At 72.0% G+C, this 101,497-nt stretch carries 85 protein-coding genes and 1 riboswitch (1 of these 86 running past the window's edge); of the genes, 31 read left to right on the plus strand and 54 right to left on the minus strand.

Annotated features, from left to right (window positions below; all coding sequences use genetic code 11):
* Positions 1 to 779, plus strand: the 3' portion of a protein-coding gene (locus AQI70_RS22625; protein WP_062152912.1) for a hypothetical protein. The gene continues 16 nt to the left of window position 1, outside the view; only the last 779 of its 795 coding nucleotides appear in the window; its start codon lies beyond the left edge, outside the window; the stop codon is at positions 777 to 779.
* Here AQI70_RS22625 and AQI70_RS22630 read toward each other — a convergent pair.
* Positions 725 to 2,821, minus strand: a complete 2,097-nt coding sequence (locus tag AQI70_RS22630) for a serine/threonine-protein kinase (RefSeq protein ID WP_062152914.1) — start codon at positions 2,819 to 2,821, stop codon at positions 725 to 727. The genes AQI70_RS22625 and AQI70_RS22630 overlap by 55 nt on opposite strands.
* 95 nt (positions 2,822 to 2,916) lie before the next feature.
* Positions 2,917 to 4,221, minus strand: a complete 1,305-nt coding sequence (locus tag AQI70_RS22635) for a DUF6986 family protein (protein ID WP_062152916.1) — start codon at positions 4,219 to 4,221, stop codon at positions 2,917 to 2,919.
* Between the two features lie 204 nt (positions 4,222 to 4,425).
* Here AQI70_RS22635 and AQI70_RS22640 point away from each other — a divergent pair, with 204 nt between their 5' ends.
* Positions 4,426 to 5,334 (plus strand): endonuclease/exonuclease/phosphatase family protein, encoded by a 909-nt coding sequence (locus tag AQI70_RS22640; RefSeq protein WP_062152918.1) that lies wholly within the window; start codon positions 4,426 to 4,428, stop codon positions 5,332 to 5,334.
* A 61-nt stretch (positions 5,335 to 5,395) separates the two neighbouring features.
* Here the strand turns inward: AQI70_RS22640 and AQI70_RS22645 are convergent, their stop codons facing one another.
* The 4 genes from AQI70_RS22645 to AQI70_RS22660 form a co-directional block, all read right to left on the minus strand.
* The gene (locus tag AQI70_RS22645; RefSeq protein ID WP_062152920.1) at positions 5,396 to 6,358 is read right to left on the minus strand and encodes an electron transfer flavoprotein subunit alpha/FixB family protein; all 963 of its coding nucleotides are present in this window, start codon (positions 6,356 to 6,358) and stop codon (positions 5,396 to 5,398) included.
* Positions 6,359 to 6,427: 69 nt separating this feature from the next.
* Positions 6,428 to 7,216 carry an electron transfer flavoprotein subunit beta/FixA family protein gene (locus tag AQI70_RS22650; RefSeq protein ID WP_037890920.1) on the minus strand — a complete coding sequence of 263 codons (789 nt, stop codon included), beginning with the start codon at positions 7,214 to 7,216 and terminating at the stop codon, positions 6,428 to 6,430.
* Between the two features lie 242 nt (positions 7,217 to 7,458).
* Positions 7,459 to 7,968 (minus strand): flavin reductase family protein, encoded by a 510-nt coding sequence (locus tag AQI70_RS22655; RefSeq protein ID WP_037890918.1) that lies wholly within the window; start codon positions 7,966 to 7,968, stop codon positions 7,459 to 7,461.
* Between the two features lie 208 nt (positions 7,969 to 8,176).
* On the minus strand, positions 8,177 to 8,590 hold the full coding sequence (locus AQI70_RS22660) for a TlpA family protein disulfide reductase (RefSeq protein WP_062152922.1): 414 nt from the start codon (positions 8,588 to 8,590) through the stop codon (positions 8,177 to 8,179).
* A 77-nt stretch (positions 8,591 to 8,667) separates the two neighbouring features.
* Here AQI70_RS22660 and AQI70_RS22665 point away from each other — a divergent pair, with 77 nt between their 5' ends.
* Together AQI70_RS22665 and AQI70_RS22670 are read left to right on the plus strand one after the other, a co-directional pair.
* Positions 8,668 to 9,084, plus strand: a complete 417-nt coding sequence (locus AQI70_RS22665; RefSeq protein WP_062152924.1) for a DUF4395 domain-containing protein — start codon at positions 8,668 to 8,670, stop codon at positions 9,082 to 9,084.
* Positions 9,085 to 9,270: 186 nt separating this feature from the next.
* Positions 9,271 to 9,999: a lysophospholipid acyltransferase family protein gene (locus AQI70_RS22670; protein ID WP_062152926.1), complete on the plus strand. Its 729-nt coding sequence runs from the start codon at positions 9,271 to 9,273 to the stop codon at positions 9,997 to 9,999.
* A gap of 239 nt (positions 10,000 to 10,238) precedes the next feature.
* On the opposite strand, the gene AQI70_RS22675 is transcribed toward AQI70_RS22670, so the two are convergent.
* From AQI70_RS22675 to AQI70_RS22685, 3 genes are all read right to left on the minus strand, one after another.
* Complete coding sequence (locus tag AQI70_RS22675; protein WP_159042700.1) at positions 10,239 to 10,544, minus strand: Rossmann-fold NAD(P)-binding domain-containing protein; 306 nt, start codon at positions 10,542 to 10,544, stop codon at positions 10,239 to 10,241.
* 128 nt (positions 10,545 to 10,672) lie between these two features.
* Complete coding sequence (locus AQI70_RS22680; protein ID WP_062152930.1) at positions 10,673 to 11,368, minus strand: B3/B4 domain-containing protein; 696 nt, start codon at positions 11,366 to 11,368, stop codon at positions 10,673 to 10,675.
* An 8-nt stretch (positions 11,369 to 11,376) separates the two neighbouring features.
* The gene (locus AQI70_RS22685; protein ID WP_062152932.1) at positions 11,377 to 11,949 is read right to left on the minus strand and encodes a transglutaminase domain-containing protein; all 573 of its coding nucleotides are present in this window, start codon (positions 11,947 to 11,949) and stop codon (positions 11,377 to 11,379) included.
* 186 nt (positions 11,950 to 12,135) lie between these two features.
* Between AQI70_RS22685 and AQI70_RS22690 the strand changes: the two genes are divergently transcribed.
* Positions 12,136 to 13,506 (plus strand): hypothetical protein, encoded by a 1,371-nt coding sequence (locus AQI70_RS22690; RefSeq protein WP_062152934.1) that lies wholly within the window; start codon positions 12,136 to 12,138, stop codon positions 13,504 to 13,506.
* 31 nt (positions 13,507 to 13,537) lie between these two features.
* Here the strand turns inward: AQI70_RS22690 and AQI70_RS22695 are convergent, their stop codons facing one another.
* From AQI70_RS22695 to AQI70_RS22705, 3 genes are read right to left on the minus strand one after another with little or no spacing between them, the layout of a single operon-like run.
* Entirely contained in the window at positions 13,538 to 14,608 is a 1,071-nt protein-coding gene (locus AQI70_RS22695; RefSeq protein ID WP_062152936.1) for a threonine aldolase family protein, read from the minus strand.
* Entirely contained in the window at positions 14,605 to 15,354 is a 750-nt protein-coding gene (locus tag AQI70_RS22700) for an SDR family oxidoreductase (protein ID WP_062153124.1), read from the minus strand. Before AQI70_RS22700 ends, AQI70_RS22695 begins: the two co-directional genes overlap by 4 nt.
* A gap of 41 nt (positions 15,355 to 15,395) precedes the next feature.
* Positions 15,396 to 16,793, minus strand: a complete 1,398-nt coding sequence (locus AQI70_RS22705) for a DUF6421 family protein (RefSeq protein ID WP_062152938.1) — start codon at positions 16,791 to 16,793, stop codon at positions 15,396 to 15,398.
* 397 nt (positions 16,794 to 17,190) lie between these two features.
* On the opposite strand from AQI70_RS22705, the gene AQI70_RS22710 reads away from it, so the two are divergent.
* Entirely contained in the window at positions 17,191 to 17,874 is a 684-nt protein-coding gene (locus AQI70_RS22710) for a glycerophosphodiester phosphodiesterase (RefSeq protein ID WP_078504353.1), read from the plus strand.
* A 15-nt stretch (positions 17,875 to 17,889) separates the two neighbouring features.
* On the opposite strand, the gene AQI70_RS22715 is transcribed toward AQI70_RS22710, so the two are convergent.
* On the minus strand, positions 17,890 to 18,441 hold the full coding sequence (locus AQI70_RS22715) for a GNAT family N-acetyltransferase (RefSeq protein ID WP_062152940.1): 552 nt from the start codon (positions 18,439 to 18,441) through the stop codon (positions 17,890 to 17,892).
* Between the two features lie 71 nt (positions 18,442 to 18,512).
* Here AQI70_RS22715 and AQI70_RS22720 point away from each other — a divergent pair, with 71 nt between their 5' ends.
* Positions 18,513 to 18,905, plus strand: coding sequence for a VOC family protein (locus AQI70_RS22720; protein WP_062152942.1), 393 nt, complete (start codon positions 18,513 to 18,515; stop codon positions 18,903 to 18,905).
* A gap of 1 nt (position 18,906) precedes the next feature.
* Here the strand turns inward: AQI70_RS22720 and AQI70_RS22725 are convergent, their stop codons facing one another.
* The gene (locus AQI70_RS22725) at positions 18,907 to 19,821 is read right to left on the minus strand and encodes a GNAT family N-acetyltransferase (protein WP_062152944.1); all 915 of its coding nucleotides are present in this window, start codon (positions 19,819 to 19,821) and stop codon (positions 18,907 to 18,909) included.
* A 166-nt stretch (positions 19,822 to 19,987) separates the two neighbouring features.
* Between AQI70_RS22725 and AQI70_RS22730 the strand changes: the two genes are divergently transcribed.
* Positions 19,988 to 20,752, plus strand: a complete 765-nt coding sequence (locus AQI70_RS22730) for a VOC family protein (protein ID WP_062152946.1) — start codon at positions 19,988 to 19,990, stop codon at positions 20,750 to 20,752.
* A 6-nt stretch (positions 20,753 to 20,758) separates the two neighbouring features.
* Here the strand turns inward: AQI70_RS22730 and AQI70_RS22735 are convergent, their stop codons facing one another.
* The 3 genes from AQI70_RS22735 to AQI70_RS22745 all read right to left on the minus strand — a co-directional run bounded on the left by AQI70_RS22735 (position 20,759) and on the right by AQI70_RS22745 (position 25,441).
* Positions 20,759 to 23,335, minus strand: a complete 2,577-nt coding sequence (locus AQI70_RS22735) for a carbohydrate-binding protein (RefSeq protein ID WP_062152948.1) — start codon at positions 23,333 to 23,335, stop codon at positions 20,759 to 20,761.
* A 136-nt stretch (positions 23,336 to 23,471) separates the two neighbouring features.
* A complete protein-coding gene (locus AQI70_RS22740; RefSeq protein ID WP_062152950.1) occupies positions 23,472 to 24,008 on the minus strand; it encodes a MarR family winged helix-turn-helix transcriptional regulator in 537 nt (178 codons plus the stop codon).
* A complete protein-coding gene (locus tag AQI70_RS22745; RefSeq protein WP_062152952.1) occupies positions 24,005 to 25,441 on the minus strand; it encodes an FUSC family protein in 1,437 nt (478 codons plus the stop codon). Before AQI70_RS22745 ends, AQI70_RS22740 begins: the two co-directional genes overlap by 4 nt.
* Positions 25,442 to 25,577: 136 nt before the next feature.
* On the opposite strand from AQI70_RS22745, the gene AQI70_RS22750 reads away from it, so the two are divergent.
* The 4 genes from AQI70_RS22750 (at position 25,578) to AQI70_RS22765 (ending at position 28,500) form a co-directional block, all read left to right on the plus strand.
* Positions 25,578 to 26,117 (plus strand): DUF5134 domain-containing protein, encoded by a 540-nt coding sequence (locus AQI70_RS22750; RefSeq protein ID WP_062152953.1) that lies wholly within the window; start codon positions 25,578 to 25,580, stop codon positions 26,115 to 26,117.
* Between the two features lie 83 nt (positions 26,118 to 26,200).
* Positions 26,201 to 26,872, plus strand: a complete 672-nt coding sequence (locus tag AQI70_RS22755; protein WP_062152956.1) for a phosphatase PAP2 family protein — start codon at positions 26,201 to 26,203, stop codon at positions 26,870 to 26,872.
* A 57-nt stretch (positions 26,873 to 26,929) separates the two neighbouring features.
* A complete protein-coding gene (locus tag AQI70_RS22760; protein WP_062152957.1) occupies positions 26,930 to 27,661 on the plus strand; it encodes an HAD family hydrolase in 732 nt (243 codons plus the stop codon).
* A gap of 152 nt (positions 27,662 to 27,813) precedes the next feature.
* On the plus strand, positions 27,814 to 28,500 hold the full coding sequence (locus AQI70_RS22765; RefSeq protein ID WP_004003208.1) for a TetR/AcrR family transcriptional regulator: 687 nt from the start codon (positions 27,814 to 27,816) through the stop codon (positions 28,498 to 28,500).
* On the opposite strand, the gene AQI70_RS22770 is transcribed toward AQI70_RS22765, so the two are convergent.
* On the minus strand, positions 28,488 to 29,945 hold the full coding sequence (locus tag AQI70_RS22770) for an LVIVD repeat-containing protein (RefSeq protein ID WP_425264628.1): 1,458 nt from the start codon (positions 29,943 to 29,945) through the stop codon (positions 28,488 to 28,490). The two genes, AQI70_RS22765 and AQI70_RS22770, sit on opposite strands and share 13 nt — an antisense overlap.
* 192 nt (positions 29,946 to 30,137) lie before the next feature.
* Here AQI70_RS22770 and AQI70_RS22775 point away from each other — a divergent pair, with 192 nt between their 5' ends.
* Positions 30,138 to 30,734 (plus strand): DUF305 domain-containing protein, encoded by a 597-nt coding sequence (locus tag AQI70_RS22775; protein ID WP_244181795.1) that lies wholly within the window; start codon positions 30,138 to 30,140, stop codon positions 30,732 to 30,734.
* A 37-nt stretch (positions 30,735 to 30,771) separates the two neighbouring features.
* Here the strand turns inward: AQI70_RS22775 and AQI70_RS22780 are convergent, their stop codons facing one another.
* The gene (locus AQI70_RS22780; protein WP_062152963.1) at positions 30,772 to 31,260 is read right to left on the minus strand and encodes a DUF6214 family protein; all 489 of its coding nucleotides are present in this window, start codon (positions 31,258 to 31,260) and stop codon (positions 30,772 to 30,774) included.
* 199 nt (positions 31,261 to 31,459) lie between these two features.
* Between AQI70_RS22780 and AQI70_RS22785 the strand changes: the two genes are divergently transcribed.
* Complete coding sequence (locus AQI70_RS22785; RefSeq protein WP_062152965.1) at positions 31,460 to 32,842, plus strand: FAD-dependent oxidoreductase; 1,383 nt, start codon at positions 31,460 to 31,462, stop codon at positions 32,840 to 32,842.
* Positions 32,843 to 32,947: 105 nt separating this feature from the next.
* Positions 32,948 to 34,336, plus strand: coding sequence for a nucleobase:cation symporter-2 family protein (locus AQI70_RS22790; RefSeq protein WP_062152967.1), 1,389 nt, complete (start codon positions 32,948 to 32,950; stop codon positions 34,334 to 34,336).
* On the opposite strand, the gene AQI70_RS22795 is transcribed toward AQI70_RS22790, so the two are convergent.
* On the minus strand, positions 34,256 to 34,609 hold the full coding sequence (locus tag AQI70_RS22795; protein WP_062152969.1) for an ArsR/SmtB family transcription factor: 354 nt from the start codon (positions 34,607 to 34,609) through the stop codon (positions 34,256 to 34,258). The genes AQI70_RS22790 and AQI70_RS22795 overlap by 81 nt on opposite strands.
* Before the next feature lie 121 nt (positions 34,610 to 34,730).
* On the opposite strand from AQI70_RS22795, the gene AQI70_RS22800 reads away from it, so the two are divergent.
* Positions 34,731 to 35,810, plus strand: a complete 1,080-nt coding sequence (locus AQI70_RS22800; protein WP_062153126.1) for an NADH:flavin oxidoreductase/NADH oxidase — start codon at positions 34,731 to 34,733, stop codon at positions 35,808 to 35,810.
* A 134-nt stretch (positions 35,811 to 35,944) separates the two neighbouring features.
* Here AQI70_RS22800 and AQI70_RS22805 read toward each other — a convergent pair whose 3' ends face one another.
* The 3 genes from AQI70_RS22805 to AQI70_RS22815 form a co-directional block, all read right to left on the minus strand.
* Positions 35,945 to 40,309, minus strand: a complete 4,365-nt coding sequence (locus tag AQI70_RS22805) for a cation-translocating P-type ATPase (protein ID WP_062152971.1) — start codon at positions 40,307 to 40,309, stop codon at positions 35,945 to 35,947.
* A gap of 193 nt (positions 40,310 to 40,502) precedes the next feature.
* On the minus strand, positions 40,503 to 41,828 hold the full coding sequence (locus AQI70_RS22810) for an extracellular catalytic domain type 1 short-chain-length polyhydroxyalkanoate depolymerase (RefSeq protein WP_079051432.1): 1,326 nt from the start codon (positions 41,826 to 41,828) through the stop codon (positions 40,503 to 40,505).
* A 46-nt stretch (positions 41,829 to 41,874) separates the two neighbouring features.
* Entirely contained in the window at positions 41,875 to 42,957 is a 1,083-nt protein-coding gene (locus tag AQI70_RS22815) for a glycoside hydrolase family 62 protein (RefSeq protein ID WP_062152973.1), read from the minus strand.
* A 312-nt stretch (positions 42,958 to 43,269) separates the two neighbouring features.
* Here AQI70_RS22815 and AQI70_RS22820 point away from each other — a divergent pair, with 312 nt between their 5' ends.
* Positions 43,270 to 44,250, plus strand: a complete 981-nt coding sequence (locus tag AQI70_RS22820) for a pectate lyase family protein (protein ID WP_062152975.1) — start codon at positions 43,270 to 43,272, stop codon at positions 44,248 to 44,250.
* A gap of 31 nt (positions 44,251 to 44,281) precedes the next feature.
* Positions 44,282 to 45,064, plus strand: a complete 783-nt coding sequence (locus tag AQI70_RS22825; protein WP_062152977.1) for a pectate lyase — start codon at positions 44,282 to 44,284, stop codon at positions 45,062 to 45,064.
* Between the two features lie 202 nt (positions 45,065 to 45,266).
* Here AQI70_RS22825 and AQI70_RS22830 read toward each other — a convergent pair whose 3' ends face one another.
* A complete protein-coding gene (locus AQI70_RS22830) occupies positions 45,267 to 46,064 on the minus strand; it encodes a PaaX family transcriptional regulator C-terminal domain-containing protein (protein ID WP_062152979.1) in 798 nt (265 codons plus the stop codon).
* Between the two features lie 75 nt (positions 46,065 to 46,139).
* On the opposite strand from AQI70_RS22830, the gene AQI70_RS22835 reads away from it, so the two are divergent.
* Complete coding sequence (locus tag AQI70_RS22835; protein ID WP_062152981.1) at positions 46,140 to 47,825, plus strand: acyl-CoA dehydrogenase family protein; 1,686 nt, start codon at positions 46,140 to 46,142, stop codon at positions 47,823 to 47,825.
* Between the two features lie 141 nt (positions 47,826 to 47,966).
* On the opposite strand, the gene AQI70_RS22840 is transcribed toward AQI70_RS22835, so the two are convergent.
* Positions 47,967 to 48,554, minus strand: a complete 588-nt coding sequence (locus AQI70_RS22840; protein WP_062152983.1) for an Rv1733c family protein — start codon at positions 48,552 to 48,554, stop codon at positions 47,967 to 47,969.
* A gap of 275 nt (positions 48,555 to 48,829) precedes the next feature.
* Between AQI70_RS22840 and AQI70_RS22845 the strand changes: the two genes are divergently transcribed.
* The 4 genes from AQI70_RS22845 to AQI70_RS22860 all read left to right on the plus strand — a co-directional run bounded on the left by AQI70_RS22845 (position 48,830) and on the right by AQI70_RS22860 (position 52,696).
* Complete coding sequence (locus tag AQI70_RS22845) at positions 48,830 to 49,915, plus strand: WD40/YVTN/BNR-like repeat-containing protein (RefSeq protein WP_062152985.1); 1,086 nt, start codon at positions 48,830 to 48,832, stop codon at positions 49,913 to 49,915.
* Positions 49,916 to 49,988: 73 nt separating this feature from the next.
* Positions 49,989 to 50,666 carry a uracil-DNA glycosylase gene (locus AQI70_RS22850; protein ID WP_062152987.1) on the plus strand — a complete coding sequence of 226 codons (678 nt, stop codon included), beginning with the start codon at positions 49,989 to 49,991 and terminating at the stop codon, positions 50,664 to 50,666.
* Positions 50,663 to 51,643 carry an N-acetylglucosamine kinase gene (locus AQI70_RS22855; protein ID WP_062152989.1) on the plus strand — a complete coding sequence of 327 codons (981 nt, stop codon included), beginning with the start codon at positions 50,663 to 50,665 and terminating at the stop codon, positions 51,641 to 51,643. The genes AQI70_RS22850 and AQI70_RS22855 overlap by 4 nt, the downstream gene beginning before the upstream one ends.
* A 129-nt stretch (positions 51,644 to 51,772) precedes the next feature.
* Positions 51,773 to 52,696 carry a sirohydrochlorin chelatase gene (locus AQI70_RS22860; protein ID WP_107117058.1) on the plus strand — a complete coding sequence of 308 codons (924 nt, stop codon included), beginning with the start codon at positions 51,773 to 51,775 and terminating at the stop codon, positions 52,694 to 52,696.
* A gap of 157 nt (positions 52,697 to 52,853) precedes the next feature.
* Here the strand turns inward: AQI70_RS22860 and AQI70_RS22865 are convergent, their stop codons facing one another.
* Together AQI70_RS22865 and AQI70_RS22870 are read right to left on the minus strand one after the other, a co-directional pair.
* Positions 52,854 to 53,894, minus strand: coding sequence for a lactonase family protein (locus tag AQI70_RS22865; protein ID WP_062152993.1), 1,041 nt, complete (start codon positions 53,892 to 53,894; stop codon positions 52,854 to 52,856).
* A 158-nt stretch (positions 53,895 to 54,052) separates the two neighbouring features.
* Positions 54,053 to 55,543, minus strand: coding sequence for an FUSC family protein (locus AQI70_RS22870; protein ID WP_062152995.1), 1,491 nt, complete (start codon positions 55,541 to 55,543; stop codon positions 54,053 to 54,055).
* Positions 55,544 to 55,741: 198 nt separating this feature from the next.
* Here AQI70_RS22870 and AQI70_RS22875 point away from each other — a divergent pair, with 198 nt between their 5' ends.
* From AQI70_RS22875 to AQI70_RS22895, 5 genes are all read left to right on the plus strand, one after another.
* A complete protein-coding gene (locus AQI70_RS22875; RefSeq protein WP_062152997.1) occupies positions 55,742 to 56,227 on the plus strand; it encodes an Lrp/AsnC family transcriptional regulator in 486 nt (161 codons plus the stop codon).
* A gap of 20 nt (positions 56,228 to 56,247) precedes the next feature.
* Positions 56,248 to 56,934, plus strand: a complete 687-nt coding sequence (locus tag AQI70_RS22880) for an HAD family hydrolase (protein ID WP_062153130.1) — start codon at positions 56,248 to 56,250, stop codon at positions 56,932 to 56,934.
* Positions 56,935 to 57,088: 154 nt separating this feature from the next.
* Complete coding sequence (locus AQI70_RS22885; protein WP_062152999.1) at positions 57,089 to 59,914, plus strand: beta-L-arabinofuranosidase domain-containing protein; 2,826 nt, start codon at positions 57,089 to 57,091, stop codon at positions 59,912 to 59,914.
* Positions 59,915 to 60,004: 90 nt separating this feature from the next.
* Complete coding sequence (locus tag AQI70_RS22890; protein WP_062153002.1) at positions 60,005 to 60,289, plus strand: hypothetical protein; 285 nt, start codon at positions 60,005 to 60,007, stop codon at positions 60,287 to 60,289.
* A 9-nt stretch (positions 60,290 to 60,298) separates the two neighbouring features.
* Positions 60,299 to 60,628, plus strand: a complete 330-nt coding sequence (locus AQI70_RS22895; RefSeq protein WP_062153003.1) for a TfoX/Sxy family protein — start codon at positions 60,299 to 60,301, stop codon at positions 60,626 to 60,628.
* A 5-nt stretch (positions 60,629 to 60,633) separates the two neighbouring features.
* Here the strand turns inward: AQI70_RS22895 and AQI70_RS22900 are convergent, their stop codons facing one another.
* On the minus strand, positions 60,634 to 61,455 hold the full coding sequence (locus AQI70_RS22900) for a LysR family substrate-binding domain-containing protein (RefSeq protein ID WP_425264629.1): 822 nt from the start codon (positions 61,453 to 61,455) through the stop codon (positions 60,634 to 60,636).
* Between the two features lie 58 nt (positions 61,456 to 61,513).
* Here AQI70_RS22900 and AQI70_RS22905 point away from each other — a divergent pair, with 58 nt between their 5' ends.
* Complete coding sequence (locus AQI70_RS22905; protein ID WP_062153008.1) at positions 61,514 to 61,906, plus strand: DUF5997 family protein; 393 nt, start codon at positions 61,514 to 61,516, stop codon at positions 61,904 to 61,906.
* Positions 61,907 to 61,969: 63 nt separating this feature from the next.
* Here the strand turns inward: AQI70_RS22905 and AQI70_RS22910 are convergent, their stop codons facing one another.
* From AQI70_RS22910 to AQI70_RS23035, 26 genes are all read right to left on the minus strand, one after another.
* Entirely contained in the window at positions 61,970 to 62,920 is a 951-nt protein-coding gene (locus tag AQI70_RS22910) for a Dyp-type peroxidase (RefSeq protein ID WP_062153011.1), read from the minus strand.
* A 247-nt stretch (positions 62,921 to 63,167) separates the two neighbouring features.
* Positions 63,168 to 64,283 (minus strand): 1,2-phenylacetyl-CoA epoxidase subunit PaaE, encoded by a 1,116-nt coding sequence (paaE, locus tag AQI70_RS22915; RefSeq protein ID WP_062153013.1) that lies wholly within the window; start codon positions 64,281 to 64,283, stop codon positions 63,168 to 63,170.
* The gene (gene paaD / locus AQI70_RS22920; protein WP_062153015.1) at positions 64,284 to 64,793 is read right to left on the minus strand and encodes a 1,2-phenylacetyl-CoA epoxidase subunit PaaD; all 510 of its coding nucleotides are present in this window, start codon (positions 64,791 to 64,793) and stop codon (positions 64,284 to 64,286) included.
* On the minus strand, positions 64,787 to 65,614 hold the full coding sequence (paaC, locus tag AQI70_RS22925; RefSeq protein WP_062153017.1) for a 1,2-phenylacetyl-CoA epoxidase subunit PaaC: 828 nt from the start codon (positions 65,612 to 65,614) through the stop codon (positions 64,787 to 64,789). Before paaC ends, paaD begins: the two co-directional genes overlap by 7 nt.
* Before the next feature lie 10 nt (positions 65,615 to 65,624).
* A complete protein-coding gene (gene paaB, locus AQI70_RS22930; RefSeq protein WP_004003133.1) occupies positions 65,625 to 65,918 on the minus strand; it encodes a 1,2-phenylacetyl-CoA epoxidase subunit PaaB in 294 nt (97 codons plus the stop codon).
* A complete protein-coding gene (gene paaA, locus AQI70_RS22935; RefSeq protein ID WP_062153019.1) occupies positions 65,915 to 66,892 on the minus strand; it encodes a 1,2-phenylacetyl-CoA epoxidase subunit PaaA in 978 nt (325 codons plus the stop codon). The genes paaB and paaA overlap by 4 nt, the downstream gene beginning before the upstream one ends.
* Positions 66,893 to 67,035: 143 nt before the next feature.
* On the minus strand, positions 67,036 to 67,923 hold the full coding sequence (locus AQI70_RS22940; protein WP_062153021.1) for a peptidoglycan-binding protein: 888 nt from the start codon (positions 67,921 to 67,923) through the stop codon (positions 67,036 to 67,038).
* Positions 67,923 to 69,479 carry a DUF6519 domain-containing protein gene (locus tag AQI70_RS22945; protein ID WP_062153023.1) on the minus strand — a complete coding sequence of 519 codons (1,557 nt, stop codon included), beginning with the start codon at positions 69,477 to 69,479 and terminating at the stop codon, positions 67,923 to 67,925. The genes AQI70_RS22940 and AQI70_RS22945 overlap by 1 nt, the downstream gene beginning before the upstream one ends.
* Before the next feature lie 54 nt (positions 69,480 to 69,533).
* On the minus strand, positions 69,534 to 71,720 hold the full coding sequence (locus AQI70_RS22950) for a hypothetical protein (protein WP_062153025.1): 2,187 nt from the start codon (positions 71,718 to 71,720) through the stop codon (positions 69,534 to 69,536).
* Positions 71,720 to 75,562: a putative baseplate assembly protein gene (locus AQI70_RS22955; protein WP_425264630.1), complete on the minus strand. Its 3,843-nt coding sequence runs from the start codon at positions 75,560 to 75,562 to the stop codon at positions 71,720 to 71,722. The genes AQI70_RS22950 and AQI70_RS22955 overlap by 1 nt, the downstream gene beginning before the upstream one ends.
* The gene (locus tag AQI70_RS22960; RefSeq protein WP_062153029.1) at positions 75,559 to 78,678 is read right to left on the minus strand and encodes a putative baseplate assembly protein; all 3,120 of its coding nucleotides are present in this window, start codon (positions 78,676 to 78,678) and stop codon (positions 75,559 to 75,561) included. Before AQI70_RS22960 ends, AQI70_RS22955 begins: the two co-directional genes overlap by 4 nt.
* Positions 78,675 to 79,067: a GPW/gp25 family protein gene (locus AQI70_RS22965; protein ID WP_062153031.1), complete on the minus strand. Its 393-nt coding sequence runs from the start codon at positions 79,065 to 79,067 to the stop codon at positions 78,675 to 78,677. The genes AQI70_RS22960 and AQI70_RS22965 overlap by 4 nt, the downstream gene beginning before the upstream one ends.
* Positions 79,064 to 79,399 (minus strand): hypothetical protein, encoded by a 336-nt coding sequence (locus AQI70_RS22970; RefSeq protein ID WP_062153033.1) that lies wholly within the window; start codon positions 79,397 to 79,399, stop codon positions 79,064 to 79,066. Before AQI70_RS22970 ends, AQI70_RS22965 begins: the two co-directional genes overlap by 4 nt.
* Before the next feature lie 23 nt (positions 79,400 to 79,422).
* Complete coding sequence (locus AQI70_RS22975; RefSeq protein ID WP_062153035.1) at positions 79,423 to 79,959, minus strand: phage baseplate assembly protein V; 537 nt, start codon at positions 79,957 to 79,959, stop codon at positions 79,423 to 79,425.
* 48 nt (positions 79,960 to 80,007) lie between these two features.
* The gene (locus AQI70_RS22980; RefSeq protein WP_037890781.1) at positions 80,008 to 81,147 is read right to left on the minus strand and encodes a hypothetical protein; all 1,140 of its coding nucleotides are present in this window, start codon (positions 81,145 to 81,147) and stop codon (positions 80,008 to 80,010) included.
* The gene (locus tag AQI70_RS22985) at positions 81,140 to 81,523 is read right to left on the minus strand and encodes a LysM peptidoglycan-binding domain-containing protein (RefSeq protein WP_062153038.1); all 384 of its coding nucleotides are present in this window, start codon (positions 81,521 to 81,523) and stop codon (positions 81,140 to 81,142) included. The genes AQI70_RS22980 and AQI70_RS22985 overlap by 8 nt, the downstream gene beginning before the upstream one ends.
* Positions 81,524 to 81,533: 10 nt before the next feature.
* A complete protein-coding gene (locus AQI70_RS22990) occupies positions 81,534 to 82,220 on the minus strand; it encodes a hypothetical protein (protein WP_062153040.1) in 687 nt (228 codons plus the stop codon).
* A gap of 19 nt (positions 82,221 to 82,239) precedes the next feature.
* Positions 82,240 to 83,472, minus strand: a complete 1,233-nt coding sequence (locus AQI70_RS22995; RefSeq protein WP_062153042.1) for a hypothetical protein — start codon at positions 83,470 to 83,472, stop codon at positions 82,240 to 82,242.
* Positions 83,469 to 90,230, minus strand: coding sequence for an eCIS core domain-containing protein (locus tag AQI70_RS23000; protein WP_062153044.1), 6,762 nt, complete (start codon positions 90,228 to 90,230; stop codon positions 83,469 to 83,471). Before AQI70_RS23000 ends, AQI70_RS22995 begins: the two co-directional genes overlap by 4 nt.
* The gene (locus AQI70_RS23005; protein WP_062153046.1) at positions 90,227 to 90,523 is read right to left on the minus strand and encodes a hypothetical protein; all 297 of its coding nucleotides are present in this window, start codon (positions 90,521 to 90,523) and stop codon (positions 90,227 to 90,229) included. The genes AQI70_RS23000 and AQI70_RS23005 overlap by 4 nt, the downstream gene beginning before the upstream one ends.
* Positions 90,514 to 92,661: an ATP-binding protein gene (locus tag AQI70_RS23010; protein ID WP_062153048.1), complete on the minus strand. Its 2,148-nt coding sequence runs from the start codon at positions 92,659 to 92,661 to the stop codon at positions 90,514 to 90,516. Before AQI70_RS23010 ends, AQI70_RS23005 begins: the two co-directional genes overlap by 10 nt.
* Positions 92,662 to 92,694: 33 nt before the next feature.
* Positions 92,695 to 93,654: a Pvc16 family protein gene (locus AQI70_RS23015; protein WP_062153050.1), complete on the minus strand. Its 960-nt coding sequence runs from the start codon at positions 93,652 to 93,654 to the stop codon at positions 92,695 to 92,697.
* Between the two features lie 88 nt (positions 93,655 to 93,742).
* A complete protein-coding gene (locus AQI70_RS23020) occupies positions 93,743 to 94,489 on the minus strand; it encodes a hypothetical protein (protein ID WP_062153052.1) in 747 nt (248 codons plus the stop codon).
* Entirely contained in the window at positions 94,482 to 95,219 is a 738-nt protein-coding gene (locus AQI70_RS23025) for a T4 family baseplate hub assembly chaperone (protein ID WP_062153054.1), read from the minus strand. The genes AQI70_RS23020 and AQI70_RS23025 overlap by 8 nt, the downstream gene beginning before the upstream one ends.
* Before the next feature lie 26 nt (positions 95,220 to 95,245).
* Positions 95,246 to 95,770 carry a phage tail protein gene (locus AQI70_RS23030; RefSeq protein WP_004003113.1) on the minus strand — a complete coding sequence of 175 codons (525 nt, stop codon included), beginning with the start codon at positions 95,768 to 95,770 and terminating at the stop codon, positions 95,246 to 95,248.
* 33 nt (positions 95,771 to 95,803) lie between these two features.
* Positions 95,804 to 97,669 (minus strand): phage tail sheath subtilisin-like domain-containing protein, encoded by a 1,866-nt coding sequence (locus tag AQI70_RS23035; RefSeq protein ID WP_062153057.1) that lies wholly within the window; start codon positions 97,667 to 97,669, stop codon positions 95,804 to 95,806.
* Positions 97,670 to 98,409: 740 nt separating this feature from the next.
* Here AQI70_RS23035 and AQI70_RS23040 point away from each other — a divergent pair.
* Both AQI70_RS23040 and AQI70_RS40325 read left to right on the plus strand, forming a co-directional pair.
* Positions 98,410 to 99,480 (plus strand): NAD-dependent epimerase/dehydratase family protein, encoded by a 1,071-nt coding sequence (locus AQI70_RS23040; protein ID WP_208607416.1) that lies wholly within the window; start codon positions 98,410 to 98,412, stop codon positions 99,478 to 99,480.
* A 142-nt stretch (positions 99,481 to 99,622) separates the two neighbouring features.
* A riboswitch (cyclic di-AMP (ydaO/yuaA leader) is annotated at positions 99,623 to 99,797 on the plus strand.
* A 56-nt stretch (positions 99,798 to 99,853) separates the two neighbouring features.
* Positions 99,854 to 101,266 (plus strand): C40 family peptidase, encoded by a 1,413-nt coding sequence (locus AQI70_RS40325; RefSeq protein WP_244181797.1) that lies wholly within the window; start codon positions 99,854 to 99,856, stop codon positions 101,264 to 101,266.
* The last annotated feature ends 231 nt before the right edge of the window (positions 101,267 to 101,497 follow it).

The raw sequence follows: 101,497 nt of genomic DNA on the forward strand, positions 1-101,497 counted from the left end.
TGGAGGCGCAGGGCCTGGCCGAGGCGCCGCGCGAGCATCCCCTGCTCTACCCGGGCGCGTGGCCCGAGGACTCCTGCCTCCTCGACGGGAACCGACTGCTGCCCCTCGACCGGCTGGTGTACGACGACCGGGTGCCCGTGCTCGCGGTCGGCTCCAACGGCTGTCCGGGCCAGCTCCGGCACAAGATGGCCGAGTTCGGGATCACGGCCCCCATCCCGATGGTAAAAGCGCGGGTCACGGGTATCGATGTCGGCGTCTCGGCCCATGTGAGCCGGATGGGATACGTGTCGGCCTCCCCCTTCGACGCACCCGCTGTCGTACGGGAGTTGTTCCTCATCTGGCTCGACGCCGAGCAGTTGGCGGTCATCGACGCGACCGAGGGGGTGCCGCTGCCGAACGGCAACTACCAACGCGCCTGGCTGGCCGCGCCCGAGGTCCGGATCGACCTGGCGGACGGCACGGCGCTTCCGGGGGCTTTCGCGTACGTCAACCGCCACGGGGTGTTGCACAACGGGGACGGCGGGCCCCGCACCCACCCGGGTCAGCGGGCCCTGCTCACCGAACTCCTCGGGACGTCGGCCCGCTTACGGGAGCTGTTCGGTGTGACGCCCGAGCAGTTCGTCGCGCGGGCGCGTGCCGACGCGCTGCTGTGCGAGCGGGGCACCCGGCTGTTGGCGGAGGAGAAGCTGGTGACGGTCTCCGGCCTGGAGAAGTACGTACGGGATCAGCAGACCGGGAGGCCGGGCACCGGCTCGTCGTTGTTGCCGCCCTCGATGTAGACATCGCTGACGAAGACGTTCGAGTTGCCGCTGTCGTCGTCCGTCTTGGCCCACCAGACATTGGTCCACTCGCCGTATGTCTCGCGGCGGCCCAGATTCTGCTGGCAGTAGAAGTAGTTGGTGCCCGCGTTGAGGACGCCGACCTCGGTGCCGGAGGCGGTGTAGGACTTGGCCTGCTTCCAGACCTGGCAGTTGTACTTGCCGCCGCCGATGGCGGAGCAGGACGTGCCGGGTGTGGTGCTTCCGCCTCCGCCCGTGGTTCCGCCACCGCCTGTGGTTCCGCCACCGCCCGTCGTACCGCCGTCGCCGGAACCACCGCCCGTGCTGCCCCCGTCGGTGCCGCCCCCGCCCGAGGTCTTGGTCGGGGAGGAGGCGGTGGGCCGGTCCGCGGGCTCGGCTCCCGCCGTGCGGCTCGGGGACCTGGTCGCGCCGGGGGACTTCTCCTCGTCGCTCTTCCCGGTCGGGCCGGCGTCGCCCGAGCGGTCGGCGTCGGGGCTGCCGGTCGCCGGGGCGGACGTGCCCGTGGAGGTGACGGAGGACGTGTCCTGCGCCTCGGCCTTGGCGTCGTCCGTGTTGTGGAGCAGGGCGACGGTGACCCCGCTCGCCGCGAGGACGACGGTCACGGCAGCGGCGGCGAGCAGGGCGCGGCCCTTGCGCCGGGAGGAGGTGCCGGAGGACGTGGCCATCGGGCCGGTGGGGTGCGGGTCGTGCGGCTGCGGGGCCGGGCTGCCGAAACCCTGCGGGGGCCCGCCGTACGGCCCCGGCGCACTGCCGTACGACGACACGGCCGGCTGCCCCGGGGCGCCGTGGCCGTGCCCGGCCGGACCGGGATGACCGGCGGCGCCGAAAGCCTGGGCCGGCGGCGTGCCCGGGCCAGGACTCGCGGGGCCGTTCGCGCCCTGGCCCGCGGTCCCGAAGCGCGGTGCCCCGGGCAGGTCCGACGCGGGCACGCCCTGCCCCGGCGTGTCCCCGCCCTGAGTCCCCGGCGTGCCCGGTCCCTGGCCGCCGTACGCCGGTCCGACGGGCGCTGTGGGCGCGGCTGCCCCGAATGACTGCCCGTCTGCGTTCGGCGCCGTCGTGGGCCCGGGCGGAGGCGGCACCGAGGGGACGCTGCGCTCCGTCTCGTCCCGCACGGGTCCGGAGCCCTCCGGCCCCCGCAGCGCCGCCGTCGGCACGTCCGTACCGCCCGGCTCCGCCACCGCCTGGAGGAGTGCCCGCGCCTCGTCGGCCTCGGGACGGGACTCGGGCCTCTTGTCCATGAGCCGCTGGAGGACCGGGCCGAGCGGCCCGGCGTTACGAGGCTCGGGCAGGGGCTCGCTGACGATCGCGGTGAGGGTGGAGAACGTCGACGTACGACGGAAGGGCGAGGAGCCCTCGACGGCCGCGTACAGCGTGGCGCCCAGGGCCCAGACGTCGGAGGAAGGGCCCGGGTCGGCGCCCTGGGCGCGCTCGGGGGCCAGGTAGTCGAGGGAACCGACGAGTGCGCCGGTGCGGGTCAGGTGGGTGGCCTCACCGTCGCCCGGGTCCTCCATGGCGGCGATGCCGAAGTCGGTCAGGACCACACGGCCGGAACTCTCCAGCAGGATGTTGCCCGGCTTCACGTCGCGGTGCAGGACGCCGACCGCGTGGGCGGCGGCCAGCGCCTCCATGACCTTGGCGCCGATACCGGCCGCCTCCCGCGGGTCGAGGGTGCCGCGCTCGCGCAGCACGGCCTCCAGGGAGGGGCCGTCGACCAGCTCCATGACGATCAGCGGGCGTCCGTCGATCTCGGCGATGTCGTGCACGGCGACGACGCCGGGATGCCGCACCCGGGCCGCCGCGCGGGCCTCGCGCTGCATCCGCAGCCGCAGATCCGCGAGTTCGGGACCGTCGGCGTCGGTGTAGGTGCGCAGTTCCTTGACGGCGACCTCACGGCCGAGGACCTCGTCGACGGCCCTCCAGACGACGCCCATGCCACCGCGCCCGAGCTGGGCCACGACCCGGTAGCGCCCGGCCAGCAGCCGGCCGGCCTCGTCCGCCTGTCCGTACTCCCCCGAAGACACCCCTGCCCCGTTCCTGTGACCCGTCAATGCGTGGCGTACAGACTACGGGGCAGGGGTGACGGCGCCGGCCGGTGGTGGCGGCTGTGACCGGCCCGCTACTTGCCGGAGATGGTCAGGTCTCCGCGCCGGGGCGCCGCGAAGCCCTCCAGGTCGGCGCGGGTCAGGCCGGTCAGCCGGGCGACCTCGGCGATGTCGAGGGCGCCGCAGTCCAGGCCGCGCAGCAGATAGCCGCTGAGGGCCTTGGCGGTGGCGGGCTCGTCCATGACGTCGCCGCCGGCGCGGTTGGCGTACCGCGCGAGGCGGCCGGCCGCCTGCTCGAAGCCCTCGCGGTAGAAGGCGAAGACGGCCGCGTACCGGGTCGGGATGTGGCCGGGGTGCATGTCCCAGCCCTGGTAGTAGGCGCGGGCCAGGGCGCGGCGGGTGAGGCCGTAGTGCAGGCGCCAGGCGTCGTGGACCTTCTCGGTCGGGCCGACCGGCAGGACGTTCGTCGAGCCGTCCGAGACGCGTACGCCGGTGCCCGCCGCCGCGACCTGCATGATCGCCTTGGCGTGGTCGGCGGCCGGGTGGTCGCTGGCCTGGTAGGCGGCGGAGACGCCGAGGCAGGCGCTGTAGTCGAAGGTGCCGTAGTGCAGGCCCGTGGCGCGGCCCTCGGCGGCCTGGATCATGCGGGCCACCGTCGCCGTGCCGTCGGTGGCGAGGATGGACTGGCTGGTCTCGATCTGGATCTCGAAGCCGATGCGGCCGGGCTCCAGTCCCTGCGCCTTCTCGAAGGCCTCCAGCAGCCGCACCATGGCGGTGACCTGCTCGGCGTACGTCACCTTGGGCAGGGTGAGCACCAGCCCCTCGGGCAGTCCGCCCGCCTCCATCAGGCCGGTGAGGAAGATGTCGAGGGTGCGGATGCCCCGCTCCCGTACCGGTGCCTCCATGCACTTCATGCGGATGCCCATGTACGGCGCCGCCGTGCCGTTCCGGTACGCCTCGGCGATGAGCCGTGCCGCGCGGGCCGCCGCCTCGTCCTCCTCGGCGTCCGGCCGGGGGCCGTAGCCGTCCTCGAAGTCGACGCGCAGGTCCTCGATCGGCTCGCGCTCCAGCTTGGCGCGCACGCGCGCGTGGACGGGCTCGGCGAGCTCGTCGGACAGGCCGAGGACAGCGGCGAAGGAGGTGGCGTCCGGAGCGTGTTCGTCGAGCAGCGCCAGGGCCTGGTCGCCCCAGGTGCGGAGGGTGTCGGCCGCGAAGACGTCACCGGGGACGTACACGGTGTGGACGGGCTGGCGGGTGCCGGGGTCTCCGGGGTACCGCCGCTCCAGCTCGGCGTCGACCGGCGCGAGGGAGGCGCTGATCTCCTCGCTGACGGCGCCCGCGAGGCTCGTCGACACCTTCTCCTGCTGGCCCTGACCCATCCCACACCCTCCTGTTTTCCGCTCTGCGGAATCAACAATCCGTAGAACGAAGTTATCCGGGGACCTTCCGGATGGTCAACACCATGTCCACGGGGAGCCACTCCCCCATCTCGCCATGTTCACGCCCACCTCGTGGGGCGGTATCACACTTCCGTACGCACGCCCCGCACGACTCGTCCGGCAGTTCCCACCGAAGGAGCGTCAGTGCCGAACCACAGCCGAGTCACGCGCCGTCTGGGCCTGAAGGCCGCGTTGGCCACGGCCGTCACCGTGCCCCTCTCCAGTACAGCACTGCCCAGCTCGTCCGCCTCGGCGGGCGAACGCCCGGCCCGCCGGCACCTGAGGGTCATGTCCTTCAACCTGCGCTTCGCGAGCACCACCGAGCCCAACAGCTGGGCCGCGCGCCGACCGGTGATGCGCGCGCTGCTGCACCGCGAGGCCCCGCACATCATCGGGACCCAGGAGGGCGTCTTCCCGCAGCTGCTCGACATCGACTCCGACCTCGGCCCGCGCTACGACTGGGTGGGCACCGGCCGACTGCACGGCAGCCACGACGAGTCCATGGCGGTGTTCTACGACTCCCGGCGCCTGCGCCCGACCGCGTACGACCACTTCTGGCTCTCCGACGCCCCGGACGTGATCGGCTCCAACACCTGGGGCGCGGCCTTCCCCCGTATGGTCACGTGGGTCCGCTTTCGCGATCTGGCCGACGGCGGACGGGAGTTCCACGTCCTCAACACCCACCTCGACCACGCGAGTCAGTACGCGCGCGAGCGCAGCGCCTCGCTCATCGCCGAGCGGCTCGCCGGGTTCGAACGGTCGCTTCCGATGGTGGTGACCGGGGACTTCAATGTCGCCGCGCACAGGAACACGGTGTACGACACGCTGCTCGGCGCCGGTCTCGTGGACACCTGGGACACCGCACGCGAGCGCAGCGCGCTGTACGGGACCTTCCATGGCTACAAACCGCTGACGCCGAACGGCGACCGCATCGACTGGATCCTGACCACGCCCGGCGTCACGGCGCATCGGGCGTCGATCAACACGTTCTCCGACGACGGCCAGTTCCCGAGCGACCATCTGCCCGTGCAGGCGTCCCTGAGCCTGGGATGAACGCCCGAGGCCCCCGTGACCGTCGGTGCGGTCACGGGGGCCTCGGTGTGTCCGTCGAGGATCAGCCCTTGCGGGTCTTGATCTCGTCGGTGAGCTGCGGGACGACGTCGAAGAGGTCGCCGACCACGCCGTAGTCGACCAGGTCGAAGATCGGGGCCTCGGCGTCCTTGTTGATCGCCACGATCGTCTTCGAGGTCTGCATACCGGCCCGGTGCTGGATCGCGCCCGAGATGCCGGAGGCGATGTACAGCTGCGGGGAGACCGACTTACCGGTCTGGCCGACCTGGTTGGTGTGCGGGTACCAGCCCGCGTCGACGGCGGCACGCGAGGCACCGACGGCCGCGCCGAGGGAGTCGGCGAGCGCCTCGATGATCGCGAAGTTCTCCGCGCCGTTGACACCACGGCCACCGGAGACCACGATCGCGGCCTCGGTCAGCTCCGGACGGCCCGTCGACTCACGGGCGGTGCGGCCGGTGATCTTGGTGCCGGTGGCCTTGTCGGAGAAGGTCACGCTCAGGGCCTCGACCGCACCGGCGGCCGGGGCAGCCTCCACGGCGGCCGAGTTCGGCTTGACCGTGATGACCGGGGTGCCCTTGGAGACACGGGACTTGGTGGTGAAGGACGCGGCGAACACCGACTGGGTGGCCACCGGGCCCTCGTCGCCGGCCTCCAGGTCGACGGCGTCGGTGATGATGCCGGAGCCCAGACGCAGCGCCAGACGCGCGGCGATCTCCTTGCCCTCGGCGGAGGACGGCACCAGCACCGCGGCCGGGGAGACGGCCTCGACGGCGGCCTGCAGGGCGTCGACCTTCGGGACGACCAGGTACTCGGCGTACTCGGCGGCCTCGTGGGTGAGGACCTTGACCGCGCCGTGCTCGGCGAGCGTGGCGGCGGTGTCGACGGCGCCGTCGCCCAGCGCGACGGCGACGGGCTCGCCGATGCGGCGGGCCAGGGTCAGCAGCTCCAGGGTGGGCTTGCGGACGGCACCGTCCACGTGGTCGACGTAGACGAGAACTTCAGCCATGGGATTGCTCTCCTGCGGATTGCGAAGTCTGAGGGGCGGTAAGGGGGTTGAGCCTCGACAGAGGTCCCTTTAGATGAACTTCTGGCTCGCGAGGAACTCAGCGAGCTGCTTGCCGCCCTCGCCCTCGTCCTTGACGATCGTGCCGGCGGTGCGGGCCGGACGCTCGGCCGCGGCGTCCACGACGGTGTAGGCACCCTCCAGACCGACCTCCTCGGCCTCGATGTCGAGGTCCGACAGGTCCCAGGACTCCACCGGCTTCTTCTTGGCGGCCATGATGCCCTTGAAGGACGGGTAGCGCGCCTCGCCCGACTGGTCGGTGACCGACACGACGGCCGGCAGGGAGGCCTCCAGCTGCTCGGAGGCGGCGTCGCCGTCCCGGCGGCCCTTGACCGTGCCGTCCTCGACGGAGACCTCGGACAGCAGGGTGACCTGCGGGACACCCAGCCGCTCGGCCAGCAGGGCCGGTACGACGCCCATGGTGCCGTCGGTGGAGGCCATGCCGGAGATGACCAGGTCGTAGCCGGCCTTCTCGATCGCCTTGGCCAGGACCAGGGAGGTGCCGATGGCGTCGGTGCCGTGCAGGTCGTCGTCCTCGACGTGGATGGCCTTGTCGGCGCCCATGGACAGCGCCTTGCGCAGCGCGTCCTTGGCGTCCTCGGGGCCCACCGTCAGGACGGTGATCTCCACGTCGTCGTCGGAGTTCTCGGAGATCTGCAGCGCCTGCTCGACCGCGTACTCGTCGAGCTCGGAGAGCAGACCGTCCACGTCGTCCCGGTCGACGGTCAGGTCATCGGCGAAGTGCCGGTCGCCAGTGGCGTCGGGCACGTACTTCACGGTGACAACGATCCTCAAGCTCACGCCGGCTCTCCTACTGCGTCGACATTTCTCTGCTGCCTACTTGCAGGCAGCATAGGCGCCCCAAGTGGCCGATCCCGTTCGGGGCGACCCGCGCTCCGAGCGAAATATTACTCGTCAGTACACCCAGTTCGTTCCCGCTAAGCAAGCGCTTTGAACTGTGACCTTTGCAACGCAGCGTAATCGGAATTCGACTGCTTCGCAGAACGGCGGACAGGCTGATCGGTCACATCGGCCCGGTGAGGTCAGTCACGCAAGCCGTTGAAGCGGCCCTGGTGATAGAGGAGAGGACGCCCGGGGCCGGTGGGGTCACCGAGGACGACCTCGGCCAGCACGATGCGGTGATCGCCCGCGGGCACCCGCCCCACGATCCGGCACACCATCCAGGCCAGGACGTCGTCGAGCAGGGGCACGCCTTCGGGGCCCTCGCGCCAGGCGGTGGCCGGGCCGAAGCGATCGGCGCCGCTGCGGGCGAAGGTGGCGGCCAGCTCCTGTTGGTGCTCGCCCAGTATGTGGACGCCCACGTGGTCCGTTGCGGCGATCGCCGGCCAGCTGGAGGCACCGGTGCCGATCCCGAAGGAGAGCATCGGGGGCTCGGCGGAGACGGAGGTGAGGGAGGTGGCGGTGAAGCCGACCGGGCCCGCCGCACCGCGCGCGGTGATCACTGCCACTCCGGCGGCATGGCGCCGGAAGACGGAGCGGAGCAGGTCGGGAGAGGCGAGCTGGGTGGTGGCGAGGCCGGACGTGGCCGTCATGGAGTTGTCCTTCTGCGAGGGGAGGCGTGCGGACCGAGGGCTGTTCAACAGACCGGACAGCGCGCGCTCGCGGTGCGGACCAGGTCGACGTGGGCCCGTCCGAAGAGAAGGAGTTCCTCACACATACGGTCAGGCTGACGATAGGTGGTGCGCACAGTCAAGTAGGTCCCAGGATGTGGGAGATGACTCACCCTCGCGTCACGGCCCCTCAGACCGCCTCACCCAGCGCGGCGATCACGTCCGCCTTGCGCGGCTGACCGGTGGCACGCCGTACGACGTTGCCGTCGGCGTCGAGGACCAGCACGGTCGGCGTCTTGAGGATGTCGAGCCGGCGTACGAGGTCCAGATTGTCCTCGGCGTCGATCTCGATGTGGGTCACGCCCGGCACCATGCCGGCCACCTCGCCGAGCACGCGCCGGGTGGCCCGGCAGGGCGCGCAGAAGGCGCTGGAGAACTGCACGAGCGTGGCGCGCTCGCCCAACTCCTCGCCCAACTCGGCCGCCGCGAGCCGTTTTCCGTCGTCCCGCCCGCGCACCCGTACTCTCCCGCTCCGCCGCCGCTGCAGCACTCCGTAGGCGCTCGCCACCGCGAGCACCACCACGCACACCACCAGTCCGGTCATCACCCTGCCCAAGCGTTCACGAGACTGCAAAGATTCCCGGCTCCCCGGAAACCTTTCCCCTACGGAATGCTTGGTTCATGGACATCGATGTGAGGGGGCCGCGCTTCGGGGCGGCCGTGACGACCGTGGTGCTGGCGGTCGTGCTGGTCACTTCAAGCGCCTGGCTGCTGGCCTGGCAGACGCTGGCGTTCGCGCTGGGCGCGGCGGGCGGGGTGGGCCGTTCGCCGTACGGCTGGCTGTTCCGCAAGGCCGTCCGGCCCCGGATCGGGCCGCCGACCGAGTTCGAGGCACCGCAGCCGCCGCGGTTCGCTCAGGCGGTGGGGCTGGCCTTCGCGGTCCTCGGGCTGGTCGGGTACACGCTCGGGCCGGCCTGGCTGGGACTCGCCGCGACCGGGGCCGCGCTCGCGGCGGCCTTCCTGAACGCGGTCTTCGGGTACTGCCTGGGGTGCGAGATGTACCTGCTGGTGCGGCGGTTGACGGTGCGCGTCGAGTAAAGGCGGTTCCAAAAACCGAGGTGGATCAAGGGGTGACGTGACGAGGATCTCGCCGTTCCCCGGCACTTGGGCTTGGCCGTCAGCCGTTCTTGGGGCACGATCTGCGACAAGCCGTAAACCTACGGCTGCGTAGCTTCCCACTGGGAGCCTCCTTCCCAGGCAGAGAAGGAAGGGTCCGTTCCGTCCATGGCAGAGCTTGTCTACCGTCCCGTCGTCGGTTTCGCCCAGACATTGTTCAAGGCGTGGGACCTCAAGATCGACTGCAAGGGATCGGAGAACATTCCACGCTCGGGCGGCGCCGTGCTGGTGAGCAACCACATCAGCTATCTGGACTTCGTCTTCAACGGGCTGGCGGCGCTCCCGCAGAAACGACTCGTGCGCTTCATGGCGAAGGAGTCCGTCTTCCGGCACAGGATCTCCGGTCCGCTGATGCGCGGCATGAAGCACATCCCCGTCGACCGCAAGCAGGGTGAGGCGGCATACGCCCACGCGCTGGACTCGCTGAGGTCCGGCGAGGTGGTCGGCGTCTTCCCGGAGGCCACGATCTCGCAGTCGTTCACGCTGAAGAGCTTCAAGTCGGGCGCCGCCCGGCTGGCCCAGGAAGCGGGCGTGCCGCTGATCCCGATGGCCGTGTGGGGCACGCAGCGGCTGTGGACCAAGGGCCACCCGCGCAACTTCAAGCGCAGCCACATCCCGATCACGATCCGGGTCGGCGAGGCGATCGAGGCGTCCAAGGACAAGTACGCGGGTGCGATCACCCGGCAGCTGCGCGAGCGCGTCCAGGAACTCCTGGAGGCCGCCCAGCGCGCCTACCCGGTGCGGCCCAAGGACGCCAACGACACCTGGTGGATGCCGGCCCATCTCGGCGGCACGGCACCGACGCCGGAGCAGGTACGCGAGACCGAGGCACGCTGAGCACGGCTCCCGGCCGGGGGCAGGTTGCAGTAGCGGCCCGCTCCGAGGTCCGCCAGGAGCCCCGGCCGCGTGGGCTGCCGGGCCAGTAGCTCTGAGGTGAGCGCACTGTGCACGGGGGCGGTGGCCGCCAAGGGGGCGCCGAGGCGGTCCGCCGTGTCCACGCGAGGGGTCGAGGTCACCGCCAGATTTTCAGGGAGCGGCCGAGGAGCTCGGCGATGTCCCGCACCCGCACGCCCTCGTCATCGATGCCGTGCGGCCTGCTGCCCGGGGCAGCCGCCTTCGGGCCGACCGGAAGAGACGGAGACGGGCGGCATCGACGCGGCGCACGGCGGCCGGCGGTTGGAGCCGGTGCCCGGGTAGGTCGACACGCCCTTGTCGCGGGCGGTCTCGATGGGATGCGGGACGAAGCCGTCGTCGCCCTCGCCGTGCACCGACGGTGGGAGCCGCACCACCGAGCCATATACGCCCCGCTCGACGAACGCGAAAGCGGCCTGCTCCGGCGTGCGGGGCACCGCGTGCGTGCGGTGACGACGAGGGACGGTCACTGCCCCCCGAGCGCCTCGCCCATCGCCTCGATGGCACGCCGGTCGGCCTGCGCGGCGGCCGGGCATTTTCGCCGAGTCACGGATGAACGCCAGATGCCAGATGGGCGACGCAGGTGGCCGCCCCGCCGTCACGACGCCGGCGAGTGCACCGTGATCCGCGCCCCGGGGCTGAACTTCTCCAGCAGCTCGGCGAGTTCGGCCGCCGCGGCCACGGCGTCGGCGACCGGCATCGGGGCCATGCTCTCCAGGAGGAAGATGCCCGAGGTGGTCTCCTCGGTGAGCCGGGTGCGCGGCCCCTGGCGCCAGTTCCAGCGGCGGCAGGTCACGCCCGCGTCGTCGCGCCAGACCACTTCGCCGGCGTCCGGGTGCTCCACGACCTCCTCGCCGCCGGCCACGGTCACGAAGTCCTCGTCCCCGGTGGCACGCACCAGCCGCATCCCGCCCCGGATGCGGTCGATGTCCTCGCCGCCGACGGGGATGAGGTGGGCGACGCTGATGGCGTTGTAGACGTCGACGAGGAGGTTGATGCGCGGCAGCCCGGCCTCCGAGAGAGCCCGCTTGGCCAGCGCCTCCGCCGAGTTGCGGGTGCGTGACGGCTTCGACCCGAACGCCGTGTACACCTCGCGCCAGGCCGCCATGTGCGGGTCCTCGTGCGGAGCGCGCCCGTCCAGGCGTACGGCGAGGCGGCGGGCCGCGTCGTCGAGGAGCGCGGAACCGGCGTCGGTGCTCGGGCCGTTGACGAGCCCGTGCGCCTCGACTGCGACGTGGGTGAAACCGGGCGCGAGGGTGCGCACCTCGTCGGACACGGTCAGGGAGAGGGTCATGGCCTGCCTCAGAGTGCGGTGGGAAGCGTCTTCCACAGGTACGGCCGGTCGGGGGCGGCCTTGAGGACGCTCAGCACGGCCGGGTGCGGTTCAGCATACAGGACCGGGTAGTCCAGCTCATTGGACTCGGGGTCGGGCGTGAAAGCCAGCCGCTCGCCGTCGAGCGAGAACTGGGCGTCCACGCCCGGCTTGTTGCCCCGCGGGTCCTGCCGGTGCCAGGCACCGTTGAACCGCACGGCGACCAGACCGTGCACCACGTCGAACCGCTGGTAACACAGGGCGGTCGGGATGTCCTCGGCCCGCAGCAACGCGGCCAACGCGTGGGCCTTGGCGTAGCAGATGCCGGTCCCCTGCTCCAGAACGTCGGAGGCGCGCCAGGTGACACGGAGATCGCCGGAGTCCTGGGAGTGCGGAATCGCGTCACGCACGAACTCGAACGCCGCGCGCGCATATTCATACGAGTCCGCCACCCCGTCGGCGAGCCTGGCGGCCGTCTCGCGAACGAGCGGATGATGATGGTCTATCACTTCGTCAGCAGCCAAGTAGGCGTACAGATCAGGGGTTTGCTGGATCATCTGCATGGCAGCAGAGCGTAGGTCGCAGCCCGAACGGGAGTCAATTATTTTCCTGAAGCAGGAATAAATATACAGCTCCGCTCCGTTCCAGAAGAACGGCCGAACTTCGCCGCAACCACCCGCTCGGCTACAACCCCGCTCCCCTGCCACGGGTCTCGGCCACCGACCGGATCATCGACAAGGGGGAAGTCAATGAAGCATCGCCTGCTCGGAGCCGCGCTCGCCGGCTGTGCCCTGGCCGCGGTCGGGGCCGGGCCCGTGCACGCCGGGTCCGACCAGCTGTGGATCAGCGTGCCGTCCGAGACGGTGCTGCCCGGCCCGGACGCGGACGGCGGAGCGCCCGAGCGCACCCTCGCGGTGCGGGTTAGCCACGACAACACCGAGAACGGGGTTCCCGCCGGCCGACTGACCGTGGACGCGAGTGAGATCGCCTCCTTCGCGCGGTTGTCGTGGCCCGCCAACTGCACTCCCGAATCGGCGCTCAAGGCCGTCTGCGACTTCCCGGAGATGCCGGCCGGGACGGACGGCGTGCCGGCCGCCCTGCTCGGGCTCCGCGCGCTGCCCGACGCGGACCTCGGCGCGTCCGGGCACGTGCGGTACACGGCCGCCGCCGGGGAGCTGACCGCTTTCCCGGCGGAGACCCGGATCACCCTGGGCGACGGCCCCGACCTCGGCCTCAGTCAGGCCGACGACCAGCGGGATCTCACGCCCGGCACGAACACCCAGGTACGGGCGACGGTCGCCAACAGCGGCAACCGCCCGGTGGACCGCGCGCTCCTCTCAGTCGACGCGTCGTACGGACTGCGGTTCAAGGACCGGCACTCCAACTGCGAGTACAGCGAGCGCGCCACCGGTACGGCCGCGCTGTGTGTGCTGGACGAGGCGGTTGCTCCGGGCCGGCGGTACGAGCTGGTGACCGCGCTCGGCGTCGGGCGCAAGGCGCTGTACGAGAGGTTCGACCACTCGGTCCTGCCCTACTCGGACAAGGCGCTGGAGGAGGCCCGCGGTGACGCGACGTGGACCCGGGGAACGGGTTCCGAGCTGAACCTGCGCCCGCTGGCGGCGCAGCGGACCGCGGCCGGCGAGGAGGACCTCGACCTTTCGGACAACTACCGGTCCGTGCTCCTCGACGCCAGGAACACCGCCGATCTGAAGCTCATCGGCAGCAAGGTGCGCGGGGGCATCGGTGACACGGTGACCGCCGGCATCACCGTCCACAACCGCGGCCCGGCGTGGGTGGCGTCGCTCGGCGCGGGCGCGGCCGTGGCCACCGTACGGTTCCAGGCGCCGGAGGGCACCACGGTGATCGGCCTGCCGGAGGAGGAGTGCGGGGCCGAGCCGCCGTCCGAGGAGGGGCCGACCGTCACGACGTACTCCTGCCGGACGCCGCACTACCTGCACGACAAGGCGTCCCACACCTTCGACGTGCGGTTGCGGATCGACGAGGTGGTGCGCGGGGCACGCACCACCGTCGAAACCCTCAATGACGACCCGGAGCTGCCCATCCGGAAGTTCGACCCGAACCTGCGCAACAACAGCGCGCGGATCGTCGTCAACGGCTGAACCGGCAGTCGGCCGCCGGGGAGGGGATGGCCTAGCGCGCCATCTCCTCCTTCAGCGCCGCCACGAACGCGTCCACGTCCTCCTCGGTGGTGTCGAAGGAGCACATCCAGCGCACGACACCCGCCGCCTCGTCCCAGAAGTAGAACCGGAACCGCTTCTGCAGGCGCTCGCTCACGTCGTGCGGGAGCTTGGCGAAGACGCCGTTGGCCTGCACCGGGTAGAGGATCTCCACGCCGTGCACGGCGCGCACGCCCTCGGCGAGCCGCTGGGCCATCTCGTTGGCGTGGCGGGCGTTGCGCAGCCACAGGTCCTTCGCGAGCAGGGCCTCCAACTGCACCGACACGAAGCGCATCTTGGAGGCGAGCTGCATGGACAGCTTGCGCAGGTGCTTCAGGTGGCTGACGGCGTCCTGGTTGAGGACGACGACGGCCTCGCCGAACAGCGCGCCGTTCTTCGTGCCGCCGAGGGAGAGGATGTCGACGCCGACCGCGTCGGTGAACGTCCGCATGGGCACGTTCAGGGAGGCGGCCGCGTTGGCTATCCGGGAGCCGTCCAGGTGCACCTTCATGCCGTGCGCATGGGCGTGCTCGCAGATCGCGCGGATCTCGCCCGGCGTGTAGAGGGTGCCGAGTTCGGTGCTCTGGGTGATCGAGACGACCTGCGGCATAGCCCGGTGCTCGTCGTCCCAGCCGTACGCCTGCCGGTCGATCAGCTCGGGGGTGAGCTTGCCGTCGGGTGTGGGCACGGTGAGCAGCTTGAGCCCGCCCACCCGCTCCGGTGCCCCGCACTCGTCGACGTGGATGTGCGCGCTCTCGGCGCAGATCACCGCGCCCCAGCGGTCGGTGACCGCCTGGAGCGCGACGACGTTGGCGCCGGTGCCGTTGAAGACCGGGAACGCCTCGGCGGTGGCGCCGAAGTGGCTGCGGATGATCCGCTGGAGGTTCTCGGTGTAGTCGTCCTCGCCGTAGGCGACCTGATGGCCGCCGTTGGCCAGGGCCAGGGCGGCGAGCACCTCGGGGTGCGCCCCGGCGTAGTTGTCACTGGCGAAACCGCGGACCTCCGGGTCGTGATGGCGACGGGCGTCGGTCTTCGGAGGGTTCACGGCTTCTCGGTCAGCCACAGGCGGTTTCCGTTCACTTCGGCGGCGGGTTTGTCCCAGACGCCGACGATGGCCTCGGCCAGGTCCTTGACGTCCGTGAAGCCCGCGAACTTCGCGTTGGGTCGCTCGGCGCGCATGGCGTCGTGCACCAGCGCCTTCACCACCAGGATGGCAGCCGCGGACGTCGGGCCCTCGGCACCCCCCGCCTTGCGGAAGGCGTCCGCCAGCGCGAGCGTCCACGCCTCGGCGGCGGCCTTGGCGGCGGCGTACGAGGCGTTGCCCGCGGTCGGCTTCGTGGCACCGGCGGCGCTGATCAGCACATAGCGGCCGCGCTCGCTGCGCTGCAGGGCCTCGAAGAAGGCCAGCGACGTGTGCTGCACGGTGCGGATGAGCAGCAGCTCCAGGAAGTCCCAGTCGTCGAGGCTGGTCTTGATGAAGGTCTCGCTGCCGCGCCAGCCGCCGACGAGGTGGATCAGGCCGTCGACGCGGCCGAACTCCTTCTCGGTGCGTGCCGCCCAGTCGCGGGTGGACTCCAGGTCGAGCAGGTCGACCGTCTCGCCCGTGACGGTCGCGCCGCCGGAGGCGTAGCGCGCCGCGTCCACGGCCTCCGCCAGGCGCTCCGGGTCGTTGTCCGCGCCGACGACCGTCGCGCCCGCCTCGGCGAGCCGCCGCAGTGCCGCCCGGCCGGCCGGTCCGCCGGCTCCGGCCACCGCGATCACCGCACCGCTGAGAGCTCCGTTCCCCGCCATCTTCTTCGCCTCCTGAGCCGTGTTCTCGGTGTCGCGGTCGCTCACGCGGCGACCCGCTCGGCGTTCTCCGCCGTGATGCCCTTGGTCGAGGCGATCACGTTCTTCAGCTTCTTGGAGAGGGCCTCATAGAACATGCTCAGCGGAAACTCGTCCGGAAGCACGTCATCGACGAGCTTGCGCGGCGGCTGGGTCAGATCCAGGGCGTCCGGGCCCTTGGCCCAGCGGGAGCCGGGGTGCGGGGCGAGGTAGGTGGAGACGAGCTCGTAGCCGGCGAACCAGTGGACGAGCTTCGGGCGGTCGATGCCGTCGCGGTACAGCTTCTCGATCTCGGCGCACAGCTGGTTGGTGACCTGCGGGGCGCGCTGCCAGTCGATGAACAGCTTGTTGTCGGTCCAGCGGACGACGTCGTGCTTGTGCAGGTAGGCGAAGAGCAGCTGGCCGCCGAGGCCGTCGTAGTTGCGGACGCGCTCGCCGGTGACCGGGAAGCGGAACATGCGGTCGAACAGCACCGCGTACTGCACGTCACGGGCCTGCGGGACGCCGTCGGCCTGGAGCTTCACGGCCTCCTTGAAGGCGGTGAGGTCGCAGCGCAGCTCCTCCAGGCCGTACATCCAGAACGGCTGGCGCTGCTTGATCATGAACGGGTCGAACGGCAGGTCGCCGTGGCTGTGGGTGCGGTCGTGGACCATGTCCCACAGCACGAAGGCCTCTTCGCAGCGCTTCTGGTCGTGGACCATCGCGGCGATGTCCTCGGGCAGCTCCAGGCCCAGGATGTCGACGGCGGCGGCGGTGACGCGGCGGAAGCGGGCGGCCTCGCGGTCGCAGAAGATGCCGCCCCAGCTGAAGCGCTCGGGCGCCTCGCGCACGGCGATGGTCTCGGGGAAGAGGACGGCGGAGTTGGTGTCGTACCCGGCCGTGAAGTCCTCGAACTTGATGCCGCAGAACAGCGGGTTGTCGTAGCGGGTGCGCTCCAGCTCGGCCAGCCAGTCGGGCCAGACCATGCGCAGCACGACCGCTTCGAGGTTGCGGTCGGGGTTGCCGTTCTGCGTGTACATCGGGAAGACGACCAGGTGCTGGAGGCCGTCCGCGCGGTTCGCGGCGGGCTGGAAGGCCAGCAGCGAGTCCAGGAAGTCGGGCACCTGGAAGCCGCCCTCGGCCCAGCGGGTCAGGTCCTTCACCAGGGCCGCGTGGTAGTCCGCGTCGTGCGGAAGCAGCGGGGACAGCTCCTCGACGGCCTCCACGACACGCCGTACGGCGGCCTCGGCGTCGGCCGGCTTCGGCGCGCCCTCGGCCTCGAAGTCGATCGATCCGTCCTTGGACTGCCATGGCCGGATCAGCTCCACGGCATCCTTGAGCACGGGCCACGCCGGGTGCTCCACCACCCTGGTCGCGGGAGGAACCTGCTCCCCCGAAGCCGCCTGCACAAGAATTTCCGTCATGTCCCATCCTCCACGGGAGAACCTCGCGTAAGCAGACCGTATACATACGAGGTTTCTCTCAGCAAGAGGAGCCTCGGGAAATTATCCTGCGCGCTCCCATCGTCACAGAACTTTTTCCTGTCGGATGCCGTGACGGCGCATACTCCGGCGGTGCGTGGGCATACGCGAGAACCGGACAGCGTGGCCGGCGACGGCCGGTCAATCCCGGCGGGACTCGCCCACGCCAGGGTGACCGTCCCGGGGCAGGTGAGCCAGGTGCGCCATGTCCACCGCCGCAAACCCCGGGCACACGTGGGGTTCATCGCGCGCGCAGGCCACTAGGCTGCCGCTGCCGCGCGAACAGTCCGCTCCGGTTTGCGCGGGTGCCGAGCCGCCGTCGACGGAAGCGAGTTGAACCTTGAACTTCCTTACCATCGGTCACCGCGGGGTCATGGGTGTCGAACCCGAGAACACCCTCCGTTCCTTCGTCGCCGCCCAGCAGGCCGGCCTCGACGTCATCGAACTCGATCTCCACCTGAGCAAGGACGGCGCCCTCGTCGTCATGCACGACACCGACGTGGACCGCACGACCGACGGCACCGGCCCGATCGCCGACAAAACCCTCGCCGAACTGCGCGCCCTGGACGCGGGCCGCGGCGAGCGCGTGCCGGTCTTCGAGGAGGTCCTGGAGGCCGTGAAGTCGCCGCTGCAGGCCGAGATCAAGGACGTCGCCGCGGCACGGGCCCTCGCCGAGGTGATGACCAGGCACGACCTGGTCTCCCGGGTGGAGGTGTCCTCGTTCCACGACGAGGCCGTGGCCGAGATCGCCCGTCTGGTGCCCGGGGTGCGGACCGCGCTGATCGCCAGCCGCTACGGCACCGACATCGTGGACCGCGCCGTCGCGGTCGGCGCGGCGACCGTCTGTCTGAACATCCGCCGCATCACCCTGGAGGTCGTGGAGCAGGCCCGCAAGGCGGACCTCAGGATCATCGGCTGGGTGGTCAACACCCAGGACCACCTGCGTCTCGTACGGGCCCTGGAACTCGACGGCGCGACCACCGACTACCCGGAGATCAAGCGCACCGGCCGCTTCACGGCGTGACCAGCCGCATGAACGTCACGCCAGCTCCTTGACCAGCAGCTCGAACTGCAGGTCGTCGCGCTGCGGGATGCCGAAGCGCTCGTCGCCGTACGGGAACGGGGTCATCTTTCCCGTACGGCGGTAACCGCGCCGCTCGTACCAGGCGATGAGGTCGTTGCGTACCGAGATCACGGTCATGTGCATCTCGGTGACCTTCCACGTCTCGCGGGCCTGCCGCTCCGCCTCCGCGATGATCACCTTGCCGAGGCCGGCACCCTGGAGCGCGGGGCTGACCGCGAACATCCCGAAGTAGGCGTGATCGCCACGGTGTTCGAGCTGGCAGCAGGCGACGACCCGCCCGTCCCGCTCCACCGTCAGCAGTCGGCTGTCGGGCGACTTGATGACCGCCAGCACACCTTCCGGGTCGGTCCGCTGCCCTTCGAGGATGTCCGCCTCCGTCGTCCACCCGGTCCGGCTGGAGTCGCCGCGGTAGGCGGACTCGATCAGGGCGACCAGCGTGTCCACGTCCGCGTCGATGGCGTCGCGGAAGGTGAGTCCGGTGGCGGCGGTGGTCGCGGCGGTGTCCATGGTCGGGTTCTCCCGTTCTCGGGCGCGGCTCGGGCACCGCTGAGCCTAACGCGCCACTAGGCTCCGGCTGCATGGTGCACGTACTGAGCGGACGGACCCTCCTCCAGCCCACCGACCCCGAGCGCTCCCGGGTCTTCTACGGCGAGCAACTGGGCCTGGCCGTCTACCGCGAGTTCGGAACGGGCCCGGAGCGCGGCACCGTCTACTTCCTCGGCGGCGGCTTCCTTGAGGTCTCCGGCCGCTCCGAGACCCCGCCGTCCCCGGCCGTCCGGCTGTGGCTGCAGGTCGAGGACGTGGCGGCGGCGCAAGACGAACTGCGCGGCAAAGGCGTCGAGATCATGCGGCCGCCGGCCAAGGAGCCGTGGGGGCTGATCGAGATGTGGATCGCGGACCCGGACGGGACGAAGATCGTGCTGGTGGAGGTGCCGGCGGAGCATCCCCTGCGGTACCGGCCGGGAACCTGAGTCACCAGGGGCGGTGTTCCCAGCGGCGGTCGGTGCGGGTCAGCTCCCGGAATCCGGCCGAGGTCAGCCGGGCGATCATCGTGCGGTCGGTGGCCGCTTCGTAGGCGAGGAGGCGGTCCACGCCGCACAGGCGGAGCCAGTCGGCGGCCTGGCCCAGCAGCCGGTGCTCCAGGCCCTCGCCCTGCGCCGCCGGGTCGATGTGCAGATTGCCGACGTCGGCGAGGCCGGTGCCCCGGGGGTGGCGTTCGGGGCGGGACAGGGCCGTGTCGACCTCGATGAAGCCGAGGGCGCGGCCGTCGGCGTACGCCGTGAAGCGTGTGCCGCACTCTCCCAGCGTGCGGTCGACGGTGACGCCCGGCCGCGGCGTGGGTGGCGGCAGGTCGGCGACGCGCGCGACAAGGATCACCTCGGTGTCCCCGACGTGCCGGAAGCCCGCGTGTTCGTAGACGGCGCGGATGTGCGGCCAGGTGCGGGGCAGGCCGTAGACGGCCGGGGCGGGCAGCTCGCCGCTCGCGTACCGGGCGCGGACGTTCCAGCGGGCGAGCCGGGCCAGGCAGGCGCTCATCAGCAGGCTTGCGGCCTCCTCGGAGTCCGGCCGGAAGGAGGCAGGCGGATACCAGATGAACCAGTCGATCTCGCCGATGTCCCGGTGGTCCGCCCCCACCTCGTCGTCCGCCCGGTAGCGCAGCAGATGGGCGGCGGCCACGACGTTGTCGCGCTGCTCGGCGACGAGGGTCACGCGCTCGCTCACCCAGGGGTCGGTGATGAACTCGTCCGGCTGCCGCTCCAGAGCGCTGAGCACCGTGTTCACGGAGACGGAGACGCCGGGGACGACGGCGGCGACATGCGTGTTGATCAGTTCGGTGAGCTGGTCGCGGTCGGCGCGGCGGAAGGGGCGCACCTGGAGCGCGGGCATGCGGGACCTCCGGTCGGAGAACGGTGTCGGGAGGCCGCCATGCGGTGCGGTACGGGGTCGAGAGTACGGCGGTGGCGGCGCCGGGCTCCAGTGGTTTCGCCGGATGGCCATGGGCCCGGCGCGGGGCTTAGCGTGCTGGAGGGGGTTTCCCTGCGGAAGGAACGCCATGAAGCTCGACAAGCCGGTGACCGGTGGGCCCTGCTGGACCGAGCTCGGGACCAGCGATCTGGCCGCGGCCAAGCGGTTCTACGAGGGGTTGTTCGGCTGGCGCGCCGAGACCGATCCGCGTCAGGAGGCGGGCGGCTACTCGATCGCGCATCTCGGGGACGCGCCGGTGGCCGCGCTGACGCCGCTGTACCAGGAGGGGCAGCCGGTGGCGTGGAACGTCGCGTTCGCGGTGCCGGACGCGGACGCCGCCGCCGCGCAGGTGACCGAGGCCGGCGGCACCGTCCTGGTCGGTCCGATGGACGTGTTCGACGTGGGCCGCTTCGCGGTGGCCGTGGACCCCACGGGAGCGGGTTTCCAGCTGTGGCAGGCGCGGGCGTTCCCGGGCGCGGGGCTGCTCAACGCGCCGGGCTCGCTGGGCTGGGTGGAGCTCATGACCCGGGAGCCCGAGCGGGCCGTGGACTTCTACACGACGGTGTTCGGCTGGAGTGTCAACGCCGCGGAGCGCTACACGCAGTGGGGCATCGACGGCGCCGACTTCGGCGGCATGGTGACCATGGACGACAAGTTTCCGCACGAGGTGCCGGCGCACTGGCTGCCGTACTTCGCCGTGGTGGACGTGGACCTCACGGCGGCGGACGCCACGGAGGCGGGCGGCACCGTGCTCATGGAGCCCACCTCGGTCCCCGACGGGCCGCGCATCGCCGTACTGCGGGACCCGCAGGGAGCGATGTTCGGCGTGTACCGCGCGGCCGACGAGAAGTGAGGGGCCCTATCGCCCGGGAGCCAGCGGTGTCACCACCACGCGGTCGATGACCGGCGCGTACGCCGAGCGCTGGCCGTACGCGTTTCTGGACTGCCCGTCGAAGCCGGGCAGTTCGTCGGCCGTGAAGGTGAGGGTGTTGCCGCCCTGGTCGAGGGTGACGGGGACGGTGAGGGTCCGGAAGTCGTTGAAGTGGAACGTGGTGGGGAACAGGACGCGCTGCGGCTCGGCCCCGTTGACCGAGATGTCGGCGTGGCGGCAGATCGGGTCCGGGTTGTAGTGGGTGGCCGGGGCCTGCTCGCCGTTGGAGTAGCGGATCGTCAGGGCGTGGCGGCCGGCGTGCTCCGCCGTGACCGTCAGGGTGAGGGCGTTGCCGGGGCCGGCGCCGATGCCGTCCACCGCCTTGCCGCCGGTGGCGTACGGGTACGCGGTCACCTTCGCGGTGCCGGTGAGGGCGCCGTCCGCGGCGGCGTACGCCGTGGCGGTCAGCAGGCCGCGCGAGGGCGCGACGCGCAGCCGGTCCACGATCAGGCGTTCCGAGGCGCCGATGACCGTGATCTTGTTGATGCCGCCGGCCAGGAAGAGCGGCAGTGAGCCCTCCTCGACCCGGCCGACCTCCTCGCCGTTGACCGTCAGCGCCCCTTCCCCGGGCCCGAGCCGGTCGACGGTGACCGTCGCCTCTCCGTCGTCGGCCGCGTGCACCCAGAAGGTGGCGGTGCCGCCCCGGGGCAGTACGGCGACGCCGGGGCCCGAGGCACCGCGGTGGGCGTAGCTGACGCGGGTGCCGTGGCGCAGGTCCGCGTACTCGGCGTCGTACAGGGCGGGGCCCTCGGCGCTGCGCAGGGTGAGGTCCAGTTTGTCGACGACCGCGTCGCCCTTGGTGACGCCGAGGTCGGGGTCCTGGGCGGCCAGCGTGATCCGGTGCCTGCCCGCGGTCAGTTCGGCCTCGGTGTCGGTGTGGCCCCACACCGCCCACTTGTAGCCGAGCGGCAGCCGCAGTTCGCGCGGCTGCTCGCCGTCGACGCGCAGGAAGACGTTGGTGGGCCCCTGCTCGCGCACCAGGTCGGCCTCGTTGTGGGAGTTGGCGTAGACGCTGATCTCGTACGTCCCGTCCTGCGGGACCTCCACGTCGAAGGTGAGCATGCCGTCGGAGCCGGTGCGCAGGCCGCCCACGTGGTAGCCGCCGGAGGTGGCGAACCGGTCGACGGCGGACGGGGAGCCCTCGGGGCCGTTCTTCGTCCGGCCGCTGCCCGTGTACGTCGCGTCCTCCGCCTCGTACGTCTGCCGCCAGCGGACCGACGGGGGCAGGCAGGCTGCGCCGTTGCCGCCGGGCGAGAGGATCACCTGGTAGGCGGACATCGCGTCGAGGTCCGTGCGGGGCAGGGTCACTGTGCCGTCGACGACGGGCAGTTCACCGTCCCGCAACCGCGCCGGCTGGGCGGCGGCGCCGACCTGGCCCGTCCAGGGGATCTCCTCCAGCCGCACATGGACCGTCGTGCCGAAGACCTCCGGGTCGACGTTCGCGAAGACGACGTGCGCGGCGCCGCCCGCGCCTCCGAACAGGAGCCGGGACTGCCGTTTCCCCACGTCCAGGGTGGCGACGCCCTGCAGGGTGTACTGCGCGTCGGGATGCGGCGCGGTGACCCGCACCGTGTCGCCGGTCATCCGGCCGTAGGCGTTGAACAGCCACCACTGGCCGTTGCCCTTGTTGGCCTCGACCGCGGAGTCGTTGAGGTTGCCGGCGATGTTCCAGTACGCCATGTCGGCGTCGACCTTGGACTCCTCGATCGCGGAGATCCACTGCACCATCTGGCCCGGCACGGACAGGTGGTAGTTGTGGGCGTACTCGTTGAGGTTGACCGGCAGCGGGCCGATGCCCAGCTCCCGCTCCCAGGCCCGGTATCGGGCGACGTTCGTGCGTACCTCGGCGGGTGAGGACAGTTCGTGCCAGGTGATCACGTCGGGCAGGACGTCGTGCTCCTCGGCGAACTCCAGGAAGCCCCTGACCTCGGGGTACAGGATGCTGGTGTTCGGTCCGGCGATGCGCGCCCCGGGGTGCAGGCCCTTGATGAGGTGGTACGCCGCCCGCCACGCCGCGAAGTAGGGACGCGGGTCGGTGCGCCAGGAGACGCGGTCGTGGCTCCACTCCCCCTCGCCGAACATGTTGCCCTCGGGTTCGTTGAAAGGGACGTACACGACATGGGACGCCAACTCACCCAGGGTGAGCACCTGTTCTACCTGGCGGCGGACGACCTGCCGGAACCCCGCGAACCGCTCCTCACCGGCGGCGCCGGGCCACTCGTAGGGGAAGCCCCGGTAGTGGTCGGGCAGGTAGACGTAGACGTCCTTGCCGCCCGCGGCGACGAAGGACGGCAGGATCTCCAGCGCGTCGGCGCCCGGGTGCTGGACGCCGTCCTGCGCCTTGGTGGTGACCGTACGGACGTACATGCCCTCGACGACGGCACGGCTGGGCACGCCGTCGCCGTACAGGCCGTAGAGCGTGCCGCTCGCGCCGCCGTGGAAGGGGCCCGTCCCGGTGCCGAGGTCGACGGTGAGCGTCTCCGGGCCAGGGGCTTCGGCTGCCACGGCTCCCCTTCCATCGTTCGGAATGTCGCACATAAGTCGGTGATTCGAACCGACGTGGTTGAACCTAGAAAGGGCACCGGCACCTCGTCAACAGCGGATCCCGCTCCGAAACTTCCGCACCGCAGCTCGGCGGGGTTCAGGCGCGCAGCGCCCGCAGCCGCCCCTCCAGCTGGCCGAGCAAGTCGCCCAGCAGCGCGGCGAGTTCGCTCTGCCCCTGCGGGTTCAGGCCGGACAGCAGGGCCGTCTCGTAGGCGAGCTGCTCGGGCAGGATGCCGTCGACGAGGGCCCGGCCCGCGTCCGTGAGGCGGACATGGGCGACCCGGCGGTCCCGGGCGTCGCCGCGGCGCTCGACCAGACCCCGCTCGGTCAGCTGCTTGAGGCGCTTGGTGACGGCGGCGCCGGAGGAGAAGGTCTCCCGGGCCAGTTCGCTGGGGGTCAGCTCGTGGGCGGTGCGACGCAGGGCGCCGAGCAGGTCGAACTCGGGGCGGCTGAGGCCCGCGCGGCGCAGGGGTGCGTCCTCGGCCTGCTGGAAGAGCGCGGCGCAGCGGTTGATGCGGCCGATGATCTCCATGGGGGCGGTGTCGAGGTCCGGGTGGACGGCCTGCCACTGCCGGACCACGGCGGCCACCGTGTCCTGTCTCGCCCTGGTCGGCCCGCCGTTGGTCGCCGTCATGGCCGTACGCCCTCCGTCGTCTCGCTGCCTGCGCGCTGGTCCCGGCGCGGCCCTTGACTCCGCCCCGTGGCCGCGAGCGTACGGGGTCCGGTCCGCTGCGTGCGCACGACCCGCTGCCACCGCCGATCGGGGACCGCCACGGCGGCGACGAGACCGACCAGCGTGCCGAGCAGTGTGTCCACGACCCGCTCGGTGATCAGCGGCCCGGGCTCCTGGAACCCGGCGAACTCGGTGACGAGCAACGCCATCGGGGTCACACAGACGCTGCCGAGCCAGTAGTTGCGGCTGATCAGCGCCTCGGCGCCGAAGTTGAGGGCGAGGCAGCACAGGACCAGGGCGATCTCGCCGGTGTGGGCGAGCGGGACGACCGCGGCGAACAGCAGGACGCCGAGCAGGTTGCCGACGACGCGCTGGACGCCACGCCCCCAGGTCAGGGCGAGGTCGGCCTGGTACAGGGACGCCGCGGTGACCAGCGCCCAGTAGGGGCGGCCGATTCCCAGGGCCAGGCAGGCGTAGCCGGCGAGGGCACAGCCCAGGGCGGTGCGTACGGCGAGCGGGGTCAGCGGGCCGAGGCTGCGCCGCAACGGGCCGGGGGCCGAGGCGGGTTGGCTCCCGACGGAGCCGAGGTCGTCGACCTGCGGCACGGGCCGGGTGCCCCGTGTCTGCCGGGCCCAGGTGCGCAGCGGCCCGGCGTCGGTGTCGGCGGGGGCGGCCAGGGCGACCTCGGCGCGGACGAGGAGGCATTCGAGGGCGCGGTGGGTCCCGGAGGGGCGGCCCGCGGAGCGCAGCGTCTGCCGGGCGGCCCGCACGGCGGCGGCAGCGGTGGTGTGGGCCCGGGCGCGGTCCTCGCCCGCGCCGTACGCCTCGACGTACGCGGCGACCGCGTTCAGGGCGCCCGCGGTGGCCCGGCGTTCCGGGCCGTGCGGGCGCAGCAGGCCGGGCGCCATGCCGACGAGCCAGGCCCAGGCGCCGGCCGCGGCGGCGAGGGCGAGGTGGCCGGGGACCTGGGCGAGGGTCTGCGGGGTGAACAGGGCGGCGGAGCTGACGAAGGTGAGGACCACGTTGCCGGGCGGGCCGATGCGGGTCGCGTCGCACAGCACCTTCTGGACGGCGGCCAGCACCGCGCCGACGGTGACCAGTACGACGGCACCGGGGGTGAGCGAGGCCGCGACCAGTGCGGTGGCGAGACCGCCGAGCATGCCGAGCACCACCCACGCCAGGGCGCGGGCGCGCGCGGCGTAGGGGCGGTTGTGGGCGTAGAGCGCACACAGGGATCCGGCCATCGCGTACATGGCCAGATCCAGTCGGCCGAGCGCGAGCAGGGCGAGGTTAGGCGGGGCGACGGCGACGACCACGCTCAGGGCGGGCTTGAACCAGATGTCGGAGGGCCGGCCGAGGCGCAGCACTCCGGCGAGCGGAAGGCAACTGCTCATACAGACCACCTTAGCAAGTGTTTTACTCGTAAAGTATTGCGCCGAATGCTCCCCGTGTACACCCTTGCGCTCGCGTGCGCGCCGGACGGTCCGGGCATCGACCGACTGTCCGAGACCGTCGAGCGGGGAGGTGCGCGTGCACGGACCGGCTTCGCCCGGCTGGCTGCTGGTCGCGGTGTGTGCGGCGACCGGCGCCTACTGTCTGCTGCGGATGCGCAGCCATGTCGAGGAGCAGCGCCGGGCCGCGGGCGGCGAGGCGCTGATGGGGTTCGGCATGGCGGCGATGGCGGTGCCCGCCGCGGTGTTCACGCCGCCGTCGTGGGCCTGGCCCGTCTACGCGGGCGTGTTCGGTGCGGCCGCGCTCCACGCCCTGTGGTCGGCGCGGGCGGGTGCACACCATCTGCACCACCTGGTGGGAGCCTCGGCCATGGTCTACATGGCGGTCGTGATGGCCGCCTCCCCCGGGCACCAGGGCGGGCACGGCGGTTCCGGCACACCGCTCGTGACGGGCGCGCTGCTCCTGTACTTCACGGGCTATGTGCTGCTGTCCGGCGTCCGGTTGGTGCCCGCCGCCGGTGGTGGCGGGGGCGTCGGGTGGAGTGACCGGCCGGAGCTGGCGCGGGCCTGCCGGCTGTCGATGGGGATCGCGATGGTGGCGATGCTGCTGACCCTCTGAGAGGGCCCCGCCCCCCTGTGGCGGGCGTCGCGAACCCGCCCCCGCATTGGCCTCCCACCCCACCGGTCGGCGAGGATCGCAGTATGCACACCCAGTCCGTCGAGTCCCCGCCCCGCCCGCCGGCCGAGCGCCGCACCGCCCGCTGGGCCGGTGCCCTCGGCCTGTGCTCCGCCCTGCTGCTCGCCCTGGTGGCGATCCGCTGGTACCCGCTGATGAACCTCGACGGCGACATCGCCGAGACCACGCACCGCTGGGCGGTCGACGAGCCCGGCGTCACGCACGCGTTCCGCATCCTGACGGACTGGGTCTGGGATCCGTGGACGATGCGCATCCTGACCGCCGCGGTCGCCGTCTGGCTGGTGTGGCGCAGAGCGGCGCGCCGGACGGCCGTGTGGCTGGTGGCCGCCTGTGCGCTCGCCACCGTGGTCCAGCAGAGCCTGAAGGCAGTGGTCGACCGCCCGCGCCCCGTCTGGCCCGACCCCGTCGACTCCGCCCACTACGCCGCCTTCCCCTCCGGCCACGCCATGACGGCCACGGTGGTGTGCGGCCTCCTGCTGTGGCTCCTGCACCACCACGGCGTCGGGCGCGCCCTGTGGCGTACGGCCGTCGCCGTGGCCGTGGTCTCCGTGGCCGGCGTCGGCCTGACCCGCGTGTGGCTGGGCGTCCACTGGGCCACGGACGTGATCGGCGGCTGGCTGCTGGGCGCGCTGGTCGTGGTGCTGGCGGTGCGGGTGCACGTCCGGTGGCGGAGCTGACCGCGCCTGGGCGCGATCTCTCCGCGCGGCGGCGAGGCGCCCCGTAGGATCCGGATCATGACCGCAGTCCTGTTCGATTTCTCCGGAACCCTCTTCCGTGTCGAGTCCACCGAAGCCTGGCTGCGCGGAGCGCTCGACGAGGCCCGACTGGCACTCGACGAGGAGCAGTTGGCCGAGGCGGCCCAGGCGCTGGAGGCGATGGGGGCGCTGCCCGGCGGTGTCGCTCCCTCCTGGCTGCCCGAGGACGTCGCGAGTGTCTGGGGAGTGCGGGACATGAGCGCGGAGCTGCACCGGGCCGCCTACACCGGGCTCTCCCGGCATGTGCCGCTCCCCGACGACCGGTTGCACGACCTGCTCTACGACCGCCACACGGCACCGTCCGCGTGGGCGCCGTATCCGGATGCCGCCGAGGTGTTGCGGACGCTGCGGGAGCGGGGTGTCCGCGTCGGGGTGGTCAGCAACATCGGCTGGGATCTGCGGCCGGTGTTCCGGGAGCACGGCCTGGATCCGTACGTGGACGCCTACGTGCTGTCCTACGAGCACGGCGTCCAGAAGCCCGACGCCCGTCTGTTCGCCGCCGCCTGTGCGGCGCTGGACGCCGATCCGGGGGACGTCGTCATGGTCGGCGACGACCGGCGTGCCGACGGCGGAGCGGCGGCCCTGGGCTGTGCGGTGCACTTCGTGGACCATCTGCCGGTGACGCAGCGGCCGGACGGGCTGCGGCCGGTGCTGGACTTCGCGCAGGCCGCCCCACGGGCGAACGGTGGCGAGCGGCGGGTGGACCAGTAGCCTGCGGCGCTCGTGTACGGGGACCGGGCCCGCCCTGGACTATCCCCCGTGTAGCCCAGGGCAGACGGCGACCCCGGCCCAGGCCATGTCGAGGCCCGGCCGGACACGCTGAGTATAGTTGGCTGGCAGCCAGTCAACGCAGGAGTTACAGCATGTCCCCGCGCAGCGCCTCGGTCAATGAAGAGCTGCGACGGCGTTCCCGGGAGCGGCTTCTGCAGGCGGCGGTCGAGCTGGTCGGCGAGCGGGGCTACGACGCCACCACGCTGGGCGACATCGCGGACCGGGCGGGTTCGGCGCGCGGTCTGGTGTCGTACTACTTCCCCGGCAAACGCCAGCTGGTCCAGTCCGCCGTGCACCGGCTGATGCACCGCACGCTGGAGGAGGCACTGGAGCGCGAGCCGCGTACCGAGGACGGCCGGGAGCGGATGGCCAGGGCCATCGACGCGATCCTGGGCCTGGCCCGGGACCGGCCCGTGCTGATGCGCCAGCACATGGCGGGGATCCTCCAGGCCGAGGGCTTCATGCAGTGCCCGGAGCAGCGGCGCCTGGCCGAACTGCTGCGGGACACCTGCGCACGGCGCGGTTCGCGGGACGTCGACGCCGACTACCCGATGCTGCGCGCGCTGCTCATGGGCGCGGTCTACGCGGCGCTGGTGCCCGGCGTGCCGATGCCCGTGCCGGTGCTGCGCGCCGAGTTGTTCAAGCGCTACCGGCTGGAGTGGGAGATGGGGGTCCCGCCGGACTCGGGGACCGAGCCCGGCGGGACGGGTGACACGGATCTGTCACGGTTCTTCGCGACCGGGTCGCCGCCCGGCCGCCCGGACGGTCAGTCGAAGTAGTCCGGCTGCGTCTGGACGTTGAGTTCGCGCATCTTGACCCAGCGCGCCGGGTCCGTGCGCCGGTCCTGGAGCTTCAGGACGTCGAAGCCCCTGGCGTACTCGTTCGAGTAGATGTACCCGTTGTAGTAGTACGCCGACCACGAGCCGCCCGACTTGATGGTGTCGGTGGTGAGCGGACCCCGGTCGAAGTAGGCGATCTCCTTAGGGTTGTCCGAGTCGGTGAACTCCCAGACGGAGACGCCGCCCTGATACCAGCCCTGCACCATGAGGTCCCGGCCCTTGACCGGGATCAGCGAGCCGTTGTGGGCCACGCAGTTCTCGGTGTCGGCCTGGTGCCGGGGGATCTTGAAGTAGCTGCGGAAGACGAGCTTGCGCTTGTCGCCCTTGCCGACGATGTCGTAGATGCCGTCGGCACCGCGGTCCGGGCCGATCGCCGCGTTGCAGGTGGCCGCGCTGCCGCCGCCCAGCTCGTCGGTGAACACGACCTTGTCGGCCTTCTGGTTGAAGGTCGCCGAGTGCCAGAACGCGAAGTTCACGTCGTCCCGGACCTGGTCGATGACCTTCGGGTGCTCCGGGTCCTCGATGGACAGCAGGATGCCGTCGCCCATGCAGGCACCGGCGGCCAGGTCCTTCGAGGGCAGCACCGTGATGTCGTGGCAGCCGGTGGTCTTGCGGGCGCCGGCGGGCGGGCCGGGGTTGCCGCCGCCGTCCGGGCCCTCACCGGGGAAGAGGACCGGGAAGTTCACGACCGCCGCCTTCTCCGGGGCGCTGCGCGGCACCTTGATGACGGAGATGCCGTCGTGCGGGGGCTGGCAGTCCGGGTAGGTGGCGTCCGGCGAGTACGAGGAGACGTAGATGTAGACGTTCCTGCGCTCGGGCACCAGGGTGTGGGTGTGCGAGCCGCACGCGGTCTCGACGGCGGCGACGTACTTCGGGTTCGTCTTGTCGCTGATGTCGAAGACCTTCATGCCCTCCCACGAGGACTTCTCGGTCGCGGGCTGTGTGGTGCTGTTGCAACTGCTGTCGCTGCGCGAGGAGTCGGTGGACAGGAACAGCAGGTTCCCGGAGACGGAGACGTCGTTCTGCGAGCCGGGGCACAGGACCTGCGCGACCGTCCTGGGCGCCGCCGGGTTGCTGATGTCGAAGACGCGGAAGCCGTCGTAGTTGCCCGCGAAGGCGTACTTGCCCTGGAAGGCGAGGTCCGAATTGGTGCCCTGCAGCGCGTCCTTGGGCACGAAGGCCAGATGCTGGATGTTGTCGGAGTGGACGATCTCGTGCTGCCCGGGTATCTCACCGTCCGCGAGAGCCTCTCGCACTTCGGCCCGGGTCCGCTCGGAGACCTCCTGCTCCGCGACAGGGCCGTCCCCCGGGTCGGGGGTCGCGACGGCAGGCTGCGCGGTGAGCAGCGCCGCCACGAGTCCGGCGGCGGCAGCGGCAACTCCCATACATCTGCGCCGCGTTCGGGGAATACTGAACAGGATCACTGTTTCCTCCCTTGTTCCGTTCCCAGTGGAACGGTTCATGCAAGCCCGAGTATCGTCTTCGACATGCACATATCAACAGGGGGCAATGAACATGTAACGAAGACGGCCTGCCGCCGGGCGCCCCTCCTCACGGCAGTACTGGCCGCTTCGGTCATGCTCACGCTCGGGGGCTGCGACTCCGGCGCCGACGACTCCAAGTCGGCCGCGGCGAGCGGGCCTTCGGTGATCGTGCCCGGCGAGCCCGGCGAGGAGAACCGGCGGATGTCCGCAGAGGAGGCCGCACGGCAACGCGCCGAGGACGACTCCCCCAACTCGGCGGACGTCGCCTACGCGCGGATGATGATCGAGCATCACGAGCAGGCCCTGGAGATGACCGAACTCGTCCCGGACCGTGCCGAGTCGGCGAAGGTCGAGCAGCTCGCCGAGCGGATCGCCGCCGCGCAGGGGCCGGAGATCACCGCCATGAAGGGCTGGCTGAAGAACCACGGCAAGGCCGGCAAGAGCGACGGCCACGAGCACGCGTCGATGCCCGGCATGGCCACCGAGGCGCAGCTGGACAAGCTGCGCGCGGCACGGGGCAAGGCGTTCGACCAGCTCTTCCTCACGCTGATGATCACCCATCACGACGGGGCGATCACCATGGCCACGGATGTGAAGGGCCAGGGCAACAACATCCAGATCGAGGAGATGGCCGACGAGGTCGTCGCTCAGCAGACGGCCGAGATCACGCGGATGCGGGACATGCTCTGACGACCCCGGCCGGTACGCCCGCCCGCCGAGGCCGCGCTCAGGGGCGGGCCCGGCGCCGCGTCAGGAAGCCCGCGTCGCGCGCCTGGCCGATCAGCCGGAGCGACTTGCGGCGGTCCTGCCCCGTCGCGCTCATCACCGCCAGCACGGGGTCGACGCCCTGCTCCTGGGCCGCGCGGTACTTCTGCGCCACGAGCCACTGCCCCTCGACGCCCCGCGGCCAGGCCTGCCGCGCCCGGCCCGGCCCGGCGTCCGCGCCGTCCGGTTCGGGGCCGCCCGGGTCGGGCCCGTCCGGTTCGACGCCGATCCCGCACGCCTCGAAGAGCGGATCCTCGAGCCAGTCGGCGAGCGCCGCCAGGTCGTCGAGGGACAGCGCCGGCTCGGCCCGTACGTCCTCGATGGAGACACACCCCTCGGACGCCACGGCGAGCGCGTCGACCCGGGCGCCGTCACCGAACTCCAGCCGGACGCCGAACCACGCCGTGGCGCCGGCTTCGTCCCGCACTTCCCACGCGGGCCACACGGACACGGCGCCGTCCGTCGCGCGACGATCGGAAAGATTAAGAAAGGATGCTTCCAGCACACACGCAACGTAACCGCATGATCACATTCCATACTGAACGAACACGCTTCCCGTACGGCGCACAGCACCCTGTCAGCGGAGCGGCCGCGGTGCGATGCTGGATTCGAGAGCGACTCCTGAAGATCTCCGGACAAGGAGTTCCGCCGTGCTTCGTGTTGCCGTCGTCGGCTCGGGACCGAGCGGGTGCTACGCCGCCCAGAGCCTTGTACAGCAGGACCCCGACGTGGTCGTGGACGTCCTGGACCGCCTGCCGTGCCCGTACGGCCTGGTGCGATACGGGGTGGCGCCGGACCACGAGAAGATCAAGTCCCTCCAGAACAATCTGCGGACGGTCCTGGAGCACGAGCATGTGCGGTTCCTGGGCGGTGTCCAGGTCGGCCCGGCCGGCGTGCCGACCGCCCGGCTGCGGGAGCTGTACCACGCTGTCGTGTACTGCGTGGGCGCCGCCACCGACCGGCACCTCGGGATTCCCGGCGAGGACCTGCCGGGCAGCTGGTCGGCGACCGAGTTCGTGTCCTGGTACAGCGCCCACCCGGACTCCCCCGAGTTCTCGGCTCCGCCCGAACAGGGAGGTACTCCCACCGACGACGGATTCGTGCTCGGCGCGCGGTCGGCGGTGGTCATCGGCGTCGGGAACGTCGCGGTGGACGTCACCCGGATGCTGGCACGGGGCACGGCGGAGCTGACCCCCACCGACATGCCGCAGGCGGCGCTCACCGCGCTCGCCGCGAGCCAGGTCACCGACATCAGCATGGTCGGGCGGCGCGGCCCCTCGCAGGCCCGCTTCACGACCAAGGAGCTGCGCGAACTGGGCACACTGCCGGACACCGAGGTGACCGTGGACCCCGCGGAGCTGGAGCTGGACCCGGCCTACGTCGATCCTTCCGGGCTGCCCGCGGTGCAGCGCCGCAACATCGAGGTGCTGCGCGGCTGGGCCGGCGCCCCGGCGCGGGATGCCCGCCACCGCATCCGGCTGCGTTTCTTCCTGCGGCCCGTGGAGCTCCTCGCGCAGGCAGGGCGCGTGGGCGCGGTGCGCTTCGAGCGGACGGCACCCGACGGGCAGGGCGGGGTGACGGGCACGGGCCGCTACGAGGACATCGAGGCCCAGCTGGTGCTGCGTTCGGTGGGCTACCGCGGAGTGCCGCTGGAGGGGCTGCCGTTCGACCCGGCGACCGGCACGGTGCCGCATCTCGCCGGGCGCGTCCTGCGTGAGGGCCTCGTCGCACCGGGCGAGTACGTGGCCGGCTGGATCAAGCGGGGCCCCACGGGCGTCATCGGCACCAACCGTCCGTGCGCGAAGGAGACGGTGACGTCTCTGCTGGAGGACGCCGCCGTGCTCGTGCAAAGGGAACTTCCCGAGGATCCGCTCACGGCTCTGCGCGCCGAGGGGATCGAGCCGGTCGAGTGGGCGGGCTGGTGCGCGATCGAGCAGGCGGAGGCGGAGCTGGGGGCGTCGCTGGGCAGGGCTGTGGTGAAGCTCCCCGACTGGGAGTCCCTGATGGATGCCGCGCAGGGCAACGCCCCTTAGGGGCGCGGGGAACTGCGCGACCAGCCACACACGACCCGCGCCGAGAAACGAACCAGCAACACCCCCGAAATCAACAATCTGTTCAAGGAGCCTACGGTCTCGCGCATGACAGAAACCGCACCCGTGCACCCGGTCGACGAGATCCCGCCCAAACGCCAACTGGCCGCCTTCGGCCTCCAACACGTCCTCGCGATGTACGCCGGCGCCGTCGCAGTCCCGCTGATCGTCGGCGGCGCCATGAAACTGCCGCCCGCGGACCTGGCGTATCTGATCACGGCCGATCTGCTGGTGTGCGGTGTCGCGACCCTCATCCAGTGCATCGGCTTCTGGCGGTTCGGCGTACGGCTGCCGATCATGCAGGGCTGTACGTTCGCGGCCGTGTCCCCGATGGTGCTGATCGGCACGACCGGCGGCGGACTGCCCGCGATCTACGGCTCAGTGATCGTCGCGGGGCTCGCGATCGTCCTGCTGGCACCGGTCTTCGGCAAGCTGCTCCGCTTCTTCCCCCCGCTCGTCACCGGCACCGTGATCCTGGTCATCGGTCTGTCACTGCTGCCGGTAGCGGGCAACTGGGCCGCGGGCGGCGTCGGTTCGGCGGACTTCGGGGAGCCGGAGAACCTGGCGTTGGCGGCCTTCGTCCTCGCGGTGGTGCTCGGGGTGCAGCGGTTCGCGCCGGTGTTCCTCAGCCGGATCGCGGTGCTGATCGGCATCGCGGTCGGGCTCGCCGTGGCCGTGCCGCTGGGCTTCACCGACTTCGGCGGGGTCGGGGACGCCGACTGGGTCGGGATCAGCACGCCGTTCCACTTCGGGGCGCCGACCTTCGAGTTCTCGGCGATCGTGTCGATGCTGGTGGTGGCGCTGGTGTGCATGACGGAGACGACCGGCGACTTCATCGCGGTGGGTGAGATGACGGACCGCAAGGTCTCACCGCGCTCCCTCTCCGACGGCCTGCGCGCCGACGGTCTGTCGACCGTGCTGGGCGGCGTCTTCAACACCTTCCCGTACACGGCGTACGCGCAGAACGTGGGCCTCGTCGGCATGACCCGTGTGCGCAGCCGCTGGGTGGTGGCCACGGCGGGCGGCATCCTCGTGCTGCTCGGCCTGCTGCCGAAGCTGGGCGCGGTGGTGGCGGCGATCCCGGCGCCGGTGCTGGGCGGTGCGGGCCTGGTGATGTTCGGGACGGTCGCCGCGAGCGGTCTGCGGACCCTGGCCGAGGTGGACTTCCGGGGCAACAACAACCTGACCGTGGTGGCCGTTTCCGTGGCCATGGGTGTGCTGCCGGTCGGCGTGCCGACGGTCTACGAGAAGTTCCCGGACTGGTTCCAGACGGTGATGAACAGCGGCATCAGCGCGGGCTGTCTGACGGCGATCGTGCTGAACCTGCTCTTCAACCACCTGCCCGCGAAGGCCGGTTCAGGCGCTTTTGGGGCGGACGGCCTGGCGGTCGGCGGCGTCGAGGAGGGCGTCCAGAAGTCCCGGGAAGAGACCGTCTAGGTCGTCCCTGCGCAGGCCGTTCATCTTGGCGGTGCCCCGGTAGATCTGCTGGATCACCCCGCTCTCGCGCAGCACCCGGAAGTGGTGCGTGGCGGTGGACTTGGTCACCGGCAGGTCGAAGTGCGAGCAGGAGAGCTCCTCGCCCACGGCGGCGAGCTCGCGCACGATCCGCAGCCGCATCGGGTCGGACAGCGCGTGCAGCACGCCTTCCAGACGGATCTCCTCGCGCGTCGGGTGCGGGAGGTCTCGACTGCTGACAGCGGGGCGGGTCACGGCTGCTCCACTTCACTCGGGTCCCTCCATGGTACGAGAAGCATCGTAGTTTGACACTCCCCGTACTACGATGCCTATCGTACGAGTCGACCACCGGTCCCCGCCACGAATGGAGTCCGCCGTGAGTGCGCTCTTCCAGCCCTGCACCCTGCGCGATGTGACGATCCCGAACCGGGTGTGGATGGCCCCGATGTGCCAGTACTCGGCCGCACCGGAGGGCCCGGAGACGGGCGCCCCCGACGACTGGCACTTCGCGCACTACGCGGCCCGCGCGGCCGGCGGCACGGGGCTGATCGTCGTCGAGGCCACGGCGGTGAGCCCCGAGGGCCGGATCTCCCCGTACGACCTGGGCATCTGGAACGACACCCAGGTCGAGGCGTTCCGCCGCATCACGCGCTTCCTGGTGTCCCAGGGCACCGTTCCGGGCATCCAGCTGGCCCACTCCGGCCGCAAGGCATCGACGGACCGGCCCTGGAAGGGCGGCGCGCCGGTGGGACCGGACGCCCACGGGTGGCAGCCGGTGGCGCCGAGCGCGGTCGCCTTCGCCGAGGGGCACCCGGTGCCGAGCGAACTGACGGTCGCCGGGATCCAGGAGATCGTGGGGCAGTTCGCGGACGCCGCCCGCCGCGCCCTCGCCGCCGGCTTCGAGGTCGCCGAGATCCACGGCGCCCACGGCTATCTGATCAACGAGTTCCTCTCCCCGTACTCCAACCACCGCACCGACGCCTACGGCGGCTCGTACGAGAACCGCACCCGTTTCGCGCTCCAGGTCGTGGACGCCGTACGGGAGGTGTGGCCGGACGACAAACCCCTGTTCTTCCGCATCTCGGCGACCGACTGGCTGGAGGAGGACGGCTGGACCGCCGACGACACGGTCCGTTTCGCCGCCGACCTCAAGGCCCACGGCATCGACCTGCTCGACGTCTCCACCGGCGGCAACGCCGCGGGCGCCCGGATCCCCGTCGGCCCCGGCTACCAGGTGCCGTTCGCCGCGCGGGTGAAGGCCGAGACCTCACTGCCGGTCGCCGCGGTGGGGCTGATCACCGACGCCGAACAGGCCGAGAAGATCATCGCGAACGGCGAGGCGGACGCGGTGCTGCTCGGCCGTGAGCTGCTGCGCAACCCCTCGTGGGCGCGGCATGCGGCGCGGGAACTCGGCGGGGACGTGCATGTGCCGGACCAGTACCACTCGTCCGTTTGATCGCCTGTTCGCAGGGGCGGGGTCTGAGGGGCGTGCGACTGCGGGTTGCTCGTGGCCGGTCGCGCCACGCGGCGGAGCCGCACATCGATACGGCCCCGCCGCCCCTGACGTCGGCACGCTCGCCTCGGTCGAGGTCATCCGGTCGGCAGTCGCCGCATGACCATCCGCTCCAGGTGCGGCACTGCCCGCTGCCCCGACACCGCGAGCGCGATCGACGCGGCGACGCCCGCCCAGGCGAGGGGGCCGAGCGGTGTGCAGCCGAAGAGGTGGCTGATACCGGGAGTCTCGACCAGGACGACCAGGGCGGCCCCGGAGCCGAGGGCGGTGGCGCGGACCAGCGGGCTGCTGCGGCGGTCGGCCAGGGTCTGGGCGAGCTGGGTGCCGACCACCGCGCACAGCGCCATGGTGGTGGAGCGGCGGGCGGTGCCCGGGGTGAAGCGGCCGATCAGCCAGGCGGCCGTCGCGCCCAGCGTGGTGGTCAGGGCGCGGTGCCGGATCTTGCGGATCAGGGGTGCGCCGAGGAGCGAGGTGCCCAGGGGTTCTGTGTCCTCGGAGGCGATGGGGTCGCCCTGGCCCGGCTCGCTGCTCGCAGCGCCTTCGCCGCCGCGTCGGCCGGGCCGGCCCTCGGCCGCGTCCGTGTCCTCCGGCTCCTTCGGGGTCACCGCCACCGCCATGGCCGGGAACAGGTCGGTGAACAGGTTCACCAGCAGCATCTGGCGGGTCGACAGCGGCGCCGAGCCCGACAGGAGGGTGCCGAGCAGACCGAAGCCGACCTCGCCCGCGTTGCCGCCGATCAGGATGGCGATGGCGTCGGCGACGCTGTGCCACAGGGCCCGGCCCTCGGCGACCGCCTCGATCAGGACCGTCAGATCGGCGTCCGTGAGCACGAGGTCGGCCGCGTTACGGGCGGCGGCCGAGCCGCGGGCGCTGATGCCGACGCCGATGTCGGCGGCGCGGATGGCGGCGGCGTCGTTGGCTCCGTCGCCGACCATGCCGACCACCCGGCCGGCGTCCCGCAGCGCCTCGACGACCTGGAGTTTCTGCTCGGGCGCGACCCGGGCCACCACGCCCATGTCGCGCAGCATCCGGGCGCGTGCCTCCCGGTCCGCGGACGCCAGCTCGTCGCCCGTGACCACGCCGGTGTCCTCGGGCCAGCCGAGTTCCGCGGCGATCGCCCGCGCGGTCTGCGGGTGGTCGCCGGTCAGCATGACCGGTCGTACGCCCGTCTCCCGCAGGCCCTGGACCAGGGCCGTGGAGGTGCCGCGCGGTACGTCGGCGAGCGCCAGCAGACCGGTGAACTCCAGCTTCCCCAGGGGCTGTTCCAGGACATCCGCCGCGTTGTCCGCCGGGTCCAGCGGGCGCCGGGCCACCGCCAGGACCCGCAGTCCGTCGCCGGCCAGCGCGTGCGCCGTCTCCGACGCCGAGCCGGGCAGGCCGGAGCAGGCGGGCAGCACCGTCTCGGGGGCGCCCTTGACCACGAGTACGGGAGAGCCGTCCTCCGCCTTGCCGACGGCGGCGGCGTAGCCGCGGCCGGCCTCGAAGGGCAGGGCCTCCATCTGGGACCACTCCGGGTCGGGGGCCGCCGCGTCCAGGACGGCCTCGTCGGTGGCGTGGACGGGCCGGTCCGAGCCGCCGTTGAGCTGCGGGCAGGCCCGCGCGGCGACCCGCAGGGTGAGGTCGGCGGCCGTCTCGTCCGGGGTACGGACCGTGCCGTCGGCGTCGGTCACCCGCACCAGGCGCAGCCGGTTCTCGGTGAGGGTGCCGGTCTTGTCGAAGCAGATGGTGTCCATCCGGCCGAGCGCCTCCAGGGTGCGCGGGGCCCGGACGAGGACTCCGCGGCGGCTCAGCCGGCGGGCGGCGGCGAGCTGCGCCACGGTCGCCACCAGCGGCAGCCCTTCGGGCACGGCGGCTACGGCCACCGCCACCCCGCCGCTGACCGCCTGGCGGACCGGCGCGCCGCGCAGCAGCGACAGGGCGGTCACCCCGGCGCCGCCCGCCAGGGTCAATGGCAGGGCCTTGTCGGTGAGTTCCCGCAGCCGGGCCTGGACGCCGGCGGACGGGGGCCGACGGGCGGCCAGGGACACGGCCCGCGCGGCCTCCGTCCGCTCCCCGGTGTCCACCACGACGGCCCGCGCCTCGCCGGCCACCACGGTCGTGCCCTCGAACACCATGCAGCGGCGGTCGGGCACGGGGGCCTGCGGCGTCGGGTCGGTCGCCTTGGCGGCGGGCAGCGACTCCCCGGTGAGCGCGGACTCGTCCACCTCCAGGCCGTCCTCCCACAGCAGACGGGCGTCGGCGGGCACCACGTCGTCCGCCCGGAGCTCGATCACGTCGCCGGGCCGGAGCTTGGCGGCGTCCACGACGCGCGGCCGGGCCGACGGCTCCTGGGCCGTGACGCGTGCTTTCTGCTTCTGCTTGGCCAGCAGCCCGGACAGCGCCCGCTCGGCCCGCATCCGCTGGATGCCGCCGACCAGCGCGTTCAGGTCGAGCGCTCCGACGACCAGCAGCGCGTCCACGACCGAGCCGAGGATGGCTTCGGCGGCCGAGCCGACGGCGAGTACGGGGGTGAGGGGGTCGTCGAGCTCGCCGCGCACGGCCCGGGCGAGCCGCAGCGGCCCGCTCAGCGGTGCGAACACGCGCTTTTGGCCCATCGTGCGGAGCGTCTTGCGCGCGCTGTCGGTGAGCTGCTCGGACAGGGTCGGCTCCGGGCCCTCCTCATGCTCCAGCCGGTCGCGGACCTCGGTGGGCTCCAGTTCGTGCCACGCCACGCGTGGCCGGGGGTGCGGGGCGCGGGCCGCGGCCACGCCGAGGGCCGCACGCGTGCCGGTCAGCAGGGCCCATGCCGCGCTCACGTCGACCGGCGTGTGGCGCAGTCCGGGCCATGGCGTACGGCGGCCACGCCGGGACTTGCCGATGGCCACGAGGATCCCGGACAGGGCGGCGCCGGACCGGGCCAGGGTCTGCGACCTGCGGCCCACCCCGCGTGCGGCGGGGACCGCGCGCAGCAGCCGCCACACGTCGGCCAGACCGTGCGAGGCCAGCACGTCCGCGCCCCAGACGACGGCGCCGTCCCGGTCGGTGAGGGTGACCGCCACGTCACCGGCGAGCAGCCCGGTGAGGACGTCCTCGTCGTCCGGTCCCGGCCGGGCGACGGTGACGACGCAGCCGTCCTCCCCGCGCAACGCGTCCACCACCTCGCTCAGCGGCCGCTCGTCGCGCACCACCTGGTCGGCGAGCGTCGTGAAATCGGCCAGGGCCGGGTCGTCCACCATCACGACACGCAGCCCCGCGCGCCGCGCCGCGTCCAGCACGGCCTCCGCCCACGGGTCCGCGCCCGCACCAGGGGTGCGCAGCGCGCTCGGATGCAGGACGACCGTGTCGGCCATCTCCAGCTGTCGCAGCCGTTCGGTGTCCCGCACCAGGACGCCGGTGCGCGACAGCGCGGAACTCAGTACGGCGTGGAAGGCCGCGGGGCCGTAGCGCGCGGCCTTGGGGGAGCCCGCGAGCACTGCCTCCGCGGCCTCGGTGCCGTCGTGTTTGACCAGCAGTGTGGCCAGGGCGCCCACCAGGCTGCCGGCCTCGGCGTGCGCGGCGTACTCCTGGGCCGGGGACGTGCGCAGCGGCGGGCGCGGGCACTGGTTCCCGGCCAGGCTGCACCGGTCGGGCACACAGACCTCGTCGTGGACCATGTCGAACGCCGCCGCGCGGGCCACCGTCTCCCACAGCTGGAGAGAGCGCAGCGCACCGTCGAGCACCAGCGCGGTCGGGGTCCGGCCGGCGCCGTGGACGGCCGCGTTCACGACGGCCAGCGCCACATCCATGCGGGAGCGGCCGAGCCGGGCCCGCAGCCAGCCGCGAAAGCGCGGGTTCTCCCGCAGCAGCGTCACCAGCGCGGTCACCGCCCGGGGCGTGGTGGGCAGGCGCAGGCCGTACCCGATGAACGCGGCCGCGATGCCGATCCCGTCGGCGGCGAGCGTCGTGGCGGCGGCCCGCACTCCCGCGGGGTCGGCCGGGTGGACGACCTCCTCCACGGCCTCGTCCGTCTGGGCCAAGCCGTGCCGGGCCGCGATCTCGGACGCCTTCTCGACCACCCGGTCGCTGACCGACTCCTCGATGGCGGTCACCACCAGCCGGCTCAGTCCGCCGTCCCAGTACGCCAGCGCCACGTCGGGCCGCTCCGCCAGCGCCGCGGCGACCCGGCGTGCCGCGCGCTCCGTCCCGCCCTCCTGCCGGACCCGGTCCGGCGCCGCGGGCCGCAGTGCGAGGTGCGTCCGTGTGCCGGACCGCCAGGGGTGCGGGCGCAGGGGCAGGGTGTTGCGGGCGACCCGCACGACGCGCGCCGCGGTGTCCACGCTCCGTACTCCTGCCCGGGCCGTGCCGGCCATGGCGCCGGCGGCGACTCCCACCGCGGGGGCCGCGCCTCTGGCGAGCAGCCGGGGCCCGGCCGCGGCCAGCCCGGCCGCGGCGGCCACCGGACGTGTGAGCAGTCCCAGAACCATCGCTCGCCCTCGCTCCACCTCGATCGACATCGTCCTGCGTGCGGCCCGGGTTCCCGCAAAACGGCATGTCATCCGCGCACACGGCCCTGACGTGCCATTTCCGGGCCCCGTAGCCGCGGCTGACCGCGTGGGGCGGGACAGGGCGGTGGCCGGGGGCGGCACACCCCCGGCCACTCCTCGATGTCCAGGAAGGTCAACCGGCCGTGCAGGCCGTCCCGTTGAGGGTGAAGGCGCCGGGCGCGGCACTGTTCCCGCTGTGGTTCGCCTGGTAGCCGATGCTGACGCGGGCCCCGGGCGCGAGCGCCGCGTTGTACGAGGCGTTGGTCGCCGTCACCGCGCCGGAGGCCGGGGCGTACGCGGCTCCCCAGCCGTTGGTGATCGTCTGGCCGGACGGCAGGGGGAAGCCGAGCTTCCAGCCGTTGATCGACGTGGTGCTCGTGTTGGTGATCGTCAGGGTGGCGGTCAGTCCCGTGTTCCAGGCGTTGGTGGTGGCGGTCACCTTGCAGGCGCCGGGCTGGGGCTGGGGTGCGGGGCCGCCGCTGTCGAGGCCGAAGAAGGTGAGGACCCGGGCCGCCATGCCGTGGCTGTACAGGTTGTGGCCGACGCCCTGGAGGCTGATCGCCTCGACGGGGGCCCGGTCACCGGTGCCGCCGTAGCGGGTGCGGGTCCAGCCGGACTGGGGCGTGTCCGTGGCGGCCGGGGTCTGGGCGACGCGCTGGACGTCGGTCCACTGCTCGATCATCTCCCCGAAGTTGGGGTAGCGCAGCACGTCGTCCTCGGTGCCGTGCCACAGCTGCATCCGCGGCCGGGGCCCGGTGTAGCCGGGGTAGGCGCCGCGCACCAGGTCGCCCCACTGCTGCGGGGTGCGGTTCACGGTGCCGCCCGCACAGGCGCTGTTCCACTCGGAGCCGTCGGTGGTGGCGAAGCAGCCGAAGGGCACGCCCGAGAAGGCGGCGCCCGCGGCGAACACGTCGGGGTAGTCGCCGAGCAGGACGTTGGTCATCATCGCGCCGGAGGAGATGCCGGTGGCGAAGATCCGGCTGGTGTCGGCGTCGTAGGTGCGCACCGTCCAGTCGATCATCGACTTGATGCCGACCGGGTCGCTGCCGCCGCCCCGCTTCAGCGCCTGGGGCGAGGAGACGTCGAAGCACTTGCTGCTGCGGGTGACGGACGGGTAGACCACGACGAAGCCGTACTGGTCGGCGAGCGTGTCGTACTCGGTGCCGTTGTACATGTCCGGGCCCGAGCCGGTGCACCAGTGCACGGCCACCAGCACCGCCGGGTTGGCGGTGACCGTGTCCGGCACGTACAGGTACATCCGCAGGTTGCTGGGGTTGGTGCCGAAGCCCGTGATCTCGGTGAGCGTCGCGGTGGGGACGACGTCGGCGGCCTCGGTGCGGGCGGCGGCCGCGGGGGCGGTGACGAGCAGTGCCGCGAGCAGCGGCAGGAGCGCTCCGAGCAGGGCGACGAGCGGCGCGCGCAGGGGTCTGCTCACGGTGGTGCGGGCGGGGGTGGGCACGTCCTGGTCCCTTCTGGTCACGGCTCGTGGACGTGGTGCGGCTTGCTCAGCAGGAGGAGTTCGTCTGGGTCACCAGGCCGAGCCTCCAGGGCAGTTGGGAGTAGTCGCCGCTCGCGGCGGGGTCCATCCCCTGGTACAGGAAGCGCAGGCGGCACGGGTTGATCGTGAGCGTCTGGTCGACGCCGTCCCGGATCATCTCGCCGTGGCTGAAGTCCGTGGTCCAGGCGGGCCGGCCCGGCCCGAAGGTCACGTTGGCGGAGCGGATGAAGGGGTTGGCCTCGGTCTCCGCCAGCGGTGTCCACGCACCGCCGAGCCTGTCCGCCGTCCAGGCGCGGAAGTAGCGTCGCCAGTCGGAGCCGGTGGCCAGCGCCTCGACGAGCATGAGGTACTTGCCGGTGGTGCCGAGGCGGTAGACGTTGCTGCCCTCGAAGAGGTCGAAGCGGTTGGGCTCGGACAGGACGATGGTGGTGTCGCGGAAGCCGTTCGGGAACTCGGCGACCGTGGTGCGCGAGCGGTACTCGTGGCCGTTGCCGTCGGAGGAGAACAGATAGCAGTCGGTGTCGTCGCAGATGACCCAGTAGTCGAGCCAGCCGCCCGGGCCCTTGTTCTGCGTGACGATCGGCGGCTCGGCGTCGAAGAAGTTCCGAGGAGCGCTCCAGCTGCCCGGGTCCGCCGGGTCATTGCTGGTGGAGAAGGAGGGCAGCGGGGTCTGGTAGACCATGTACCACTTCTTCTGCGGCGCGAAGTAGAACACCTGGGGAGCGGCGGCGTACCGGTTGCCGATGGCGGGGTTGGTGTCGAGGAAGGTCTGCGGTGCGGCGGCGGCCTGGGACCAGTCGGCGAAGCTGGTGTGGGCCAGGCTCCACCGGCCGGAGGTGTCGGCCGTCGTCATGTAGACATGCCAACGGTGGCCGTACCGGAAGACCGTGGGGTCCTTCACGGAGACGATCGGGTGGCCGGCGTCCGGCTTGGGCGCGATCAGCGGTCCGCTGGAGGACCAGGCGAAGGAGCTGGGCAGCGGCCCGGCCCGGTCCGCCGCCGGGCCGCTGGCGACCGCGCGGTCCGGGGATACGGCCACCGCTCCGAAGGCCAGCAGGATGAGCACCATCCCGCTGATCAACGTACGCATATGTGGAGTCGGCATTGACTCGCCCTCTCGCCGGGGAAGCGTCCGCAGGGGCATGGTGACATGGACACGCCCTTCATGGAAGCGCTCCCACGCGCGGGGGCGAGAGAGCCCTTACCCTCCACGAGGACTGGCTGAGTTCTTGTGCGCAAAGCATTGACCAGAAAGCGCTTGCCCCCTACGTTCCGTTCAACAGTGTGACCGAGCCGCATCGCCGCACCCCCACACGGTCACACTGCCCGCGCGCGGCGTTCCACTTGCCACACATAGTTCACGTACATGATCGAGCAAGCCCTTCCGAAGGGATGCACCCGCATGCGCACTCTCCCCCCACGTGCACGCCCGCAAAGAACCACCCTGGTGACTGCCGCCGCAGCCGCCCTCGCCACCGCGGCCGTCATCGTGCTGCCCCAGCCGGCCGGGGCGGCGGAAACCTCGCCCGTCGGGTTCGGCGCCGGGACGACCGGTGGCGGCAGCGCCTCGCCGGTCACCGTCTCGACCCTGGCCGCCTTCAAGTCGGCGGTGACCGGCAACTCGGCCAAGGTCGTCCGGGTCAACGGCCTGATCCCGCTGAGCGGTCAGGTGGACGTCGGGTCCCACACCACGGTGCTGGGCGTCGGTTCGGCGTCCGGGTTCACCGGGGGCGGGCTGCGGCTGAAGAACGTCACCAACGTGGTCGTCCGGAACCTGAACATCAGCAAGCCGGTGGCGCCGTCCGACGGCATCACGGTCCAGGCGTCGACGAAGGTGTGGATCGACCACAACTCCTTCTCGGCCGACCGCGATCACGACAAGGACTACTACGACGGCCTGCTGGACATCAACCACGGCTCGGACAACGTCACGGTGTCCTGGAACACCTTCAAGGACCACTTCAAGGGCTCACTCGTCGGCCACAGCGACAACAACGCCTCCGAGGACACCGGCCACCTGAAGGTGACGTACCACCACAACCACTTCAGCAACGTCCACTCGCGCATCCCCAGCCTGCGCTTCGGCACCGGGCACTTCTACAACAACTACGTGGCCGGCGCGGACACCGCCTGCCACTCGCGCATGGGCGCCCAGATGCTCGTGGAGAACAACGTCTTCCGTGACACGAAGATCGCTGTGACCACGAACCGCAGCAGTGACGTCGACGGCTACGCCAATCTGCGCGGCAACGATCTCGGCGGGGCCGCGACCGAGATCTCCCGGGTCGGCACCTTCACCGCGCCGCCCTACGGCTACACCGCGGAGTCCGCGTCCACCGTCGTCACCTCGGTGACGTCCGGCGCGGGCGCCGGAAAGATCTGACCACCCCCCAACTGGAAGAAGGCATCGGGACATGACTTCACCAGCAAAGCCCCACGCCCGCCGGCGCGCACTGACCGGCGGTCTGGCCGCACTCGGCCTCTCATCTGTCATGATCACGACAGTAGGGGTCCCGCCGGCGAGCGCCGCCACCTGGCCGAGGCCCAGCAGCAGCCAGCCGGTGAGCTCCACCATCAACGTCTCCGGCGTGCGGGACGGCGGCATGGTCCGCTACTACGGCAGCGGCGACCTGGCCGGCGACGGCCAGGAGGAGGGCCAGGACCCGATCTTCAAGCTCGCGCCCGGCGCGACGCTGAAGAACGTCATCATCGGCGCGCCCGGCGCCGACGGCATCCACTGCGAGGGCAGCTGCACGCTGCAGAACGTGTGGTGGGAGGACGTCGGCGAGGACGCCGCCACCTTCCGGGGCGGCTCCACGTACAACGTGATCGGCGGCGGCGCCAAGAAGGCCGCCGACAAGGTGTTCCAGCACAACGGGCCCGGCACGGTGAACATCTCCAACTTCGCCGTCAGCGAGTTCAAGACCTTCTACCGCTCGTGCGGCGACTGCTCCACGCAGCACACGCGCAAGGTCAACCTCAGCAACATCGAGGTGACCGGCACGGGATCCACCGCCCGCCTCGTCGGCATCAACGTGAACCGCAACGACGTGGCGACACTGCGCGGCATCACGATCCTGAACGACGCCGGCCGCAAGGTCATCCCCTGCCAGAAGTACAACAACAACACCGCGGTGGGTACGGGGCCCGACAGCAAGAACTGCCTGTACTCCAACTCGGACATCACCTACAGGTAGCCGCACCAGCAGGTAGTCCCCCCAACACGGTGGAGGCGGCCGTCCGAAGCGTCCCCGCACGGCGCTTCGTACGGCCGCCGCGGCATTGGCGGCGACACGCGCGCGTAAGTCATCGGTCGGGGCTGTCGACTCGGGGCTGTCGACTCGGGATTGACGACTCGGGGTTGTCGACCGCTACGCGCGCGTACACCCTCGCTCGCGTTCAGCGTCCTCCACGCGCGCGTACGTCCTCGGTCGGGTCGACCTGGCGGCCGCCGTGCGCGCGTACCGTCTCGGCCACCTCCCGCCGGTAGTCCGCGTACGCGGCGCGCAGCCGTGCGCCCGGCCAGTCGGCCGGGAGGAGTTCGGGCGGCAGCACCGGATCGGCGAGCAGGTGTCGTACGACGGCCGCGAAGGCGGTGAAGCGTTCGGAGGGGTGGCGTGCTCGGCCGACTTGGGCGAGCAGGGCGCGTCCCGTACCGGCCCACGCGTCCAGCGGCCACAGGCTCGCGGCGAGCTCGCGGGCGGGCCGCTCGGGGCGGGCCGTGCAGCGCTCGGCCACCTGGCCGAGGTCGTCCGGCAGGGGCCGGAGCAGATTGGCCGGCCGCAGCCAGACGCCCTCCCTGAGTTCGGCGAGCCGGAGGCGGGCCAACTCGGTGCGCAGTTCCGCCCGTTCGGCGGGGCCTCGGCCCGTGGCCGTGACCACGACCATCTCCCAGTCGCCGTCCCAGGGCAGGGTCTCGGGGTGGACGGCGTCGTCCTGGCGTCGCTGGCGTTCCAGCAGCCGGTCGCTCAGCCGGTAGACCGTGTCCGCCCGCCGCAGGTCCCCGGCCGCCACCATCCGGCTGAGCGCGGCCCGCACGGTGGACCCCGCGATCCCGAACGGCTCCACGCAGCGCACCAGGTCCTTCACCGGCAGCTCGGGCGGATGCAACCCCAGCAACAGGCTCAGGACGACCGACCGGGCGGACAGCGGGCGCAGTTCCACCTCGTCGGCCTGCGGTGACGGGTTGTTCGGCATGGTCACGACTGTACGGGGCGGAGGCGGCGTATTACAGGATTGCTGCGGTCGCAGTCATAGTGCAACACTGGCGGTATGGTCTCGACACTCGCGCAGGAGCAGTCCGGAGCCGAGCAGGAGCAGCCCCGGCAGTACGCCACCCATGACGTCACCAACCAGCCCCCTCCCCTGCCGCCGTACGACGCGTCCGAGGACACGGCCCTGCTCGAAGGGCTGCGCCGCGAGGGCGCCGACTGGGCCGAGGAGGGCATCCGGCGGCTCGGCCTGCGGGCCGGGAGCGCCGAGGCGCAGGAGTGGGCCGAGCAGGCCAACCGGTACGAGCCCGAGTTGCGCACGCACGACCGGTACGGCAACCGCGTCGACGAGGTCGAGTTCCATCCGAGCTGGCACCACCTGATGCGGGTCGCGGTCGCCGAGGGCCTCGCGGCTGCGCCCTGGGCGGACCGGCGGCCAGGAGCACATGTCGCCCGGACCGCGGGCGGGATGGTGTGGGGCCACACCGAGGCAGGGCACGGCTGTCCGACGTCGATGACGTACGCCGCCGTCCCCGTGCTGCGCCGGCAGCCCGAGCTCGCGAAGGTCTACGAACCCCTGCTGACCAGCCGGGAGTACGAGCCGGGCCTGCGCGTACCGACCGACAAGCGGGGCCTGCTCGCGGGCATGGGGATGACCGAGAAGCAGGGCGGCTCCGACGTCCGTACGAACACGACGACGGCCACGCCGACCGCCGAGCCGGGCGTGTACACGCTGCGTGGGCACAAGTGGTTCACCTCGGCGCCCATGTGCGACGTCTTCCTGGTGCTGGCCCAGGCCCCCGGCGGCCTGTCCTGCTTCCTGGTGCCCCGCGTGCTGCCCGACGGCAGCCGCAACACCTTCCGCATCCAGCGCCTGAAGGACAAGCTGGGCAACCGTTCCAACGCCTCCTCCGAGCCGGAGTTCGACGGAACCGTCGCGTGGCTGGTCGGGCCCGAGGGACGGGGCGTCAAGACGATCATCGAGATGGTCAACTGCACCCGGCTGGACTGCGTGATGATGTCGGCGACGCTGATGCGCAAGACGCTCGTCGAGGCGGGGCACCATGCGCGGCACCGCAGCGCGTTCGGCGCGCGGCTGCTGGACCAGCCGCTGATGCGCAACGTCCTGGCCGACCTGGCGCTGGAGTCGGAGGCCGCCACCACGCTCACGCTACGGCTGGCCGGTGCGGCCGACCGTGCGGTGCGCGGGGAGCCGGGCGAGGTCGCCTTCCGCCGGATCGCCACGGCCGTCGGCAAGTACTGGGTCACCAAGCGGGGTCCGGCCTTCACGGCGGAGGCCCTGGAGTGCCTGGGCGGCAACGGCTACGTCGAGGAGTCGGGCATGCCCCGCCACTACCGCGAGGCTCCCCTGCTGTCGATCTGGGAGGGCTCGGGCAACGTCAACGCCCTCGACGTGCTGCGGGCGTTGAGCCGGGAGCCCGAGACCGCGGATGCCCTGTTCGCCGAACTCGCCCTGGCGCAGGGTGCGGACGACCGGCTGGACGCGGCCGTCACCCGGCTGAAGGGCCTGCTGACCGGCGGCTCCGAGGCCGGTGCGCGGCGTCTGGTCGAGCTGATGGCCCTGACCCTCCAGGCCTCCCTCCTGGTGCGACACGCCCCCGCCCCCGTCGCCGACGCCTTCTGCGCCACCCGGCTCGGCGGCGACTGGGGGCATGCGTTCGGGACCCTGCCCGACGCCGCGGACGTGGACGCGATCCTGGGACGGGCACTGCCGGGCGAGCGGTGAGGCTCGGGCGGGGACACCGCCAGGCAACCGCCAGTGGTACCAGCGGCAGCCCCGCCCCCGCCCACCCTCACCCCACGGTCGACCCCGTCCGGCGACACTCCCCCAGCCACCCCACATCCGCCCACCCGTCCCGCGCGCCGGTCAACCCCGCATCCGCCCGCCCCACAACGGCCCCACCCGTGCCCACTCGTAACCCCACTGGTCGATGCGCCGGCTCTCCAGGCGGCGGCGGACGGCCCGGCCGGCGACGAAGGGCACGAACCCGGCGCACACACCCGCGAGGCCGCCGACCAGGGCGGCCCGGGACCGGGCCTCGGACTCGGTGGCGGGCCGGGTCACCAGGCGGCCCTGCGCGTCCGTCCAGACGGTGACCGGCGTGCCGACGCCGCTGCCGGGACGGACGCGGGCCTGGCCGGTGTGCGTGGAGCCGTCCGGGGCGTTCCAGCGGACCTTCGCCCACACGTGCTCGCCGCTCGCTGTGCCGGCGCGGGAGTCGGCGGTGCCCGGCGCCCGCTCGGTGAGCAGGGCCACGACCGGCCGCCACTCGACGCGCTCCCGGGCCATGGTGTGCTCCACTGTGCCGGCCGTCGTCAGCCCGGCGAGCACTCCGGTGAGGACGGTGAGCACCCAGGCGGCGAGCACTGCCCAGGCCTCCACCGCGTCGGCCCGGCGTTTGAGCGGATTGCGCCGCCAGCGCCACAGCCACACCTTCGGACCTCGGAACGCCATCGAAGGCTTCCTCCTCATGAGCGCACGAACATGCCGGACCGACGCCCTCCCATACGGCGAACGGCCGCTGGATGCTCACGGCACGTACCCGGAGTCGACCGTGGCACGGGTCCTCCGGCCGGCGCGGGAGTCTTCGCGAAAGCGCCGCGCGGCTTCCGGCAGCGAGCTATCATCTCCGCCCTGACCTGCGACGTAGGCGTTTCCAGAGGTGACTGTCAGTGCCGGGGTGCAGACTGGCCGGTGTCTGAGACAAAGACGTCGCGGAGGTGATCGGCATGACCGAGGTACTGCTCGCCGTGGGCACGCGCAAGGGCCTGTTCCTGGGGCGGAGGCGAGGTGGCACCTGGGAGTTCGACGAGAGTCCCTACTTCAACGCCCAGGCCGTGTACTCGGTCGCCATCGACACACGCGGCGCGCGTCCACGGCTGCTGGCCGGGGGCGACAGCGCGCACTGGGGCCCGTCGGTGTTCCACTCCGACGACCTGGGCCGCACCTGGACCGAACCGGCCCGGCCCGCCGTCAAGTTCCCGCAGGACACGGAGGCTTCCCTGGAGCGGGTGTGGCAGCTGCACCCGGCGGCAGCGGAGCCGGACGTGGTGTACGCGGGCACGGAACCGGCCGCGCTGTACCGCTCGGAGGACCGCGGCGAGACCTTCGAGCTCGTCCGCCCGCTGTGGGAGCACCCCACCCGGTCGAAGTGGGTGCCGGGCGGCGGCGGTGAGGGCCTGCACACCGTGCTCACCGACCAGCGCGACCCACGGGCCGTGACGGTCGCCGTCTCGACGGCCGGGGTGTTCAGGACATCCGACGGGGGCGCGAGCTGGACGCCCTCCAACTCCGGTGTCTCCGCGGTGTTCCTGCCGGATCCGAACCCGGAGTTCGGGCAGTGCGTGCACAAGATCGCGCGGGACGCGGCGAACCCGGACCGCCTCTATCTCCAGAACCACTGGGGCGTGTACCGCAGCGACGACGCGGGCGCGCATTGGACGGACATCGGCGAGGGCCTGCCGTCCACGTTCGGTTTCGCGGTGGCCGCGCACCCGCGGCGCGGCGACACGGCGTACGTGTTCCCCATCAACGCCGACTCCGACCGCGTGCCCGCCGACCGGCGATGTCGCGTCTTCCGTACGGCGGACGCGGGCAAGACCTGGGAGCCGTTGTCGGCGGGGCTGCCGCAGGGGGACCACTACGGCACCGTGCTGCGCGACGCGATGTGCACGGACGACGCCGACCCGGCGGGCGTGTACTTCGGCAACCGCAACGGCGAGGTGTACGCGTCGGCCGACGACGGCGACAGCTGGCGGCAGCTCGCGTCGCATCTGCCGGATGTGCTGTGCGTACGGGCCGCGGTGGTCGGGTGAACCGTCGGGCGTCAGGGGCCGGCCTTGGCCACCGGTTGATCACCGCTGCCCTTACGGCAGTAGGGTGACGCCCGTGGCACCACGACCCTTGCATGAAATCGTCGAACCGGGCTGGGCGAAGGCCCTGGAACCCGTGGCCGAACGGATCGCCGGGATGGGCGACTTCCTGCGCGCGGAGATCGCCGCGGGACGCACCTATCTGCCGGCCGGGGCGAATGTCCTGCGAGCCTTCCAACAGCCCTTCGACGAGGTACGGGTCCTGATCGTCGGACAGGACCCGTATCCCACGCCGGGACATGCCGTGGGGCTGTCGTTCTCGGTCGCACCCGATGTGCGCCCGCTGCCCGGCAGCCTCATCAACATCTTCCGGGAGCTGAACACCGACCTGGGGCTGCCGCAGCCGTCCAACGGCGATCTGACGCCGTGGACGCGGCAGGGGGTGCTGCTGCTCAACAGGGCCCTCACCACGGCCCCGCGCAAGCCGGGCGCCCATCGCGGCAAGGGCTGGGAGGAGGTCACCGAGCAGGCCATTCGGGCGCTCGCCGGACGGGGCAAGCCGCTGGTGTCCATCCTCTGGGGGCGCGACGCCCGCAACCTCCGCCCCCTCCTCGGCAACCTGCCGTCGGTGGAGTCCGCCCACCCCTCACCCATGTCCGCCGACCGCGGGTTCTTCGGCTCCCGCCCGTTCAGCCGTGCCAACGACCTGCTGATCCGGCAGGGCGGACAGCCGGTGGACTGGCGCCTGCCGTGACGGACCCCTCCGGGTTCCTCGCCGTCGACTCCGGAGGGTCCGGTCTCAGGGTCGTCGTCGGCACCGCCGGCCGTGGTGTTCTGGCGCGGCGGGAGTCCCGCGAGCCGGTGCGTACCGGGGAGCGGGGCATCGACCCGGGGCATCTGATGGAGCAACTGGTGCCCATGGTGCGGGCGTCGGTGGCCGAGGCCGGTGTCGCCCGGCTCGGGGTGGCCGTGGTCGGAGCGGCCGGGCTCGCCACCCTCGGTGACGTCCTGCGCGCCGAACTGCCGGCCGCGCTGAGGCGGGAGTTCGGTATCGGGCGGGTCGCCCTGGCCGCCGATGCCGTCACCGCCTATGTCGGCGCCCTCGGACCGCGGTCCGGTGCCGTGGTCGCCGCCGGTACGGGGCTGATCGCGATCGGCACGGATCTGACGCGCTGGCGTCGCGCCGACGGCTGGGGGCATCTGCTCGGCGACTGCGGCGGCGGCGCCTGGATCGGGCGGGCCGGGCTGGAGGCGGCGCTGCGCGCGTACGACGGGCGGCCCGGCGGGTCGGACGGGCTGCTGGCCCGCGCCGACGAGCTGTTCGGGCCGATGCCGGGGCTGCCCGGAAAGCTCTATCCGCGCCCGGACCGTCCCGCCGTTCTCGCCTCCTTCGCTCCCCAGGTGGCCGCCTGCGCCGACACCGACTCGGTGGCCGCGGACATCCTGCGTACCGCCGCGCGGCACATGGCGGAATCCGCCGCCGCCGTCTGCCCCACCGACGGAACGTCCCAAGTCGCGCTCACCGGCGGCCTGTTCAAGTTGGGCGATCCGCTTCTCGCACCTGTGGAGGAGGAGTTGTCCAAGCGGCTGCCGCACGCACGGCGGGTGCCGGCCGCGGGGGATCCGCTGGACGGGTCGGTGCGTATCGCGACCGATCTGGCGACGGGCGCGCCGGCCCTGCCGAGTGACGAGACGATGCTCTGCGTGGTCACCCGTTCGGGTGGTCGATAAAACGGACTGATCCACATAGGCCGATCAGTTCTGAAGAGCACGTACCTCATCAGACAAAAGCGGACGGATACCGCTCACCTGCACCCTCCCCGAACAGGGGAGCCCAGGAAACCAGTAACATGCGGCGCCATGAGCTCCCCCACTGGGCCCGCGTCCGGCCTGCCTGTACGAATGCCGCGCCCCCGCCAGCCCGGGCGGCACCGCCGACCCGAGCCCCTGGCGGCTCCCGAGGGCGCGCCCGCGCTCGTCCTCGCGGTGCCGGGCACGCCGAGCGCCGCCACCCGCGGCCTCGCCGAGGAGGTCGTGAGCATCGCCCGCTCCGAGCTCCCCGGCCTCGACGCCCGGATCGGGTACATCGACGGCGATGACGGGGAGTTCCCCACGCTCCAGTCCGTGCTCGTGCACGCCGCCGACGAGCGCACCGCCCGCTTTGAGCAGGCGCTCGCCGCGGGCGTGGAGGTCAAGGAGCCGGAGGGCCCCGTCGCCGTCGTCGTGCCGCTGCTCGCCGGCCCGGACAGCGCGCTGCTGCGCGTCATCCGCCAGGCCGTGATGGACAGCCGGGTCGCGGCCGACCTGACCGATGTCCTGGGCCCGCACCCGCTGCTCGCCGAGGCGCTGCACGTGCGGCTGTCGGAGGCCGGCCTGGCCCGCGCCGACCGTGCCCGGCTGTTCACCGTGGCGACCGCAGCGGACGGCATCGTCCTGGCCTCCGTCGGCGGTGAGGAGGCCGTGCAGGCGGCCGGGATCACCGGCATGCTGCTCGCCGCGCGCCTGGCCGTGCCGGTGATGGCGGCTGCCCTGGACCAGGAGGGCTCGATCACGGCCGTGGCGGAGCAGCTGCGGTCCTCGGGCTCGCAGCAGCTGGCGCTGGCGCCGTACCTTATAGGGCCGGAGATCGACGCCGGCCTGATCGCGGAGGCCGCGCAGGAGGCGGGCTGCTCCGCCGCCGAGGCGATCGGCCCCTACCCGGCGATCGGCAAGCTGGCCCTGTCCAAGTACACGACCGCGCTGGGCATCGCCCCGCAGCAGCCGCAGGGCACGCCGGTCCGCTGACGCGGCCGTCACCGCGCACGTCACCGCCGTAACGCCGAAGGGCCCGCCACCGAGCAAGGTGCGGGCCCTTCGGCGTGCAAAACCTGCGGCGTGCGGGGCTCGTCGACGTGCGAGCCCGCGGCGTGCGGGCCTGCGGGCGTACGGTCCCGCCGGTGGCTCAGGCTGCGCCGATGACCACGCAGGACGCCGCGGCCACCTCGATCGATCCCTCGTAGCGCGGGAGGCCCCTGTCCGGGTCCAGGGCGAACCAGGACACGTCTGCGGAGCGCTCGTTGGCGACGTACAGGACGCCGCCGGCCTCGGTGATCGCGCGCGGCCAGTGCCCGGCGCAGGTCACCGTCCCGACCAGCCGCAGCTCCTCGCCCTCGACGGCGAACGTCGAGAGCACGTCCTCGCCGCGGGTCGCGGTCCACACGAAGCGGCCGTCCGGTGATGTGACGATGCCCGACGGGTAGGCGTCCCCGGCCGGGGCTCCCGGCAGCACGGGCACCTCCGTCAGCGGCTTCAGCGTGCCGTCGTCGGCGTCCCAGTGGCAGACGGTGACGGTGGGGGTGAGTTCGTTGAGGACGTACGCGTACCTGCCCTTCGGGTGGAAGGCCAGGTGACGGGGCCCCGAGCCGGGCCGCAGGGCGATCTCCCGGTGTACGACGAGTGTGCCGTCGGTCAGCGTGCACACCCGCACCGAGTCGGCGCCCAGGTCGACGCTGACGGCCCAGCGGCCGGTCGGGTCGGGCTGCACCTGGTGGGCGTGCGGGCCCTGCTGGCGTGGGGTGTGGGGGCCCGAGCCGCTGTGCTGGAGGACGGTGGACGGGCCGTCGGCGAGGGTGCCGTCGGCGCGGACGGGCACGGCGGTGACGCTGCCGGAGCCGTAGTTGGCGGTCAGGAGGTGGCCGGCGAACAGGCTGAGGTGCACGGGCCCGCTGCCGCCCACCGGAACAGGTGCGCGCATGAGCTCGGGCGTCTCGCCGGTCACGCGGTACGCGGCCACCGTGCCCTCGGCCGTCTCGCTGACCGCGTAGAGCGTGTCGCCCCCGGGAGACAGGGCCAGGTACGCGGGGTCGGGCAGGTCGTTCACCGCGCTCAGGACGGTCAGCGCACCGCTGCCCTCGGCGACGGAGGCTGTCGTGATGCCATGACCTCCGGCCGCCGTGAACGACCCGATGTAGGCCCGTCTTCCCCGCCTGCCGACGTCTGCCACCGTTGTCCCCTTCCGGTCGGGTGCCGTCCCGGCTGACGGTAGCAGTGGATCACCATCGGTCTAGACCAAGGGGGCCGAGTCGTGGCGCGGCGGTCGTGTTCCGTCCCCCGAGGGCCGTCCCTGCGGATGCCGGGCGCACGCCCCGGCGGCCGGCCGGCTCAGGCTCCGACGAGCCGGGAACCGGACGGCGTGCGCAGGGGCTGGGCCAGCTCGGCCAGGGCTCGCTCCAGACCGTGCAGATGGGCCAGCGCGGGATCCGACGCCGTCGGCCGCTCGGCGGGGGCGGTGACGTCGGCGCCGCCGGTGAGCGCCTCGACGGCGGCCTCGACGCGCCAGCACGCGGCGGCCAGGCGGGCGTCGTGCGAGGCCTCCGGGTCGGCGGCGACGGCGACCAGGCCGCGGATCTCGCGGGCGCAGTCGTCGAGCAGGGCCAGCACGCGGCGGGCGCGCCGCTTGCGGGCCGGCATCGGGTTCAGCGGATGCACGAGCGGGGCGACCGAGAGCCGTACCCGGCCCAGCAGCTGCTCCAGTTCGGCCACGCGCGAGGCCGGGTCGGCCCGCTCGTCACCGGCGAGGCGTGCGGCGGCCTCGGCGGTGGCCGCGTGCACGCAGCGCAGGGCCCGCTGGATCCAGGCGTCGGTGACCGTGTGGGTGGTGACGGGCAGGACGAACAGCACGGCCAGTCCGGCGCCGAGCGCCCCGACGCCGGTCTCGGCGAGCCGCAGCGCCAGCAGGGCGGGGTCGAGGACGCCGAGGAGGCCGTAGAGGAGCTCGGCGAGCACCGTGACGCAGAGCATCATCCAGGTGTAGGAGACGGCGGCCGTGTAGAAGATGCCGAAGACGCACACGGCGAGGAGAGCGGCCGTCGGGACCGCCGCTCCGTGCAGGGGGACGGCGACGAGCAGGCCGAGGCCGATGCCGATCACCGTGCCGAGGACCCGGCGGAAGCCGCGGACCAGGGTCTCGCCGCGCGAGGTGGTGTTGACGAAGATCCACCAGGTCGCGCCGACGGCCCAGTACCAGCGCTGCCCGGACACCAGCTGGCCCACGACGAGGGCGAAGCCCGCGCCCGCGGTGGCCTGGATCGCCTGGCGCGTGGTGACGCGGGCCAGGCCGCTGCCGCCCGGCGGTGCGGGCACGGGAGCCGGGGGCGTGCGGCGTTCGTAGCACCACAGCCCGAAGCGCACCGCGGACGCGGTGAGCAGGGACAGCAGGACGGCGGCGTAGAGCTCGGGGAGCTGCCCCGGGGTCGCCTGGAGGAACTGCGCCACGAAGAAGGTCATGAACGCGAACACGCCCAGGCTGTGCCCGCGCGGCCCCCAGCGGCGGGCGTACACGCCGGCGCCGACGACGGCGAGGAAGGTGAGGTCGCGGGCGACCGGGTGGTCGTGCAGCTCGGCCGCCGCCGCGAGGACGGGGAGGCCGACGAGCGGCAGCAGCGCGGTGGTGACCGCCTGGCCGCGCACCGTGGCGTCGGTGACGGTGAACAGGGCGAGCAGCGCGGCGAGCCCGCCGGTGACGGCACCGACGAGTGAGTGCCCGGCAAGGCCGCAGACGACGACCGCCGCCCCGATGCCGAGGACGGCCCGACTGGCAGACCGCAACCGCATCCGCCCCGGATCCGGAGCCACGAACACCCTCTTCAGCACCGCTTACCGCCCCCTTCGCGCACTGGCATCGACCGGCATGAAAAAGGCGCCGCGGGGTCCGCAGCGCCATCGACGCATCCATATGACCATCTCTGCCGCCACTGGCTCAACCGGCCTCTTCTACACTGATCCATTGGTACAGCGACAACCGCCTCGGGGCGGTCACAGGGGAGCCAACGGACGAGGAGGCCGGGCATCATGGCCGTGGACGAGCTCGACACCCGCATCCTGCGGCTGCTGCTGGAGCAGCCGCGCACGAGCGTGCGCGAGTACGCCCGCATCCTCGGCGTCGCGCGCGGCACCCTGCAGGCCCGGCTCGACCGGCTGGAGCGGGACGGCGTGATCACCGGCACGGGGCCGACGCTCTCGCCCGCCGCCCTCGGGCATCCGGTGCTGGCCTTCGTGCACATCGAGGTCACCCAGGGCCATCTGGACGACGTGGGTGACGCGCTCGCCGCCGTACCGGAGATCGTCGAGGCGTTCTCGATCACGGGCGGCGGGGATCTGCTGACCCGGGTGGTGGCCCGGGACAACGCCCACCTGGAGGATGTGATCCAGAAGCTGATCAGCCTGCCCGGCGTGGTCCGCACCCGCAGCGAGGTGGCCCTGCGCGAGCGCGTCCCGCACCGGCTGCTGCCGCTGGTGGAGTCGATCGGCCGGACGGCGGCCCGGGCCCGGAAATGACCTTTGAGATCCTGGGGGCCATGAGCGGTTTCAGCGGCACTGCGGTCATCTTCGATCTCGACGGAACGCTCGTGGACAGCGAGCCGAACTACTACGAAGCGGGGCGCCGGCTCCTCGCCGAGCACGGGGTCCCCGACTTCACCTGGACGGACCACGAGCGGTACGTGGGCATCAGCACGCTGGAGACGGTCACGCGCTGGAAGCGGGAGTACGGCTTGGAGGCTTCCGTCGACGAGCTGCTCGCCGCCAAGAACCGCCGCTATCTGGAACTCGCCCGCGCTTCCACGCGCGCGTACCCCGAGATGCGCGCGTTCGTGGAACTGCTGGCCGCCGAGGGCGTCCCGATGGCCGTGGCGTCGGGTTCGTCGCCCGAGGCCATCACGGCGATCCTGGCCGGGACGGGTCTGGACGCCCAGCTGCGCACCGTCGTCTCGGCCGACGAGGTGGAGCGCGGCAAGCCCGCCCCTGATGTCTTCCTGGAGGCGGCCCGCCGACTGGGCGTCACCCCGGGCGACTGCGTGGTCGTGGAGGACGCCGCCCCCGGCGCCGCCGCCGCGCACGCGGCCGGGATGCGGTGCATAGCGGTCCCGTACCTGGCCGCCCAGGCGGACGCCCCGGAGTTCGCCACGGCCGGCCTGCTTCTGCGGGGCGGGCAGGGGGAGTTCACGGCGCGGGCGGCGTACGACTGGCTGCTTCGGACGAGGTAGCGCCCGGCTCGGATCTACTCCGCTCTACTCCGATCTGCTCGGATCTAAACGCTCCCGACCCGTTGACCCTCATCCGTCACCTCCCTATCGTCTGGTCGACCGTTCGTACGTCGTTCGAAATAACGAACGTATGCCCCCGCACGGAGGAGCACCCATGGCACCGCCCCTCTCCAGACGATCCCTTCTCCAGGCCGCCGCCCTCGCCGCGGCGACGCCCGCGATCAGCCACCAGGCAACCGGCCGGGCCGCGGCCGCCGTCGAGGCGCCGCAGGCCGCGGCGGCCGCCGCCCCGCCCTCCTGGACCGTCCAGCCCTTCGCCCTCGACGACGTGGCCCTCAGGCCCGGTCTGTTCGCCGACAAACGGCAGTTGATGATCGACCACGCCCGTGGCTACGACGTCAACCGGCTTCTGCAGGTCTTCCGTGCCAACGCCGGTCTGTCCACCGGCGGTGCGGTCGCGCCCGGCGGCTGGGAGGGGCTGGACGGCGAGGCGAACGGCAATCTGCGCGGGCACTACACCGGGCACTTCCTGACCATGCTGTCCCAGGCCTACGCCGGCACCGGCGAGCAGGTTTTCGTCGACAGGATCCGCACCATGGTCGGGGCGCTGACCGAGGTGCGCGAGGCCCTGCGCAAGGACCCGGCCGTACTGAGCGTCGGCGGGAAGTTCGGTACCGCCGCCGAGAACGTCCGCGGGTCCTATCAGTACGTCGATCTGCCCGCCGCGGTCCTCGGAGGCGCCTCGGCGGTCACCCTCTCCGCCTGGGTGAAGCCCACCCACGACGGCAACTGGGCGCGCGTCTTCGACTTCGGCGACAACACCACCCGGTACATGTACCTGGCCGCCCGCAACGCCGGCGGGGTGCCGCGCTTCGCCATCACCACCAGCGGGCCGGGCGGTGAGCAGGGCCTCAACGGGACGGCGGCGCTGCCGCTGAACCAGTGGAGCCACCTCGCGGTCACGATCGCGGACGGCACCGGGACGCTGTACGTCAACGGCACCGCCGTCGCCCGCAACACGGCGATGACCCTCACCCCGGCCGCCCTCGGCACCGTCGCCAACAACTGGCTGGGCCGCTCCAACTTCTCCACCGACCCCGTCTTCGCGGGCGCCTACGACGAGTTCAACGTCTGGTCGCGCGCCCTGACCGCCGCCGAGATCACGGAGTTGCAGAACAACCGGGCCTCCGCCGCCTCCGCCGGCCGCGGCAACCTGGCGTCGTACGCCTTCGACGAGACCTCGGGCGGCAGGTTCGCCGACGCCTCCGGCCGCGGCCTCACCGCCACCCTGCGCCGCACCTGGGGCGGCCCCAGCCATCCCGGGTTCCTGGCGGCGTACCCGGAGACGCAGTTCATCGACCTGGAGTCGAGGACCACCAGCGACTACACGAAGGTCTGGGCGCCGTACTACACCGCGCACAAGATCCTCCGGGGCGTGCTGGACGCCTACCTCGCCACGGACGACGCCCGGGCCCTCGATCTCGCGTCCGGCATGTGCGACTGGATGTACTCGCGGCTGTCCAAGCTGCCCGAGGCGACCCTGCAGCGCATGTGGGGCCTGTTCTCCAGCGGTGAGTTCGGCGGCATCGTCGAGGCCGTCTGCGATCTGCACACGATCACCGGCAAGGCCGAACACCTCGCGCTGGCCCGGCTGTTCGACCTCGACCGGCTCATCGACAACTGCGCCGCGAACACCGACATCCTCGACGGGCTGCACGCCAACCAGCACATACCGATCTTCACCGGGTACCTGCGGCTGTACGACGCGACCGGCGAGCAGCGCTATCTCGACGCCGCCCGGAACTTCTGGGGCATGGTCGTGCCGCACCGCATGTACGGCATCGGCGGCACCAGCACCGGCGAGTTCTGGAAGGCGCGGGACGTGATCGCGGGCACGATCAGTGCCACCAACGCCGAGACGTGCTGTGCGTACAACATGCTGAAGCTGAGCCGGACCCTGTTCTTCCACGAGCAGCAGCCGAAGTACATGGACTACTACGAGCGGGCCCTCTTCAACCAGGTCCTCGGCTCCAAGCAGGACAAGGCCGACGCCGAGAAGCCGCTCGTCACGTACTTCATCGGGCTGACACCGGGTCATGTGCGGGACTACACGCCCAAGCAGGGCACGACCTGCTGCGAGGGCACCGGCATGGAGAGCGCCACCAAGTACCAGGACTCGGTGTACTTCAAGGCCGCCGACGGCAGCGCACTGTATGTGAACCTCTACAGCCCGTCCCGGCTGGCCTGGGCGGAGAAGGGCGTGACGGTCACTCAGAGCACCGCCTTCCCGCGCGAGCAGGGCACCACGCTCACCATCGGCGGCGGCAGCGCGGCCTTCGCCCTGCGGTTGCGGGTGCCGTCGTGGGCGACCGCCGGTTTCCGGGTGACCGTCAACGGCAGCGCGGTGAGCGGCACTCCGAAGCCGGGGAGCTACTTCACCGTGTCGCGGACGTGGCGGAGCGGCGACACCGTGCGGATCTCCATGCCCTTCCGGCTGCGCGTGGAGAAGGCGATCGACGACCCCTCGCTGCAGACCCTGTTCTACGGCCCGGTCAACCTCGTCGGCCGCAACTCCTCCACGAGCTACCTGCAGTTGGGCCTGTACCGCAACGCCGGCCTGTCCGGAGACCTGCTGCCGTCCCTCACCCCGGTGACCGGCAAGCCCCTCCACTACACCCTGGCCGGCACCGAGTTCGCCCCCTTCTTCGAGGGCACCGAGGACCCGACGCACGCCTATTTCCGGCGCTCCGAACCCCGGGTGATCTTCGGCAACACCGACTCCGGCGTCGCCAACCCCGCCAAGTCGGACGGCACCACGCTCCTGGACGAGATCTGGGCCGGGGCTCCGTTCACCGGCAAGGGCGCGCTGGTCTCACGGGTGCGGTCCACCGTGAACGCGTGGGTGACCGCGGGGCGGCTGAGCCAGGCCGACGGGCAGACGGTCGTGCGTACGGCGGAGCAGGCCACGTACGCCCCCTGAGCCGCCGGCCGGATCCCCGCGCCGCGCGCTCGGCGCCCGGCGCGGGGATCCTGGAGTCGGCAGCGGATGACTTCGGGAGGAGGTCGGGCCATGACGATGGACGTGTCGGCTGAGCGGGTGATCCCGCTCCCTCCCGAGCAGGTGGCCGGATACGCGATGGACTGGCGCCATGACGCCTGGGGGCACCTCCGACGCGGGCGGCTTCGGGGTCGGCGCCGAGGTCACCCGGACGGTACCCTCGCCCGCATCCGGGTCCGGGGCGGCAACGGCGGCTTCTACCGGCTGGCGGCGCCGCTCATGGCCCGCCAGGTCCGCTCGAACCTCGGCAAGGACCTGCGCGACCTGGAGCGCAGGCTGACGGAACGCGCTGAGTGAGGGGTCTTCATGGCATACGACGAGGGACTCGCTCAGCGCGTCAGGGAGCGGCTGGCCGCTGAGCGGGGCGTTACCGAGAAGCGCATGTTCGGCGGCATCGCCTTCCTGGTGCACGGCAACATGGGCGTCGGCGTGAGCGGCGGCGACCTCATGGTCCGCGTCGGCCCGGACGGCACCGACGCGGCCCTGGCCAGGCCGGGCACCCTGATCTTCGACATGACCGGGCGGCCGATGCGGGGCTGGGTCCTGGTCGCCGGGGATGTCCTCACGGAGGACGAGGTGCTCGGGGCGTGGATCGGCGAAGGGTGCGCCTTCGCGGCGAGCCTGCCGCCGAAGTGAGTCCGTTACGAGCGGCGGCGGGGCTTGCCCCGCCGGGGAGTCTTCGCGCCCTTGGCGCCGCCGGAGCCGCCCCGGCGGCCGCCGCTGCCGGCTCCCGGCTGGCGCCGTGCGCTGCCGCCGGCGTCGGGGCGCTTGCGCTTCGGCTGTTCCGTGGCGGGCTGGGTCCGGGACGTAGTACGGCCCCGGGTGCTGTTGACCGTGCGGCCACGGACGACGCCGATGAAGTCCTCGACCTGGTCGGTGGTCGCGTCCTCGGGCCAGGACAGGGCGACGCTCGACTGGGGCGCGTCCACGAGGGGGCGGTAGGTGAGGTCCCTGCGGTGGTGCAGGCGGGCCAGCGACTGCGGGACGACGAGCAGGCCGACGCCCGCCGCGACGAGCTCGACGGCGTCCGCGGTGGTCGCGGGGCGCTCGAAGGCGGGCTCCCCGGGTGGCCGCTCCCAGCCGAGGACGTCGTCGAGGGGGTGGAAGACGACCTCGTCGGCCAGATCCTCGGCGGTCACCTCGTCGACCGCCGCGATGATGTGGTCCTTGGGGACCACGACGACCGTCGTCTCGGTGTAGAGGGGGATCGCGCTGAAGACCGTACGGTCGACCGGCAGCCGTACGAAACCGGCGTCGGCGTCGCCCGCGCGGAGCGCGTCCTGCGCCTCGGCGGCGGTCACCGAGTGCAGGGTGAGGGGCACGTCGGGGAAGCGCTCCTCCCAGATCCGCACCCATTTCGCGGGGGTCACTCCCGGGACGTACGCAAGCCGGAAGGCCGGCGGAGCTGCCGGGGCTGAAGAAGCTGGTTCCGGGGACGACGGGGGTACTTCCGAGCCTGTCACCTGGCCAGGTTACCGGCCGTGGTCAGCGGCGGTTCACCCACTCGATACCCTGGACACCATGACGTCGCACCAGAGCACCCAGACGATGAAGCCCGCCACCGCGGCGAAGAAGCTGGGTGTGTACCTCCAGGCCACCCCCGCCGAGTTCCGTGAGGGCGTCGTCACGCGCGCCGAGCTGGACGCGCTCCAGGCGGACCCGCCCCAGTGGCTGCAGGAGCTGCGGCGCGACGGCCCGCACCCCCGCCCGGTCGTCGCGCAGAAGCTGGGCGTCTCCATCGCGGGCCTGGCCCGCGGCGGTGTCACGGAAGCCCTCACCACCGAGCAGATCGAGGCGCTGAAGCAGGAGCAGCCCGAGTGGCTGGTCAAGGAGCGCGCCACCCAGGCCGAGGTCCGCAAGGAGGCGGCCCGCCTCAAGCAGCGCAACGCGGAGCGCGCGGCACAGCGCTCCTGACTGCGCCCTCGCCGGTTGGAGCGCGCCGCCCTCGCGGGCGCCGAACCGATGTCTGCGGTCGGTTCAGCCGGTGACGGGACGATCCTCGATCGCCTCCAGGAAGGTGACCGAGGGGATGAAGAAGAGGGTGCCGGTGACGGCCTGGGAGTAGTCGAGGATCGGGTCGGGGCCGGATTCCGGGCCGCCGAGGAACATCTTCCGCAGCATGGTCTCCGGTATGGCGGGCGTACGGGCGTAGGCGATGAAGTAGGTGCCGAACTCGCCGTGTCCGGGCCGGCCGAAGGGCATGGCGCCGCGCAGTATCTCCAGCTCCTCCCCGTCCGGTCCGGTGACGGTGTTCACGTCCCTGTGGGAGCCGGGTACGTCGAGTTCGATGTTGGTCAGCTTGGAGCGGCCTATGACCTTCTCCTGGGCCTCGACCGCCAGGGCCTCCCAGGCGTCGACGTCGTGCACGTACTTCTGGACGATGGCGTAGCTTCCGCCGCGGAACGCGGGATCCTCGGCGCCGACGACGGCCGCCTCGGCCGCCGCCTGGCCGACCGGGTTCTCGGTGCCGTCGACGAAGCCGAGGAGGTTGCGCGAGTCGAAGTAGGCGAAGGCCTGGACCTCGTCCTGGACGGTGACCGCGTCGCGCAGCCGCTTCATGATCTCGGCGGCCAGGGCGAAGCACAGGTCCGTGCGGGCGGCGCGGATGTGGAAGAGCAGATCGCCGGGGGTCGACACGGCGCGGTGGCGTGAGCCTTCCAGTTCCCGGAAGGGGTGCAGTTCCTGGGGGCGCGGATCGCCGAACAGCCGGTCCCAGGCCGTGGACCCCACTCCGGCGACGCAGCACAGGCCGCCGTCGGGACTCGGGAATCCGACGGCACGCACGAGCCCCGCGAGCCCGGCCAGCAGGTCCCGGACGGCGGCCTCGCCGCCCGGCTCGATCGTGACCACCAGGAAGACGGCCACCGGCGCCGGCGGACTGAGCACCGGCTGTGGATGTACATCGACCGACCGTATCGACGACGGCATGGTTCCCCTCTCACCCTCAAACCCCGCCAGCTCGAACCCCGCCAGGGAACGATGCCCGGCCGAACGGCGATCGATACCCGCCGAATTTCCGCACAACCGGCGTGTACGACGAGTGAGGAAGGCCGGATCCGGGGCGAAAACCGAATGCGCCCACACATACCGCTCTGGGATCTTCCGGGGCATGGTCCACCGTCTCGAACCCCTGGTCGGAGCTGGCCGAGGACACGGTCCTCGACACCGCTGCGGCTCAGCTGTCGTAGTCCACCGTCAGCGTCTCCGACACCGGGTAGGACTGGCAGGTCAGGACGTAACCCGCCTCCACCTCGGCCGGTTCCAGCGCGAAGTTGCGCCGCATGTCCGCCTTGCCGTCGGTGACCAGGGCCCGGCAGGTGCCGCAGACGCCGCCCTTGCAGGCGAACGGCAGGTCGGGGCGGGTGCGCTGGGCGCCGTCCAGGATGGTCCGTTCCCGCGGCAGGGCCGCGGTGGTGGAGCGGCCGTCGAGGGTGATGGTGACCTGGCTGACCGGTCCTTGCGGGCCGCCCTCCTCGTGGTGCACCTCCCGTACCGGCTCGTCGTCGGCGTAGAACAGTTCCTGGTGCACGCGCTCGGCCGGAACTCCGAGGCCCGCCAGCACCCGCTGTGCGTCGCGGACCATGCCGTGCGGGCCGCACAGCCACCAGTGGTCGGCGGTCGTCACGTCGACCAGCGCGTCGATGAGCGTCGAGAGCCGGTCGGCGTCGATACGGCCGGAGAGCACCTCCGCCTCGCGGGGTTCGCGGGACAGGACATGGACGAGCTGGAACCGGGTCGGACAGAGGTCCTTCAGGTCCGCGAGCTCGTCCGCGAACATCACGGTGTCGGTGCGGCGGTTGCCGTAGAAGAGGGTGACCGTCGAGCGGGAGTCGGCGGCCAGGACGGACTCGGCGATGGACATCATGGGCGTGATGCCGGAGCCCGCCGCGATCAGCACATGATGGCCGGGGGTGGTGAGGTCGGGGGTGAAGGCGCCGGTGGGGGCCATGACCTCGACGGTGTCGCCGGGACGTACGTCATGGACGAGCCAGGACGAGAACAGGCCGCCGGGCACGACCCGCACGCCGATCCGGGGGCTCGACCCGGCCGGCGAGCAGATCGAGTACGACCGGCGCTCGTCCCGCCCGTCGATCTCGCGCCGCAGCGTCAGCGACTGACCGGGCACGAAGGCGAACTCCTCGGCCAGTTCGGCCGGGATGTCGAAGCCGACGGCGACCGCGTCCGAACACAGAGGCTGTACGGCAGCGACGCGCAGGGCGTGGAAGGCCGGACGGCGGCGGGTGCGCGGGCGTACCGGTACCGCCGTCTGTGCTTCCCTCAGGCCTTCCATTCAGATCTCCTTGACGTACTCGAACGGCTCGCGGCAGGCGCGGCAGCGCCACAGCGCCTTGCAGGAGGTGGCGGCGAAGCGGGAGGTCTCCTCGGTGTCCGCCGAACCGCAGCGCGGGCAGGCCACCGCCTGCCGGGTGGGTGACAGCACGAGCGGGACGGGGCCGCCGCGCGGTGCGGGCGCGGGCGGGGCGATGCCGTGCTCGGCGAGCTTGCGGCGGCCGGCCGGGGTGATCCAGTCGCTGGTCCACGGCGGATCGAGGACGGTACGGATCTCCACGCGCGGGTAACCCGCCTCACGCAGTCGCGCCGACACGTCCGCCCGCATCTCGGCCATGGCCGGACAGCCCGAGTAGGTCGGCGTCAGGCTCGCGACGACGGTGCCGTCCTCGGTCGTCTCCACGCTCCGCAGGACGCCCAGGTCGGCCAGGGTGAGCATGGGCAGCTCGGGGTCCGGCACCTGTTCGGCGATGCGCCGGGCGCGCCGGGGGTCGAGCGACGTGATCACCATGTCGCCTCCGGGTGGGCGCGGGCCACGCCCTGCAACTCGGCCAGCAGCGGGGCGAGATGCTGGGTGTGCTCGCCGTGCCGGCCGGATCCGGGCAGCGGGCGGTACACGGGCATGGGCAGTCCGGCCGCCTCGGTGACCTGCTTCAGCACCGCGACGACCTCGTCCCGTACGTCGTACGCGGTGAACAACTCGCCCAGGTAGGGGGCGACTTGCTCCAGGGCCTTGCGCATCCGGCGGTGCGACTCGTCCGTGCCGTCGCCCAGGCGCACCGCCCACTCGGCGGCGTACTGCCGGTGGTAGCTCAGCTCCTTGACGCCCTTCGCGGCGATGGCCGCCAGCACCGGGTCCGGGTGCGACGCCAGCCGTTCGAAGTGCGCGAGGCGCCAGCTGGCGAGCAGCAGCAGGCGTACGACGGAGAACGCGAAGTCGCCGTTCGGCAGTTCGGCCAGGCGTACGTTGCGAAAGTCGTCGGCGCCGCGGAAGTAGGCGTAGGCGTCCTCGTCGCGTCCGGTGCCGTCGACCTGGCCGGCCCGGGAGTAGAGCAGGCGGGCCTGGCCGAGGAGGTCGAGGCCGATGTTGGCCAGGGCGACCTCCTCCTCCAGTTCGGGGGCGCGGGTGATCCACTCGGCCAGGCGCTGGGCCGAGATCAGGGCGTCGTCGGCCAGCGCGACGCAGACGGCGGCCAGTTCACCGGCGTCGAGCCCTTCGGGCACGGTGGTGTCCACGCCGTGCAGCGGGTCCTCGAAGCCGGTGCCGTAGGCCCAGCGGGCGTCGTCGTCGTGTCCCTCGGCGAGGGTCAGATAGACGTGGTCGTCACTCATGCCCTCTCCTTCAGATGTGCGGGACGTCGTCGGGGATGTCGTAGAACGTGGGGTGGCGGTAGACCTTGTCGGCGCTGGGCGCGAAGAACGGGTCCTTCTCGTCGCGGGTCGAGGCGGCGATGTGCTCGCTGCGCACCACCCAGATCGAGACGCCCTCGTTGCGCCGGGTGTACAGGTCGCGGGCGTGGGTGAGCGCCATCCGGTCGTCGGCGGCGTGCAGCGAGCCCACGTGGACGTGGTTCAGTCCGCGCTTGCCGCGCACGAACACCTCGTACAGCGGCCAGTCCTGCTTCTCGGGGGTCATGCCACCGCTCCCTTCTTCGCGCGGGCGGCCTGCTTGGCCGCGTGGGCGGTGGCCGCCTCCCGCACCCAGGCGCCCTCTTCGTGGGCGCTCCTGCGCCGCTGCATCCGCTGGGCGTTGCACGGGCCGTCGCCCTTGATGACCCGCATCAGCTCGTCCCAGTCGGGGGTGCCGAAGTCGTGGTGGCCGCGCTCGGCGTTCCAGCGCAGCTCGGGGTCGGGCAGGGTGACGCCGAGCTTCTCGGCCTGCGGGACGGTCATGTCGACGAAGCGCTGGCGCAGTTCGTCGTTGCTGTGCCGCTTGATCTTCCAGGCCATGGACTGCCCGGAGTTGGGCGAGGCGTCGTCGGGCGGGCCGAACATCATCAGGGACGGCCACCACCAGCGGTTCACCGCGTCCTGCACCATCTCCCGCTGGGCGTCGGTGCCGCGCATCATCGTCATCAGCAGCTCGTAGCCCTGCCGCTGGTGGAACGACTCCTCCTTGCAGATCCGCACCATCGCGCGCGCGTACGGCCCGTAGGAGCTGCGGCACAGCGGGACCTGGTTGCAGATCGCGGCGCCGTCCACGAACCAGCCGATCACGCCGACGTCGGCGAAGCTCAGCGTCGGGTAGTTGAAGATCGACGAGTACTTCTGGCGGCCCTCGATCAGCCGGTTCGTCAGATCGGCGCGGTCGACGCCCAGGGTCTCCGCCGCCGAGTACAGGTACAGGCCGTGTCCGGCCTCGTCCTGCACCTTGGCGAAGAGGATCGCCTTGCGGCGCAGGGACGGCGCCTTGGTGATCCACTCGCCCTCGGGCTGCATGCCGATGATCTCCGAGTGGGCGTGCTGCGCGATCTGGCGGATCAGCGTCTTGCGGTAGCCGTCCGGCATCCAGTCACGCGGCTCGATCCGCTGGTCGCGGGCGATCGTCGCGTCGAAGTGCTCCTGTGGGCGCTCCTCGGGCGGTGCCTCGGCGGAGTGTGAAATCGTCATCGATACCAGCTTCCCAACCGACCATTCGTTCGGTATCAGTGTGACGTCTTTCCCGGGCCGGAGCAAGACCCCTTGGACCGACGAAAACGGCCCAGGGTACCCGCGGGGGGTACCTGGGCCGTTGTCGCCGGAGGCCGTCGGCCTCACACGTTGGGCACCTTCAGCTTGTCCCAGCTGACCTTGCCGGGGATGCCGTCCGCGTCCTTGCCCTTGAAGCCGAGCTTGTGCTGCCAGGCGGCGTAGGAGCGGCGGTCGGCCTCGGTCCACTCCGGGCTCGGCCCCTCCTCGTAGCGGCCGCAGCCCTCGGCGACCAGGCGGCGCCCCATGGCCGTGATGACCGGGGACTTCTGACCGATGTGGAAGAAGCCGCTGCCCGGGAACGGCTCGTACGTCGGCTTGGGCGCGGGCTTCGGATCGGGGGTGGGCTCACCGCCCCCGCCGCCCTTCAGTCGCTGCGCTATGCGCTTGCGCATCCCGTCCATGGTGAAGCCGCGCGGGTCCGTCTTGCCGGGCTGCCACTCCTTGTGGCCGATGACCGAGCGCTCGCTCCAGCCGTGGTGGCGGCAGATCGCGGCCGAGACCTTCTCGATGGCCTCCTTCTGCGCCTCGGGCCAGGGGTCCTTGCCGTCGCCGAGGTTGATGCACTCGAAGCCGTAGAAGCGCGCGTTGCCGTCGGCGTCGGCCTCGTTGTCGTGCGGCAGCTTCGACTCGTTGATCACGGCGCGCAGGACGTCGCTGTCGCCCAGCCCGGCGTGGTTGGCGCGGCCGTTGCCGACGAGGTGGACGTGGCCCTTCTTGTCGATGACGCCGTGGCACAGCGGGCCCGGCAGGCCGGAGTAGCCGTTGTAGCAGATGTTCACCGAGGCCTCGGTGCCCTTGGTGACGGTGTGGTGGATCATCACGCCGTTCACTGGGCCCCAGGGGCCCTTGCTGTTGCGGTTGTGGGTGCGCCAGCTGCGGACCTCGTGGACCGTCAGGCCCTCCGCGCGGAGGATCTCCACCATCTTGGACGCGCTCAGGGGCTTGGCCATTACTCGTCTCCCTCCGCCGCCGCCTCCGCCTCCGCCGTGGTCTGGGACCTCCCGCCCGACGGGTCCTCCGCCAGCTGCTCCTCGCGGCGGGCCTGTTCCTCCGCCGCGAGCGTCGCCTCGTCCGCGGCCGGGATGCTGCTGGCCAGCGGGTTGAAGGCGAGGCGCAGGTCGACGGTGCCGTCCTCGCCCTTGACCAGGGCCAGCGGCGCGAAGCTGCGGACGATGCCGGAGGGCCCCTGGAGCAGCGGGCGGCGCGCCGCGTCCGTGGGCCACTCGACGCTGCCGGTGGCCGTGCGGGCGGGGATGATCCAGTGGTCGCCGGTGCGGTAGGTGGCGCCCTTGGCGAAGTACACCTCGACGCCGTCCTCCAGCGGCAGCCACTCCCCCTCCGCGACCGGGATCGCGCCGCCCTTCAGCGCGGTCGTACGGCCCTTGCGCCTCGGGCCCTCGTGGTGGTCCCAGCGGCGCAGGAACGGGTTGAGGTGTGGCAGCCGCCCGACGGACGGGTCGGGCTCGGCGTTCAGGCGCACCCGGCGGCCCGGCAGGTCCAGCTCCTCGACCCGCAGCAGCGGCAGTGGCTCCAGGCGGGAGGCGTAGGCGGTGTCGACGAACTCGACGTGGTCGCCGACGTCCAGGTCCAGCTTGTCGTCGTGGCCGAGGGACGCCAACTGCACCCAGGTGCCGTCGAGTTCGTCGACCGGGAAGACGACGGAACCGTTCTCGCGGGACCACTTGAAGGTGGCGTCCTTGGCCTCGCCACCCGCGTGGACCTCGACGCGGTACAGCTGGTTCTCCGGGCCGCGGTAGCGGGCGTCGGGCTTGACCAGGCAGGGGTCCTCGTCGGCGTGGTCGGGCCGCTCGCTGCGGGCGGCGAGGCGCGCGGTCGGCGTGGCCTGCCGGCGCGCCCACTTGTCGAAGGCGGCCCGGACGACCTCCTTGGACGGGTTGCTCTCCTCGATCTCCAGCGCGGCGAGGGAGAGCGGCAGCACCTGCCAGACGACCTTCACGCGGGCGGCGGTGTCCGGCATGGCCGCGCCGAGCGCCACCTCGCGCAGCGCCGGGTCCTCGGCGGCGGAGACGGCTCGCTCCCAGACCTTCAGGTACACCACGAAGGGCGACTGGGCGGGCGAGGGCAGCCGGTCGCCGGGCTTCTCCGGGTCGCGGAAGCCGTCGGGCTGGTCCCAGTAGGTCCAGTGGGCGGGCGGGGCGGCGGTGTCCTGCTCCGCGGCGTCCTCCGAGTCCTCGTCCGGGACGGGCACGCCGGGCGCTGGGCGGGTCGCGTCGCACAGGATGCCGTTGACGTAGTAGCGGCCGCCGTGGATGAAGAGCGTGTCGATCTCGTGCTTGCCGCCCACGTAGTCGATCTTGAAGCCCGCCGCGTCGCGCGGTCCGCCGTGCCGGCCGATCAGGTCGGCGGCGAGGGTGCGGGCCTGGTGGAGCTGGATCGCGGTCTGCTCGTTGATGTCGGCGTCGAGCTGGACGCGCCCCTGCTGGGCGATGACCGCCGAGTAGCGCCGCTGCGGGCGGAACGTGAGGCGGGAGAGGTCAGCGTGCATGAAGGGGGTCCCCCTGGTTCAGGAAAGTGCGGGAAGGGCTTACGGCGGCGGCGCTCATGTCACGAAGAAGATCCCGGCGTCCGTGCCCGCCGGGGTGTACTCCGCGAGCCGTGCCCTGAGGCCGTCCTCGCGCTGCGGCCGGTAGAGGTCGTGGAAGGCGCCCATCTCGGCTCCGTCGTCCGCGCCGCGCCGGATCTCCTCGGCGCACCGGTCGGCGAGCAGCCCGTACCAGGGCGTGCCGTACCGCTCGGAGGTGAACAACGGCCTTACGCGACCGGCCTGTTCGGGCCCGGCCAGGTCGGGCTGGCAGCGGTACCGGCGCGGGGTGCGCGACCCGGTGGGCACGTACGAGTACCGCATGCAGCCGATGCCGCGCCGGGCCACGTGCAGCCTGCCGGTGAGGATCGAGTTCTCGGCGATCTTCACGGCGTGGGTGTGGATCTCGCCGATCACGGTCGTGCGGTGCAGATGCAGTACGGCATGCGCGTGCCGGCAGTCCGGTGCGGACAGCGCCTCGCGGTGGTGACCGGTGGCGTCGAGGATGCTGTCGCGGAGGTGGATGTCGAGGGGTTCCTCGCTCACCTCGTCGCCGATGACCTCGATGGTGCCGAGGACGCTGTGCTCGATCTGGAGGCAAGCGGTGGTGCGTTCCAGGACGATGCTGGGTTCCTCGGGCGAGTGCGGCTCGCACTCGGGTTCCAGGGACCAGCCGGGGACGAGCGTGGAGTGCCGTACGACGACCGCGCCCATGGGGCCGGTGACGTTGATGCCGCGTCCGGCGACCAGCAGGCCGTCGAGGACGATGCGGGGACGCTCGTGCGGGGCGCAGTCCTCCGACACCGCGCGGATGTTGAGGGCGTCGGGGCGGTTGCTGTACCAGTCGAGCAGGCGTATCACCGGGCGGGTGCCCTCGGCGGCCCGCACTTCCAGGCGGTCGCCGGGGTCGAGGTCGAAGTCCAGCTGCTCCTGGTAGGCGCCGCTGTGCGTGATCTCGATGATGCCGTCGGGGCCGGTCCGGTCGGCCCGGCGGTCGTGCTGCCAGGCCCGGTAGGCGTCCATGATCTGGCGGTACGGCTGTCCGGGGCCGACGCGGTACACCTCGGCGTCGGGACGGGGCTCGCGGTCGAGGCGGTCGTACTCGCCGCCGCCCATGTCCGCGGCGGACGCGTAGTGGTAGTCCACCCAGACGCCCTGCCGGGGCGCCGACCGCGACCCGAACGCGATCCGGCCGAGCTCCGGGTCCACCGCGACCTGACCACGCTTGGGCCGGTAACGCCAGTCGGTCAGGTCGGCGACCACGATGTCCGACGGCGGTACCGGCTGGTCCTCGCCGTCGCGCCGGATGACGAGGCTCTTGCCGGGGCCGTAGTAGTCGGCGAGCCGGTCGTGGAGCCGGCGGCGGGTGACGAACGCCGGGACGTTGTCGATGGTCGCGATGTGCGTGGGCGACGGCTCCGGGAACGGCTTGGTGACCAGCGGGGTGTCGTTGCCCAGGATCGAGAAGGTGTAGAGGTTGCGGGCACGGTCGATGCAGTACGCCGGGGACTGCGTGAGCGAGTGCGCCTTCAGCCGCCAGACGAAGAGCGCGACCCCGCCCGGAGTCCAACCACCCTGCCGGTGGCGGGAGTTCGCGTTGCGGACGTCGACCGTGCGCGCCGTCGCGCCGAAGGGGCCGCCCGCGAGGTCGAGGGCGGAGTTGTCGCGCAGGTCGACGAGACGGCCGCGCTCGCCGCGGTTGACGCCTGTGGCGCCGTACAGCTTCACGGGCTGGGTGTGGGACACCTGCCGGGACAGCTCGACGGCGCGGGCGGGCCAGCCGGTGACCTGCGCGGAGAATTCCTCCAGGAGGTGGAGGGTGCCCTTGCGGCGGCGGCCCGCGACTGTCGCGGCCACGTCGGCGCGCGGGGCGACGGCCTCGGCGAGGGCGGCACGGCCACCCTCGTGCAGACCGGTCGTCAGGACGCGCTCGTAGCCGGGCAGGGTGCGGTAGCCGACCAGGTCGCCGAGGTACGGCAGCACCCAGGGCGCAGCCGTCTCCACGAACAGGTCCTCGTAGCCCTGCTGTACGCCGTCGCGGACCCGGTCGAGCTGCTCGGCGATCACCGCGAGGAGCGCGCGCAGCGGCTCGCCCTCCTCGGCGTCGCGGAGCAGGTGCCAGCGGGGCAGCAGCGCGGCGAGCCCGTCGGGTTCCCTGGACGCCGTCGCAGGGGCCTGCGTCTCGAACTGGACGTCCGGGGACATCACTTGACCTCCGTCAGAATCAGGGTGTCCGCGGCCTTCGGCGACAGCAGCGCGAGCTGGGCCGGCCGGATACCGCGGAAGACGAACACCGACCGGCCCTTGGCCAGGCGCCGGGTGTCGGTGATGTCGGGGTTCAGGCGCAGGAGTTCGGCGAGCGGGACGCCGTACCTGGCGCAGATCTCCGACAGCGTCTCGCCGTTCGCGGCGCGGACCGTGTGGACCTTCTCGTCGTACGCCGCCGGGTGTGCCGGGACGGAGGACTTGGGCGGACCGGGGTCGGTGAGGATCCCGGTGAGTTCCTCGGGCGTCGCGGACGCGGGGACGCCGGTGAAGACGTCGACGTCCATGTAGTCGACGCCGGGCACGGAGTGCGCCGTGGCCAGGACGTCGGAGAGACGCGCCGGCCGGCCCAACTCACGGCCTTCGTAACCCAGTCGGCGCAGCAGGGCCTGGCGCAGCCGCGGCTCGACGACCTCCCAGGCGTGGTCGGGAGCGACCTTCACCTCGGCGGCGACGAGCAGCAGGACCAGCTCGCGCACGTCCACCCGGACGGGAAGGTTCATGTCCCCGTACTCGGTGAGCGCTCCCCGCAGAGCCTTCAGCGTGTCCGAGTCGCCGTCGATCGGCACGTCGTCCGTGCCGGCGACCGTCACATGCAGCACGCGCCGCCGCCCGTCGAAGAGTTCACGCGCGGCGGCCCGGCCGATGCCGGCGCGGGAGCGGGCGAAGTCCTCGTAGTCGGACGCGGAGACCAGACGGTCCAGGGCCGACACGGCGAGCGGGATGGTGCGGCGGGTCAGGCCGGGGCCGTCCGCGTCGGCGCCGCCCTTGGCCGGGCGCGGGTTGGTGACCTGGGTGACGCCGAGCGGGCGGGTGAGGGGCTGGGTGATGCGGTCGGCGGCGACGTTGGCGGCCTTGCCGGTGCCGAAGCGGTAGCGGGCCCGGACGTTCTCGTGGCCGGAGGGCAGCCGGGCGCCGTTGACGCCGTCGCCGAAGGTCACCGTCGTACGGCCGTCGGCGGTGGAGCCGGTGATGTAGACCCGCTCGCCCGGGCCGCGCCCGGCGAGGCTGTCGACCTCGTGCCAGAGCACGCCGTCGACCCGGATCTCCAGGACCGGGGTGGCGCCGAGGGGGTTGTCGTCGGCGAGCCAGGTGAGCGGGGACTGCCACAGCGCGAACGTCTGGTTCACACGGTCGGAGTCGCCGCTGCCGATGGCCTCCTCGCGGCTCTCGCCGTGGGTGGCCTCGACGACGTTGCCCATGATCCTGACCGTCTCGCGGCGGTAGCGGTGCGCGAGGTCGGCGGTCAGGGTGAGCCTGGTGTGGATGTGGTCGCCGGGCAGTCGGCGGTCGACGGCCGGGTCCGCGGCGGCGATCGTGACGACCTCGGTGGCCCGCACGCCCGCGGTGCCCGGGATGTCGCTGCGCTCGCCGCTGACGATGAGCCTGCGTCCGGGCCGCAGCCCGTCGTGCAGCTCGGCGAGTTCGATCTCGTTGCCGTGGATGTCCTCGCCGAGGGGTTCGTCGGCGAGGCGGAGCGGCTCGCCGGCCGCGTGGACGGTGGTGTCGCGGATGTGTGAGAGCAGGACGTCGAACTCGTCCAGCCACGGGTCGGCGAGGGTGAGTTCGGTGCCGCGCCCGGTGATGCCGTAGTTGGTGTACGCCGCCGTACGCGCCGCGACGACCTGGGTCGTGACGAAGGCGAGCCTGGCGTCGCCGGGGACGCCGTCCTGAGCGCCCTTGGCCGGGCGCTGGATGGCGACCCAGCTGCCGACCGTGATGCCGGTGTGCACGGTGTCCAGCTGGAGGACGCGGCGGTTGAGGGGCCCGGGCTTGCTGGCGATCACGACCTCGACGTTGGGCTCGGTGGTGCCCGTCGTGTACTTGAGGCTGACCTCGTACTCGCCGTGGGTGAACTGCTCGCTGGTGTTCGGCCGCAGCGCGATCTGCTCGGACGTGCCGTTGTGGACGCCGACGTGGACCAGGCCCTCGTCGTCCGGCCGGGACACGAAGAGCGTGCGCTCGGGCAGGCCGGAGTGGAAGCGTGCCGTGACTCCGGGTTCCTGGGAGTCGGTGGGGCGGCGGTTGAGCCAGCTGAGGTCACGGTCCTGGCCGGAGCGTACGGACAGCTCGGCCTGGCCCGTGCCGAGCGGGAACCTGACCGGCTGGGTGACCGGCAGGTTCTCGGCGCGCTGGTCGGAGCTGCTGCCCTCGACGTACTGGAACTCGGCCCTCACCGGCGTCCGGCCCGACGTGTCGTACACGACGCGCATGCTCGCCAGCACGGCACCCGTGAGCGGCCAGTCGGCGGTGCGGATGACCCGGCCGCGGTCGTCCTGGACCGGCTTGAGCGGGGCCGTGGCGCCGAAGGGGACGGCCGTGACCCGCATGGCGAGCAGTTCGCGGAGGAGTTGGGGGGTGCCGGGGGCGGCGGCCGTCCGCCACGCCGGGTACAGGGTGCCGAGACCGGGGTTCAGGGCGGAGAGCAGGCGGGCGGTGTCGCTGCCCGGGCGCTGGGGGCCGCTGCCGCCACGCGGGGCGGGAGTTGAGGCGCGCAGGGCGGGGAGGACCGCTCCCAGGGCTTCGAGGGCGGCGGTGCGCGAATCGCCCTGAAGGGGCGCGGGGCTGTATCGATTGGCGGCTCCGCCGCGGGGCGCGACCAGACCCGACGGCGCAGCAGACGACTGACTGGCCGATTCAGCCGTCTGTGCTGGTGCCAGCTCCAACGCGCGCTGGGCCAGTTCCGCCAGCACCGCCTCCAGCCGCTCGAACCACGCCGCCACGTCCTCGTAGGGCTCGGCCAGCACCTGCGCCTCGCCGAGCCGCGCCACGGGCTCCGCAAGCCGGGCCGCAAGCCGCTCGGGCGTCTTGATGCCGTCCAAGTCGTCCCGCAGCGGCGCGAGGAGCTGGTCCTCGAAGTCCTCGATCAGCCGGCTGACCGGCCGCGGGTTGGGCACCTCGGGCGTCGGCGGCTCGTCGCCGGGCTCACCCGGGGCCTGCGGCGCCGCCGTCCAGCGCCGCACCTCGTCGACGAGCTCCTTCAGGGTCGGCGGGGCGGACTTCGGCAGGGAGATCGCCGTGATCTCGTCGTCCCGGTCCACACGCGCCCTGGCCACCGGCAGCAGCTTGCGCTCGCCGCCCGCCCGTTCACCGAAGACGAAGAGCAACTGGTCCCCGGTCTGCAGCGAGTTCGCCGTGCCCTCGACGAAGATCTCCGAGCGGCGCTCCAGGTCCTCCGGTGTGACGAGGGAGGGGCGCCGGCGGCGGACCTTCAGCTCGTTCCAGTCCCAGCGGGCCGTCAGGTCGCGGCTCGTCTCGAAGGTCAGGGACTGCTCGTCGGCGGAGGCGGGCACGCTGTGGCTGCGGGCACCGCGCGGGATGGTGACCGGCAGGGCCTCGGCGCGCGGGTCGCGTTCCAGGGTGTACGCCAGGTGCGTGGCGGCGGCGACGCCGGGGCGCGGGCGGTGGCCGACGAGGCGGCCGAGCAGGACCAGGGAGCGGTGCTCGTTGGCCGTACGGATGTAGGCCTCGTCCGCTATGCGCTCGGAGTGGAAGGTGAGCAGGTCACCGAGGACGGCGGTGGCGTCGAGCAGGCCGATCGCCGGGTCGTCCGGTGTGCGCACGGTCAGCCCGTTGAGGGCCGGGTACGCCGGTGAGGCGAGGCGGTCGAGGAGGGCTGCCAGGAAGGAGCCGTACTCGCCGACGCGGTAGTCGAGGGCGGTGCGGCCGGGCGGGTTGTGCACGGGGGCCGGGGCGAGGCGCTCGTCGTGGCCGCCGCGGCAGGCGCCGCCGCAGGTGCACTCGTCGGTGATCGTGCCCTCGGTCATCGCTGACTCGGTCATCGGGCACCTCCCAGGGAAATCGCCAGCCGGCCGTTCTCCGGCCGGTCCGGGTCGTTGTCACAGGTGGCGATCTCCAGCGGGCCGAGCCGCAGCACGCCGTCCTCCCTCTCTCCTCGGTCCGGCTCGAACAGCCGTTGCAGCCGGGCGACTTGGACGCTCTCCACGCCGGGCACGGCCGCCGCGACGGCGACCAGACGGCTGAGCCGTACCGGTTCGCCGAAGGTCAGGGCGTCCGGGTGGAAGAAGCCGAGGCGTCCGTCGGCGAGGCGGCCGTTGCCCAGGACGCGGTACAGCTCGGCCAGGATCTGCCCGTGCTGGTGGCCGGGCCTGGCGCACACGGTGAGCGCGATGTCCAGCGGGACCAGACGCGCGGCGCCGACCACGAGGTCGTGGCCGATGCGCCGGTACGGCTCCAGGGACTGGGCGACCGAGCTGAGCAGGTCGGCCGACGGGGCGCCGGTGCCGTACGCGTCGATCGCGATGTGCGCCTCCTGGACGCTGCCGGTCCAGCGCAGCTCCGCCGCCGCCCGCTGCACGCCGGGCAGGGCGGTGGCGAGGGCCGCGTAGTCCTCGGCGGTGACCGCGCGCAGGCGGGTGCGGCGCAGGTCGAGCGGGGCCAGCTGGCGTACTTGCTCGACGGGTTCGGGCTCGGTGCCGCCGGTGGCGGGCAGCGGGTTGCGGACCACGGCGGCGGGCGGGGGCTCGCAGTCGGACTGGACGACGAGGTGGTTGATGGCCTCCGCGCCGACGTTGCCCGCGGTGCCGCCGCCGAGCCGGTGGTGCAGGGCGAGCCGGGATCCGGGCGTCGGCCTCGCGCCGTGCCGTCCGTCGCCGAAGCGCAGGGCGAGGCGGCCGTCGTCCTCGAGTTCGCCGACGAAGTGCCGGTCGCGGGGGCCGCTGTCGAGCAGGTCGCGGCGCGGCTCCCAGACCGTGTCGTCGTCCTCCTCATGGAGGCGTACGGCGGGCAGGGCGCGGCGCGGGTCCTGGTCGAGCGCGCTGGTGGCCGAGCCTCGCAGCACCGGCTCCTCGGGGTGCAGACCCGCCGCGTACGCCGGGCCCCAGCTGTGGGCGATCTCCCAGGCGATGCCGCCGTCGAGGACGGTGCCCGCGCGGGCGCGTGCGGTGAGGACCTCGATGCGGCGCAGCTTTGCGTCGAGCAACTGGTCGCTGCGGTACAGGAGTTCGCGCAGGGCACGGACGGGGTGGCGGCGCAGGTCGATCCGTTCAAGGATCTTCAGGCCGTAGATCACGGCGAGTTCGGCGATCTCGGCGTCGGTGAGGCCGTCCCGGTCGCGGGCGCTGCGCCACAGCTCGACGAGCCGCTGCCGGACCCGTCCCGGGATCGCGGCGATCCGCTCGGCCTGTCCGGCGGCGACGGTGCCGAGGTCGGGGAACGGCACGGCCTGCGCCACGGGGACGCGGCCGAGGACGGGACGGAAGCGGGGCCGGATGCCCGGGTAGACGGACTGGGCGAGCAGCGTACGCAGGGCGCCGGCCTGGGCGTATGCGGTGCCCGGGACGACGCGCTCGTGGCGCTGCCCGGCCCGCTCCAGGCCGATCCCGGCCCTTGCGGTCGCGCCCTCGCCGACCACCTGGAACAGTTCCCGGACGTCGTCCGGGGTGAGCGTCTCGCCCGATTCGGCCTTGTCCGTCAGGGAGTTGACGAGCCGGGCGGGCGCGTTGCCCTCGTCGCGGTCGGCGCAGCCGAAGGCGGGCGGGTCGCAGGGCGCGACGACAGCGGGCACCTGCGGGACCGTGAACGTCTCGGGCAGCCCGTGCAGGGTGCGGCCGTGGTCGACGAGGACGACGTTGCCGCGGGCGAGGGTCACGTCCTCCACGGGCAGGCAGTCGCGGCCGCCGCGGGTGGTCAGGCAGAGCGGGAAGCGAAGGGCGTCCTCGGTGGCCCAGGTGACCTCCAGGACCGGCTGGTCCTCGATGCGGTCGACGGCGGGGGTGACGGAGGTGAGGCGCACGGCCTGCCGGTGGCTCGGGTCGGCGTCGCCGGGAGTGCCGGTGCGCGGGCCCTTGACCTCCTCCAGGACGAGCAGGTCGCCGGGCCGGAGGTCGAGTCGGCGCTCGCGGCAGGTCTCCGGGTCGACCCACTCGTCGCGCAGGGTGGCGGAGGTGGCGCCCTTCGGCAGGGTGCACACCTCGCCGCCCCAGGTCCACAGGCGGATCGCGTTGTGCGCGACGCGCAGCTGGAGCGGGTCGGCGGTGACGACGGGCTCGAAGACCTCCACCGAGCCGCGCTCGTCCAGGTCGCCGAGGTCGGCCTCGTCGATGACCGTGCCGGGTTCGGGGCGGTCGTGCGGGTCGAGGGTGCGGACGTCGACGGAGGCGAAGCGGTAGGTGCCCGGGGCGAGCGTGTGGTCGCCGGCGGTCTCGACGGCGACGTACGCCCGGGCGGTGCAGCCGTCGTGCATCGCGTAGTCGATGAGCCGGACGTGACGCCGTACGGAGACCCGGCGGCGCGCGGTGTCGAGGTAGGCCTCGGTGGCGACCGCGTCCTGCTGGTAGCTGATCTGGTCGCCGGTGTACGCGAGCAGCTCGACGAGGGTCATGCCCAGATCGGCGGGGTTGCGCTCGACCCAGTCGGGGGTGGTCAGCGCGAGCCGGTCGAGGAGCAGCTTGCGGATGGTGTCGTAGTCGCGGGCCGTGTAGTCGATGACCGGCGCGGACGGGAAGCCCTCGCGCTCCGGCTCGTCCTCCTTGCAGTCGAAGGGGGTCGGGCAGTCGGGCCGGAAGGCGAAGGTCGCGCTGTGGTAGCGCTGGTCGAAGCCGCGGTACGGCTCCGTCCCCGGCCGTCCGTACGGGTCGGTCTCGACGAGGGAGAGCCGGTAGCGGGAGGTGTCGCCGGCCTTGTCGAGGGTGACGTAGAGCCGGTCGTCGAGCTCGGGGTCCTCCTCGCGCTCCACGCTGACGTCCACGACGGTGATGCCGGTGACGCGGCGGCCGCCGTCGACGCGGACGTTCTCGGGCTCAAGGCCGTGCGGGGCCTTGCCGAGGAAGGTGACGGTGAGCAGCAGGCCGTCGTCGCTGACCTCGACGGAGTCCACTCCGTTGAGCTGGGCGGCGCGGACCTTGGCCCGGCGGGAGGTGGTGGTCGTACCGGTCATGCCGTGGCCCTCCCTTCGAACACGTCGTCGCGCCGGGCGCCGTCGGCACGTATGACATACGACAGGTACACACGGACGACGTGGTCCTCGCTGACCACGTCCAGGGCTTCCACCTCGATGAGATCGCCGAGCCAGCGCTGCAGCGAGGCCTGCACGGACAGTTCCAGGGTGCTGATCAGCTCGGGGCTGGTCGGGGCGAACACCAGGTCGAGCAGTCCGCAGCCGAAGTCGGGGCGCATCACACGCTCGCCGGGGCTGGTGAACAGCAGCTGCTCGATGAGGTCGTGGACGTGCTCGCCGCGCGTGGCGTGGGCGGTGCGGCCCCTGCGGTCGGCGCGGAAGGGGAACGCGATGTCGCTGCGCGGACGTCGGCTGGTGCGGCGGCTCATCGGACGGTGACCTTTCGCTGCGCGGCCTGGACGACCGGCGGTCCCTGCGGCAAGAAGGCCGCGGTGAAGCACTCGGCCGCGGAGGTGTCGAGCAGCACCGGCGCGCCGTCGACGGTGATGCCGGTGCCGTGGGCGGTCCAGCGGACCGTCACACACGGCGAGGGCACGCCGTCGACGGTGTGCGGGCAGCCGATGACGACGTAGCTGTGCGCGGCGGTGGCGACGGCGGCGCCGGCGAGGCGTACGCCGCCGGAAGGTGTGGTGGCGGGCGTGACACGGCCGCCGTGCGGACAGCCGATCACGACACCGGCGTCGAGCAGACTCCCGGACATTCTGTTTCGTCCCCCGTCTTCCTTCATCGCTTGGAGAGCACGGTCAACTGGCCCTCGTTGATGGTCACTTCGTTGCCGCGCAGCAGGATCTCGGCGCCGGCGCCGGTCGAGATGACCACGGCCTCCCTGGTGATACGGATGTACGCGCCGCCCTGGGCCTGGAGGAGGATCCCCTGCTCGGCGCCGGGCGTGTCGTTCATGACGAGCTTGTGCGCCTGCGGCGTCTGCACGACGACGGGCTTGTTCGGCGCGTCGGCCGCCAGCTCACGCCGTGCGTCGGGCGGGAGCTCGTCGGCGGCGCCGTACCAGCACCCGGTCCACACGGGGAAGCTCGGATCCCCCTGCTCGAACTCCACCCACACGCCCGCGCCCGGCGGCGGCACCACGAACTGCCCGGACTGCGGCCCGGTGAACGGCAGGCAGGGCAGCGCCCACGTCGACGGTTCGTCGCCGAGGACGTCCGGGACCTCGACGGTGACACGGCCGATGCGCAGCGGGTCGTCGTTGCTGACGACCCGGCCGCGGAACTTGCCGAGGTAGCGATTGCTGGGTGCCGCCATGGTGGAGGTGCTCCTGGTTGGTGGGTCTGGGTCGTGGGTGGTTGCGGCTTACGGCCGGACGTAGTCGCTGCGGGCTTCGAGGCCCTCTCGGGAGAGGGTGAAGTTCTGCTGGTAGGAGCCCGGGCGGAGGTTGTGCGTGACGGACTTGACGAAGTAGTCGCCGTCGTACGCCCGTCCTGCGCCGCGTACACCGACGAGCTGGCGGGGCTGCAGGATGTAGCCGTGCCGGTTGACGTCGAGCGAGCCGGAGCCGGAGACGACGTCGGCGGAGACGGCGGCACGGGCGAGGAGTTCCGCCTCGGCCTGCTCACGCTGGTGCTTGGCGGTCCCGGTGAGCGTCCTGCGCTTCAGGGCCGGGGTGGGCCGCTTGCCGAGGGGCGGGCGCAGCGGGCTGATGGACGGCTGCGGGAGCAGGGCGGACTGCCGGGTCTCGGGGTTCTGCCAACGGGCCTGCGGCTCTTCGCGGGCCGTGCCGTCGTACGCGAACGTCAGCTGGTCGACCGTGGAGTTGGCGTCCATGTTGACGTTGAGGGCGTGCTGGCGGATGCCGAGCCGCATCTCCGGTCCCCAGCGGGCGGAGGACTGGCCGGGGTTGGGTCCGGGTTCCAGATAGAAGGTGTAGCCGTTGGCGCGCGCGAGCTCGGTGACGTACTGCAGGTCGGTGCCGGTCTGGTAGTGCACGCGGAGGTCCTGGTGCGGGGGCTGGGCGACCTTCTCGGTGTAGACGTCGGGCCGGATGCCGTAGTCGGAGTAACGGCGCAGGATGGCGAGCACCCGCTCGGAGGGCGGCAGGTTGGGATACCGGGCGGTGCGCTCCTCCAGGTCCATGAGCAGCGTCAGATCTTCGCCGGTGACGGTGAGGGTGGAGTGGCCGGGTTGGTTGCTGGCGCCGACCTCGTGCCGGACGACGAGCCCGTCGAAGAGCACGTCGGGGGTGCCCTTGACGCTGACGGTGACGATGAGCCGGGTCTTGGGATCGAAGAACCCTTCCGGCAGGAGCCGCCGGCTGATGAGCCCGTTCTTGGTGAGGTCGAAGGCGAGCTGGAAGCCGCTGCGCTCCCCCGCGGTCGCGGTGATCTGGGCGGACAGCAGGGCCTCGGTCACCTCGGCCGGGACGGGCCGGGCGAGCTTGGGCCCCATGTGGAGCGTGATGTGGACGGGGCCCTGCCCCACGGGCAGATCAAACACGCCGGTCTCCCCTGCCGCCGGGGAACCCGCCGGCGAGCGGGATGTCGATGACGCGCCCGGCCTCGTCGGTCAACTCGCGTGGATCGAGTACGGGGTTGGCGTCGGCGATCTGCCACCACTGGCCGGGGTCGCCGAAGTAGCGCTGCGCGAGGAGATCGGGGCGCTCGCCGGTGGCGACGGTGTGCGGCAGGGTGAGGTCGCCGTCCTCGGTCTGGTCGAGCGGGGGCAGCAACCGCCGCTTGATGTAACGGACTTCCGTCCCGTCGGGCAGCCGATGGATCGCGATCTCGGCGTCGTGATAGCGGCTGGTGCGGGGATAGGGGTGGGCGCCCGGGATGGCGTCCAGGGCGCTCTCGTAAGGCTCGATGCCGGCCATGGTGTGCTGCTCAGCCCCTTCCGATCACGGCGTTGGTTCCGGAGAGCCCGAGCGAGCCCAGGCCGCCGCCGCGCGCGGCTGCGGCGAGGCGTTCCTTCTGGGCGAGGTGGGCCATGTACAGGTCGGCGCCGCGGTGTCCTGCGGGCAGGTCGCTGACGGTGAGGATCTTCATGCCGATGCTGAGGGAGGCGCGAATGGGGTTGAGGTTCACGTCAAAGGCGGACTCGTTGACGGACAGCTCGGTCAGCCGCACGGGCATGACCCGCTTGCTCCCCCACGTGAACAGCGTCAGCGGCATCTCGATCGGACTGATCTCGATGGCCCCCTTCTGCGACAGCTTGCTCGCCGCGCGGAGCTGGGCGACGGTCGGCTGCACCAGCATTTCGAGGGTCGCGAGCTGCGGGTGGATCCCGTCGGGCGCGGCGATCTCGAACTGGTCGGTCGCATCGATCTCGGCGGTGAACTTCCAGGTCTCCTGGGCGGGCCCCTTGAGACGAAGGGCCTCGTTGCGGTCCCCGCTGCCGGCGCCACCGCTGCCGGAATCACCACTGTCGCCGGCGGACTGGGGGGCGACACTGCGCTCAAGGGTGTCCGGGTTGAACTGCAGGACGATGATCCGCTGGGGGGTGCCGGTGTCGGGGTTGACTACGACTATTCCGGAGCGGATGGGTTTGGGGATGTCGGCGTAGCGGGTCACTTCTCAGCCTTTCCGGCGGTCAGACCTGAAACTCTGTGACGGAAACCTGACAGTCGTCGCACCAGAACCCGTAAAGGGTGCCGGTGAAGCCCATGTGACCGTACGGAGTCGGTCCACTGTCGACAGACGCCAGGAAAGGCATGCTCTTACCGCATTCGGGACAATGCGGATGGGCCTCGATCCGAATCCACTGCGGCAGCCCTCCAACCTGATAGCGAGACTGTCCCGCGGTCGCCCGCATACTGATGCCGACCTGGTTCCGGTGCGGTTCCAGGATGAGTGACAAATCGCCCGGCACAATGCGACGTTCGGGATCCGAGGGTCCCTGCTCCCCGTGATAGACCTCGATCCCATCAGAGGTCAGGCGCACGGTGACGGAATCCAGAATTCCGCAGTCGCAGGTGTACCAGAAGAACGAGGGATCCGCGCTCAGCTCAAAAGGAAGATCGCCCGCCGACAGGGTGAGGACTCGTTCTGTCGCAGCCGAGCAGGAAAGGCAGATCGGCATGGCCTTCCCAAGAGATCCACCCATCGCGTGCGGCGACTCCCCGCCACCGGTGACGGATCCCATCAAGGCAGGCAGGAAACCTGCACTTCGATCACTGTCGGGGAGGCGTCCGGAGAGGCAGAGAAGCCGTTCCCATTCATCAGGGTCCGCGATCTCATCCTGCATTGAGGCGATGGCTGCCGCGGCATGACCCGTACGAATCAGCGCCAGGGACTCCAGGAGGCCAGTGTCTTCCGCTCCGCCCGCACGGCGCCACTTCTCCTGAAAGGCATCCACCAGTTCTTCCGGCGCACCGGACAGCAGACCGCGATGGATCGACCGGTTCTCGATACTGTCGGCAAAGGGCCGGAGCAATTCCGGAGCATAGGCAGCGATGTTGAAGGCCACACTGTTCAACGGCGAGCCTTTTTCCGGATTCCGCAGGTAGTCGTCCACGAAGTCCCGGAGGACATCGTCGGCGAGCCAGGGAACCAGGCGGGCCGCCGAGCGCACAGCGGGCAGGCCGGAGCTCCGCAGCCGCTGCGCGACTCGCGTCTTCTCCGGTGCCGCTGCCGGCAGCAGCGCCAGATACTGCGCCGCGAAACCCGCAATCCGCTCGTCATCGGTTTCGAGCAGACACTCGACAACGGCTCCCAGTCCCCGATCGGCCGAGGGAGACAATTCCAACGCAATCCTGTCGACTCGCTCGCGGACCGACAATGACTGGTCACCAGCGATTCCGGCCACCATCTCGGAAGTGCTCACGGACTGCCCCTTCGCGCCTGCAGTTCAACTGCCTTGCTGTAGTAATCCCGCAGCATCCTATCGGTTGCCGCACGGTACGCCACGTCGCCCCTCCTGATGACGAGCCGGTAATGCCGTATGAACGCGACGACGATTTCCGGAGTCAAATCTTGCTCATCGAGCAGGTGCTTGAGGTACGTCTCGTAGTCCATTTCGACGGCCTTGGCCGGATCCCGAGCGTCTGCCTCCTGCAACGCCGGATCCCTGTACCTCCTGAAGAACGTCCTTGATATCTTCTCGTGCAGCGGCAGCGGGAGGTTGATCGTCAAGCCCTCGTCGTAAACGCGCTGGGCCCTCTCGTCCCGTTCCCGCTTCTTTTTGCCGGGCTTCTTCACGGTGAGCAGTTTCTCGCGCCGATACAGCTCCTGCTCTTCATCCTCCGGCAACAGCTCATCGATTTCGTCCGGCTCCAGGGGGCGTTGCAGCTCCCTTTCCTTCTCCTCGCGCCTTCGCTCCAGTTCGGCAGCCTTGACCCTGTTCTTCTCCATCTGGATGAGAGCGGCGCCGGCCGGTATGTGGTCGGGGGTGTACTTCTTCGAACGGTCCTGGATCTTCTTGTTGGCAGATTTGTGGCCTCGCTCCTCCGCCTCGGCCCAGGTAAGGGGCTCCCAGGGCTTCGGCGCACCTTCCGCCTGCTCCTCCGGGCCCGCGTTCTCCAGAATGGCGCGCAGGGCAGGGGACAACTTCTGCTCGCGCTGATCCGCGGCATCGCCCTCGGTCCTGGCCGGCCTGGGACTGGGGCCGGCGGCCTGTTGTGGCTCCTCGTCGGTCTGCGGCTGCGAGTCCGCCCGACTCTGCGGACCTTCCCGACGCTCCGGCGTCCCGGGCTGGGGAACGCCCTCGAGGTCTTCGGCATCGACCTCCACGCCGTTGACCACATCTTCCTCGGGGTTCAACCTCGCGATGACCTTGAATTCAGCGCCACCCTGCATCCGGAGCTCCGTCAGGCGATACCAGACGCGCATTCCTGAGAGGGTTGCCGTCATCACAGGGCGGCGCACACCCCTGCTGAGCAGGCTCAACAGCTTGGGGCGAATTCGGGCCACCGCCTTGCGCAGTCGCTCCTCCTTCGACTCCTTCGAGTTCTCTTCCTTCTTGCGCCGGTCCTTTTTGTCCTGCTTCTCCTTCTTCTCCTTGACCGGGTCCGAGTCCTTCCCGGGTCGCCGACCCTTCTCGTCCTTCGGCTTCCTCGGCTCCTCGTCGCGCTCCTTGGGCTTCCTGCCGTCCCGGTCGTTGTCGTCCCTGCGGCCCTTCGGCCTGGCGTCGTCCTTGCCGTCCTTGGGCCTTGCCGGCCCGTCCTTGTCTCCTCTGGGCCCGGTAGATCGCTCCCCATTCGGGCGATTCGGGTTCTGGTCCGGGCGGCGAGAGTCCTGCGGGCGGCGGTCATCCGGCCGGTTGGAGTCCCGGCCCGGTGAACGGCCGTCGTCCCTGGTGCGGGTGGAGTCCCGGTCGTCCCTCGGGCGGTCCTGCTGCCTGCCGTTGGGCGCGTCCCGGTCGGGCTTGGGACGCTGCGGCGGTTCCGGGCGCGGGCGTGCGCTCGCGGGTGCGGGCGGACGGGTGTCCTGTCGGGCCTCCGGCCGGTCGGGCTGAGGACGTCCACGGCCGTCGGTCCTACCGGGACCCGCGGCGGGTCGGCCGGGGGTCGGGCCGACCGGCCTGGGGCGGCCGGCGCCGGGGGTGGCGGGCGTGCGTCCGGGCGAGGTACGCGGGACTGTGCTGGTCGGGCGGGCCGCCGGAGCGCCTGCAGTCGGCTGTGAGCGCTCTTCGTTCTTCTTGCCCCCCTTGTCGTCCGCCCCGTCAGCCCCCGCCCCCTTGCCCCCGCCCGGCTTGTCCCCCTTGTCCTTGCCGCCCAGCTTCGCGGCGATGTCCTTGAAGCGGCGGCCGATCTTCGCGACGTACTTGCCGATGCCGGACAGCAGTGCCTCGTAGGCGAGTTCGAGCAGGGCTACGATGCCGGCCGCGACCGCCTTCGCGAAGAGGACGCCGGCGCCGCCCCTGCGGACCGCCTTCAGCCAGTCGAGGACCGCGCCCATCGCGCGCAGGATCTCGCCGAGGGCGCCGATGGCTGTGCGGATGGCGTCGATGACGGCCATGACCCAGCCGGCGCCCGGGATGAGCTTGGCGATGACCTTCGTGATGACGATCTCGCCGATGATGAAGGGGAGTTGGGGGACAATCGCGTCCCAGGTCTCCTTGACGATCTGTTCGAGGGTGATGCCGCCCTTGAGCAGCTTGTCCAGGATGGCCTTCGGAACGCCGATGATCTCCTGGATCTTGGACTGGAACCAGTCCTTGACGGCCGCCTTGACCTCGCGGAACAGGTGGTTCTTCGCGCCGTCGACGGCGGAGTTCTTGGCGCCGCTCAGCCAGCCGCCGGGGTCGGAGAGGAAGTCGACCGCGATGAGCATGAACTCGCCGAGCGCGCTGAGCATTCGGGAGGCGAACTGAAGGACCGCCTTCACCGCCGCCACGATCGCCTTGACCGCGTCGAGGAGCGCCTTCTTCAGGACGTCCAGGATGCTGCTCAGGAGCTTGCCGATGGCGTTCAGGAGGTCGGTGATCGCCTTCTTCAGGGCCTCGGCCAGGCGCTGCACCAGGGCGATCGCCGCCGTGATCAGGTCCGTGATGAACTTGCGGATCCGTGCCGCCAGTTCGATCACCGCCCGCACCATCGCCAGCGCGAACTCGATCAGTTCCTTGATGAGGTTCTTGATCGCTTCGACGATGTTCTTACGGGCCTCGTTGATCCAGCGCTCGACCGTGTCCTTGAAGTTCTTGATGAAGCCGACGACCGCGTCCCGCGCCGCCCGGATGACCCGGACGATCGCGTTCTTGATCTCGATGACCTTCTGTTTGATCCAGTCGAAAGCCTTGGTGATCCAGTTGCCCGAGTCCTGGACGGCACCGTCGCGCTGCTTCTCCGCGTCGCGCTCCGCCTTGTCGCTCTCGTCCTGGATCTTCTTGTCGCTGCCCTCCTTCTCCTTCTCGACGTTGTCGTCGGTCTGCTTTTCCTTGTCCTCGACGTCCTTGCGGACCTTGTCGTGCCGCTCGGTCTTCTTGTCGCCGAGGCTCTTGAGCTCCTCGTCCTGCTCCTTGCGCCAGTCCTCCCGCTGGGCGGTGACCTCGCTCATGGCCTTCTCGCGCTCACCGGCCTGCGTCTCGGTGTTCGTCGCGATCTCGGCGTCGACCTGCCGCTTGTGCTTGGCCTGCGAGTCCCGGAAGTCCCGGTCCTTGGCCTGCCGGCCCTCGGACATGGTCTTCTGGCCGTCGCTGAACGCCGCCTGGAACTGCGGCCCCTGCTCGTGCTCCGCCACCTCGGAGGCGGCCTCCGGCGGTACGGCCCCCGTGGCCCCGCCGCCCTCCACCGCGACGCCCTCGCCGCCCTGCGCGCCCGGAACCTCGGCGGTCAGCTCCTCCTTGGGCGCGTTGGGGTAGACCTGGTCCTCGCCCATGCCCCGCCCGGCGTCGTCGCGGGCCGTCGCGACGGTCTCCTGGCCCTTGGCGTCGACATGGCCGTCCTGCTCGCCGGCGCTCTGCTCCGCCTGGCCCTTCAGCTCCACGCCCGGCGCGTTGCCCGCCTGGGCCTGCTTGAGCGCCTCGTCCTTCGTCGGCAGCCCGGCGAACTTGGCGGCCAGCTCCTGCGGGTCCACCTCGAAGCCGAGCCAGCTCGCGACCTTGCCGATGCCGAAGCCGAGGGCCATCTTGAAGGTGTCCCAGCCGCCGGGCTCCTCGGCCTTCTCCGCCTCGATCTGGCCCTCGGGCTCCTTGGCGCCCGTGACCTCGGCCTTCTCCTGCTCCGGGGCCTGGGCCTCCTGCGGCTTGTCCTCGGAGTACTCGGCCGGGGCGTCCGTCTTCGGCTTGCCCTGAAGCGTCTGCGGCGCGCCCGCCGGGCGCTGCATCGAGGGGGGTGCGGAGGCCAGCGTCTTGTGCTCGTCGCCGACCGTGCGGTCCACCGCGCCGCCGACCCCGCCCATGGCCTGAAGTGCCTTGTGCGGCTTGAGCTTCGAGGCCGTCGCCAGTCCGGCCTCCGGCGAGACCCCGGAGAGGTTCGGGACCGGCGCGGAGTCCTTCTTGCCCTTGCCGGCGGCCGGGGCGGCCCCGCCGCCACCGCCACCGCCACCACCTCCGCCACCGGTGCCACCACCGCCGCGCGCGGCCTTCGGTGCCGGTGCGCTCTCCCGCTCGGCCTGCGGTTCCGGGGCCGCCTTCGCCGACGCCGGCTCCGACTTCGCAGCGGCGGCGGGTGCGGACGCGGGCGCCGACCGGGCCGGCGCCGCCGGTGTCTCCGTACGAGCAGGCGCTTGGGTACGGCTCTCCCGCGCCGGCGCCTCACCGGCCGACTCGGCACCGGAGGAGCCCGAAGTCCCGGACGTCCCGGACGAGTTCGCCGTACCGGCACCTCCCGTCCCGTCGGACGCCCCGGGCGCTGTGGTTCCGCCCCCGCCGACATTCGACGCCTCCTGCGCGGAACCCCCGCTCTGCTCCCCCTGCGTGCCGGGCTCCGCCGAGCCGCCGCCGTCGCCGCCGCCCGCGCCGGCTTCCTTCGCCCCGGCGTCACTCTGCGCCGACTGGCCACCCTTGGCCTGCTGTGACTCCTTCTCCGGCGCGGCGGCACCCTTGTCGCCCGCCGCGGCCGTGCCCTTCTCCTCCTTGGCGGCCGTCTCCTTGGCCGCACTTCCGCCTTCGGACTTCCCCTCCTGCTTGCCCGGCGCCTCCTGCACCGTGGTCTGCGCCGCGACCGGCCCCACCTTGGGGTCGTCGCCGCTCTTGGGGTCCCGGGTGCCCGATACGGACGGCGCGGTGGCCTGCTGCAGTGCCAGAGCGCCCAGCCCGGTACCGCTGTCGGGCCCGCCTTCGGTCTCCGGGGCGGCGGACTCCGGCTCCGTGGCGGTGTCGGCCGGCTCCTCCTCGGGCTCGGCCGCCTCGTCCTCGGCGTCCTCCGCCTCCCGCTCGGCCTGGATCTGTTCGGCCTTCGTCGGCGGCGGTGCGGGGAAGGACGGAGTCGTCCGGGCGGACGCGGGCGCGGACGGGTCCAGTTCGTCCGCGGTCGGCACGGCGGAGATGTCGAGGTCCTGCTGCGGAACGAAGTCGTCCGGCTGGAGCTTGACGTCCCAGGCGCTCGGCTCCTCGCCCCCGACCTCGACCTCCGACTCGCTGCCGGAGCCGAACGGGTCCTCGTCGGTCTCCTCGTCCAGCCCGGCGAGATCCTGGTTGCGCTTGCCGTCGAGCGTGCTGAGCTTGCCGGGCAGCTGGGTGTCCTTGCCGGACGCCGTCGGTGAACCGGTCGGCTTCTGCTGCCCCCGCTTGTCCTGCTGCTTCACCTGCCGTCCGGCCACGACCGCCTCGGCCGCGCCCGGGCGGTTCTTCGCCGCGGACTCCTCCTTGCTCGCGGCGGCCGCGTCCTGCCGCTCGGTCTGCTCCTTGCCGGCCGACTCCCCGGACTTCTGCTTGCCACCCGAGTCCCCCGACTGCTCCTTGCCGCCCGACTTCGCGGAGCCCTTGCCCGACGCCGAATCGGCGGACTTGTTCTCCCCCTGCTGCCGTCCGCCGCCGGACCCTGACGAGGAGGATGAGGAGGACGAGTCCTGCTCCTCGCGGGACGCCGTCCCACCGGACGTCGAGCCCGCAGCCGACCCGGAACCCGACCCGGATCCCTCGACGGCCGGCGCCCCGTGCCCCGCCCCGCCGGGCGCGCCTCCGCCCTGCGGTGTGGTCCCGTGCTCCGCGGTGCCGCCGTTCTGCGGCGTGCTGCCGGCCGCGCCCTCCTCGCCGGACTGCTCCTTCTCCGGCCCGGGCGCGAGCCGGGGCCGTTCCTCCTCGGCCCGCCGCTCCTCGGCCGTGCGCAGCGCGTTCTCGCGCTCGGTACGCACTTCCTCCGCCGTGTCCGGCTCGATCTCCGGGGCGTCGTGCGCGTCCCGTTCCAGACCGTCCTCGGCGTAGTCGTCGTACGCCTCGATCTCGTCGACGAGATCGAGTACCCGGTCGTGCTCCGAGCCGAGCAGGCGGCTCTCCAGGCGTACGAGGACGCCGTCGAGCAACTCCTCGGGCAGTCGGGCAAGTTGCTTGCGGGTGCGCTGGGACAGGTCCTCGGGGTCGCCGCGCAGGGACCGTACGAGGGAGTTGGCGAGGCGGTCGACGAGGGTCGCCGGGTCGATGGCCTCCGCGCGGTTGCGGTCGGCGTCGACGGTGGCGTAGCGCAGCCAGCCGGGTGTGGCCTGGTCCTGCTCGACGTCCGCCGTCTCGGGCCGGGACTCCGGCTCTCGTACGAGATCCCGCGCCGCCGACTCCGCCTCCCGCTCGATCGCCTGCTGCGGCAGGCTCACCGCGCCCAGTTCACGCCCGGCCCGCAGGGTGCCGAGGCCGTGCGGGTTCTGGACGGTGTGCAGGAGTTCGTGGGCGAGCAGGCGGCGGCCTTCGTCCGTGCCCGGTTTGAAGGCGCCCTCGCGGAAGAAGACGTCCTGGCCGACGGCGACCGCGTCGGCGCCGAGCAGCTCGGTCAGCTGCCCGGCGTCCCGGCCGGTGTGCAGGCGGACGCGGCTGAGGTCGTGGCCGAGCTGTTCCTCCAGTTCCCTGCGCACGCCCGGGTCGAGCGGCTGTCCGGCGCCGCTGACGATGTCCTTGGGCTCCGGTGTACGGGACTTGGCGGCACGCTCCTTGCGCTTGCGGCGGCGCTGTTCGGCGGCCTGCTCGGCACGGGCGTCCTGGGACTGGGAGCTCATCGCGTCACCTCCCCGTGGCCACTGAGCCCTTCGTGCACCGCGCGGGCCAGTTCCTGGCCGAGGCGGCGGGCGGACAGTCCGGCGGGCAGGGGCGGCAGTCCGGACAGCGCGTCGAGGGTCAGGGCACCGTCCGCGGCCAGCGGAACGCCGTGGACCCGGACCAGGCGGGTCAGTTCGCGTTCGAAGGCGACCGACACCCGCTCCGGGTCCACCCGGAAGCCGTGGAGGGCGAGTTCGCCGATCTCCACCCGGATCTCACGAGGCTCTCTGTGGGCCTCCCCGCTCACACCCATCCCCGCACCTCCCCCGGTGTCAGGGAGCGCTCCAGCTTCTGGTACTCCGTGCGGGCCGCCGCGAGCATGTGCCGCATCTGCAGCCGGTCGCCCTCCTCGGCGGCGAGGAAGGCACCGGACAGCGCGATGTTGCGGATCGAGCCGCCCGCGACGGTGAGCTGGGCGAGGAGGTCCGGGTCGATGTCCTTGAGCGGGGCCCGCGAGGGCAGTACCCGGCGCCAGATCTCGGCGCGTTCGTGCTCCGCCGGGAAGGGGAAGTCGACGACGAAGCGGATACGGCGCAGGAAGGCGGTGTCGAGGGCCTTCTTCATGTTGGTGGTGAGGATGGCGAGCCCCCGGTAGGCCTCCATGCGCATCAGCAGGTAGCTGACCTCCAGGTTGGCGTACCGGTCGTGGCTGTCCTTGACCTCGCTGCGCTTGCCGAACAGCGCGTCGGCCTCGTCGAACAGCAGCAGCGCACCGCCGCGTTCGGCGGCGTCGAAGACCCGGCGGAGGTTCTTCTCGGTCTCGCCGATGTACTTGCTGACGACCTGGGAGAGATCGACGATGAACAGGTCGAGGCCGAGTTCCTTGGCCATGACCTCGGCGGCCAGCGTCTTGCCGGTGCCGGAGCCGCCCGCGAACAGCGCGGTGACACCGAGGCCGCGGCGCAGGGTGCCGGCGAAACCCCACTCCTGGTGGACGGTGGCCCGCTGCCGGACGTGCGCGACGATCTCGCGCAGCACACCGGTCTGCCGTTCGTGCAGGACCAGGTCGTCCCAGCCGGCCTGCGGTTCGATACGGCGGCCCAGCTCGTCCATGCCGATCCGGGCTTCCTCCAGGCCCGCCCGCCAGGCCAGTTCGGCGGCGTCGAGGTCGTCCTCGTAGGGCAGGCGGCGGCGCACGGTGGCGGCGGCCGAACGGATGACGTGCGGCGGCAACTGGAACTGGGCGACCAGCGACCGCAGTTCCTGGTCGTCGAGGTCGGCCACGGGCTGGAACGCCTGGGCCCACAGCTCGACCTGCTCCTCGTCGTCGAGCCGCGGCACGGCGACCCTGACACCGTGCGGCCGGTCCGACCGCAGCGGATCCTCGCTGGAGACGACGACCGGTACGGCGGCCCCGGCCAGGAACGCCTCGGTCGCCGCCCGCTGGTCGCGGTCCAGCTCGCCCACCTCCACCAGCAGCGCGGCGGGCAGCAGGATCGCCTCGCGCTGCCACAGCCGGGCGAGCCGGTCGCGTTCGGCGGGGTCGGCCGGGATGTCCTCGGCGCCCATGGCGTACAGCCCGAGCCCGGACCGGGCGGCCGCGGCGGCGGCGATGTCGGCACGGCTGCGCAGGTCGCCGCCGGTCACCTCGACGAGCAGCGGCGCGTCCGGGCTCGCCCCCGTCGTCCAGCCCTCGGCGACCCGGCCGGCGGCCAGGTCGTACGACGGCGGCAGTTGCTCCGGCACCGGGGTGCGGCGCAGGCGGCCGTGCAGCCGGGCGTCCAGGTAGGGCGAGCCCAGCAGGAAGTGCAGGATCCGCTCGTCGAGCCGCAGCCGGGAGGTGGTCAGCCGGGACTCGTCGTCGAGCTCGACGATCCGCCAGCGCCGCAGCGGCGCGACGGGCGTGAGGGCGCTCCAGTGCGGTTCGGCGAGGGCGGCCAGGGCGAGGGAGAAGGTCGGGTGCGCCCGCTGCGGGTCACCGCAGGCCGCGGCGCAGCGGGCGGCCGTGGTGGGGTCCAGTTCGTCGGCGGCGGTGAGGAGGATCAGGTCGCGTTCGAAGGAGGTGAGGCCGAAGCAGGTGACGAGGGCGTCGAGGGGGGCGGTCGTGGGGCTGGGGGCGGCAACCGCCGTGGCGGGGGCGGGCGTCGGGTCGGCGGGTGGCGGGGTGCTGGATCCCGCGTCGTCCGGACGTCCCGGACGCACGGCGGAGTCGCCCAGGGCGGCCCCGGTGTCCCTCGCGTGCTCGGGAGCGGCGGTCTCCGCCTGCGTCTCCGCGGTGGCGGGACGCGCCGTCCGCGCCGCGTGCCGGGCGCGTGCGGCATGGGCGTCGACGCGGGCGAGGACGCGGCCGATCTCCGCGGTCAGCGTCGCACGGCCGTCACGGCCGTCACGGCCCCGCTCGGCGCCCGTCGCACCCGAAGTGCCCGCCGCGTCCGGCGCGTTCGTCCCCATGTCCTGACCTGCCCCCGTCGTCCCCATGTCGTCTCAGTTCTCGGTGCCTTCGGCCCCGCCGTCCGTCTCCGCGTCGCCCGCCTTGGCCGGCCTGGGTGCCTGCGCCGCCTTGCGGCCACGTGCCGGGGCCTTGGCGGGCGTTTTCGCGGTCGACTTGGCGGTGGTCTTGGCAACCGCCTTCTGTGGTGCCCTCGGCGGAGCCTTCTGTGGAGCCTTCTCGGGAGCCGTGGCCGGGCTCTTCGCCTGGGTCCTGGCGACGGCCGTCGTGGGCGCCCCGCCCCGCTCGGCACCGGCCGCGTCGACCGCCTGGGCGGAACCATTCACCGACGCCCTGTCAGCTGCCTCGGCTTCCGTCCCCGCCCCCGGCGGAACGGGCGCCCCCGGCGCCCCGAACGGCAGCACCCGGACCTCGGGCCGCTCCACGGGCCTGGCGGGCACCGGCTTCTCACGCCCGTCGATGAAGATCAGGGTCGCCTGGTAGACCACCGAGAGGGAGTACGGCGTCTGGTAGAGCATCCCCCACAGCTTCGACGTCTCGTCGATGTCCATCACCGTCGGAGTGAACCGCACCCGCTGCGCCGCCTCCGCGAGGTCGCTGCCCGTGAGGTGCGGGAGTTCACCGGACTGTTCGATGACGTCCTTCGGCAGGATCGGGATCTCGTGCAGGGTGCGCACCACGGAGCCGATCAGCCGCTGCCCGACCAGGGTCGTCTCGTCGCCGTACGCACTGATCAGGTAGTGCAGGTCCAGCGCGGCGGCGGGCCGCTTCAACAGGGTGCCGTCGGCGGCCCGGGTCGGCAGGTCGCTGTTGCGCATCGCGGTGTTGGGCGTGACCTGGTAGAGGAACACGTTGATGGTGGGGTGGTCCGGCGGCTCCGCCGGCGGCTTGCGCGGCTCCACCTTCACGGCCTCGTCGAACTCCGGGCCCAGGTTGGACTCGAGCAGCAGGGCGAGGGCCTGGGTGACATGGGCGATGGCGAGTGCGTTGCTCATGAAGTCGGTTCCTCGGTTCCTGTCGTCCTGCTGATCCCTCGGCGGTTCACGCGCTCCCCCGCGCCACCTGCTGATCCCTCGGTGTGGTTCACTCCCGCCCCCGCGCCAGGTACTCCGCGAGGCTCAGGGTCGTCCCCGGCCGTCCCGTCGAAGGCGTCCGCTGCCGGGTGCCGCCGGACGGCGCCGGTCCCGCCGTCACCTCCAGCCGCCCGATCTGCACCTGGACCACCTGCTCGGGCGCCCGCGACGGACGCCGTGCCGCGGCCTGTCGTACGGCGTCCCGCGCCGCCGCGGTGTCCGCGGCGCTGGGCCGCAGGGAGGCGGCCGCGGCGGCGGGGGCAGCGGCGTCCGCGCCCGGGGGGATGGGCACGGACGCCGCGCTCTGGGGGGTGCCCCGGTCCTGGCGTCCCCGGCCCGCCGCCCGCTGCGCGGCGTCAGGTGCCGGCCGCGGGCCGGGCGCCACCGGCGCCAGGGGGCGCAGCAGCGGTGCCTCGGGCAGGGCCCTCGGGGCGGGCCGCGGTGCGGGGTCCGCCGGGGCGCGTTCGGTGCGTACGACGGTCCGCTCGCGTTCCGTGTGCAGCCGGGCCGCGGGCGTCGCCGGGCGCGGCGTGTCCCCCTGCCGGGCGGCCGACGGCGTGGCGGATGGCCACAGCAGGTCGGAGCCGTCGTCCGGTTCCGGTGCCGTGTTCCGTACCGCCTCGACCCGCTCGAACGGCCCGGGCAGCCGGGGACGCACCCGCGTCACACCCGGGCGCGGACCGGCGGCGGCCTGGGCGTGCCGGGCGATCAGCCGGTCGAGGAAGTCGGGAAGCGGTGCCCCGTCGGCGTCAGACATCCGCACACAGCTCCAGGTAGTAGCGGCGCCGCAGCGGGCTGAGCGCCAGGATCTCCGGCTCGCTCCAGCCGTACGACGTGGCGAGCAGATGGACGTCGAGCAGCAGGTCCCTCGCCCAGGCGTCCAGTTCGGTCCACAGGTAGGAGGCGATGTCCAGCTCGGCCCGGGTGGCCGCGCCGCACTCCGGGCAGCCGACGTTGAGCGCCACGTCGGCGCCCGGGTCGGCGGCCTCGACCGCCTCGGCGATCCGGCGCTGGACCGGCACCGGCAGATCCCCGGCGGCCACGGCCGCTCCGTCGCGTTCCGCCGAGACGAGGCACCGGGCGAGCAGGGCGGCGCGCGGGTCGGCCGCCCGGGCCGCCGCCGTCAGGTCGGCGACACCGGGCAACCGGAACCGCACGTCCCAGCCGTCCTGCTCGACGCGCACCACGGGCTCCCCCGGGGTGCCGGTCTTGCCCAGCGAGCGCGCGAACTCCCCGGCGTCCAGGTCGAACTCCATGTCCGCCCCGCACGCCGTGCACTCCAGCCGCACCTGCATCCGCTCCCCGAACAGGGCGCGGCGCAGCGCGAACAGGTCGGCCTCGCGCTCGCCCACCGGCAGCACCGGCAGGGTCGCGGCCTCGACGTCCGGGCGCGCCGTGCGGTGCAGCAGCAGGGCGCGCCCCGTCGGTGCTTCGGCGAGACCCGCCTCCCAGGTGGCCAGCAGCTCGGCCGCCCCGGTGATCGCCATCTCGTCCCCCCTCAACTACCCACTGCTCAAGCTGGGTTGAGGAACGACGGCTCCTCCGGCTCGGGCACCTCGTAGTCCCGCTCCCAGCCCTCGCACTCGAGCTTCAGCGACTGGATGGCCACCGCGTTGGCGTTGGCGTCGAGCTCGCCGAGGACCTGGTACTCGCTGGGCCAGGTCCGGTACAGCTTGTGCGAGACGGCGACCTGGCCGGCCTCGTTGAGGACCTGGATGACGATGTCCTTGCGGAAGTCGGCGAGGGACACCTCGGAGCCGAGACCCGCGCCGACCTGCCAGACCTTGTTGGCCCAGCGGTCGAACTCGGGGTCGTGGGTGACGCCGCGCTCCAGGGTGATGCCCTCGAACTCGGAGCGGCCCGGCGACTTGCGCGGGGAGGAGGGGTCGCCGCCGTGGCGGTGCTTGACGACCTCGGTCGTCCGCTTCAGCGGACTGATCTTGCTGATGCCGGCGACCGTCCGACCGTCCCACAGGACCAGGAACTTGAAGTTCTTGTAGGGGTCGAAGCGATGCGCGTTGACCGTGAACTCAGCCATCGGATTCCTTCAGTTCTCCACGATTCCCGGCGCCTAGAGCGCGAACTGCCCGGACGTCTGCTGGATCTTGACGATCACGAACTCGGCCGGCCGCACCGGTGCGATGCCGACGAGGACGTTGACGATGCCGTTCTCGATGTCCTCGGCGGTCGTCGTGTCGCTGTCGCACTTGACGAAGTACGCCTCGCGCGGGGTGCTGCCCTTGAAGGCGCCCTGGCGGAAGAGGGTGTGCAGATACGAGGAGGCGGCGAGCCGGATCTGCTGCCACAGGTTCTCGTCGTTGGGCTCGAAGACCACCCACTGCAGACCGCGCTGGAGGCTCTCCTCGACGTGCAGCGCGAGCCGCCGTACGGGCACGTACTTCCACTCGCTGTCGAGCGCGTCCGAACCCTCCAGCGTGCGCGCCCCCCAGACGACCGGGCCGGTCACCGGGAAGGTCCGCAGGCAGTTGACGCCGAGCGGGTTGAGCAGCCCGGTCTCGCGATCGGTCAGGTTGACCGTGAGCGAGTGCACGCCCGCGAGCCGCGCCTCGGTGCCGGCCGGGGCCTTCCACACGCCGCGCTCGGAGTCGGTGCGGGCGATGACGCCGGCGACCGCGCCGGACGGCGGGAAGGAGCGCAGCCGGCCCGTGAGCGGGTCGGTGAGCTGCAGGTGCGGGAAGTACAGGCCCGCGTGGTTGCCGCGCACGGCGTCGAAGGCGGCGAGCCCGGCGCGTGCGGTGTCGACGCTGACCCAGGTGCTCGGCGCGTCGACCAGCAGGAAGATCCGCCGCTCGGCGCACAGCCGCTGGGCGGCCGAGATGACGGTGAGGGCGTCCTCGGTCTTCTCGTACGCCGCGAGCTCCGGCAGCGCCAGCAGGTTGACGTCGGCGACGCCGCGCAGCGCCTGGATGCCGGTCTTGTCGCCCTCGGAGCCGATGAGGTCGCGCGGACCGGGCGCCGCGCCGTCCTCGCCGCCCTCCAGCGGGAAGACCGGCGGGTTGACGGAGGCCTCCAGCCCGAGGTCGTTGGCGCACTCGCCGAGGAAGCGGACGACGTCCTCGGGGTCGGTGGAGCCGGCGACGACCTGGATCCGGCGGCCGAAGGCGGTGACCTCGGCGCCCGCGAAGGCGTGCTTGCCGGGCGCGTCGGGCAGGGCGCGCAGCTTGCGCTCCAGGAGCAGCGCCAACTCGGCCACGCTGCACGGGGCTTCGCCGTCGCAGTCGGGGTCGTAGAGCTTGAACTCGCGCTCCACTTCACCGATCTTGACGGTCAGGTCGACGGCCAGGTTCGGCAGTTCGTCGCCGAAGGGCTTGGAGACGGTGCCGGACGGGTCGGGACGGCCCTCGCCGACGACCTCGACGCGGATCAGCTTGGAGCCCGCATTGATCACGGTCTGCGCGTAGCGGCCGTGCGAGGGGTCCATGGACAGGCCGGTGAAGCTCTCGCGGGCGTCGCCCTTGGCATCGTAGACCCTGAGGTTGAAGGTCTCGTCGGGGCACGGTGTGTCGTGGTCGACGGCGACGCGCAGGCCGTTGCCCCAGACGCCGGGCTCCTTGGCGTGCACTTCGAGGACCGGGCCCTCGCTGTGGCCCTCGGTGGACTTGAGGGTGACGCAGGCGGCCTTGCCGCTGCCGGCCTTGGCGACGCGGACGATCACCGCGATGGTGCCGCCGTTGCCGAAGAACTGGTGGACCGCGTAGCCGACGGCGCTCTGTGCGCTCAGGCCTCCGAAGCGGCGCTCGAACTCCGCGAAGCTGGTGACGCGTACCGGCTCGTTGAGCGGACCCCGCCGGGTGTGCCCCACAAAGGCGGTCACGGACGTGGTCAGGGTCGAGATGGTGCGGGTGCTGCTGGGAAGTTCCTCTACGTAGACGCCGGGATACGTCGGCTTGGCGGCGCTGACCGCGCTCATCGGCATTCCCCCTCCTATCCCTGTCTCGGGTACCGGACAAAGGCACCAAGAGATGGCAGAGGGAGGCATTCCCGACTCGGGGCACGAAAACGCCACTCACACGAGCGACGCCGGCACGTGCACCGCAACAGTTCCCCCGTCATCACCGTGGGCGGTCGGCCGCACGGCTCAAGCAACGCGCTTGTGACTCCTGATGCTCAAGTGCTCAACCCACCTTGCTGTGTTCGAAGTTGGCCCAGCAAGGCGCCTTCAGGCCAGCTCGCGAGGGGGTTTGATGAAGACCCCCTCCCCGCATCCACACATCCCGCCTGCGCGCCCCGGCCAGCTGGTTCACATTTTCCACACAGCGGGTGTCACCAAGGGGCCCCGGACGAAGCCGGATCGCCACCGAAGGGCCCCTACCCCTGCCGTTCGACTGGTCGCACGCCCGTGCGCCTCCCCGAGTCGCACACAACACACAGTGGCCGGTTTTCCGACGGTGACGCGTACCCATCACTCCGGCACCCACTCCTTGCAGGACCGGTGATATCCCGCCGCCATGTCTTGACATACGACCGAAACCCTTCGCAGCTTGGCCGATCATTTAGATGCGTGAAACAAGGTCATGTATCTCAACCCAGGACATTCGGGGGTGCGCTCCCGGGACGACACCGGGTATGTGCGGCGGATCGATCCGGAGTACGAGCTGCGACTGCCGCGCTGGTGACGGGGCGCCCTAAGGTGACCCCCGACCGCACGACTTGAGGGTGGGTGAGGGCGTGGGCGAGGACGGTTCGGGGACCGTGCTGGTGACCGGTGGCAGTGGGTTCGTCGGCAGTCACCTGGTCAAGCGGCTTCTGGAGCGCGGCTACCGGGTCCACACCACCGTGCGCAGCACGGCCGACCGGGCGAAGGTACGGCCCCTGCGGGAGATGCAGCAGGCACACCCCGGCCGACTCGCCCTGTTCGAGGCCGACTTGCTGAGGGAGGGCTCCTTCGACGCGGCGATGACCGACTGCCGGGTGGTGTTCCATGTGGCGTCGCCGTTCCTGATGCCCGAGAAGATCAAGGACGGGCGCCGGGACATGGTCGACCCGTCCCTCCTCGGCACACGGAACGTGCTGGCGGCCATCGAGCGGACCCCGACGGTCGGCAGACTCGTCTTCACCTCCACCGTGGGCGCGATCTTCGGTGACTACGCCGATGTCCTGGCCATGGACGGCGCGGTGCTGTCCGAGCGGCACTTCAACACCACCAGCACGGTGGAGAACAACCCGTACCACTACGCCAAGACGGTGGCGGAACGCGCGGCATGGGAGGCGGAGGCCGCCCAGGCCCGCTGGCGCATGGTGTCGGTCAACCCGGGCCTGATCCTGGGCCCCTCCCTCACCCCCGCCTCGGACTCCGGCAGCCTGTTCCTGCTGGAGGAGCTGTTCAAGGGCTACTTCTTCTACGGCGCACCGGACTTCAGCTTCACCACGGTGGACGTGCGCGAGGCGGCCGACGCGCACATCGCCACGGCCGAGAACCCGGACGCCAAGGGGCGTTACATCGTCGCCGACCGGACCATGACGTCGTTCCACGAGATGTCCCGCATCATCCGGACCCGGTATCCCCGCGACCTCCGCCTCCCGCGCACCGCGCTCCCGCACTGGCCGGTGCGCGTCCTGGGCCCGGCGTTCGGGCTGACCCAGGACTACATCCGCAAGCACCTCGGTATCCGGTTCCGGGTGGACAACAGTCGCAGCGTGGGCGAACTGGGCATCACCTACCGCCCGATCGAGCAGACGGTCCTGGATCACTACCAGGCGTGGCGGAACCAGCGCGCTGCGAAGTGAGCACGGCCGCCTCTCCACGTGAAGCGTCGAAGGTCACAAAAACGTATCGGACATTTCACACGTCAATCTTCACACGAGACACACAAGTTGGTTAGGTTACGGCTCAGGCCGCACGACGACCTCCGGCGAACCCCGCCGGGACGCGCGGCCTCCGCCGAATCCAGGTGCGCCCACCGGGCCACCGGAACCGGGGACCCGACCGAACGTGGGGTGAATCGGCCCAACCGCCCTGTGCGGCAAGGGCCGTAGGGCACACCTTCCGGAACCGACCGCCCGAACCCGTCAGCCAACCCGGTAGGCGGAGTACGGAAGGAGTACGTCGCCCATGGCGCCGGAACGCACCGCGCGTCCGGGGGCTTTGAGCCTCCCCGGCATGCGCAATTCCACCCTCGCGTCGGCGGCCCTCACCTCTGTGGCCCTGCTGGCCCAGACGGCCAACGCCACCCCCTCGCTCGGAGACGAGACACCGAGCCGCGACGAGGTCAGCCGGCGGGTCAGCTCCCTCTACGACCAGGCCGAGTCCGACACGGGGACCTTCAACGCCACCCGCGCGGCGGCGAAAAGTCCGCGGGCGCGGGTCAGCCGGCCGGCGGACGCCGGGCGCCGGCCCGCCACCGTGGCCCGCAACGACGAGAGCAGGCGCGGCGATCCCGCGCCGGCCGGCGTCACCCGGCAATGGTTCGACGCGGCCCGCGCGAAGCTCGGCCCGACGGATCCGGCCACGCTGCACAGAAGCCCGGAGCGCCCTACGGGGACACGTCCCGCGCGGGCGGGGGACGCCCGCGGCGACCGCGCCCTGGAGGCATCCGGCCGCACCGCCCTGGAGTTGCCCGCGGCGCCGGCCGCCGAGTCGCCGGCCGCTTCGGCCGGTGGCCCGGCCCCCTTGGCGGAGCTGACCGCCGGCCCCGTCGCCGCCCTGCCGGCCGCATCGGAGGCACCGCAGGAGACCACCCGGACCGCCCTCGCCCTGCCCGCGCCGGCCGCGGAAACCGCGATCATGCCGGTGATCGAGCCAGTGATCGAGTCGACGGTCGAGCCGGCGATCGATCCGCACCAGCGGTCCTCGCTACAGGCGACCAAGGAGAAGAACCAGCGCAAGCTCGCCCAGGCCCGCGAGCTGCTGTCCTCCCATGCCTCGCAGCAGAGCACGGCACGCGCGGCGATCGAGGCCGGGCCGGCCGCCGACACCTGGAGCGCCGCCCCGGCCTCCGACCAGGACTGGGCCGAGACGCAGTGGCAGGTGCTGCAAGAGCAGCGGGTGGGCGACCTCACCACGGTGCCGGCGAACACAACCGCATGGCCCGCCACGCCAGAGGTGGCCGTGGATGCCCTTGCGGCCACGGACACGAGCCAGGCCCTCGACCCGGGCCACGCCATCGACCCGGCCCAGGCCATCGGCCCGGCCCCCGCCATCGCCTCGACAGCACCCCAGGGCACGCGGGCCGTGCGCGCCCTGGACTTCGCCCGCGCCCAGCTCGGCAAGCCCTGCGTCTGGGGCACGACGGGCCCGAACACCTACGACGGCGCGGGCCTCACCCAGGCCGCCTGGAAGGCCGCGGGCATCACACTCCCCCGCACCCCGCAGGAACAGGCGACCGCCGGGCGCGGCATCGCCCTCCCCTACGCCGAGCCGGGTGACCTCGTCCTCTTCCACGCCGGTCATGTCGGCATCTACTCGGGAAACGGCATGATGATCCACGCTCCCGGCCCGGGGGCGCTCATCCGTGAGGAGTCGATCCACTACGCCGGGGAGTCGGCGATCCACAGTGTGATCCGACCCGCCTGAGCGCTCGGCCGGCTGCCACCACCCCGTCTCCGTGAGGCGGGGTGGTTCTGCTTTTCCCGGCGACGCGCCGATGGCCCGCCCTTCCACCTCGGCCTTGTCGATACGTCCTGACAATCCCATTGACATCACCTGCGGACAGCCGCATAGTACCTGCCACTAGAGCGCGCTAGTGAAGCGCTCCAGCCGTAACCGGCGGGCGGTATCCGTGAGCCTCCCCCACCTGAGAACCCG

The sequence above is a fragment of the Streptomyces curacoi genome (genome assembly GCF_001513975.1).
In the GTDB taxonomy this organism is placed as follows: domain Bacteria; phylum Actinomycetota; class Actinomycetes; order Streptomycetales; family Streptomycetaceae; genus Streptomyces; species Streptomyces curacoi.

What these genes read in the sequence shown, in the direction of transcription:
- AQI70_RS22635 (WP_062152916.1), bottom strand. Translation starts at nt 4,221, where the DNA reads ATGGGTCAGGGCCAGCAGGAGAAGGTGTCGACGAGCCTCGCGGGCGCC.
- AQI70_RS22645 (WP_062152920.1), bottom strand. Translation starts at nt 6,358, where the DNA reads ATGGCTGAAGTTCTCGTCTACGTCGACCACGTGGACGGTGCCGTCCGC.
- AQI70_RS22655 (WP_037890918.1), bottom strand. Translation starts at nt 7,968, where the DNA reads ATGACGGCCACGTCCGGCCTCGCCACCACCCAGCTCGCCTCTCCCGAC.
- AQI70_RS22660 (WP_062152922.1), bottom strand. Translation starts at nt 8,590, where the DNA reads ATGACCGGACTGGTGGTGTGCGTGGTGGTGCTCGCGGTGGCGAGCGCC.
- AQI70_RS22665 (WP_062152924.1), top strand. Translation starts at nt 8,668, where the DNA reads ATGGACATCGATGTGAGGGGGCCGCGCTTCGGGGCGGCCGTGACGACC.
- AQI70_RS22670 (WP_062152926.1), top strand. Translation starts at nt 9,271, where the DNA reads ATGGCAGAGCTTGTCTACCGTCCCGTCGTCGGTTTCGCCCAGACATTG.
- AQI70_RS22680 (WP_062152930.1), bottom strand. Translation starts at nt 11,368, where the DNA reads ATGACCCTCTCCCTGACCGTGTCCGACGAGGTGCGCACCCTCGCGCCC.
- AQI70_RS22685 (WP_062152932.1), bottom strand. Translation starts at nt 11,949, where the DNA reads ATGCAGATGATCCAGCAAACCCCTGATCTGTACGCCTACTTGGCTGCT.
- AQI70_RS22690 (WP_062152934.1), top strand. Translation starts at nt 12,136, where the DNA reads ATGAAGCATCGCCTGCTCGGAGCCGCGCTCGCCGGCTGTGCCCTGGCC.
- AQI70_RS22700 (WP_062153124.1), bottom strand. Translation starts at nt 15,354, where the DNA reads ATGGCGGGGAACGGAGCTCTCAGCGGTGCGGTGATCGCGGTGGCCGGA.
- AQI70_RS22705 (WP_062152938.1), bottom strand. Translation starts at nt 16,793, where the DNA reads ATGACGGAAATTCTTGTGCAGGCGGCTTCGGGGGAGCAGGTTCCTCCC.
- AQI70_RS22715 (WP_062152940.1), bottom strand. Translation starts at nt 18,441, where the DNA reads ATGGACACCGCCGCGACCACCGCCGCCACCGGACTCACCTTCCGCGAC.
- AQI70_RS22720 (WP_062152942.1), top strand. Translation starts at nt 18,513, where the DNA reads ATGGTGCACGTACTGAGCGGACGGACCCTCCTCCAGCCCACCGACCCC.
- AQI70_RS22725 (WP_062152944.1), bottom strand. Translation starts at nt 19,821, where the DNA reads ATGCCCGCGCTCCAGGTGCGCCCCTTCCGCCGCGCCGACCGCGACCAG.
- AQI70_RS22730 (WP_062152946.1), top strand. Translation starts at nt 19,988, where the DNA reads ATGAAGCTCGACAAGCCGGTGACCGGTGGGCCCTGCTGGACCGAGCTC.
- AQI70_RS22740 (WP_062152950.1), bottom strand. Translation starts at nt 24,008, where the DNA reads ATGACGGCGACCAACGGCGGGCCGACCAGGGCGAGACAGGACACGGTG.
- AQI70_RS22745 (WP_062152952.1), bottom strand. Translation starts at nt 25,441, where the DNA reads ATGAGCAGTTGCCTTCCGCTCGCCGGAGTGCTGCGCCTCGGCCGGCCC.
- AQI70_RS22755 (WP_062152956.1), top strand. Translation starts at nt 26,201, where the DNA reads ATGCACACCCAGTCCGTCGAGTCCCCGCCCCGCCCGCCGGCCGAGCGC.
- AQI70_RS22760 (WP_062152957.1), top strand. Translation starts at nt 26,930, where the DNA reads ATGACCGCAGTCCTGTTCGATTTCTCCGGAACCCTCTTCCGTGTCGAG.
- AQI70_RS22765 (WP_004003208.1), top strand. Translation starts at nt 27,814, where the DNA reads ATGTCCCCGCGCAGCGCCTCGGTCAATGAAGAGCTGCGACGGCGTTCC.
- AQI70_RS22770 (WP_425264628.1), bottom strand. Translation starts at nt 29,945, where the DNA reads ATGGGAGTTGCCGCTGCCGCCGCCGGACTCGTGGCGGCGCTGCTCACC.
- AQI70_RS22775 (WP_244181795.1), top strand. Translation starts at nt 30,138, where the DNA reads ATGCTCACGCTCGGGGGCTGCGACTCCGGCGCCGACGACTCCAAGTCG.
- AQI70_RS22790 (WP_062152967.1), top strand. Translation starts at nt 32,948, where the DNA reads ATGACAGAAACCGCACCCGTGCACCCGGTCGACGAGATCCCGCCCAAA.
- AQI70_RS22805 (WP_062152971.1), bottom strand. Translation starts at nt 40,309, where the DNA reads ATGGTTCTGGGACTGCTCACACGTCCGGTGGCCGCCGCGGCCGGGCTG.
- AQI70_RS22815 (WP_062152973.1), bottom strand. Translation starts at nt 42,957, where the DNA reads ATGCGTACGTTGATCAGCGGGATGGTGCTCATCCTGCTGGCCTTCGGA.
- AQI70_RS22820 (WP_062152975.1), top strand. Translation starts at nt 43,270, where the DNA reads ATGCGCACTCTCCCCCCACGTGCACGCCCGCAAAGAACCACCCTGGTG.
- AQI70_RS22825 (WP_062152977.1), top strand. Translation starts at nt 44,282, where the DNA reads ATGACTTCACCAGCAAAGCCCCACGCCCGCCGGCGCGCACTGACCGGC.
- AQI70_RS22830 (WP_062152979.1), bottom strand. Translation starts at nt 46,064, where the DNA reads ATGCCGAACAACCCGTCACCGCAGGCCGACGAGGTGGAACTGCGCCCG.
- AQI70_RS22835 (WP_062152981.1), top strand. Translation starts at nt 46,140, where the DNA reads ATGGTCTCGACACTCGCGCAGGAGCAGTCCGGAGCCGAGCAGGAGCAG.
- AQI70_RS22840 (WP_062152983.1), bottom strand. Translation starts at nt 48,554, where the DNA reads ATGGCGTTCCGAGGTCCGAAGGTGTGGCTGTGGCGCTGGCGGCGCAAT.
- AQI70_RS22845 (WP_062152985.1), top strand. Translation starts at nt 48,830, where the DNA reads ATGACCGAGGTACTGCTCGCCGTGGGCACGCGCAAGGGCCTGTTCCTG.
- AQI70_RS22860 (WP_107117058.1), top strand. Translation starts at nt 51,773, where the DNA reads ATGAGCTCCCCCACTGGGCCCGCGTCCGGCCTGCCTGTACGAATGCCG.
- AQI70_RS22875 (WP_062152997.1), top strand. Translation starts at nt 55,742, where the DNA reads ATGGCCGTGGACGAGCTCGACACCCGCATCCTGCGGCTGCTGCTGGAG.
- AQI70_RS22880 (WP_062153130.1), top strand. Translation starts at nt 56,248, where the DNA reads ATGAGCGGTTTCAGCGGCACTGCGGTCATCTTCGATCTCGACGGAACG.
- AQI70_RS22885 (WP_062152999.1), top strand. Translation starts at nt 57,089, where the DNA reads ATGGCACCGCCCCTCTCCAGACGATCCCTTCTCCAGGCCGCCGCCCTC.
- AQI70_RS22890 (WP_062153002.1), top strand. Translation starts at nt 60,005, where the DNA reads ATGACGATGGACGTGTCGGCTGAGCGGGTGATCCCGCTCCCTCCCGAG.
- AQI70_RS22895 (WP_062153003.1), top strand. Translation starts at nt 60,299, where the DNA reads ATGGCATACGACGAGGGACTCGCTCAGCGCGTCAGGGAGCGGCTGGCC.
- AQI70_RS22905 (WP_062153008.1), top strand. Translation starts at nt 61,514, where the DNA reads ATGACGTCGCACCAGAGCACCCAGACGATGAAGCCCGCCACCGCGGCG.
- AQI70_RS22910 (WP_062153011.1), bottom strand. Translation starts at nt 62,920, where the DNA reads ATGCCGTCGTCGATACGGTCGGTCGATGTACATCCACAGCCGGTGCTC.
- paaE (WP_062153013.1), bottom strand. Translation starts at nt 64,283, where the DNA reads ATGGAAGGCCTGAGGGAAGCACAGACGGCGGTACCGGTACGCCCGCGC.
- paaD (WP_062153015.1), bottom strand. Translation starts at nt 64,793, where the DNA reads ATGGTGATCACGTCGCTCGACCCCCGGCGCGCCCGGCGCATCGCCGAA.
- paaC (WP_062153017.1), bottom strand. Translation starts at nt 65,614, where the DNA reads ATGAGTGACGACCACGTCTATCTGACCCTCGCCGAGGGACACGACGAC.
- paaB (WP_004003133.1), bottom strand. Translation starts at nt 65,918, where the DNA reads ATGACCCCCGAGAAGCAGGACTGGCCGCTGTACGAGGTGTTCGTGCGC.
- paaA (WP_062153019.1), bottom strand. Translation starts at nt 66,892, where the DNA reads ATGACGATTTCACACTCCGCCGAGGCACCGCCCGAGGAGCGCCCACAG.
- AQI70_RS22940 (WP_062153021.1), bottom strand. Translation starts at nt 67,923, where the DNA reads ATGGCCAAGCCCCTGAGCGCGTCCAAGATGGTGGAGATCCTCCGCGCG.
- AQI70_RS22945 (WP_062153023.1), bottom strand. Translation starts at nt 69,479, where the DNA reads ATGCACGCTGACCTCTCCCGCCTCACGTTCCGCCCGCAGCGGCGCTAC.
- AQI70_RS22950 (WP_062153025.1), bottom strand. Translation starts at nt 71,720, where the DNA reads ATGTCCCCGGACGTCCAGTTCGAGACGCAGGCCCCTGCGACGGCGTCC.
- AQI70_RS22955 (WP_425264630.1), bottom strand. Translation starts at nt 75,562, where the DNA reads ATGACCGAGTCAGCGATGACCGAGGGCACGATCACCGACGAGTGCACC.
- AQI70_RS22960 (WP_062153029.1), bottom strand. Translation starts at nt 78,678, where the DNA reads ATGACCGGTACGACCACCACCTCCCGCCGGGCCAAGGTCCGCGCCGCC.
- AQI70_RS22965 (WP_062153031.1), bottom strand. Translation starts at nt 79,067, where the DNA reads ATGAGCCGCCGCACCAGCCGACGTCCGCGCAGCGACATCGCGTTCCCC.
- AQI70_RS22970 (WP_062153033.1), bottom strand. Translation starts at nt 79,399, where the DNA reads ATGTCCGGGAGTCTGCTCGACGCCGGTGTCGTGATCGGCTGTCCGCAC.
- AQI70_RS22975 (WP_062153035.1), bottom strand. Translation starts at nt 79,959, where the DNA reads ATGGCGGCACCCAGCAATCGCTACCTCGGCAAGTTCCGCGGCCGGGTC.
- AQI70_RS22985 (WP_062153038.1), bottom strand. Translation starts at nt 81,523, where the DNA reads ATGGCCGGCATCGAGCCTTACGAGAGCGCCCTGGACGCCATCCCGGGC.
- AQI70_RS23000 (WP_062153044.1), bottom strand. Translation starts at nt 90,230, where the DNA reads ATGAGCTCCCAGTCCCAGGACGCCCGTGCCGAGCAGGCCGCCGAACAG.
- AQI70_RS23005 (WP_062153046.1), bottom strand. Translation starts at nt 90,523, where the DNA reads ATGGGTGTGAGCGGGGAGGCCCACAGAGAGCCTCGTGAGATCCGGGTG.
- AQI70_RS23010 (WP_062153048.1), bottom strand. Translation starts at nt 92,661, where the DNA reads ATGGGGACGAACGCGCCGGACGCGGCGGGCACTTCGGGTGCGACGGGC.
- AQI70_RS23015 (WP_062153050.1), bottom strand. Translation starts at nt 93,654, where the DNA reads ATGAGCAACGCACTCGCCATCGCCCATGTCACCCAGGCCCTCGCCCTG.
- AQI70_RS23020 (WP_062153052.1), bottom strand. Translation starts at nt 94,489, where the DNA reads ATGTCTGACGCCGACGGGGCACCGCTTCCCGACTTCCTCGACCGGCTG.
- AQI70_RS23025 (WP_062153054.1), bottom strand. Translation starts at nt 95,219, where the DNA reads ATGGCGATCACCGGGGCGGCCGAGCTGCTGGCCACCTGGGAGGCGGGT.
- AQI70_RS23030 (WP_004003113.1), bottom strand. Translation starts at nt 95,770, where the DNA reads ATGGCTGAGTTCACGGTCAACGCGCATCGCTTCGACCCCTACAAGAAC.
- AQI70_RS23035 (WP_062153057.1), bottom strand. Translation starts at nt 97,669, where the DNA reads ATGCCGATGAGCGCGGTCAGCGCCGCCAAGCCGACGTATCCCGGCGTC.
- AQI70_RS40325 (WP_244181797.1), top strand. Translation starts at nt 99,854, where the DNA reads ATGCGCAATTCCACCCTCGCGTCGGCGGCCCTCACCTCTGTGGCCCTG.